120 protein-coding genes, 1 tRNA gene, 1 other RNA gene and 1 pseudogene are annotated in these 107,233 nt (G+C 72.4%); 46 read left to right on the top strand and 77 right to left on the bottom strand.

Annotation, left to right across the window (positions count from 1 at the left end; all coding sequences use genetic code 11):
• Positions 1-107 precede the first annotated feature (107 nt).
• The 17 genes from ACJ5H2_RS05970 to ACJ5H2_RS05890 all read left to right on the top strand — a co-directional run bounded on the left by ACJ5H2_RS05970 (position 108) and on the right by ACJ5H2_RS05890 (position 12,702).
• Positions 108-788 carry a hypothetical protein gene (locus tag ACJ5H2_RS05970; RefSeq protein WP_408898653.1) on the top strand — a complete coding sequence of 227 codons (681 nt, stop codon included), beginning with the start codon at positions 108-110 and terminating at the stop codon, positions 786-788.
• Positions 789-1,111: 323 nt separating this feature from the next.
• Complete coding sequence (locus ACJ5H2_RS05965; protein ID WP_408898652.1) at positions 1,112-1,453, top strand: hypothetical protein; 342 nt, start codon at positions 1,112-1,114, stop codon at positions 1,451-1,453.
• A complete protein-coding gene (locus ACJ5H2_RS05960) occupies positions 1,450-1,827 on the top strand; it encodes an HNH endonuclease (protein ID WP_408898651.1) in 378 nt (125 codons plus the stop codon). Before ACJ5H2_RS05965 ends, ACJ5H2_RS05960 begins: the two co-directional genes overlap by 4 nt.
• Positions 1,824-2,183, top strand: coding sequence for a hypothetical protein (locus ACJ5H2_RS05955; protein ID WP_408898650.1), 360 nt, complete (start codon positions 1,824-1,826; stop codon positions 2,181-2,183). Before ACJ5H2_RS05960 ends, ACJ5H2_RS05955 begins: the two co-directional genes overlap by 4 nt.
• Positions 2,119-3,612 (top strand): hypothetical protein, encoded by a 1,494-nt coding sequence (locus tag ACJ5H2_RS05950; protein ID WP_408898649.1) that lies wholly within the window; start codon positions 2,119-2,121, stop codon positions 3,610-3,612. The genes ACJ5H2_RS05955 and ACJ5H2_RS05950 overlap by 65 nt, the downstream gene beginning before the upstream one ends.
• Positions 3,613-3,679: 67 nt before the next feature.
• Positions 3,680-4,732 (top strand): phage portal protein, encoded by a 1,053-nt coding sequence (locus ACJ5H2_RS05945; protein ID WP_408898648.1) that lies wholly within the window; start codon positions 3,680-3,682, stop codon positions 4,730-4,732.
• Entirely contained in the window at positions 4,732-6,327 is a 1,596-nt protein-coding gene (locus tag ACJ5H2_RS05940) for a hypothetical protein (RefSeq protein ID WP_408898647.1), read from the top strand. Before ACJ5H2_RS05945 ends, ACJ5H2_RS05940 begins: the two co-directional genes overlap by 1 nt.
• A gap of 86 nt (positions 6,328-6,413) precedes the next feature.
• Positions 6,414-6,965 carry a hypothetical protein gene (locus ACJ5H2_RS05935; protein WP_408898646.1) on the top strand — a complete coding sequence of 184 codons (552 nt, stop codon included), beginning with the start codon at positions 6,414-6,416 and terminating at the stop codon, positions 6,963-6,965.
• Positions 6,965-7,312, top strand: coding sequence for a hypothetical protein (locus ACJ5H2_RS05930; protein WP_408898645.1), 348 nt, complete (start codon positions 6,965-6,967; stop codon positions 7,310-7,312). Before ACJ5H2_RS05935 ends, ACJ5H2_RS05930 begins: the two co-directional genes overlap by 1 nt.
• 12 nt (positions 7,313-7,324) lie before the next feature.
• A complete protein-coding gene (locus ACJ5H2_RS05925) occupies positions 7,325-7,768 on the top strand; it encodes a hypothetical protein (RefSeq protein ID WP_408898644.1) in 444 nt (147 codons plus the stop codon).
• Positions 7,765-8,112 (top strand): hypothetical protein, encoded by a 348-nt coding sequence (locus tag ACJ5H2_RS05920; RefSeq protein WP_408898643.1) that lies wholly within the window; start codon positions 7,765-7,767, stop codon positions 8,110-8,112. The genes ACJ5H2_RS05925 and ACJ5H2_RS05920 overlap by 4 nt, the downstream gene beginning before the upstream one ends.
• A 2-nt stretch (positions 8,113-8,114) precedes the next feature.
• Entirely contained in the window at positions 8,115-8,486 is a 372-nt protein-coding gene (locus ACJ5H2_RS05915) for a hypothetical protein (protein WP_408898642.1), read from the top strand.
• A gap of 117 nt (positions 8,487-8,603) precedes the next feature.
• A complete protein-coding gene (locus tag ACJ5H2_RS05910) occupies positions 8,604-9,821 on the top strand; it encodes a hypothetical protein (RefSeq protein ID WP_408898641.1) in 1,218 nt (405 codons plus the stop codon).
• A complete protein-coding gene (locus ACJ5H2_RS05905) occupies positions 9,818-11,446 on the top strand; it encodes a hypothetical protein (protein WP_408898640.1) in 1,629 nt (542 codons plus the stop codon). Before ACJ5H2_RS05910 ends, ACJ5H2_RS05905 begins: the two co-directional genes overlap by 4 nt.
• Positions 11,447-11,456: 10 nt before the next feature.
• Complete coding sequence (locus ACJ5H2_RS05900; RefSeq protein WP_408898639.1) at positions 11,457-11,819, top strand: hypothetical protein; 363 nt, start codon at positions 11,457-11,459, stop codon at positions 11,817-11,819.
• Positions 11,816-12,349, top strand: coding sequence for a M15 family metallopeptidase (locus ACJ5H2_RS05895; protein WP_408898638.1), 534 nt, complete (start codon positions 11,816-11,818; stop codon positions 12,347-12,349). The genes ACJ5H2_RS05900 and ACJ5H2_RS05895 overlap by 4 nt, the downstream gene beginning before the upstream one ends.
• A gap of 11 nt (positions 12,350-12,360) precedes the next feature.
• On the top strand, positions 12,361-12,702 hold the full coding sequence (locus ACJ5H2_RS05890; RefSeq protein WP_408898637.1) for a hypothetical protein: 342 nt from the start codon (positions 12,361-12,363) through the stop codon (positions 12,700-12,702).
• A gap of 56 nt (positions 12,703-12,758) precedes the next feature.
• On the opposite strand, the gene ACJ5H2_RS05885 is transcribed toward ACJ5H2_RS05890, so the two are convergent.
• The 6 genes from ACJ5H2_RS05885 to ACJ5H2_RS05860 form a co-directional block, all read right to left on the bottom strand.
• Entirely contained in the window at positions 12,759-13,511 is a 753-nt protein-coding gene (locus tag ACJ5H2_RS05885; RefSeq protein WP_408898636.1) for a tyrosine-type recombinase/integrase, read from the bottom strand.
• A gap of 120 nt (positions 13,512-13,631) precedes the next feature.
• The gene (locus ACJ5H2_RS05880; RefSeq protein WP_408898635.1) at positions 13,632-13,925 is read right to left on the bottom strand and encodes an RNA polymerase subunit sigma-70; all 294 of its coding nucleotides are present in this window, start codon (positions 13,923-13,925) and stop codon (positions 13,632-13,634) included.
• Entirely contained in the window at positions 13,922-14,077 is a 156-nt protein-coding gene (locus tag ACJ5H2_RS05875; protein ID WP_408898634.1) for a hypothetical protein, read from the bottom strand. Before ACJ5H2_RS05875 ends, ACJ5H2_RS05880 begins: the two co-directional genes overlap by 4 nt.
• Positions 14,074-14,388, bottom strand: a complete 315-nt coding sequence (locus tag ACJ5H2_RS05870; protein ID WP_408898633.1) for a hypothetical protein — start codon at positions 14,386-14,388, stop codon at positions 14,074-14,076. Before ACJ5H2_RS05870 ends, ACJ5H2_RS05875 begins: the two co-directional genes overlap by 4 nt.
• Positions 14,385-14,630: a hypothetical protein gene (locus tag ACJ5H2_RS05865; protein ID WP_408898632.1), complete on the bottom strand. Its 246-nt coding sequence runs from the start codon at positions 14,628-14,630 to the stop codon at positions 14,385-14,387. Before ACJ5H2_RS05865 ends, ACJ5H2_RS05870 begins: the two co-directional genes overlap by 4 nt.
• A gap of 190 nt (positions 14,631-14,820) precedes the next feature.
• Complete coding sequence (locus tag ACJ5H2_RS05860; RefSeq protein ID WP_408898631.1) at positions 14,821-15,276, bottom strand: TY-Chap domain-containing protein; 456 nt, start codon at positions 15,274-15,276, stop codon at positions 14,821-14,823.
• A gap of 109 nt (positions 15,277-15,385) precedes the next feature.
• On the opposite strand from ACJ5H2_RS05860, the gene ACJ5H2_RS05855 reads away from it, so the two are divergent.
• Positions 15,386-16,090: an ANTAR domain-containing protein gene (locus tag ACJ5H2_RS05855; protein ID WP_408898630.1), complete on the top strand. Its 705-nt coding sequence runs from the start codon at positions 15,386-15,388 to the stop codon at positions 16,088-16,090.
• Between the two features lie 23 nt (positions 16,091-16,113).
• On the opposite strand, the gene ACJ5H2_RS05850 is transcribed toward ACJ5H2_RS05855, so the two are convergent.
• A complete protein-coding gene (locus tag ACJ5H2_RS05850; protein ID WP_408898629.1) occupies positions 16,114-16,278 on the bottom strand; it encodes a hypothetical protein in 165 nt (54 codons plus the stop codon).
• Between the two features lie 165 nt (positions 16,279-16,443).
• Positions 16,444-17,289: a mechanosensitive ion channel family protein gene (locus tag ACJ5H2_RS05845; protein WP_408898628.1), complete on the bottom strand. Its 846-nt coding sequence runs from the start codon at positions 17,287-17,289 to the stop codon at positions 16,444-16,446.
• Positions 17,290-17,393: 104 nt separating this feature from the next.
• On the opposite strand from ACJ5H2_RS05845, the gene ACJ5H2_RS05840 reads away from it, so the two are divergent.
• Positions 17,394-17,819 carry an SRPBCC domain-containing protein gene (locus tag ACJ5H2_RS05840; protein WP_408898627.1) on the top strand — a complete coding sequence of 142 codons (426 nt, stop codon included), beginning with the start codon at positions 17,394-17,396 and terminating at the stop codon, positions 17,817-17,819.
• Positions 17,820-17,840: 21 nt separating this feature from the next.
• Here ACJ5H2_RS05840 and ACJ5H2_RS05835 read toward each other — a convergent pair whose 3' ends face one another.
• The 3 genes from ACJ5H2_RS05835 to ACJ5H2_RS05825 form a co-directional block, all read right to left on the bottom strand.
• The gene (locus ACJ5H2_RS05835; protein WP_408898626.1) at positions 17,841-18,836 is read right to left on the bottom strand and encodes a helix-turn-helix transcriptional regulator; all 996 of its coding nucleotides are present in this window, start codon (positions 18,834-18,836) and stop codon (positions 17,841-17,843) included.
• Positions 18,833-19,777, bottom strand: coding sequence for a WYL domain-containing protein (locus ACJ5H2_RS05830; RefSeq protein ID WP_408898625.1), 945 nt, complete (start codon positions 19,775-19,777; stop codon positions 18,833-18,835). Before ACJ5H2_RS05830 ends, ACJ5H2_RS05835 begins: the two co-directional genes overlap by 4 nt.
• A 64-nt stretch (positions 19,778-19,841) precedes the next feature.
• Entirely contained in the window at positions 19,842-20,621 is a 780-nt protein-coding gene (locus ACJ5H2_RS05825; RefSeq protein WP_408898624.1) for a crotonase/enoyl-CoA hydratase family protein, read from the bottom strand.
• Between the two features lie 160 nt (positions 20,622-20,781).
• Between ACJ5H2_RS05825 and ACJ5H2_RS05820 the strand changes: the two genes are divergently transcribed.
• From ACJ5H2_RS05820 to ACJ5H2_RS05805, 4 genes are all read left to right on the top strand, one after another.
• Positions 20,782-21,249 (top strand): hypothetical protein, encoded by a 468-nt coding sequence (locus ACJ5H2_RS05820; protein WP_408898623.1) that lies wholly within the window; start codon positions 20,782-20,784, stop codon positions 21,247-21,249.
• A gap of 16 nt (positions 21,250-21,265) precedes the next feature.
• Complete coding sequence (locus tag ACJ5H2_RS05815) at positions 21,266-22,021, top strand: ATP-binding cassette domain-containing protein (RefSeq protein ID WP_408898622.1); 756 nt, start codon at positions 21,266-21,268, stop codon at positions 22,019-22,021.
• Positions 22,018-23,247: a hypothetical protein gene (locus ACJ5H2_RS05810; protein ID WP_408898621.1), complete on the top strand. Its 1,230-nt coding sequence runs from the start codon at positions 22,018-22,020 to the stop codon at positions 23,245-23,247. Before ACJ5H2_RS05815 ends, ACJ5H2_RS05810 begins: the two co-directional genes overlap by 4 nt.
• 129 nt (positions 23,248-23,376) lie before the next feature.
• On the top strand, positions 23,377-23,814 hold the full coding sequence (locus ACJ5H2_RS05805) for a hypothetical protein (protein WP_408898620.1): 438 nt from the start codon (positions 23,377-23,379) through the stop codon (positions 23,812-23,814).
• Between the two features lie 10 nt (positions 23,815-23,824).
• Here ACJ5H2_RS05805 and ACJ5H2_RS05800 read toward each other — a convergent pair whose 3' ends face one another.
• The 7 genes from ACJ5H2_RS05800 to ACJ5H2_RS05770 form a co-directional block, all read right to left on the bottom strand.
• Positions 23,825-26,278, bottom strand: a complete 2,454-nt coding sequence (locus tag ACJ5H2_RS05800; RefSeq protein ID WP_408898619.1) for a penicillin acylase family protein — start codon at positions 26,276-26,278, stop codon at positions 23,825-23,827.
• A 172-nt stretch (positions 26,279-26,450) separates the two neighbouring features.
• On the bottom strand, positions 26,451-26,750 hold the full coding sequence (locus tag ACJ5H2_RS05795) for a GroES family chaperonin (protein WP_408899593.1): 300 nt from the start codon (positions 26,748-26,750) through the stop codon (positions 26,451-26,453).
• Between the two features lie 44 nt (positions 26,751-26,794).
• Positions 26,795-27,043 carry a DUF3618 domain-containing protein gene (locus tag ACJ5H2_RS05790; RefSeq protein WP_408898618.1) on the bottom strand — a complete coding sequence of 83 codons (249 nt, stop codon included), beginning with the start codon at positions 27,041-27,043 and terminating at the stop codon, positions 26,795-26,797.
• Positions 27,040-27,810 carry an energy-coupling factor ABC transporter ATP-binding protein gene (locus ACJ5H2_RS05785; RefSeq protein WP_408898617.1) on the bottom strand — a complete coding sequence of 257 codons (771 nt, stop codon included), beginning with the start codon at positions 27,808-27,810 and terminating at the stop codon, positions 27,040-27,042. The genes ACJ5H2_RS05790 and ACJ5H2_RS05785 overlap by 4 nt, the downstream gene beginning before the upstream one ends.
• On the bottom strand, positions 27,807-28,508 hold the full coding sequence (cbiQ, locus tag ACJ5H2_RS05780; protein WP_408898616.1) for a cobalt ECF transporter T component CbiQ: 702 nt from the start codon (positions 28,506-28,508) through the stop codon (positions 27,807-27,809). The genes ACJ5H2_RS05785 and cbiQ overlap by 4 nt, the downstream gene beginning before the upstream one ends.
• A gap of 10 nt (positions 28,509-28,518) precedes the next feature.
• Entirely contained in the window at positions 28,519-28,830 is a 312-nt protein-coding gene (locus ACJ5H2_RS05775) for a PDGLE domain-containing protein (RefSeq protein WP_408898615.1), read from the bottom strand.
• Positions 28,827-29,513 (bottom strand): energy-coupling factor ABC transporter permease, encoded by a 687-nt coding sequence (locus ACJ5H2_RS05770; RefSeq protein ID WP_408898614.1) that lies wholly within the window; start codon positions 29,511-29,513, stop codon positions 28,827-28,829. The genes ACJ5H2_RS05775 and ACJ5H2_RS05770 overlap by 4 nt, the downstream gene beginning before the upstream one ends.
• A gap of 128 nt (positions 29,514-29,641) precedes the next feature.
• Between ACJ5H2_RS05770 and bcp the strand changes: the two genes are divergently transcribed.
• The 3 genes from bcp to ACJ5H2_RS05755 all read left to right on the top strand — a co-directional run bounded on the left by bcp (position 29,642) and on the right by ACJ5H2_RS05755 (position 31,521).
• The gene (bcp, locus tag ACJ5H2_RS05765; protein WP_408899592.1) at positions 29,642-30,136 is read left to right on the top strand and encodes a thioredoxin-dependent thiol peroxidase; all 495 of its coding nucleotides are present in this window, start codon (positions 29,642-29,644) and stop codon (positions 30,134-30,136) included.
• A 29-nt stretch (positions 30,137-30,165) separates the two neighbouring features.
• Positions 30,166-31,416: a hypothetical protein gene (locus ACJ5H2_RS05760; protein WP_408898613.1), complete on the top strand. Its 1,251-nt coding sequence runs from the start codon at positions 30,166-30,168 to the stop codon at positions 31,414-31,416.
• A 30-nt stretch (positions 31,417-31,446) separates the two neighbouring features.
• Positions 31,447-31,521 (top strand) — tRNA-Leu (locus ACJ5H2_RS05755).
• Position 31,522: 1 nt separating this feature from the next.
• Here ACJ5H2_RS05755 and rdgB read toward each other — a convergent pair.
• From rdgB to ACJ5H2_RS05730, 5 genes are all read right to left on the bottom strand, one after another.
• The gene (rdgB, locus tag ACJ5H2_RS05750; RefSeq protein WP_408898612.1) at positions 31,523-32,128 is read right to left on the bottom strand and encodes an RdgB/HAM1 family non-canonical purine NTP pyrophosphatase; all 606 of its coding nucleotides are present in this window, start codon (positions 32,126-32,128) and stop codon (positions 31,523-31,525) included.
• Positions 32,125-32,832: a ribonuclease PH gene (gene rph, locus ACJ5H2_RS05745; protein WP_408898611.1), complete on the bottom strand. Its 708-nt coding sequence runs from the start codon at positions 32,830-32,832 to the stop codon at positions 32,125-32,127. Before rph ends, rdgB begins: the two co-directional genes overlap by 4 nt.
• A 10-nt stretch (positions 32,833-32,842) precedes the next feature.
• Positions 32,843-33,622, bottom strand: coding sequence for an SGNH/GDSL hydrolase family protein (locus ACJ5H2_RS05740; protein WP_408898610.1), 780 nt, complete (start codon positions 33,620-33,622; stop codon positions 32,843-32,845).
• 87 nt (positions 33,623-33,709) lie between these two features.
• Positions 33,710-34,507, bottom strand: coding sequence for an ABC transporter permease (locus ACJ5H2_RS05735; protein ID WP_408898609.1), 798 nt, complete (start codon positions 34,505-34,507; stop codon positions 33,710-33,712).
• The gene (locus tag ACJ5H2_RS05730) at positions 34,504-35,442 is read right to left on the bottom strand and encodes an ABC transporter ATP-binding protein (protein WP_408898608.1); all 939 of its coding nucleotides are present in this window, start codon (positions 35,440-35,442) and stop codon (positions 34,504-34,506) included. Before ACJ5H2_RS05730 ends, ACJ5H2_RS05735 begins: the two co-directional genes overlap by 4 nt.
• Positions 35,443-35,571: 129 nt before the next feature.
• Here ACJ5H2_RS05730 and ACJ5H2_RS05725 point away from each other — a divergent pair, with 129 nt between their 5' ends.
• Both ACJ5H2_RS05725 and ACJ5H2_RS05720 read left to right on the top strand, forming a co-directional pair.
• Positions 35,572-36,789: a sensor histidine kinase gene (locus tag ACJ5H2_RS05725; RefSeq protein WP_408898607.1), complete on the top strand. Its 1,218-nt coding sequence runs from the start codon at positions 35,572-35,574 to the stop codon at positions 36,787-36,789.
• Positions 36,786-37,451, top strand: a complete 666-nt coding sequence (locus ACJ5H2_RS05720; protein ID WP_408898606.1) for a response regulator — start codon at positions 36,786-36,788, stop codon at positions 37,449-37,451. Before ACJ5H2_RS05725 ends, ACJ5H2_RS05720 begins: the two co-directional genes overlap by 4 nt.
• A 3-nt stretch (positions 37,452-37,454) precedes the next feature.
• On the opposite strand, the gene vanX is transcribed toward ACJ5H2_RS05720, so the two are convergent.
• The 4 genes from vanX to ACJ5H2_RS05700 are packed head-to-tail and all read right to left on the bottom strand — an operon-like array spanning position 37,455 to position 40,706.
• Positions 37,455-38,096, bottom strand: coding sequence for a D-Ala-D-Ala dipeptidase VanX (gene vanX / locus ACJ5H2_RS05715; RefSeq protein WP_408898605.1), 642 nt, complete (start codon positions 38,094-38,096; stop codon positions 37,455-37,457).
• Positions 38,093-39,133: a D-alanine--D-alanine ligase family protein gene (locus ACJ5H2_RS05710; RefSeq protein WP_408898604.1), complete on the bottom strand. Its 1,041-nt coding sequence runs from the start codon at positions 39,131-39,133 to the stop codon at positions 38,093-38,095. The genes vanX and ACJ5H2_RS05710 overlap by 4 nt, the downstream gene beginning before the upstream one ends.
• On the bottom strand, positions 39,121-40,092 hold the full coding sequence (locus tag ACJ5H2_RS05705; RefSeq protein ID WP_408898603.1) for an NAD(P)-dependent oxidoreductase: 972 nt from the start codon (positions 40,090-40,092) through the stop codon (positions 39,121-39,123). Before ACJ5H2_RS05705 ends, ACJ5H2_RS05710 begins: the two co-directional genes overlap by 13 nt.
• Positions 40,089-40,706 (bottom strand): M15 family metallopeptidase, encoded by a 618-nt coding sequence (locus ACJ5H2_RS05700; protein ID WP_408898602.1) that lies wholly within the window; start codon positions 40,704-40,706, stop codon positions 40,089-40,091. Before ACJ5H2_RS05700 ends, ACJ5H2_RS05705 begins: the two co-directional genes overlap by 4 nt.
• Positions 40,707-40,795: 89 nt before the next feature.
• Here ACJ5H2_RS05700 and ACJ5H2_RS05695 point away from each other — a divergent pair, with 89 nt between their 5' ends.
• Together ACJ5H2_RS05695 and ACJ5H2_RS05690 are read left to right on the top strand one after the other, a co-directional pair.
• Positions 40,796-41,491, top strand: a complete 696-nt coding sequence (locus tag ACJ5H2_RS05695; protein WP_408898601.1) for a response regulator transcription factor — start codon at positions 40,796-40,798, stop codon at positions 41,489-41,491.
• Complete coding sequence (locus ACJ5H2_RS05690) at positions 41,484-42,602, top strand: sensor histidine kinase (protein WP_408898600.1); 1,119 nt, start codon at positions 41,484-41,486, stop codon at positions 42,600-42,602. The genes ACJ5H2_RS05695 and ACJ5H2_RS05690 overlap by 8 nt, the downstream gene beginning before the upstream one ends.
• Here the strand turns inward: ACJ5H2_RS05690 and ACJ5H2_RS05685 are convergent.
• Together ACJ5H2_RS05685 and murI are read right to left on the bottom strand one after the other, a co-directional pair.
• A complete protein-coding gene (locus tag ACJ5H2_RS05685) occupies positions 42,590-43,417 on the bottom strand; it encodes an MBL fold metallo-hydrolase (protein WP_408898599.1) in 828 nt (275 codons plus the stop codon). The two genes, ACJ5H2_RS05690 and ACJ5H2_RS05685, sit on opposite strands and share 13 nt — an antisense overlap.
• Complete coding sequence (gene murI, locus ACJ5H2_RS05680) at positions 43,414-44,247, bottom strand: glutamate racemase (RefSeq protein ID WP_408898598.1); 834 nt, start codon at positions 44,245-44,247, stop codon at positions 43,414-43,416. Before murI ends, ACJ5H2_RS05685 begins: the two co-directional genes overlap by 4 nt.
• An 89-nt stretch (positions 44,248-44,336) precedes the next feature.
• On the opposite strand from murI, the gene ACJ5H2_RS05675 reads away from it, so the two are divergent.
• Entirely contained in the window at positions 44,337-45,371 is a 1,035-nt protein-coding gene (locus ACJ5H2_RS05675; protein ID WP_408898597.1) for an alkaline phosphatase family protein, read from the top strand.
• Between the two features lie 100 nt (positions 45,372-45,471).
• On the opposite strand, the gene ACJ5H2_RS05670 is transcribed toward ACJ5H2_RS05675, so the two are convergent.
• The 7 genes from ACJ5H2_RS05670 to ACJ5H2_RS05640 form a co-directional block, all read right to left on the bottom strand.
• The gene (locus ACJ5H2_RS05670; RefSeq protein WP_408898596.1) at positions 45,472-46,314 is read right to left on the bottom strand and encodes a DUF3152 domain-containing protein; all 843 of its coding nucleotides are present in this window, start codon (positions 46,312-46,314) and stop codon (positions 45,472-45,474) included.
• Between the two features lie 18 nt (positions 46,315-46,332).
• Entirely contained in the window at positions 46,333-47,301 is a 969-nt protein-coding gene (locus tag ACJ5H2_RS05665) for a PLP-dependent cysteine synthase family protein (protein ID WP_408898595.1), read from the bottom strand.
• A 25-nt stretch (positions 47,302-47,326) separates the two neighbouring features.
• Complete coding sequence (locus tag ACJ5H2_RS05660) at positions 47,327-47,614, bottom strand: MoaD/ThiS family protein (protein ID WP_408898594.1); 288 nt, start codon at positions 47,612-47,614, stop codon at positions 47,327-47,329.
• A 1-nt stretch (position 47,615) separates the two neighbouring features.
• The gene (locus ACJ5H2_RS05655; RefSeq protein ID WP_408898593.1) at positions 47,616-48,062 is read right to left on the bottom strand and encodes a Mov34/MPN/PAD-1 family protein; all 447 of its coding nucleotides are present in this window, start codon (positions 48,060-48,062) and stop codon (positions 47,616-47,618) included.
• A gap of 164 nt (positions 48,063-48,226) precedes the next feature.
• Positions 48,227-49,177: an acyl-CoA desaturase gene (locus tag ACJ5H2_RS05650; RefSeq protein ID WP_408898592.1), complete on the bottom strand. Its 951-nt coding sequence runs from the start codon at positions 49,175-49,177 to the stop codon at positions 48,227-48,229.
• Between the two features lie 9 nt (positions 49,178-49,186).
• Complete coding sequence (locus ACJ5H2_RS05645; protein ID WP_408898591.1) at positions 49,187-49,891, bottom strand: response regulator; 705 nt, start codon at positions 49,889-49,891, stop codon at positions 49,187-49,189.
• Positions 49,891-51,567 carry an ATP-binding protein gene (locus ACJ5H2_RS05640; protein WP_408898590.1) on the bottom strand — a complete coding sequence of 559 codons (1,677 nt, stop codon included), beginning with the start codon at positions 51,565-51,567 and terminating at the stop codon, positions 49,891-49,893. The genes ACJ5H2_RS05645 and ACJ5H2_RS05640 overlap by 1 nt, the downstream gene beginning before the upstream one ends.
• Positions 51,568-51,675: 108 nt before the next feature.
• On the opposite strand from ACJ5H2_RS05640, the gene ACJ5H2_RS05635 reads away from it, so the two are divergent.
• From ACJ5H2_RS05635 to ACJ5H2_RS05620, 4 genes are read left to right on the top strand one after another with little or no spacing between them, the layout of a single operon-like run.
• Positions 51,676-52,662 carry a Bug family tripartite tricarboxylate transporter substrate binding protein gene (locus tag ACJ5H2_RS05635; RefSeq protein ID WP_408898589.1) on the top strand — a complete coding sequence of 329 codons (987 nt, stop codon included), beginning with the start codon at positions 51,676-51,678 and terminating at the stop codon, positions 52,660-52,662.
• The gene (locus ACJ5H2_RS05630) at positions 52,659-53,207 is read left to right on the top strand and encodes a tripartite tricarboxylate transporter TctB family protein (RefSeq protein WP_408898588.1); all 549 of its coding nucleotides are present in this window, start codon (positions 52,659-52,661) and stop codon (positions 53,205-53,207) included. Before ACJ5H2_RS05635 ends, ACJ5H2_RS05630 begins: the two co-directional genes overlap by 4 nt.
• Complete coding sequence (locus ACJ5H2_RS05625) at positions 53,207-54,724, top strand: tripartite tricarboxylate transporter permease (protein WP_408898587.1); 1,518 nt, start codon at positions 53,207-53,209, stop codon at positions 54,722-54,724. Before ACJ5H2_RS05630 ends, ACJ5H2_RS05625 begins: the two co-directional genes overlap by 1 nt.
• Positions 54,721-55,131, top strand: a complete 411-nt coding sequence (locus ACJ5H2_RS05620; RefSeq protein WP_408898586.1) for a universal stress protein — start codon at positions 54,721-54,723, stop codon at positions 55,129-55,131. Before ACJ5H2_RS05625 ends, ACJ5H2_RS05620 begins: the two co-directional genes overlap by 4 nt.
• Positions 55,132-55,246: 115 nt before the next feature.
• Here the strand turns inward: ACJ5H2_RS05620 and ACJ5H2_RS05615 are convergent, their stop codons facing one another.
• The 4 genes from ACJ5H2_RS05615 to ACJ5H2_RS05600 form a co-directional block, all read right to left on the bottom strand.
• The gene (locus ACJ5H2_RS05615) at positions 55,247-55,831 is read right to left on the bottom strand and encodes a DUF2017 domain-containing protein (RefSeq protein ID WP_408898585.1); all 585 of its coding nucleotides are present in this window, start codon (positions 55,829-55,831) and stop codon (positions 55,247-55,249) included.
• The gene (gene clpS / locus ACJ5H2_RS05610; protein ID WP_408898584.1) at positions 55,832-56,140 is read right to left on the bottom strand and encodes an ATP-dependent Clp protease adapter ClpS; all 309 of its coding nucleotides are present in this window, start codon (positions 56,138-56,140) and stop codon (positions 55,832-55,834) included.
• A 31-nt stretch (positions 56,141-56,171) separates the two neighbouring features.
• Positions 56,172-56,723, bottom strand: coding sequence for a DUF1697 domain-containing protein (locus ACJ5H2_RS05605; RefSeq protein WP_408898583.1), 552 nt, complete (start codon positions 56,721-56,723; stop codon positions 56,172-56,174).
• Between the two features lie 89 nt (positions 56,724-56,812).
• Positions 56,813-57,277: a PaaI family thioesterase gene (locus ACJ5H2_RS05600; protein ID WP_408898582.1), complete on the bottom strand. Its 465-nt coding sequence runs from the start codon at positions 57,275-57,277 to the stop codon at positions 56,813-56,815.
• 64 nt (positions 57,278-57,341) lie between these two features.
• On the opposite strand from ACJ5H2_RS05600, the gene ACJ5H2_RS05595 reads away from it, so the two are divergent.
• Positions 57,342-57,836, top strand: a complete 495-nt coding sequence (locus ACJ5H2_RS05595; protein WP_408898581.1) for a winged helix-turn-helix transcriptional regulator — start codon at positions 57,342-57,344, stop codon at positions 57,834-57,836.
• A 16-nt stretch (positions 57,837-57,852) separates the two neighbouring features.
• On the opposite strand, the gene ACJ5H2_RS05590 is transcribed toward ACJ5H2_RS05595, so the two are convergent.
• The 9 genes from ACJ5H2_RS05590 to ACJ5H2_RS05550 form a co-directional block, all read right to left on the bottom strand.
• The gene (locus ACJ5H2_RS05590; protein WP_408898580.1) at positions 57,853-59,985 is read right to left on the bottom strand and encodes an iron ABC transporter permease; all 2,133 of its coding nucleotides are present in this window, start codon (positions 59,983-59,985) and stop codon (positions 57,853-57,855) included.
• A 19-nt stretch (positions 59,986-60,004) separates the two neighbouring features.
• Positions 60,005-61,033, bottom strand: coding sequence for an iron-siderophore ABC transporter substrate-binding protein (locus tag ACJ5H2_RS05585; protein WP_408898579.1), 1,029 nt, complete (start codon positions 61,031-61,033; stop codon positions 60,005-60,007).
• A gap of 40 nt (positions 61,034-61,073) precedes the next feature.
• Positions 61,074-61,886: an ABC transporter ATP-binding protein gene (locus ACJ5H2_RS05580; protein WP_408898578.1), complete on the bottom strand. Its 813-nt coding sequence runs from the start codon at positions 61,884-61,886 to the stop codon at positions 61,074-61,076.
• Between the two features lie 77 nt (positions 61,887-61,963).
• Complete coding sequence (locus ACJ5H2_RS05575) at positions 61,964-63,733, bottom strand: DEAD/DEAH box helicase (RefSeq protein ID WP_408898577.1); 1,770 nt, start codon at positions 63,731-63,733, stop codon at positions 61,964-61,966.
• Positions 63,730-64,005: a DUF3039 domain-containing protein gene (locus ACJ5H2_RS05570; protein ID WP_408899591.1), complete on the bottom strand. Its 276-nt coding sequence runs from the start codon at positions 64,003-64,005 to the stop codon at positions 63,730-63,732. Before ACJ5H2_RS05570 ends, ACJ5H2_RS05575 begins: the two co-directional genes overlap by 4 nt.
• An 18-nt stretch (positions 64,006-64,023) precedes the next feature.
• Positions 64,024-65,517, bottom strand: coding sequence for an MFS transporter (locus ACJ5H2_RS05565; RefSeq protein ID WP_408898576.1), 1,494 nt, complete (start codon positions 65,515-65,517; stop codon positions 64,024-64,026).
• On the bottom strand, positions 65,514-66,074 hold the full coding sequence (locus ACJ5H2_RS05560; RefSeq protein ID WP_408898575.1) for a TetR/AcrR family transcriptional regulator: 561 nt from the start codon (positions 66,072-66,074) through the stop codon (positions 65,514-65,516). The genes ACJ5H2_RS05565 and ACJ5H2_RS05560 overlap by 4 nt, the downstream gene beginning before the upstream one ends.
• A 229-nt stretch (positions 66,075-66,303) precedes the next feature.
• Positions 66,304-66,864, bottom strand: a complete 561-nt coding sequence (locus ACJ5H2_RS05555; RefSeq protein WP_408898574.1) for a YqgE/AlgH family protein — start codon at positions 66,862-66,864, stop codon at positions 66,304-66,306.
• A 119-nt stretch (positions 66,865-66,983) separates the two neighbouring features.
• Positions 66,984-67,529, bottom strand: a complete 546-nt coding sequence (locus ACJ5H2_RS05550) for a hypothetical protein (RefSeq protein ID WP_408898573.1) — start codon at positions 67,527-67,529, stop codon at positions 66,984-66,986.
• 172 nt (positions 67,530-67,701) lie between these two features.
• Between ACJ5H2_RS05550 and ACJ5H2_RS05545 the strand changes: the two genes are divergently transcribed.
• Entirely contained in the window at positions 67,702-68,439 is a 738-nt protein-coding gene (locus ACJ5H2_RS05545; protein ID WP_408898572.1) for a TetR/AcrR family transcriptional regulator, read from the top strand.
• 12 nt (positions 68,440-68,451) lie between these two features.
• On the opposite strand, the gene ACJ5H2_RS05540 is transcribed toward ACJ5H2_RS05545, so the two are convergent.
• The 5 genes and pseudogenes from ACJ5H2_RS05540 to ACJ5H2_RS05520 form a co-directional block, all read right to left on the bottom strand.
• Entirely contained in the window at positions 68,452-68,880 is a 429-nt protein-coding gene (locus tag ACJ5H2_RS05540; protein ID WP_408899590.1) for a DUF3048 C-terminal domain-containing protein, read from the bottom strand.
• A gap of 83 nt (positions 68,881-68,963) precedes the next feature.
• Positions 68,964-69,341 (bottom strand): annotated as a pseudogene (locus ACJ5H2_RS05535) (DUF3048 domain-containing protein); the annotation flags it as partial.
• Positions 69,342-69,571: 230 nt separating this feature from the next.
• A complete protein-coding gene (locus tag ACJ5H2_RS05530; RefSeq protein WP_408898571.1) occupies positions 69,572-70,342 on the bottom strand; it encodes an SDR family NAD(P)-dependent oxidoreductase in 771 nt (256 codons plus the stop codon).
• A 51-nt stretch (positions 70,343-70,393) separates the two neighbouring features.
• Positions 70,394-70,807 carry an HIT family protein gene (locus ACJ5H2_RS05525; protein WP_408898570.1) on the bottom strand — a complete coding sequence of 138 codons (414 nt, stop codon included), beginning with the start codon at positions 70,805-70,807 and terminating at the stop codon, positions 70,394-70,396.
• Positions 70,808-70,857: 50 nt separating this feature from the next.
• Positions 70,858-72,018: a glycerophosphodiester phosphodiesterase gene (locus tag ACJ5H2_RS05520; protein WP_408898569.1), complete on the bottom strand. Its 1,161-nt coding sequence runs from the start codon at positions 72,016-72,018 to the stop codon at positions 70,858-70,860.
• Positions 72,019-72,173: 155 nt separating this feature from the next.
• Here ACJ5H2_RS05520 and ACJ5H2_RS05515 point away from each other — a divergent pair, with 155 nt between their 5' ends.
• A complete protein-coding gene (locus tag ACJ5H2_RS05515) occupies positions 72,174-72,950 on the top strand; it encodes a thioesterase family protein (RefSeq protein WP_408898568.1) in 777 nt (258 codons plus the stop codon).
• A 9-nt stretch (positions 72,951-72,959) separates the two neighbouring features.
• A complete protein-coding gene (locus tag ACJ5H2_RS05510) occupies positions 72,960-73,628 on the top strand; it encodes an SDR family oxidoreductase (RefSeq protein WP_408898567.1) in 669 nt (222 codons plus the stop codon).
• Positions 73,629-73,710: 82 nt separating this feature from the next.
• On the opposite strand, the gene ACJ5H2_RS05505 is transcribed toward ACJ5H2_RS05510, so the two are convergent.
• Both ACJ5H2_RS05505 and ACJ5H2_RS05500 read right to left on the bottom strand, forming a co-directional pair.
• Positions 73,711-73,875, bottom strand: a complete 165-nt coding sequence (locus ACJ5H2_RS05505) for a GPGG-motif small membrane protein (RefSeq protein ID WP_408898566.1) — start codon at positions 73,873-73,875, stop codon at positions 73,711-73,713.
• 112 nt (positions 73,876-73,987) lie between these two features.
• A complete protein-coding gene (locus ACJ5H2_RS05500) occupies positions 73,988-74,227 on the bottom strand; it encodes a hypothetical protein (protein ID WP_408898565.1) in 240 nt (79 codons plus the stop codon).
• An 81-nt stretch (positions 74,228-74,308) separates the two neighbouring features.
• Here ACJ5H2_RS05500 and ssrA point away from each other — a divergent pair.
• Positions 74,309-74,678, top strand: a transfer-messenger RNA (tmRNA) gene (gene ssrA / locus ACJ5H2_RS05495).
• Positions 74,679-74,752: 74 nt separating this feature from the next.
• Here the strand turns inward: ssrA and ACJ5H2_RS05490 are convergent.
• The 6 genes from ACJ5H2_RS05490 to ftsE form a co-directional block, all read right to left on the bottom strand.
• Entirely contained in the window at positions 74,753-75,598 is an 846-nt protein-coding gene (locus ACJ5H2_RS05490) for a S1 family peptidase (RefSeq protein WP_408898564.1), read from the bottom strand.
• 73 nt (positions 75,599-75,671) lie between these two features.
• A complete protein-coding gene (locus ACJ5H2_RS05485) occupies positions 75,672-76,610 on the bottom strand; it encodes an amidohydrolase family protein (protein ID WP_408898563.1) in 939 nt (312 codons plus the stop codon).
• The gene (gene smpB / locus ACJ5H2_RS05480; protein WP_408898562.1) at positions 76,603-77,112 is read right to left on the bottom strand and encodes an SsrA-binding protein SmpB; all 510 of its coding nucleotides are present in this window, start codon (positions 77,110-77,112) and stop codon (positions 76,603-76,605) included. The genes ACJ5H2_RS05485 and smpB overlap by 8 nt, the downstream gene beginning before the upstream one ends.
• A 46-nt stretch (positions 77,113-77,158) precedes the next feature.
• Positions 77,159-78,469, bottom strand: coding sequence for a M23 family metallopeptidase (locus ACJ5H2_RS05475; RefSeq protein WP_408898561.1), 1,311 nt, complete (start codon positions 78,467-78,469; stop codon positions 77,159-77,161).
• Positions 78,470-78,557: 88 nt separating this feature from the next.
• Entirely contained in the window at positions 78,558-79,505 is a 948-nt protein-coding gene (ftsX, locus tag ACJ5H2_RS05470; protein ID WP_408898560.1) for a permease-like cell division protein FtsX, read from the bottom strand.
• 21 nt (positions 79,506-79,526) lie between these two features.
• Positions 79,527-80,216: a cell division ATP-binding protein FtsE gene (ftsE, locus tag ACJ5H2_RS05465; protein ID WP_408898559.1), complete on the bottom strand. Its 690-nt coding sequence runs from the start codon at positions 80,214-80,216 to the stop codon at positions 79,527-79,529.
• 119 nt (positions 80,217-80,335) lie between these two features.
• Between ftsE and ACJ5H2_RS05460 the strand changes: the two genes are divergently transcribed.
• Complete coding sequence (locus ACJ5H2_RS05460; protein WP_408898558.1) at positions 80,336-80,998, top strand: hypothetical protein; 663 nt, start codon at positions 80,336-80,338, stop codon at positions 80,996-80,998.
• A gap of 93 nt (positions 80,999-81,091) precedes the next feature.
• Positions 81,092-82,870 carry a fibronectin type III domain-containing protein gene (locus ACJ5H2_RS05455; RefSeq protein WP_408898557.1) on the top strand — a complete coding sequence of 593 codons (1,779 nt, stop codon included), beginning with the start codon at positions 81,092-81,094 and terminating at the stop codon, positions 82,868-82,870.
• On the opposite strand, the gene prfB is transcribed toward ACJ5H2_RS05455, so the two are convergent.
• Positions 82,871-83,989, bottom strand: a complete 1,119-nt coding sequence (prfB, locus tag ACJ5H2_RS05450; protein WP_408898556.1) for a peptide chain release factor 2 — start codon at positions 83,987-83,989, stop codon at positions 82,871-82,873.
• A 219-nt stretch (positions 83,990-84,208) separates the two neighbouring features.
• On the opposite strand from prfB, the gene ACJ5H2_RS05445 reads away from it, so the two are divergent.
• Both ACJ5H2_RS05445 and ACJ5H2_RS05440 read left to right on the top strand, forming a co-directional pair.
• Entirely contained in the window at positions 84,209-88,108 is a 3,900-nt protein-coding gene (locus ACJ5H2_RS05445) for an Ig-like domain repeat protein (protein WP_408898555.1), read from the top strand.
• 35 nt (positions 88,109-88,143) lie between these two features.
• The gene (locus ACJ5H2_RS05440) at positions 88,144-91,518 is read left to right on the top strand and encodes a beta strand repeat-containing protein (protein ID WP_408899589.1); all 3,375 of its coding nucleotides are present in this window, start codon (positions 88,144-88,146) and stop codon (positions 91,516-91,518) included.
• A gap of 274 nt (positions 91,519-91,792) precedes the next feature.
• On the opposite strand, the gene ACJ5H2_RS05435 is transcribed toward ACJ5H2_RS05440, so the two are convergent.
• The 14 genes from ACJ5H2_RS05435 to ACJ5H2_RS05370 form a co-directional block, all read right to left on the bottom strand.
• Entirely contained in the window at positions 91,793-94,753 is a 2,961-nt protein-coding gene (locus tag ACJ5H2_RS05435) for a hypothetical protein (RefSeq protein WP_408898554.1), read from the bottom strand.
• Between the two features lie 112 nt (positions 94,754-94,865).
• A complete protein-coding gene (locus ACJ5H2_RS05430; RefSeq protein ID WP_408898553.1) occupies positions 94,866-96,428 on the bottom strand; it encodes a hypothetical protein in 1,563 nt (520 codons plus the stop codon).
• 93 nt (positions 96,429-96,521) lie between these two features.
• A complete protein-coding gene (locus tag ACJ5H2_RS05425) occupies positions 96,522-96,959 on the bottom strand; it encodes a pilus assembly protein TadG-related protein (RefSeq protein WP_408898552.1) in 438 nt (145 codons plus the stop codon).
• Positions 96,956-97,414 (bottom strand): hypothetical protein, encoded by a 459-nt coding sequence (locus ACJ5H2_RS05420; RefSeq protein WP_408898551.1) that lies wholly within the window; start codon positions 97,412-97,414, stop codon positions 96,956-96,958. The genes ACJ5H2_RS05425 and ACJ5H2_RS05420 overlap by 4 nt, the downstream gene beginning before the upstream one ends.
• A complete protein-coding gene (locus tag ACJ5H2_RS05415) occupies positions 97,411-97,791 on the bottom strand; it encodes a TadE/TadG family type IV pilus assembly protein (RefSeq protein WP_408898550.1) in 381 nt (126 codons plus the stop codon). Before ACJ5H2_RS05415 ends, ACJ5H2_RS05420 begins: the two co-directional genes overlap by 4 nt.
• Entirely contained in the window at positions 97,788-97,961 is a 174-nt protein-coding gene (locus ACJ5H2_RS05410; RefSeq protein WP_408898549.1) for a hypothetical protein, read from the bottom strand. The genes ACJ5H2_RS05415 and ACJ5H2_RS05410 overlap by 4 nt, the downstream gene beginning before the upstream one ends.
• Before the next feature lie 28 nt (positions 97,962-97,989).
• Positions 97,990-98,919 (bottom strand): type II secretion system F family protein, encoded by a 930-nt coding sequence (locus tag ACJ5H2_RS05405; RefSeq protein WP_408898548.1) that lies wholly within the window; start codon positions 98,917-98,919, stop codon positions 97,990-97,992.
• Entirely contained in the window at positions 98,916-99,767 is an 852-nt protein-coding gene (locus ACJ5H2_RS05400) for a type II secretion system F family protein (protein WP_408898547.1), read from the bottom strand. Before ACJ5H2_RS05400 ends, ACJ5H2_RS05405 begins: the two co-directional genes overlap by 4 nt.
• A 3-nt stretch (positions 99,768-99,770) precedes the next feature.
• The gene (locus ACJ5H2_RS05395; protein ID WP_408898546.1) at positions 99,771-100,988 is read right to left on the bottom strand and encodes a CpaF family protein; all 1,218 of its coding nucleotides are present in this window, start codon (positions 100,986-100,988) and stop codon (positions 99,771-99,773) included.
• Positions 100,989-101,658: 670 nt separating this feature from the next.
• Positions 101,659-102,198 carry an N-acetyltransferase family protein gene (locus ACJ5H2_RS05390; protein WP_408898545.1) on the bottom strand — a complete coding sequence of 180 codons (540 nt, stop codon included), beginning with the start codon at positions 102,196-102,198 and terminating at the stop codon, positions 101,659-101,661.
• 16 nt (positions 102,199-102,214) lie between these two features.
• The gene (locus tag ACJ5H2_RS05385) at positions 102,215-102,940 is read right to left on the bottom strand and encodes a hypothetical protein (RefSeq protein ID WP_408898544.1); all 726 of its coding nucleotides are present in this window, start codon (positions 102,938-102,940) and stop codon (positions 102,215-102,217) included.
• A gap of 151 nt (positions 102,941-103,091) precedes the next feature.
• Positions 103,092-103,445 carry a hypothetical protein gene (locus ACJ5H2_RS05380; RefSeq protein ID WP_408898543.1) on the bottom strand — a complete coding sequence of 118 codons (354 nt, stop codon included), beginning with the start codon at positions 103,443-103,445 and terminating at the stop codon, positions 103,092-103,094.
• Positions 103,446-103,605: 160 nt separating this feature from the next.
• Complete coding sequence (locus ACJ5H2_RS05375; protein ID WP_408898542.1) at positions 103,606-104,835, bottom strand: hypothetical protein; 1,230 nt, start codon at positions 104,833-104,835, stop codon at positions 103,606-103,608.
• A gap of 29 nt (positions 104,836-104,864) precedes the next feature.
• The gene (locus ACJ5H2_RS05370) at positions 104,865-105,563 is read right to left on the bottom strand and encodes a hypothetical protein (protein WP_408898541.1); all 699 of its coding nucleotides are present in this window, start codon (positions 105,561-105,563) and stop codon (positions 104,865-104,867) included.
• 572 nt (positions 105,564-106,135) lie between these two features.
• Here ACJ5H2_RS05370 and ACJ5H2_RS05365 point away from each other — a divergent pair.
• Complete coding sequence (locus ACJ5H2_RS05365; RefSeq protein WP_408898540.1) at positions 106,136-106,663, top strand: GNAT family N-acetyltransferase; 528 nt, start codon at positions 106,136-106,138, stop codon at positions 106,661-106,663.
• A 31-nt stretch (positions 106,664-106,694) separates the two neighbouring features.
• Complete coding sequence (locus tag ACJ5H2_RS05360) at positions 106,695-107,222, top strand: hypothetical protein (RefSeq protein WP_408898539.1); 528 nt, start codon at positions 106,695-106,697, stop codon at positions 107,220-107,222.
• The last annotated feature ends 11 nt before the right edge of the window (positions 107,223-107,233 follow it).

The following is a 107,233-nucleotide window of genomic DNA, read 5'->3' as shown; positions in this document are numbered from 1 at the left end:
GCACACCTGCGCGAGGGCTCCAAGCCCTGCCGGGCGTGCCTCGATGCGCGCAACGTCTACCGGCGTGAGTGGCGTCAGACCCGACGTCTCCTCGGAGAGGAAGCGTCATGATGCTCGCGGCGAACCTAAAGGTGAACCGCCGGCCGAAGCGCGTGCGCCGCGCGCTGCGCCGCCACCTGCGGCCGCGCCCGAAGGTCGTGGCGCTCCAGGAGGCAGGCGGCTACCTCGACTGCATCCGCGATCTCGCCGACCAGCTCGGCTATCGCGTGATCGCCGCGCCTGCCTCTGCTGGCAAGGGCATGAACTCCAGCGTCCTCCTGATCCACGCCGACGTCACCGTGTACGCATCCGGTGTCGCCCTGGCCCGCACTCCGTGGATCGGCCCGCGTCTCCGGATCCGCTGGGCCGGTCGCGCGTTCTCGTGGGCGGTCGTCGACCTCGACGGCAAGCGCACGCTGGTGGCCAGCGTCCACATGCCCACCGAGGGACGTGGGCTCAACCGCGTCGCGTGGGCCGCATGCAAGGCCAGGCTCCGCCTCCTCGTGCGCAAGCACGGGTCGCAGGCGTTCGCGCTCCTCGGCGACTGGAACAACCGCGACGACGACACCGGCAGGAAGAGCATCCGCCACATGGCGAAGCGGCTCGGAGCCGAGATCGTCCGAGGCGGCTCCCATATCGACTACGCGGTCGCACGAGGCATCGCCCTCGTCGGCCGTCGCGGTCCTGCCCGAGGCAGCGACCACCCATCGACGACCTACTCCCGCAAGGAGGCACGACCCGGCCGCTGACACAGCGGCACCACAACGCACCAACGTCGTCTGTTCCGAGGTCCCGACGCTAACCAGACCTGACGGTGATCGAACCCTTAGACCACGCAGGACCGTTCCGTGGTCGGCCGAGGCTGATGCCTGATCAGCGAATGCCCCGGTTTCTAGCCCGAGCCGCCCGCGAAACGCGAGGTGGCTACTAGTCGTGGACTCGGGACGGTGGAGCGGAACAACCGGGGTTCGGCGCTTGGGGGGGTTCCAATGCCGCGCCCCCGGCTTAGGGGGCTCCGATGCCGCCGCAACCCGCTAGCAGACAGCAAGCACCGATTGGAGGAAGTGACCAAATGCAGACCGCGACCCCGACCGACATCGAGCACCTGACCGCGCTCGTCTACTCGATCCGCACGGACTGGGAGCAGTGGCTCATCAAGCAGGTGCTCAGTGCCCACCGCGACCGCGTCGCCTTGGCCGACCTCGCCGAGGCTGCTGTCCGCTGCGCCCGTGACTCGCAGCTCCACACCCCGAAGGCCATCACCTTCCGAGGCCCGCACTGGCGCGGCCTCGACACCGCGCCGCCCGAAATCACGGGCGGGCCGCGCTGCACCGTGTGCGGCAAGATCGAGGGCAAGTGTCTGACCGAGCGCCCCGGTCCCGACGACCACGAGTTCACGGAGCCCCGGCCATGAGCCTGCCGAAGTGGGGCGGCTACCGCGCCCAGCGATGGAAGGCCGAGGTGCTGGCGAGGTACGGCACGGTGTGCGTGCTGCGCTACCCCGGCATCTGCACCGAGGTCGCGACGACCGGCGACCACATCGTGCCGCGCTCGGTCGACCTCTCGCGTCAGTACGACGTGAGCAACGGTCGCCCTGCGTGCCTGCCGTGCAACCAGCACCGGGGCGACGGTCGTCACGACCCGCCCGTCTCGCTCGACGCCCGCGCGTTTTTTGAGAGCGCCGAACCACTGCCGAAGGAGTCCGAGCAGTCTCCCCCCCAGGCGTCCAGAAAAACGGCGGACGGCGTCGGGCTGGTCCGGTTCGAGTGGGATGGAGCGCGGTCATGACGGAGCCCTCTGAGTTCGCCCAGGCCGAGGCCGCCCTCCCCGGTCTGGAGCCGTCGCGACCGCACGACTCGGCGATGGTCAAGGCCGCGCGCCGCACGATCACGTCGCTCGAGGCCGCTGGCTACCTCGACGAGCGTCACGCCGTGCTGTGCCAGCAGATGATCGAACTCGCCGAGGTCGTCGACATCGGTCGCCGCTCCGGCAAGGCGTCGGCCGTCGCGATGGCGGCCGCGCAGATCATCGCGACGTACCAACTGATGGTCCCCGAGGCGAGCGGAGGTGAGGGAGGCGATGCTTGGGACGAGCTCGTGGCCGACATGCGACGGAGCGCCACCGCTCCACGCGACTCCTCGTAACCTCGCGCTCCGATCGGAGGGCGCGCAGGTCGAGGCGGTCGCGCGCGCCCTCGGCACGCCGCTGCTCCCGTGGCAGCGTCGCGTTGCAGACGTCGCGGGCGAGCGTCGACCGGACGGCTCCTACGAGCACCAGGTCATCGTGGTGTCCGTGCCGCGCCAGTCGGGCAAGACGGCGCTCCTCCGCGCGATCGGCACGCACCGCGCGATGCTCGGCCGCTCGGTGTTCTACACCGCGCAGACGGGCAAGGACGCGCGCGCCCGGTGGTCCGACCTCGTCAAGGCGCTGCGCCTCTCTCCGGCGTTCGCGGGCAAGATGAAGTCGGAGGAGATCAAGGTCGCACTGCGCGGCGGGTCCGAACACGTCGAGTTCCCGACTGGCGGTGTCTTCCAGGCGTTCGCCCCGACCGTCGAGTCCCTGCACGGCTACACCCCGCCGTCCGTGCTCGTCGACGAGGCGTTCGCCCAGTCGCAAGCGAACGGCGAACTTCTCATCGGCGCGATCGAGCCTGCCCAGCGCACGATCGTCGACCGGCAGCTCTGGCTTGTGTCGACCATGGGAACGGCGGAGTCCACCTGGTTCCATGACTGGATCGAGCGTGCCCGGCTCGGCGTCGACCGCGTCGCGCTGTTCTTGTGGGGTGCGAGCGAGGACCAGGATCCGTTCGACGTCGACGACATTGCCGCCTTTCACCCGGCGGTCGGGTTCGAGTTCCGCGAGGTCGGTCACGACACCGGGCTCGTCACGACCGCCGAGTCGATCCTCGCGGCGGCCGACAAGATGTCCCGCTCGGAGTACATCCGCGCCTACGGCAACCGGAAGACCTCGACCGCCGAAACCCTGATCCCCGCCGAGGACTGGGCGGCGCTCTCCGTCCAGGCCCGGACCGGCGACGACACCGCGACCCTCGCCCCGCCGGCCGATCGCCGCGACGTCACGCTCGTGTACGACGTCGACGAGCACGCCGCAGCCGCCGCGATCGTCGCGGTGTGGGAGGACGAGGCGACCGGGCTCCCGGCCGCCAAGGTCGTCCAGTCCGGCCCCGGCGTCTCCTGGCTCGCCGACGCCGTCGCCGACCTCGACGTCGCATGGCGCCCCGGACGCGTCGTCGCGGTCGGTAACGGCCCGGTCCTCGACGTCACCGCCCAGGTACGCGGCGAGGGTGTCGATGTCGACGAGTTGAACGAACGCGACTTCGCCGCCGCCACCACCGGACTCCTCGTCGCGGTCACCAACCAGCAGCTCGTGCACGACGGCGACCCGGTCCTCGCGTCCGCGATCGGCGGACTCGTCACCCGCTCGTCCGTCGTCGACGGCGTCGCGTTCTCCCGCCGCCACTCGGTGGGATCCACGGCCGCCGCGATCGCCCTCGCCGCCGGGCTCCACCGCCACCGCCACGCCCCCGCCGGTGCACCGCTGATCCGGTTCTGACACGCCGGATAAATGTCTCCCGGACACGTCCGCGTGTCGGTCGAACGCGTGTTCGACGATTCCGGACGTGGGCCTCCTCGACTTCCTGATCCCGTCTCGTCAGTACGAGCTTGCGGTCCAGGCGTCCCTCGACCCGAGCACCCTGCCGTTCGTCTCCCCGTGGGCGTCCTCCGACCTCCAGCGCATCGTGTTCGAGGACATCTTCGGATCCGACGTCCCGAACAACACGCGCGCCGCCGCGATGCGGATCCCCGCCCTCGCGCGCGGCCGCAACGTCATGGTGTCGTCCATCGCCCGGAACCCGCTCGTCGCGAAGCGCAAGGCCGATCCCCTCGACCCTCAGCCGTCATGGATCTGGGCCACCCGAGGCGGCATGTCGCCGCAGTTGCGCATGGTCTGGACCGTCGACGACCTGATGTTCTACGGCCGCTCGTGCTGGTGGCGCGACAACGGCGCTGACGGCTGGCCCCTCGCCGCCGACCGCGTCGACATCGCCGACTGGTCCATCAACGACGACATGCGCATCGAGATCAACGGCGAGGCCGTCGACCCGCGCCAGGTCATCGTGTTCTTCGGGATGCACGAGGGCGTCCTCGGCTACGGCTACGAAGCCATCGGCGACATCCGCGCCCTGTACACCGCCGTCCGCAAGCGGCTCCGCAACCCCATCCCAGGCATCGACCTCCACCAGACCGGCGGGCGCGACCTCACCGACGACGAGATCGACGTCCTGATCGCCCGATGGGCCGCCGCCCGCGACGGCGTCAACGGCGCGGTCGGGTTCACCAACAAGGACATCGAGGCCAAGACCCTCAGCGGCGGTGACGACGGGCAACTCATGATCGAGTCCCGCAACGCCGCAGCGGTCGACGTCGCCCGCATGATCGGCGTCTCTGCCTCTGTCATCGACGCGACCAGCCCCAAGGCGTCGCTGAACTACGAGACCACCGAGAACCGCAACGCCGAACTCGTTGACCGCGACCTCGCGCTCTACATGGACCCGATCGCGTGGCGGCTCTCGCAGGACGACGTGACCCCCCACGGGACCCACATCGCGTTCGACACCGCCGCGTTCACCGGCCCCACCCTGCTGCCCACCGGCCCGGCCCTGGAGGACTGATGCGGATCACCATCACCGCAGGCATCGCGGCCGACGCCCAGCGCCGGACGCTGGTCGGCACCGTGTACCGCTACGGCGAGGTCGGGCAGACCTCGGCCGGTCCGCTCGGCGTCGGCCCGTCCATGCCGCCTCCGCCGATCGGGCTGCCCGTCACGCTGGAGCACGATCGCGGCATCATCCGCGCCCACGTCGCGATGGTCGACAACAACGGCGAGCGGCTGCGCGTCGCCGTCCGCGTCGTCGACGGCCCCCTCGGGGACGCCGCCCTCGCCGAGGCGAGCAACCGCCAGCGGGCCGCGTTCTCCTTCGACATCGAGGACGCCGAGATCGTCGACGGCCTCATCGTCTCCGGTCGCTGGGAAGCGATCGGTCAGGTCGCTGACCCGGCCTTCAACAGCGCGCGCATCGACCGGATCGCCGCAGCCTCCACCACTCAGGAAGGAACATCCATGCTGACTGACGAGCAGCGCGCTCGGCTCGAGGAGCTGATCGCCAAGGACTCGCTGACCCCCGAGGAGGCCGAGGAGCTGAACGGCATCCTCGCGATCCTCCAGACCGCCGTTTCGGTCCAGCAGCCCGCCCCCGAGGCTGCGCCGGCCGCCGCTGCCGCGACCGCCTCCACGCCCACGCAGGCGGTCGCCGCAGCGGCCCCGGCGTCCGTCCCGCCCGTCCCCAGCGGGCTCCCGCGTCCGGCCACCCGGACCAGCACCCGCCAGGGCAACGCGCTGGAGGAGTTCTGCAACACCATCCACGCCGCCATGCAGCCCGGCGGTGGCGGCGCCCAGGCGATCACCGCGGCGTTCACCGACGTCACCTGGAGCGCCAACTCCTCGACCGAGGCCCCGGCCTGGTCGGGCGAGCTCTGGAGCGGCCTGCAGTACGAGCCGGAGTTCACGCCCCTGCTCAACTCCGACACCCTCACGTCGTGGGAGGGCTCCGGTTGGCGCTGGGTCCAGAAGCCGCAGATGGCCGACTACGCGGGCGACAAGGCCGCCGTCCCCTCCGGGCCGGTCTCGACGGAGCCCGGCACCTACGAGGCCGCGCGCATGGCGTGCGGTCACGACATCGACCGGAAGTTCTACGACTTCCCCGGCGGTGCCGCGTTCCTCAAGTCCTACGCCGAGGCCGCGCGCGAGGACTGGGCCGTGAAGCTCGACGCCAAGGTCGAGGCGTACATCATCGCCCAGGCCGTCGCCTCCGGCGTCGACCCCGGCGCGGGCGGGTTCCTGACCCGTCTGGCCCGGCTCCTGCGTAACGTCCAGCGCCGCCGCCTCGGCCGGTCGCCGTTCCTGATCCTGAACGACAACGACTACGACCGTCTGTTCGACATCACCAACGACGACCTCCCGGCGTTCATGGACCTCGTCGGCCTCGACCCCAAGCGGATCGTCGCCTCCGACACCGTGCCCGCCGACCTCGCGATCGCCGGAGCCAAGCAGGCCGCCACCGTGCGCACCCTGCCCGGCTCCCCGATCCGCGTGGACGCGCAGCACCTCGCCAACGGCGGCGTCGACTCCGCGTTCTTCGGCTACTGGGCCATCGAGGAGCACCACACCAGCGGCATCCTCTCGATGGACCTCGGCTACGCCGCCTGACAGACCCCGCGCCCGGCCCGGTGGCCATGACGGGCCGGGCGCGGATCAACCGTCAAACACCCGTTGACACCAGAAAGGCAAGCAGCATGACCGAGTCCACCGACCAGACGCCGCCGCCCGACCCGGCTCCGGCGCCCGCCACGACCAGTAGCGAGGCCAAGCGGTACGCCGCCTACGACAAGACCTTCAAGCGGTTCGTCGGCGGCGGCACCCACGACAACCGCAAGGCCGCCGCCCGGCCGCCCGCGACCGCAAGGTCAAGAACTTCGAGGTCCGGGAGGTCTGACATGCCGCTGCCGACCGGAGAGCCCACCAGCCGCGAGGAGATCAAGGCATGGGCCAAGATCACCGACAGCAAGGACGACACGGTCCTCGACGACGTCGCCGCCGCCGTCAACGACCTCGTCCGTGGGCTCCCGGTCGCGCAGCGATCCAACGCCGACCCCGCCCCCGAGGAGTGGCCCGCCCAGGTCAAGTTCGGCGCCACCCTGCTCGGTGCTCGACTGTTCCGCCGCCGCAACACCCCCGGCGGTGTCGAGGCGTCCGGAGCGTTCGGCATCGCCTACGTGCGCCGCAACGACCCCGACGTCGCGCAGATGCTCGAACTCGGCGAGTACTCCCGCCCGGCGGTCGGCTGATGTTCGACCTCGCGCCCGTCAACGCCCTCGTCGAGCAGCTCCAGAACGCCGACATTCGCGCCGACCTCGACCCCGCCACCCTGAACCTCCCCGGCGTGTGGGTCCAGGTCGTCGGGTTCAAGGTCGACACCCTGACCAAGTTCAAGGCGGACCTGCGACTCCAGTTGCTCGTCCACGACACCGACGCCGTCCGCGCCCAGGCCGACCTCCTCGACCTCGCCCGCAAGGTCAACGCCGCCGGGATCCCCGTGCGCACCGCCATCGCCCGGACCGTCGTCCTCCCGGACGGCACCCCGCTGCCCGCCCTCCAGGTCCCCACCGCTGTTCGCGGTGACCTCACCCCGTAAGGAGCAACACCCATGACGATCGAGACGTACCAGCTCGGTCCCGGCACCCTCACCCTCGGGGCCCTCGGCTCCGCGCTCTCCGTGTCCAGCCAGGTCCGGTCCTGCGCCGTCGAGACCAGCGAGAACGTGACCACCCGCCCCGCGATCCCCGTCCTGTCCGGCGAGAAGATCGCCGAGACCTCGTCCGAGACGTTCTCGCACGTGCTGACCGGGACCTTCCTCCAGGACCTCGCGGCGGGTGGGGTCGTGGACTGGTCGTGGCAGCATCGCGGCACCGAGCAGCCGTTCACGTTCGTGCCGGCCACCGCCGAGGGCCGCGAGGTCTCCGGGATCCTCAAGCCCGTTCCGCTCAAGGTCGGCGGCGACGTCGAGAACGAGGGCGAGGGCGACCCGCCCTCGGCGGACTTCTCGTGGCGCATCATCGGCGCCCCGACGTTCGGAGCCGTCGCGCCGTGACCCTCAAGGCGAGCGCCGAGGGCGCGGACCGGCTGGCCACCACCATCGGCCAGGCCGCCGCCGCGCTCCTCGACCTCGCCCCGGTCAACGAGGAGGCCGCATCCGACGTCCTCGGGTTCGTCGACCCACCCGTCCGGACCGGCCTCCTCGCCTCGACCGTCCGCGAGGAACACGACGCGCTCGGGTTCACCCTCACAGCGGGCAGCCAGGCGGCCCGCTACGCGCCGTTCGTCCACGCACAGGACCCATTCCTCACCGAAGCCCTCGAACAGCGGCAGGAGGCCGTTGTCGAGCACTACGTCGACCACGTCCGCGACGCGGTCGACCTGATCCAAGGAGACTGAACATGGCAATCAAGATCGAGAAGCACACCGTGGCCTTCCTCAAGGACGGCCAGGTCGTCGAGCACGACATCGAGGTCTACGGCGTCGACCGGCTCCGCGCCGAGTTGGAGGGCCGCCGCCAGGGCATCCAGGGCCAGCGCGCCAACACCAACGTGCGCGGCGGCAAGGGCACCACCAACGTCGAGCTGACCGACATGGGCGACATGCTCAACCGCAAGGCCCTCGACCTGTGGGCCGCGTGCGTCCGCCTCGGCCTCTACGAAGCCGACTCCCGCAAGTGGCGCACCGAGGACTTCGTCGGCTCCGAGGAGCACAAGGACGAGGCCACCGAGACGGACCCTACCCAGCAGGGTCCGAGCACTGGCGCCGCCTGACCCTCGCCTACGCCTTCGGCGACCCCTCGTTCTGGCTCGACCGAGCCGACGACGCACACGTCGCCACCGCCGAGCAGATCCTCCAGACCATCCGCGAGCAGAGAGAACGGGCACGACGTGAACGACGTTGAGATCGCCATCAGGGCCACGGCCGATGTCGCGGCGGCAGCGGCGGGCCTCGACGACGTCGGCACCGCCGCACGCGGCATGGCCGAGGACGTCGACCGCGCCAGCCGCGACGCCGCCAAGTCCCTCGACGGCGTCGGCGACGCCGTCGACGGCACCGCCTCCAACGCGAGCGTCCTCGCCGGAGCGTTCGGCGACGTCGCGGGCGGCCTCGGCCTCATCGGCCTCGGCGGGTTCTCCGACGAACTGGAGTCCGTCGCACCGGCACTGATGCTGGTGGCCGGTGCGGCGGACATCGCCTCGGTAGCGATGAACACGCTCAGCCTGTCCCGGATCAAGGAAGTCGCGGCCAACGCTGCGCAGCGGGCCGCGTCGATCGCCACCACAGTCGCCACGACCGCGCAGACCGTCGCGACCAACGCGCTCAACCTCGCCATGCGGGCCAACCCCATCGGCCTCATCGTGACCGCGATCGCCGCCCTGGTGGCCGGGCTCATCCTCGCCTACCAGAAGTCCGAGACGTTCCGCGAGATCGTCAACGCGGTCGGCCAGGTCGGGCGCGAGGCCATCGGCTGGATCGTCGACAAGGTCGGCGACCTCGTCACCTGGGTCGGTGAGACCGCCCCGGCCGCGTGGGAAACCCTCAAGAACGCCGTCGTGACCGCGTTCAACATCATCACGACGCCGCAGCGGATCTTCCTCGGCCTGATCCGTGAGGTCGTCGACTGGGTCAAGGAGCGGATCCCCGCCGCGTGGGACGTTCTCAAGACCACCGCCGTGACCGCTTTCAACGTCATCACGACGCCGATCCGTACCGTCGTCGGGATCTTCGGCGACATCGTCGACTTCGCCAAGCAGAAGATCCCGAAGGCGCTCGACTCCTTCAAGGAGACCGCCGTCGACGTGTTCAACGCGGTGACCGCCCCCATCCAGGCCGTGATCGACCTCATCAAGGACATCGTCGGCTGGATCGGCAAGATCGACCTCGGCGTCATCGGAGACATCGGCGAGAAGCTCGGCGGCATCCTCGGCCGGACCATCGGCGGCGACGCTCCCGCCGTTGCCGGCCGAACTGTCCAGGCCGCCACTCCCGGCCCGACCGAGCACATCGAGATCAACATCTACGGCGCCACCGACCCCGACGCGACCGCCCGCGCGGTCCGCTCCGCCCTCGACGGCCGCACCCGCCGGATCGGGGCGTGGACGTGAGCGCCCCCTACCGCGTCACCGTCACCATCGGCCCCACGTCGAGGGGTCAGACCTGGTCGTGGACGGTGAACCGCGGCGACCCCGTCACCGCGTTCCCGGTCCTCCTCGACGGCATGTCCTTCGAGTGGGCGTTCCCCGACTCCCCGCTCTGGCCCGTCCAGCCCGACCCCGTCGCGGTCAAGTTCAGCATCCTCGCCGAGGACGCCGCCGACCTCAACGGCATCGATCGCGACGTCCCCGTCCTGATCCGCGTGTGGGCAGGGTTCACGATGGAAGGCGAGGAATTCGACGCCATCACCTTCCCCGGCCGTATCAGCGACGTGACGGGCTCGCCCCTGCCGTTCGGTCACCCCGTGACCGGCGACGACGTCGACGGTTGGCGCCTCGACGTCATCGCGGTCGACCGGGTCGCCGACCTCGGCCAGTACTCGTTCGCCTACCAGTGGGGAACGCCGCCCGTCCCGCATCCGGTGGTAGCGCCGAGCACGCCACTGCACGAGATCATCCGAGAATTCGCCGCCGCAGGGCTACCGGCCCCGGACTTCGGTCACACCGCCACCTACGTCGGCGAGTTCTACCCGCCCTTCCGCGACGGCGGCGGGTTCCCCGTCGTCGACAACAACGCGATGATCCAGGGCACCAACCTCCTCGCCTCCACGGTCGAGCTGCTGACCCAGTACGCGGACGGCGGCTACGTCCCCCAGGGCCAGCAAGGCACCAAGACCGCGTTCACCAGGTACCCCGCCGAGGGCTGGCGGCACGGCATCGTCCAGGCGAACACCACCGACGACGGCGGTATCAACCCTGCCGTCCCTTACCGCATCGAGTGGGTCTCACGCCGCTACGGCCTCCAGCCCGGCATTGGCCCCTCGGGGCCCGGCCAGTTCGGCAACACCGGCAGCGGCTACGGGATCATCCTCGCCCCGCCCCCGGACTCCGTCGTGATCGGGGGCGTGACGATCCCGATCGGCGACGCCAGCGTCGTCATCAGCGCCGACTACGTCGACCACGGCGCTCAGTGGACCCGCAACAAGTTCGATGACCCCAACGTCGTCACGGTCCTCGCCACCCTCAACCCCTACCCTGGCAACCCCGGCCTCGACTGGAAGATGGTCACCGAGACCAACCAGCAGCCCGGCGAGGGCGTCACGTCCGCCCAGGTGTCCCCCAAGTACGGGATCATCGGCAGCGACTACGCGCGGTGGGTGGCCGAGATGTACCTCGGGGACGACGCCGAGCCCTCCACCCTGTGGGCCGCGTCCGGGTTCCGGTGGTACGCCTCCCAGGACCCGTCGTGGCCCATCGGCCGGAGCCTGTTCCCTGGCGCCGCGACATGGGGCGGCTACTCCTCGCCCATCGTCGTCGACGGCATCCCTGCTACCCAGCGTCCCAACGGGCGCCGCTGGTACGTCGGCGTGCCCAAGGCGGTCACGTGGACGTTCGGCGAAGGCGAGTTCGTCATCGACCTCGACCTCTTCCCCCGCATCCCTCGACCCGTCCTCGACGTCGGGATCCCCCTCACGTGGGCCGAACTGGACGCGGACTTCCCCACCGTCACATGGGCGCAGCTCGACGACTCCGACTGGCTCGAGTACCGCCTCGCTCGCTCAACCGTCTACTCCTGAAAGGCACGCCATGTCCGGCACCACCTCCCGAGGGTTCCGCTACCCCGACGACACCGACCCCGTCAACGACGGTGCGCTTGCCGTGCGCAACCTCGCCAACGACGTCAACACCAAGGTCGGAGCCCATGCCTCCGGGTCCGTGAACGTCAGCGTCCCGGCCGGGGACTCCTCCGGCTCCGGCAGCGTGATCGTCGCTTTCCCGGTCGGCCGGTTCACCGCAGCCCCCCGGGTAGTCGTCTCCTCGACCACCTTCGGCTACGTCGCATGGGTCGACCAGATCACCGCCACCCAGTGCCGGGTGCTGCTGACCCACATCAACGCCACGCCCGGCGCGATCACCGCCGCCGTCCAGTGGATCGCGGTGCAGCAGTGAAGCGCCTGACCTCTCAGAACGGCTGGCCCGTCCTCCTCTACGGGTCCGACCTCCTGCACACGTGGACGATTCCGGCCAAGTCCGGCGCGTTCACGATCCGGTTGCGCAACGGCTCGGCTGGGTTCCTCCTGGCGCACTTCCTCCTCTGGTTCGCCGACACCATCGAGAAGGTGCTCGGGCCGCAGCTCGACGACTGGGGCCACGCCGTGCGGCCCGTCCGTGGACAGGTCACCGGCTACAGCAACCACGCCTCGGCCACCGCCTTCGACGTCAACAGCCTCCGGCACCCTCTCGGGAAGCGCGGCACCTACGCCCGCTGGCAGTACCTCCGCATGCGCGCGCGGCTCGCCCTGTACCGCGGCTGCATCCGCCTCGGCATCGACTACCGCAACCGGCCCGACGAGATGCACGGCGAGATCAACAAGCCACTCCCGGCGTGCGAGCGCGTCGCCCGCCGCCTCATCAAGACCAAGCGCGGCAGGCAGATCCTCGCCGCGAACCCCGGCCAGCGCGCCGTCATCCTCTCCTGAAAGGAACCCCCGTGAAGACCTCCAACGTGGCGATCATCGCCACCGCCACCCTCGGCGGGATCACCATGCTCGCCGTGGTCCTCCTCGTCGCCCTGGCGCCCGAGGACGCCGACCTCGGCCTCCTGATCGGCCTGCTGCTCACCGGCGGCGGCAACCTCCTCGCGACCATCCTCAACGTCGGCCGGACCGAGCAGGTCCGCGCCACCGTCGACGAGCTCGCCAACGGCAAGATGGACTCCAAGATCCGCGCAGGCGTCGCTGACGTCCTCCCCGACCACATGGTCGACCCCAAGGTCCGGCCGCAGGTCGAGCGCGATCGCGAGGTGCGTGACAGGCAGCACGACAGCCACTGACAACAACCAGACGGCCCGGACCCTCCCCCCAGGAGGCTCCGGGCCGTTCTGCTTGCTCAGGCCGCCGTCCCCGGCCGAGCGCCTTCCATCGCCGCCCTGATGGCCGACGCGGGCACCTCGGTGTAGATGGCCGTCGTCTCCGGCTTCGCGTGGCCCAGGAACTCCTGCACGGCCCGGATGTCCTTGCCGACTGCGTACGCCTTCGTCCCGGCCCTGTGGCGCAGCGTGTGGGTCGTGTGGCTCTCCAGGTAGCGCTTCACGATCCGGCCCAGGTGCGCCGGGGTCAGGTGCCCGCCGTTCGGCGACGGGAACAGGTAGCCCGCTGGCAGCCGGAGGATGTGGTGCGCCAGGTCGGCGGGCAGCGGCACCAGCCGTTCGTGTCCGCCCTTCCCGATCACTCGCAGCGACCAGCCGACCAGGTCCCGTTCCATCCAGTCAGTGTGTGACCGCGCGATCTCGCCGCGCCGCAGCCCGCACGTGCCGCCGAGCATGATCGCCCGCCACGCCCGAGCGTCTGCCACCCGGAGGCCGAAGTCGAATACCTCGTCAGGCGTGGGCCGGGGCTTCGCACGCGGGATCCGGATGGCTGGCAGGTCGGCGGCTGGCGAGTGGTCGAGTCGCCCCGTGCTCACCGCCCACCGCCAGAACGCCCGCCACGACGCCCGGTAGGACCGCTTCGTGTTCGGCTTCCAGTCGTGGCCGCCGAGCCAGTCGATCAGGTCGTCGGTGGTCACGTCGACGGGTCTGGCGAACACGTCGGCGAGCCGGGACACGTGGTAGACCCGCAACCCGATCGTCTCCCTCGACATGCCACCCGCGACCATCCACGCGGTCCATCGTTCGATCAGTTCATCCCAAGACATTCGTTCCCTCACGAGACGGACGTACCACCGTCCCGAGACGGACTACGGAGCCGGGCCGAAGGTCCCTCACGACGCCGACCGAGCGATCTTCCGGCCGTACCGCTGCTGCGCGGCCTGCCGGGTGATCCCGAGTTCCCGGCCGATCTCGAACCACGACCAGCCGTAGCGCTCGCGCATCGCCTGCACCGCCCGGACCTCGACCTCCTCCAACTCGACCCGCACTGCGACCAGGGCGGCCAGGTCGACCGGCTCGCCGTCGCCGACCCTCTTGCCGGCCGCGCGCACGATGCGTCGCGCGAACTGCATGAACTCGTCGTTCTCGACCTCGACCTTGCGACGCTTCCCCCGCTGCTTGCTCACGCCGCCCGCTCCCGGCACTCACCGCACAGGTCGCGGCCGTCGATCGTGTGGATCCAGCCCTCGGGCTGGCGGTCGTCGTCGGCAGCGGTCTCCTCCGTGCACCCGTCTCCGTCGCAGATCCACTCCCACACCAGCACCTCGCGCCACGTCATCGCGCACACCGCCAGTCGTGCTCCGCGCACAGGATCCGGCGAACGAGCTTGTGCGCCACCCGGTGCGGGATCCGGTCACGGCGGATCACGAACTGACCGCCCTCCCAGGTCGTGTAGGTGACGAACGACGGTCCGCGCCGGTCGCCCATGTGCCGCCCGTCCCACACACAGTGAGCGTGCTCGCCACGCTCGGACGGGCAGGTCGTCCACTCGACGACAGGCCGCGCGTCAGCGGGCGCATCGAGCACCCCGGACACCACGGACGCCGCGACGATCAGCAACGCCGCCAGAGCCATCCGCACCGCCCTCATGACGCCACCGCCTTGCACGTGTGGTCGGCCTTCAAGCCGGGCGTTAGGTGGCAAGCGCACTTGCACTCGATCGGCAGCACCAACCGCTCAGCGACGTCGACGTACCGCTGCGCGGACCCGACTCCGCCGATGACGGTCGGTTGGGGGAGGCGAACGCGCATCCACTCGACAGATTCGCCGAAGGAGTTCTCCGTCCACGTCTTGACGAACTGACCACAGAGCCGGGCGCCGAACAGGTCCATCTGAACGCAGGTTCCAGGGTTCATGACGCCACCGCCCACAGGTGACGCGGGCGCCGATTCACCGTCAACGGAGCGTTGACCGCTCCGCCAGGCAGTGCCCTTAAACAGCGGGTTCGGGGTTCGAGTCCCTGATGGCGTACCGGACGCAGAGGCCCACTCCCCCGGGGGTGGGCCTCTCGCCGTTCTCCGGTCAGGACACCGCCGGCTCGTCGTCGGCAACGACGTCCAGGGCGTCGACGAGGAAGGCCGGGTGCACGACGCCGAACACCTCCCGCAGCGCGGTCACGATGGCGTCGGCGGTCTCCGCCGTCCGTCCGGCGGTGACCTGGCGCCAGTGGTTCGGGCAGCTCGCATCCGGCGCCTCCCACCCGGCCCGGGCCAGCACGTCCGCCTGAGCCGGGTCGAGCCAGTACCGCGGGTGCAGGTAGTGGTCGCTCGAGACCTCGGCGCGCAGTCCCTCCGCGTCCGCCATGACCTGGACGTACGGCGCGCAGGGCGCCTCGTCCCGCTCCGGGGCCTCGACCTCGATCAGGAAGGGCCACACAGCCTCTCCCCGGGTCGCCTCGTCGAGCCGGCGGTGGAGGTCGTGCCGCAGCACGGTCCACGCCCGCTCGGTCGCCTTGTGCAGGTCCACCCTCGTCCGCATCCGCGAAGCCCCTCCTCGTTCCGCACAGGAGCGTACGGCCGATCGCGGGCGGGCATGACCGGTTCGGGCAGATCGGTGCGGGTACCGCTGGACGGACCGAGGAGGAGCAATGTCGGAGGATTCCCCCAGGATCGCCGAGGCGCTGACCGAGGCCGCGAAGGCGATCAGCCACCACCGCACGCTCGACGAGACGCTCGACGCGATCGTCCGAGCGGCGCAGCACACCGTGCCCGGATTCGACCACGTCGGCATCTCCGTCGCCCACGGGAACGGCCAGATCGAGACCCGGGCCGGGACCGGGCAGCTGGTGTGGGAGCTCGACGACCTCCAGTACAAGCTGGGAGAGGGCCCCTGCTACGAGTCCATCGCCGACGAGGCCGTCCTGCTGCTCGAGGACGCCCGGACGGAGACTCGCTGGCCGCGCTATCTGCCCCCGGCGCGCGCGAAGGGCCTGTGCTCGCAGATGGGCCTGCGGCTCTACACCGAGGAGGGCACGCTGGGCGGCCTCAACTTCTACTCGGTGAGCAGCACCGGGATCGACCCGGACGCCGTCCAGCTCGCGGAGCTGTTCGCGGCGCACGCGGCCATCGCCTTGGGCCACGCCAGGTACGCCCATCAGCTCAACGAGTCGGTGGCGTCGCGGCAGGCGATCGGCACCGCCATCGGGATCATCATGGAGCGCTACCAGATCACCGAGGACCGCGCGTTCCAGTTCCTCGTGCGCGCCAGCAGCACCAGCAACGTCAAGCTGCGCGTGATCGCCCAGGAGGTCGTGGACACGACCAATGAACGGATGACGGCGACCGGTCAGTAGTCCCGGACGAGGCGGAGCGCCCGTCAGGACGAGGCGGAGCCGTCCAGGAGCTCGGCCGCCACCCATCGGGTCTCGACGTGGCCGTCCCGCTCGAAGGTGACGAGGGCCTTGGCCTGCTGCCCGTCCCACTTCAGGAGCAGCGCGGGGACGAGCGCGCCATCGAGCGCGACGTGGACAGTCTCGGACAACGGGGCTCCTGCCATCGGCCGGGGCCGAGTGGCCCCTGGTCAGCCCGCGTCCTGAGCTGTGCGCCCATCCTACGGCCCGCCCCCCAACGCGCCCACCTGCGGCCCGGCGCGCGGACGCACACCCCCCGTCGAGAGTGCGCGCCCGGACGCCTGGGTGGACGTGGCCTACCGCTGGTGGCGGCCCTCGCCGCCGTCCCAGCCGAGCGCGTCACCGGTGACCGGCGACGAGTACTGCTGGGTGGAGGTGGCGGTGCTGTACGACGCCTCGGTGGGTGCCGCCGGCGTCGCCGCCTGGTCGCGCAGCTCGGCCTCCGCCCGCGCCTTGCCGGTCTGCACGTCCCGCTTGACCTGCGCGGACTGCTCGCGGCCCTTGGCGTAGGCGTCCTCCAGCATCCGCTGGGCCACCGAGCGGCCACCGAGGCCGAAGGCGAGGGCCAGGCCGAGGGCGAGGGCGCCCATCGTGGCGGCGAAGGCGATCCGGACGATCTCCGGCGCGATCTGCAGCTGCTCCAGGATCATGAACATCGCGACCACCATCACGACGGCGGGCAGCACGGTCGCCGCGATCTTGCCGGTCGGGGTGTCGCCCATGATCCGCGAGATGCCCGTGGCGACTGCGCCGGAGACCAGGGCGGCCACGACGAAGATGGCGATGGCCACGACGATGTTCGGCAGGAAGGCGAGCACCTGGTTCATGAAGGTGGTCAGCGCCGGGATCTGCAGGGCGCTCACGGCGGCCACCGTGAAGAACAGGAAGACGAACCAGAAGACGACCCGGGAGACGGCGCTGGAGACCCGAGCGCCGGGGAGTACCCGTTCGACGTAGGTGTGCGCCCTCGACTGTTGCAGCTGGTGGTCCACCCCGGTCATCTCGAGTGCCTTGCGCACCGCGACCTGCACCACCTTCGCCACCAAGAAGCCGATGGCAAGCAGCACCAGGCAGCCCACGAGATTGGGCAGGAACCCGAAGAACCTGTCCGCTGCGTTCTGGAGACTGTTTCCGATGTCCATGACGTCTTCCCCCTTGAGATGTGATGGTCACGTCATGGTGGGGCGGTACCACCGCACGAGATCGGCACACGGGTAGCGGTCCGAGCATGGGGTACCGCCGGGCCATGACCAGTCAGAGCGCAACGGCAGACGTGCAGGTCTCCGCCTCCCCCGCTCAGGTGTGGCAGGCGCTGACCGAGCCCGACCAGATCCGCGCCTACTTCTTCGGCGCCGACGTGGAGACGACCTGGGACCCCGGGTCGCCGATCACGTGGCGCGGCGAGTACGACGGCCGCTCGTTCGAGGACAAGGGCGAGGTGCTCGAGGTGGAGCCCGAGCAGCGGCTCGTGGTCACCCACTACAGCCCGCTCACCGGCCTGCCCGACCGGCCCGAGAGCTACCACCGCGTCGCCTGGCGGCTGCAGGACAACGGCGACCACACCGACGTGGTGGTCGAGCAGTCCCTCGCCGAGGGCGAGGAGGAGGCGGCCGCCCGGGAGAACTGGGAGAACGTGCTGCGCCAGCTCAAGGAGCACGTCGAGCGCGGCTGAGCTCCGCGCACGGGCCGGGCGCTACGACGTGTGGTGGAGCAGCAGCTCCTCCGCGAGGACCACCCCGGCGCTGTCGAGGGACGGCGGGTCGAGGACGGTCGCCGTCGGCCCGGCGGTCAACAGCAGCCGACCGACGCGGTCCTCCACCGGCGGCAGCAGGTCGAGGTCGACGACCACGTCCTGCTCGTCGTCGTGCACGAAGCTCACCTGCTCGGCGTAGAAGTCCGCGACCCAGCGGGACTCCTGCGGAAGCAGCACGCGGACCCGGGTGGTGGCGCGCTGGACGGCCAGCAGGTGGTCGACGTCGCCGGGAAGCGTGAACTCCCTGTCGAGCACCTCCACCGACCGGATGTTGGACAGCAGGTAGGTGCGGATCCGGCCCGCGGCGTCGACCGGCCCGGCGTCGACCTCCCAGCCCCGTCGGGTCTGCACCAGGCGCCAGGGCTCGATCTCGCGCTCGGTGACACCCGGCTCCCAGGCCCGGGAGTACACGATCCGCACCAGCCGCCGCTCGCCATGGGCCCGGCGCAGCGCCGGCAGGTGCTCGCTCCGGCCGGCCCCCGGCGCCGCGGCCGCTCCCGGGGCGTCGGGGGCCGCGTCGCCGAACATCGTGCGAGCGAGCACGTCGAGCGCCTCGGCGAGCTCGCCATTGTCGGGCTCGATCTCGAGGAGGGCCTGCGCGGCGGCGTACACGCGGGCCAGCTCACCGGCGTCGACGTACTCGACGCCCAGGTCGATCGGGCTCTCCGCGACCAGGCGGACGACCTCGGCAGTGCCGGGGTCCTCGGTGTCGCCGTCCGGTCCGAGGAACTCCAGGACCTCCGGCCGGGAGAGCAGCCACTCTCCACCGATGTCGGCGGTGTAGAACGCGAGCAGGTCCTCGCGCAGCTCGGCCACGGAGGTGCCGAACTCGCTCGCCAAGTCCTCCAGCGCGAGCCCGTCCGGGCTCGCCGCGAGCCGCGCGAAGACCTCGGGCAGCCGGGCCGTGCGCAGGACATATCGCGGGGTGGTGGTCACGAGGCCTCCGCTCCTCGTGCCGCCGCCAGGAACGCGACCAGCTCGGCCCGCACCTCCGGCGGGCCCTCGACCCGCACCCGGTCGTCGAGCTCGACGAGGCGGGCGTGCAGGGCCGCGCGATGGGTCACCCGGTAGCGCAACAGAACGTCGTCGCCCGAGGTCTCGGTCGCGAGCGGCTCACCGAGCCAGCGGCGGACGTCGGGCGCGAAGTCCGCGGGCGCGCGCAGGGTCACCTCGACGGGCGGGTCGATCTCCCAGGAGATCGGGTGCAGCGCGGCGTGGCGCACCTGCGGCAGCCGTCGTGCGGTGCGGGCGTCGTCGGCCTCGGCGTCGACCATCCGGGAGACGACGAAGGTCTTGACGACCGGGCCGTCGGCGACGTCGAGGTCGGCCTCCTCGACCCCACGCAGGTACCACACCCCGCTCTGGCTGCGAACCGACTCGGGATGGACGACCCGCGGGGTGCCCTTGTAGCCGAAGCGCAGCACGCGCTGGTCGCGCACCGCGTCGACGACCAGGCTCAGCGCTTCAGGGGCGCTCGCGCGGATGGCCGCGGGCACGGAGGGCGCCGGGGCCGGGTCGGTGTCGTCGGACAGCCCGAGCCGGTGCGCGAGATCGCCCTGGTCGGCCAGCAGCACCGCTCGGCGCAGGGCCGCCTGCTGGCCCAGGGAGAGCCGCACCCGCAGCCGGTTGTCGACCGTGGTCATCCGGTAGACGGCGGGTTGCCCGGGCGGCGCGATGTTCTCGATCCGCCAGCCCTGGCGCTCGAGGTGCCGGATCTCCCGTTTGAGCTGGTCGTGGCCCGAGGTCTCGGGAAAGCCGGCCACACGGTCCAGCTTGGCCGCGGGGACCCCGCCCTCGGGATACGCCTGGAGCATCGCGGCGATCCGCACGAGCCGCTCCATGGGTCCGCGCTGGTCCCGTCCCGGGGCGTTGGCCACCGTGTCCTCCCTGTCGTCCGCATCGTGCGCCGCGAGTCCCGCACCGGGCGGCGGTGCACCCGGCTCAGTCGGCGAAGCTGCCGTGCCTGCCCGCTCCGTCGGCGAAGCGCGTCGCTCCGGAGAGCGTATCCGCGCTGAGCGAGCGCAGGCCGTGACCCCACTCCAGCGCCAGGGCGTCGTCGAGGCCGAGGCCGTGCTGCCCGTACGACGACAGGCGGTCCTCGCGCAGGCAGGTCTGCGGGAACGCGGCGAGCTGCTGGCCCAGGGCCACGGCCTCCTCCAGCGCTGCCCCGGGCGCGGAGATCCGGTTGGCCAGGCCCATCCGCAGTGCCTCCTCGGCGCCGACCTCGCGCCCGGTGAGGATCAGGTCGAGGGCGTGCGAGTGCCCGATCAGGCGGGGCAGCCGGATGGTGCCGCCGTCGATGAGCGGGACGCCCCAGCGCCGGCAGAACACGCCGAACGCGGCATCGGGGTCGACGACGCGCAGGTCGCACCACACCGCGAGCTCGAGGCCACCCGCGACGGCGTAGCCCTCGACGGCGGCGATCACCGGCTTCGACAGCAGCATGCGCGTCGGCCCCATGCCCGCCGGTCCGGCATCGGGACCGTCGCCCGGGGCACCCACGTGCACCTCGCCCCTGCTCACCGCCTTCAGGTCGGCCCCGGCGCAGAACACCCCGCCGGCGCCGTACAGCACGGCGACCGACGCCTCGGCGTCCGCGTCGAACTCCGTGAAGGCCTCGGTGAGCAGCCGTGCGTGCTCGGCGTCGACGGCGTTGCGCACCTCGGGCCTCGCGATCGTCACGATCGTGACCGGTCCGCGCTTCTCCGCCTCGACAGCCATGGGCCGAAGGCTAGAGCCTCCCGGCCCGCTCGGCAGGCACCCCTTGACAGGAGGACGCCTGCCTGAGACTCTCCCCATCTCCGTATGGCCATCTCAGGATTGTCCGCTGCGGCTGGCAACGAGATCTCGGGGCCGTTGCCTTCACCGGAAGGACAGTTCGATGCGTTTCAGAGTGACCTTCGCCAGCATGGGCATCCTTGGCGCGAGCGTCCTGCTCGCCACCCCCGCACTCGCCGTCGACTGGGGATCGGCGTCCAATCCGGTCTTCGGCTACGAGAACGGCAAGAAGTTCGGCAAGATGTACGGGAAGTTCTACAACGACAACTCGGTCTCCGCGATGAGCACGACCTGGCAGTACGACCTCCGGCCCGGAGGCAACAAGGTGCGCGTGGAGACCGACTTCTACTGGTATCGGATCTGCCAGAGCTACCAGAGCTCGCCGTCGTGGTGCCCCGACGTCTCGAAGCAGACTGAGGAGACCAACACCGCCAGCTGGGTGAAGGACTCCCGGGCGCGCAACCTCAGGTTCGACTCCTCCGCCAGCCGCGGCGGCATCGACATCTGCGAGATCCAGGCCTGGAGCAACGATCCTTGCAGTCCTCAGGCGCTCCCGCAGTTCTCCTACTAGCGCACGCCGGCCGACGATGCCGCCCCACGCTGTCCAGGCCGACGGGCTGATCCACCGTTACCGGCAGACACTCGCCCTGAGCGACGTCGCCCTCACCTTGGATCCAGGGATCGTCGGCCTGGTCGGGGTGAACGGTGCCGGCAAGTCGACGCTGATCCGGATCCTGAGCACCGCCCTCGTGCCGGTGTCGGGCCGGTTGTCCGTCTTCGGCCTGGATGCGATGACTCTCGGTCGCCAGACTCGCCGTCGCATCGGGTACATGCCGCAGGACCTCACCATTCCGAAGTCCCTCAGGGTGGACGAGTTCCTCGCCTACGTCGCCTGGGCGCGGGGATTCGGTCGCAAGGGGCGCACGGATCTCGTCGACGAGGCGCTCGAAGCGGCAGATCTCACGAAGCGGGCAAGGAGCCGCGTGGGCGAGCTGTCCGGCGGAATGTTCCGGCGCCTGCTGCTGGGCCAGGCACTTCTGGGCTCTCCCGACCTGCTCCTGCTCGACGAGCCGACCGGCGGACTCGACCCGGAACAGCGCGTTCGGGTGCGTGAGCTCGTCGCTGCCGGCCCGGCGAGCCGCACGACGCTGGTGAGCAGCCACCAGATGGAGGACCTGGCTCCGATCGCCGACCGGATCGTGATGCTCGACGCGGGTCGGATCATCTTCGACGACTCCGCCCAGAGGTGGCGCGAGAGGGGCGAGAGCCTGATCTCGCCCATCTCCGGGATCAGCCCGTACGAGGCGGCGTTCCTCCAGCTTCGCGCAGGACCGGCCTCGTGAACCGGTCCACCGGCGCGGTGTTCGCGCTGCCGCTGATCGGCATCGGCCTTTTCGCGATCCTGAGCTTCGATGCGCCGTGGCGCGGCGAGTGGAACTGGACGTTCGACGCCATCACCGGTTCGAGCGTCCTGACGGGCCCCCTGACGGCGTCCGCGGCCGCGCACATCGCCATCGGCCAGCGTCGGCTGGATCCGCTGGTCGCGCCGATGGCGCGTGGCTGGATGGTGCCGTTCCGGACCGGGCTGCGTGCCTGGCTGTGGGGCCTCGCGGCCTACACCCTCACCGCCGGCGGCGCGGCACTGGCCACGGCCCTCACCCCCCACGGCGGGCCCGCATCCGGGTGGGTCCTCGCCGTCGGGCCCGTGCTCCTCGCCTGCTGCGCGATGGCGGGGACAGCGCTGGGTTGGCTGTGGCCGCACCGGCTCGCGCCGATCCTCGCGGCGCCGGCTGTGTTCCTGCTCGGAACCTTCGGACCCCGGCCGCTCCCCGACCTGCTTCGCCACGGTCCGGTGACGGGGTCGCTCGCGGGGCTGGAGTACGTGCCGTGGGTCTGGTGGGCGCAGCTCGGCGGCCTGCTCGGGCTCACTGGCCTGGCGGCCGCTGTCGTCCTCCGGTGGCAGGTGCCGGCGGTCCGCACCCGCGGGCTCGGCCTCACCCTGATCTCGACCGGTCTCCTGGTGATCACGAGCGTCCCGCTGGTGTCGGAGGACTCGTCTCGCTTCGCCCCGTCCGACGAGCGGCCGACCGCGTGCGCGGGCGCGAGGCCGCGGACCTGCCTGGCCCCGTCCAACACCCGCTACCTCGCCCCGACCGCGTCGGCCATCGACAAGGCAGCGCAGGTGCTCGAGGGCATCGGGGTCGACCTCCCGGCGACCTACGAGCAGTTGCTGCCGGGCTACCGGCCGCCGGTCGAGAGCGGCATGCTCACCGCCATCGACGACGTCGACGCGAGCCTGCGCCGCGGCGCCTCGCTCATCGCGACCCCGGCCGCCTGCACGGCGTGGACCGACCGGGAGGTCCCGCCGCCGGAGGTCGCCTACGAGGCACAGGGCCTGATCAGTGCCTGGATCGTGGCTTCCCAGGGTCTCTCCGGCGATCCGTGGAGCGAGGAGGCGAGGCGGTGGTTGGCCGACCCGGCGGCACCCGACCGGATCGCCTGGATGCGCGCTGCGTTCGGCGACCTCCGCGCGTGCCGGTTCTCGCGCCTCGCTCTGCCGTGGGACTGAGCGTGCCTGACCGGCGGGTCGTCCGCGCCTGGCTGGTCGGCCACCACGGATTCGCCTACCTGTTGTCGACCGTCGCCCTGACCCTCGGCCTGTGCCTGTTCGCGACCGAGAGCGTCCCGGGCGTCACCGGTGGTCCGACCGATTCCGCTGTGGGCGCTCGGCCCTCCCGCCTACGCGGGACTGGCGAGCATCGCGACCATCGACTCCATCCCGGTGGTCAGACCGGACCGGATCGTCCGGATCGCCCGAGCCTGCTGGCTCGGTGGCGTGCTCGCGGTCTCCGTGACCGGGACCGCTGCCGTCGCGGCTGCGACGGGCCTCGCGTCGCTGCCTCTCGGTACCGGTCTGCTGGTGGCCCTGACCTTCGCCGCGGCACCCGTCCTCGGTGCGACCTCGGTCGTCGTCGCCGCCGTTCCCGCGGTGGCGATCGTGACCCTGACCCGCTCGCTCGACGGACGACAGGCAAGCATCTGGGAGCCCTCGACGGCCCCCGCCGCCTGGTTCGCCCTGGCCCTGCTCTGCCTGGCCGGCTGCGCCAGCTACGTGCGCCGTGGCGGAGCACCATGACCCCACCGGGTCAGCTCCCGTCGAGCACGATCTCCTGCACGAGGTCCTGCGCGACCTGCTCCGGCGTCCACGCGAAGCGCACCCACCGCTCCTGGGAGAAGAGCGCGGTCTGGTCCGCCGACCAGGGCGAGGACGGATCCTCGTCCTGGCCGTAGGTGAGGATCGTGCGGGCGTCCACACTGCCGTCGGCGAGATAGGAGACCGCCTGGATGTGCGACGAGCCGTAGCTGACCGGCTTGTAGGCACCCGTGTTCGCGGCCGGGTGCCGCGACGCCAGGGCGTTCGCGTTGCCCGCCAGGTCACCCTCCCCACCGCCCAGCGGGTACGCCGGCGCCCCGCGGTCTCCGGCCACCTGGAGCGAGCCCCAGGGCGCGTCGAACGCCACACCGGAGGCACGGACCGCGTCGATGGCGGCCTGCATCGCCTTGACGACCCGCGGTCCCGTGCGCAGGCCGCGCGGCGTGTGGAGCGGGTCGGCGGCGTTGAACGGGACGGTCCACAGGTTGGCCCCGCTCGGAGCCCGCTGGACGAAGGCCTCGAAGAGGTGGGTGCCGACCGAGTCGGCGTCCGAGTGACCGTCCCAGGCGGCCAGGACCGCGCATGCCTCCGTCTCGCCCGTCTGCGCGCAGACCTGGTCGAGCCTGCCGTCCTCGCGCATCACCTCGGCGGCCCGCACCCGGTTCTCGTGCTGGTGCCCGCGCAGGGACTCCGGCGTCTCCTTGCCGCCACCGGCGAGACGGTCCACGACGTACTGCTGCACCATCCGGGTGCGCATGGTCCGCGCGCACCTCTCGCAGCCGATGATCGAGGCGTAGCCCTCGAGGCGCACCCGGTCGTTCGGCGTCCAGTAGGAGTCGTTGGCGTTCATCACCCAGTCGCGCCGGACCACGTCGGGGAGCCTGCCCGGGCCGAGGATCCCGGGCCGCTGGGCGTCGGCGTCGGTCCCCCACCGGCACGGGCCGTCGGCGAGGAGCCCGTTGAGTCCCGGCAGCCCGGCTACGGTCTTGAGCAGCAGGCCGACGGGCGTCATGCACCGGGTGGCCATCGCGTCGGTGACGTGCGGGACGACGCTGTGGTCGGCGTACAGGGTGTCGCCGCCGCTGTCCGCTGCCGTGGTGTTGACCCACGGCATGCCGCCGCCCTCGTCCTGTCGGCGGAGCAGGTCGCGCGCGCTGGTGGCCTCGCCCATGGCGAGGAAGGTGTCGATGGTGCGCAGGTGCTCGGCGTTGGCGTCGCGGATGGCCCAGAAGCTCAGCGGCGACCACCCCATGAACTGCGCGGGGCTGTCGATCACATAGCCCTGCGGCGTGCGCCAGAGATCCTCACGCACCGTGCGCACCGAGCCGTCGGGCTGCTTGACGGCCACGTCCACGACACGGCGCTCGGCCTTGCGGAGCAGGCCGTTGGCGCTGAGATAGACCGGCCCGGGTCCCACCGTGAGGTACTCGTACGGCGTGAACCGGTAGGCGGTGGAGACCGTGTGGCTCCACGCGACGTCCTTGTTCCAGCCGATGTTGACCACGGGAGAGCCGATCAGGGACGCGCCGGCGACGTCGTACCGCCCGGGGATCGTGAGGTGCTGCTGGGTGAACTTGTAGCGCCCGCCCCACGGGAAGTGCGGGTTGCCGAGCAGCAGGCCGCGGCCGGTGGAGCTGGCATCACCGCCGATCGCGGTCGCATTGGAGCCGAACTCGCCGTCCTGGCCCAGCGAGCGGAGCAGCTCCTCACGCTGGTCGCCGTCGAGCTGGGCGGCGTACGCCGCGACCTCCGCGTTCGTGGTGGGCAGCGGCAGCTTCAGCCCGAGGTCGGGCAGCCCGGGGTCCTGCAAGGTGGGCGGATCGGCCTCGACGATCTCCTTGACGAAGTTGCCCGACGAGGCGATCAGGTTCGCCATGTAGACGCCGTACCAGAGGTCCAGCTCGGTGGCGTCGGGCCGGATCCAGCTGGCGTCCCGGCAGGCCGGATCGGTGATCTCGTTGTCGCGCAGCCACCGGTTGATCCCGGCCGTGTATCCCCTCACCATCGCGCGCGCCCGCTCGCTCGGACCCGCCGCCGAGGCGAGCAGCCCCTCCACGACCCTGCGGTTGCGCAGGTCCGTCACGAAGGCGTCCACCTGGAGATTGGTGGCGTCGAGCGAGACGCCGTCGCGGTAGCGCGCCGTACCACCGAGATGGCGGGAGCGCTCACCGCGCGCGGTGAGCACCGTGTCGGCGAGGTTGCAGATCGACGAGCGCGCGGTCGCGTATCCGCTGCCGTAGCCGAGCGAGCCCCAGTCCTCGGCCGTGACGTGCGGGATGCCGTGCTCGGTGATCCGGACCGTGGCGTGGTACGCCGGGTCGGCGGCCGCGGCGGCTGCACCGGACCCGGGGGCCGCGCCGGACCCGGGGGCCGCGAGGGCGGGCACGACCAGGGTGGGAACCACCAGGGCGGCGGCGAGCAGGTTCAGCAGACGTGGGGGGCGCACACGGGTGCAACGTGTTCTGTGTGATCTGCGTTACGCCGCGGCCTCCGGGGACAGTTTCACCGGCCGGCCGGTGAAACTCACGCTTGGACGAAGAAGTTTCATCGTCCAAGCGTGAGTTTTGTCGTCCAACCTCGGACAGATTCACCGGCCGGCCGGTGAAACTGTCTCGACCTCACAGATACAGCCCCGCCGCCTCATCGCCGAGCCGCTCGGCGGCCACGGCGTGGATGTCCCGCTCGCGCATGACGACGTACACCTCGCCGGAGACCTCGACCTCGGCCTTGTCCTCGGGGTCGAACAGCACCTTGTCGCCCGTCACGACGCTGCGGCAGTGGGGGCCGACGGCGACGACCCGGGACCAGGCGAGCCGGCGGGCGCCCATCGCGGCGGTCGCCGGGATCACGATCCCCCCGGACGAGCGCCGCTCGCCGGCCTCGGTGTCGGCCTCGCACAGGATGCGGTCGTGCAGCATCTTGATCGGGGTCTTGTCGGACACGGGCGCGCTCACCCCCGGCGTCAGTGGGTGATCTTGCGCAGCACGACGAACAGCGCGACCACGCCGACGACGCCACCCACCGTCTTGAGGATGTTGTCGGTGCGCGGCTCCCCCGTCGCGGCGTCGACGTAGTACGCCTTCACCTGCGCCACCTCGCGGCCGATGATCGTCTTGGGGTGCGAGCGGTACAGCAGCTGGTCGATGGTGCCCGCGAGACGCTCGCGGGCCTCCTCGATCTCGCGCTCGATGTCAGAGGGAGTGTCACTCACCCGGGCAGGCTATCAACCGGCACCGTGCGCGGGTCGAACCCCCAGGGGAGTTCCAACCGGTGGGCACGCATCAGCTCGTCGTCGGTGAGGACCTCGTACGTCGACCCGTCGGCGACCACGCGACCGGAGCTGAGCACGACCGCGCGGGGGCACAGCTCGAGAGCGTAGGGCAGGTCGTGCGTGACCATGAGCACGGTGACGTCGAGGCCACGCAGGATGTCGGCGAGCTCGCGCCGCGACGCCGGGTCGAGGTTGGAGCTCGGCTCGTCGAGCACCAGGATCTCGGGCTCCATCGCGAGCACCGTCGCGACGGCGACCCGGCGGCGCTGGCCGAAGGAGAGGTGGTGGGGCGGGCGGTCGGCGAAGTCGGCCATGCCGACCCGGTCGAGCGCGTCCATGACCCGCTGCTGCAGCGCGGCTCCCTTGAGGCCCAGGTTCGCCGGGCCGAAGGCGACATCGGCCCGGACCGAGCCCATGAAGAGCTGGTCGTCGGGGTCCTGGAAGACGATGCCGACGCGACGGCGGATCTCGAGGAGGTTCTTCTTGGTGACGGGCAGCCCGCTGACCGCGACGCTGCCGGCGCCGTCGCCGGTCTCCGCCGACAGGATGCCGTTGAGGTGCAGCACCAGCGTGGTCTTGCCGGCACCGTTCGGGCCGAGGAGCGCCACCCGCTCCCCCGCGTGGACGTGGAGGTCGACACCGAAGAGAGCCTGGTGGCCGTCGGGGTAGGCGAAGGCGAGCTCGCGGACGTCGAGGACCGGGGTCACGCGCGCACCTCCGCGCCGGCGTCGGGCAGGCGCCCGTCGTACCCGCGGGAGAGCATCGCGAGGTGCACCCGCTCGCCCCTCTCGTAGGACCGCACGAACAGCGCCCCGAGCGTGCGCGCCAGCGCCGGCCAGTGGCGCGGCGAGCGGGGGTCCACGCCTCGCGAGCGCATCGCGGTGACCATCCGCCCGAGGTCCCCGGTGACGACGTCGAGGTAGCGGATCATGAAGCCCATGATCTGCACCAGCAGGTCGGGCAGGTGCAGCCGCTGGAGACCGCGGAGGACGTCGGCCGGCTCCGTGGTCGCGGCCAGCGTGAGCGAGGCGAGGACGCCGAGCGTGCCCTTCGCGGCCAGGCCCCAGGCAGCCATCAGCCCCGACTCCGACAGCGACAGCTCCCACCCGGCGAGCGCCACGGCGACCCGCGGCCCCTCGGCGACGAAGGGCATCAGGGCGGCGAAGAGCAGGAAGGGCACCTCGACGACCATCCGCGGGAGCAGGTAGGTCAGCGGGACCCGCGCGAGCACGACCACGCCGAGCAGGAGCGCGAGATAGCCGCCGAAGACGGGATACCACTCGCGCGGCGTGGCCACGACCGTGAGCACGAAGGCCAGCAGGAGCAGGATCTTCAGGTGCGCCGGGGCGCGGTGGACGACCGAGTGCCCGTGGAAGTGCAGCCGGTGGCCGTGCCCCGCCCCCATGCCGTGGCCGTCAGTCCTGCCGCGGCGCTGCGGGGTCGCGGCGGCGCAGCACCCAGAACAGTCCGCCGCCGATGAGCAGGGTCAGTCCGACGCCCGCCACACCTGCGATCCCGCCGCTGAGCCGGGCGTCGTCGACGCCCTTCGTCCCGTAGTCGGCGAAGGGGCTGCCGGTGTCGACCGGCTCCTCGGCGGTGTCGAGGAAGCCGGTCTTGTCGGCGACGTACTCGAGCCCGTCGGGATGGCTGCTGGCGTAGTAGCTGCCGACGCCCGCCAGGAGCAGGGCGACCAGCAGTCCGGCCAGCAGGAAGCGGCGGTTCCTCATGCCACGGCCTCCGCGGTCCGCAGGGAGGTACGCCGCGCGATCCCGCGGGCGCCGTGCACCAGGTCGGGGCGCGACGCGACGACCGCGCTGACCACCAGGGCGGTGACGATCGCCTCGCCCACGCCGATGACGGTGTGCCAGCCCAGCATGGCGGTCAGCACCTTGGCGACGGCGACGTCGGCGGTGCCCCCAATCGCGAAGAGCAGCGTGAACACGGCCGCCGCAGCGGGCACGGACACCAGGGCGCCGATGCCGGCGGCCACCGGCACCGACCCGAGCGTGCGCGGCAGGGCCGCCAGGGCGAGGCGGAAGACGGCGTACCCCACGAAGCAGCCGACGAGCCCCATCAGCGTGATGTTGGTGCCCAGCGCGGTGAGCCCGCCGTCGGCCATGAACAGGGCCTGCACCAGCAGGACGACGCTGATGCACAGTGCGCCCGTCCACGGCCCGACGAGCACGGCCGCGAGCGCCCCGCCGAGCAGGTGGCCGCTGGTGCCGGCACCGACGGGGAAGTTGATCATCTGGCCCGCGAAGACGAAGGCTGCGACGAGACCGGCCATGGGTGCCGTCCGGTCGTCGAGCTCGGCGCGCGCCTTGCGCAGCGCGATGCCCACGCCGGCAGCGGCGACGACGCCCGTCGCGACCGAGGTCGGGGCGTCGAGGAAGCCGTCGGGCACGTGCATGGTTGCTCCTGTACTCGGTCCGGTGTTCGGCAGCGCCGACCGGGGGTAGTTAGATGGTCACGAGCACGACCCACCTTATTGCATCGCAGTTGCAACAGCACCTGCCCGTCAGGAGAGTAGCCACCTCGATGAGCGACCAGGCCCGGCTGTCCCCCGGGGACCGCGCCCCGGACTTCTCCCTCGCCTCCGACCAGGGCGGCGAGGTCGACCTCTACGACCTGCTCGGCGAGGGCCGGAAGGTGATCGTGTACTTCTACCCGGCCGCCATGACTCCGGGCTGCACGAAGCAGGCCTGCGACTTCACCGACTCCCTCGACGCCCTCCAGGCTGCCGGCTACACCGTGGTCGGGATCTCGAAGGACACCACCACCAAGCTGGCCAAGTTCCGCGAGCGCGACGGCCTCACCATCACGCTGCTCGCCGACCCAGAGCTGGCCGTGCACCGCGCGTACGGCGCCTACGGCGAGAAGAAGCTGTACGGCAAGGTCGTCGAGGGAGTCATCCGCTCGACCTTCGTGATCGACGTCGACGGCACGGTCGAGCTCGCGCAGTACAACGTCAAGGCCACCGGTCACGTCGCGAAGCTCCGCAAGGACCTCGGCCTCCCGGTCCCGCCGGCCTGAACCCACCCGTACCTGAAGGACGCCACCCGATGAAGCTGCACCAGTCGCTCGCCGAGCTCGCCCGCGACCACGGCCACGGCCTGTTCCGCGACGCGACGGCCTTCCGCGGCTCGCTCGACGACTACCTCGACGAGGGGCAGGCGTCCGCCGGCACGATCAACCTGCTGACCGACGCCGTGCGTCTGGGCGCCCTCGACGGGCTGGTCACGATGCTCGACAGCGGCGCCCAGCCCGCCGACGCCGTGGAGTCGGCCGGACAGCGCCTGGCCCGCGACCGCGGCAGCGCCGACGTGCGCGGCTGCCAGTGGGCCGTCGCGGTCCTCGGCTTCGCCCTCGGCAAGGTTCCCGAGTCGCTCGTGACGGGCCTCGACCCGGACACCGGCACGGCCGCGCCCCCGAGCCACGGGCCGGGCGGCACCGCCCCGACCCAGCGGCCGGTGACCTCTCCGGCGGCGACCCCGGGGCCCCCGCCGATGGCCTCGCCGGTCGCGCCGCCGCAGCAGCCGGTGCTCTCGCCGCCGCACCAGCCCGCGCCCCCGTCATACGCCGCTCCGGCCGCCGGACCCGGCGGCCCGGGCGGCCAGGGCAGCCACGGCGGCTGGTCCCAGCCGGCGGCGCCGGCGAAGTCGCACACCGGGTTCATCGTCGCCACCATCGCGGTCGCCCTCGTGGTCCTGGTCGCCGGCATCATCGGCATCATCGCCATCGCGGGCAGCGACGACGACAAGTCGGCCGACGAGGGCTCGTCGCAGTCGACCGAGTCGGGCGACGCCTCCGAGGACCCGACCGACTCCGACGCCGCGGCGGACCTCGGCGGTCCCACGGTGGCGGGCACCGGCTACGAGGCGCACCTCCCCGAGGGCTGGGCCGACGACACCGAGGCGTTCACGGCGCAGAACCCCGGCGCGACCACGCTCGACCGGGTGTTCATCTGGGGCGCCACGTTCAACTCCGCGCGCGGCAACGTGATCGTGGAGATCCAGTCGGCCTACGGCAGCAGCGACCCGAACGACCTCGCGGACGACTGGAAGACCGCGCTGACCTCGGACGACGACACCGCCTTCTCGACCGACATCGACGAGCGGACGATCGACGGCGAGACCGCGCTCGGCGTCGACATCACCCGCACCAACGAGAACGGCATCGAGGTCGCGCAGCGCTCCTACCTGGCGATCAGCGGCGACACCGCCTACTCGATCACGGTCTCCCTGAAGGAGGGCGACGACGACGTGCTCGACCGGTTCGACGACATCCTCGGCGCCTGGCAGTGGACGGAGTGACCCGCCCCGACCAGTAGGCTCCGAGCCCGAGCGCCCGTAGCCCAACTGGCAGGAGGCATGCGGTTTAGGTCCGTACCAGTGTGAGTTCGAATCTCACCGGGCGCACTCAGCTGGACAGCAGGCCCGCGACCAGCGGCGCGATCTCGCGCAACGCCTTGCCGCGGTGCGAGATGGCGTCCTTGTCCTCGCGGGACAGCTCGGCCGTGGTGAGACCGGGGCGCTCGTCGGCGACGAAGAGGACGTCGTAGCCGAAGCCTCCGCTCCCCCGGGTCTCGCGCAGGACGCGGCCGTCCATCCGGCCCTCGACGACGAGCTCGCGCCCGTCGGGGTGGACGACCGCGACCGCGCACACGAAGTGCGCCGTACGACGCTCGTCCGGGACGTCCGTCAGCTGGGCGAGCAGGAGCTCGTTGTTGCGCGCGTCGCTCTTCGGCGGCCCCGACCAGCGGGCGGAGAGCACGCCGGGCATGCCGTTGAGGGCGTCGACGCACAGGCCGGAGTCGTCCGCGAGGGTCGGCAGACCGGTGGCGGCGACGCCGGCGCGGGCCTTCAGCAGCGCGTTGCCCTCGAAGGTGGGCTGGTCCTCGACCGGCTCGTCGAACGGCGCGACGTCGTCGAGGCCGACCACCTCGACCGAGGTCATCTGCTCGGCGAGGATGCGGCGCATCTCCTCGAGCTTCTTGGCGTTGCGCGAGGCGACGAGCAGCCTCACGACCCGAGCGCCTCACGCTGCAGCCTGGTCAGGTCGGCGCAGCCCTTCTCCGCGAGGGCGAGCAGCGCGTCGAGCTCGGCACGGTCGAAGGCCGCCCCCTCGGCGGTGCCCTGCACCTCGACGAACTTGCCGTCGCCGGTCATCACGACGTTCATGTCGGTCTCGGCCCGCACGTCCTCCACGTAGGGCAGGTCGAGCCGCGGGACGCCGTCGATGATCCCCACGCTGACGGCCGCGACCGAGCCGGTGAGGGCGGCCGGCACGCCGAGGGTCGCGCAGGCGTCGGCCAGGGCGACGTACGCCCCGGTGATCGCGGCGGTGCGGGTCCCGCCGTCGGCCTGCAGCACGTCGCAGTCGATCTGGATGGTGTTCTCCCCCAGCGCCTTGACGTCGATCACCGCGCGCAGGGAGCGCCCGATGAGGCGGCTGATCTCGTGGGTGCGGCCGCCGATCCGGCCCTTGACCGACTCGCGGTCCGAGCGGGTGTTCGTCGCTGCCGGGAGCATCGCGTACTCGGCGGTGACCCAGCCCAGGCCGGACCCCTTGCGCCAGCGCGGCACGCCGTCGGAGGCGGACGCCGCGCACAGCACGCGGGTCCGGCCGAACTCCACCAGCACCGAGCCCGCCGGGTGGTCGAGCCAGTTGCGGGTGATCCTGATCGGGCGCAGCTCGTCGTCGGCGCGGCCGTCCTCACGGTTGCTCATGGGGCTCAACCTACCGAGGCGCCGGCGCCCGGGCGCCGGTGGCCTTCACCGCCCGCCGGACCGCCCATGGCCCCAGGTCGCGAGCACGGCGGCCGAACCAGGGCCCGCCCTCGGTGACCATCCAGGCCACGTCCCGGCGCCAGCTGGGCGGGCTCCCGCCGCCGGGCTCCAGGCTCGGCAGCGGGAAGTCGAGGCCCGTGCTCCGCAGCCGCTCGGCCCAGGCCCGGGCCAGCGCGCGGTGGCCGTGCTCGGAGGGGTGGAAGCGGTCGACCGACCAGCAGGCGCGGTCGCGCACCTGCGGCATCAGCCCGAGGTCGAGCCGCAGTCCGCCGTAGGTCGCGTAGAGGTCGTCATAGACCTCGTTGACCACCTCGATCCGTGCGGCCATCGGGCGCACGAGCACCCGCGGCAGGCCCAGCAGCGCGGAGTGGTCGTGCCACCGGACGGTCATCAGGGTCGCGCCACCCGCGGCCAATGCGCCCGCCACGTGGTGGAGGTCGGCGCTCAGGCGCTCCGGGTCCCAGGTCGAGCGGAGCGTGTCGTTCACGCCGACGAGCAAGGAGGCGAGGTCCGGACGGTGGGACAGCGCCTCGCCGAGCTGCCGCTCCCGCACGACCGCCGCTGTCGCCCCGGAGATGGCCACGTTGCAGAACGAGACGTCGTACGACGCCTGCAGGGACTCCGCCAAGAGCCGCGCCCACCCCCGCCACCCTCCACCCGGGACCGGATCGCCGAGGCCGACGGTCGTGCTGTCACCCAAGGCCGCGAAGCGCAGGTATCCGTTGCCCACGACGACCACCGTGGCGGAGCCCGCTACGCGCGGGCCCCGCCACGGTGACGTGTCCGGCAACCTTCGGTGAAGGCCCGGGGCCGGGCGCTACTTGAACTCGATGCGCAGCAGGCGCAGGGTGCCCAGCACCAGCGGGACGACCAGCCACAGGAACCCGGAGGTCGCGAGCTGGGCCCACTCCTCGCCGGAGGGCTGGTAGTCCCCGCTGAACAGCGGCATCTGCGCGGTGTTGAACTCGATCCAGGGGGCGATCTTCTCGAAGCCCGAGCTCAGCGCGCTGAGGATCCCGGCGGCGATCGGGAGGATCAGGCTGTAGGCGAAGTAGGCGACGATGCCGGCGGGCGTGTTCATCAGCAGCATCGCGATGGCGAAGCCGACGAAGACGCCGATCGTGTTGGGGAGCACGAAGCCGTTGAAGATCTGGCTGCCCGTCAGTCCCCATTCGGCGGAGTCGCCCGAGAGAGCTCCCACGGCCGTGAACACCACGGCCAGGAGGGTGGCGAGCACCATGACCACCGCGGCCAGGACGATGCCCGCGAGGAGCTTCGCCGCCACGACCCGGGAGCGCTTCGGCTCGAGGGTGAAGGTGACCAGGCCGTTGCGCTGGGACTGCTCGCTGGTGACCAGCATGATGATGAGGATCGGCAGGAAGTAGCCCAGCGCACCGCCGGCGACGGACAGCATGTCCTTGAGGTCCTTCTCGCCGGCGGGCGCCACGAGGCTGAAGATCAGCAGGACGACGAGGACGAGGCCGACGATCGCGGTCGCGAACCAGAACCCCGCGCGGGTGTCGATCGCCTTGCGGATCTCGACACCGACGAGGCGGCTCAGCGGTGTGCGCGGCGTCCCGGAGACGTCGAGGGTGGGGACGGCGGCGGTGCTCATGCGGGGATACCTCCGGGAGTCGGGGCGCCGAAGCCGGCGACGGCCTCGCGGGCGTCGGCCGAGGTCAGCTCGAGGAACAGGTCCTCCAGGCCGGCGCCGCCGGACCGGAGGTCGGTGAGGACCACACCGGCGGACAGGGCGGTACGACCGACCTGCTCCGGCGAGGCGTGCACCTTGAGGCCGGCACCGGCGGGCTCGATCGCATGCCCCGCATGGGTCAGCGCGGCGCCGAGCGCGGTGTTGTCGAGCGAGGTCACCAGCGTGACCGGCGTGCCGTTCGCGCCCGCCAGCAGCGACGCGCGGTCGCCTTGGGCGACGATCCGCCCGCGGCCGATGAGGATCATCTCGTCGGCGATCTGCTCGACCTCGTGCAGCAGGTGGCTGGACAGCAACACCGTGCCGCCCCGGTCGGCGTAGCCCTTGAGCAGCCCGCGCATCCAGCGGATGCCGGCCGGGTCGAGCCCGTTGGCGGGCTCGTCGAGGATGAGGACGGACGGGTCGCCGAGCAGCGCGTGGGCGATGCCGAGGCGCTGCTTCATGCCGAGCGAGTAGTTGCGCAGCCGGCGCCCCGCCTCGTCGTCGTTGAGGCCCACGAGCGCGAGCATCTCGTCGACGCGCGCCTTGGGCAGGCCCATGGTCTGGGCCGCGATGGTGAGGATCTCGCGGCCCGTGCGGCCGACGTGCTGCGCCGACGCGTCGAGCAGCGTCCCGACATGGCGCCCCGGGTTCGGGATGTCGTGGTAGCGCATCCCGCCGATGGTCACCTGGCCGTGGGTCGGCAGGGTGAGCCCGACCATCACGCGCATGGTGGTCGTCTTCCCCGCGCCGTTGGGACCGAGGAAGCCGGTGACCCGTCCGGGCTGGCAGACGAAGCTGACGTCGTCCACGGCGGTGTACGCGCCGTAGGTCTTGGTGAGGCGATCAACGGTGATCATGGCTCCAGCCTGCCCGACGGAGCGCCGGCACACATCGGACCCCCGTCGCGAGCCACCCCGACCAAAGTAGGTGTCGCTCCGGTCCCCGGGCGCTGACGGCCGCCCGTCGGGAGGCCCTAGCCTCGGGTCATGGACAAGGCCGCGCCCGAGGACTACCAGCCGCGCCTGCGCTGGTACAGCCAGACCTGGCGCTACCTGCTCGCCATCGGGATCGGGGTCGTGGTCTGGATCCCCGTGGTCGAGGCCCAGGCCGAGGAGCGCCCGGTGCTCTTCTGGGTCGACCTGCTGCTCGGGGTCGCGGTGCTCGTCCTGGTCGCCTGGCGGCGCCGCTGGCCGATGACCGTCGCCGTCCTGGCGGTGCTCGCCACCCCGTTCAGCTCCCTGGCCGGCGGCGCGATCACGCTCGCCACCGTCTCCTTGGCGACGCGTCGGCGCTGGTGGCAGGTCATCGTCATCGGGCTGCTCAACCTCGCGATGACCTGGCTCTACTACCAGGTACAGCCGGTCGCGGACACCGACCCGGCCTGGCTGGTCACCCTCTTCACGGTGGTCGTCATCGCCGGCTCGCTCGCGTGGGGCATGTTCATCGGCTCCCGCCGCGAGCTGATCTGGACGCTGCGCCAGCGGGCCGAGACGGCCGAGGCGGAGCGCGACCTGCGCGCCTCCCAGGCCCGCTCCACCGAGCGCGCGCGGATCGCGCGGGAGATGCACGACGTGCTCGCCCACCGGATCTCGCAGATCTCCATGCACGCCGGCGCGCTCACCTTCCGCGAGGACCTGAGCGCCGACGAGATGCGCAGCAGCGTGGCCGTCATCCAGGACAAGGCCCACGAGGCGCTGACCGACCTGCGCGAGGTGCTGGGGGTGCTGCGCGACGTCGACGGCGTGACCGACGCCGAGGCCGGTCCGCTCGTCGGCCCGCAGCCGACGTACTGCGACCTCGGAGCGCTCGTCGCCGAGGCCCGCGCGGCCGGCGCCAGCATCGAGTACGACGACGCGCTGGCCGGCGGCGAGGACCTCCCCGACGTGGTCGGCCGCACGGTCTACCGGATCGTGCAGGAGGGCATCACCAACGCCGGCAAGCACGCCCCCGCCGCGGTCCTGCGGATCCGGGTCAGCGGCTCCCCGGCCGACGGCGTGGAGGTCGTCCTGCGCAACGCCCTCGGCTTCGGCCCCACGCACACGCCGGGGGCCGGCCTCGGCCTGGTCGGGCTGGCCGAGCGGGCCGAGCTGCGCGGCGGCATCCTGAGCCACGGCATCGAGCGCTCGCCCACGGCCGGCGGGCCGGACCAGTTCGTGCTCCGCGCCTGGCTGCCGTGGGCGGCCGAGCAGGAGGGATCGCGGTGACCGCGCCGATCCGCGTCGTCATCGTCGACGACGACCCCCTGGTGCGCTCGGCGCTGACCCTCATGCTCGGCGGACAGGCCGACATCTCCGTCGTGGGCGAGGCGTCGGACGGGCGCGCCGGGATCGCCCTCGTGCGCGAGCTGCGGCCCGACGTCGTCCTCATGGACATCCGGATGCCCGTGCTCGACGGCCTCGCGGCCACCCAGGCCCTGCACGCCGATCCCCGACCGCCCCGCGTGATCGTGCTGACCACCTTCGATGCCGACGAGTACGTCGTCGGCGCCCTCGCCGCCGGCGCCGACGGCTTCCTGCTCAAGGACACCGCTCCGCCGGAGATCGTCGCGGCCCTGCGCAAGGTCGCGGCGGGCGATCCCATGCTCTCCCCCTCGGTCACCCGGACCCTGATCGAGCGGGTCCGCACCGGCGCCGGCGACAGCCGCACCGCGGAGGCACAGGGCCGCCTCGACCGCCTGACCGAGCGGGAGCTCGAGGTCGCGCGCGCTGTCGGCCGTGGGCTCTCCAACGCGGAGATCGCGGCCGAGCTGCACCTGTCCGTCCCGACGGTCAAGGGTCACGTCTCCCGCCTGTTCGAGAAGCTGGAGGCCACCAACCGGGTCCAGATCGCGTTGACCATCCGCGACGCCGGTCACCCCGTGGAGTGAGGCTCAGCAGGACGGCCACTGCGCCGGCGGTCCGTGCGGAGTGATCGGGAAGTCGAAGTAGGTGCGCGGGTACGGCTCCTCGCGCAGCATGTAGTGCCACCACTCCCGGTCGTACGCGGCGAAGCCGCTGGCCTCCATGATCGAGCGCAGGCAGCGACGGCTCTCGGTCGCCTCCGGCGACAGCCCGTCGGCTCCGTGGTGCGACAGCGGGTCCATCAGGTCGTGCCTGCCTCCCGTCGGCACCAGGTCTCCCGTCCGCAGGTCGAAGAGGGTCAGGTCCACGGCACTCCCCCGGCTGTGCCCGGACCGGGCCGCGACATAGCCACGGTCGAACATCTCGGACCGGTCGAGCCGGGGATAGTGCCGTCCCTTCGTGCGCCCGTCCTCCGGCTGCCGGGACCAGCGCAGGAAGTCGTCGACGGCCCGCTGGGGGCGGTAGCCGTCCCAGACCAGCAGCCCGAGGCCGTGCCGGGCCGCCCTGCCCTGCGCCCGCGCCAACGCGAGGCACAGCGCGCGGGTGCCCACGATCCGGTTCGCCTGGTAGCCCGCCACCGGCCGACCGGTGAAGTTGTCCCAGGTGGCGTACTTGGCGTCCCAGCGGATCTCCGGCACCACCTCGTCGACGAAGGCGAAGTCCTCCCTCACCGGTCACGGCCCTCCAGGGCGGCCGCGATGGCCCGGTCCAGCACGTCCGCCGGCGAGAGGCCAGCGGCCGCCATCATCCGCGGATATCGGCTGTAGGTGGTCATGCCGGGGAAGGTGTTGACCTCGTTGAGGACGATCTCGCCCTCGTCGGTCAAGAACAGGTCGACCCGCGCCAGCCCGCGGCAGCCCAGGGCCCGGTACACCCTCCTGGCCGCCTCCTGCACGCGTCGCCGGGTGGCGGCGGGCACGGCGGCGGGGACCACGACCGTGGCGTTGTCGGAGCCTCGCTCCGGGTCGTCCTCCTGGTGGATGCGGAAGAAGCCGTGGCTCAGGCCGACCTGGTCGACCTCCCCGGCGAGCAGGTCGTCGCCGTCGCCGAGGAGCGCGCAGCCGAGCTCGCTGCCCGCGACCGCCTGCTCGACCAGCACCTTGGCGTCGTACCGGCGGGCCGTCGCGACCGCCGCACTCAGCTCCCCGGGGCCGTCGACTCTGCTCACGCCGAAGGACGAGCCGGACCGGGCCGGCTTCACGAACACGGGATAGGCGAGCCCGGCGGGGTCGAGGTCCTCGCCCGCGGCGAGCACGCGGTACGCCGGCGTGGCGATCCCGGCGGCCGCGGCGACGACGTACGCCAGCGACTTGTCCATGCACAGCGCCGAGGCGGCGACGTCGCAGCCGACATAGGGGATGCCGGCGAGCTCGAGCAGGCCCTGGACCGCGCCGTCCTCCCCGAGCCTGCCGTGCAGGACCGGGACCACCGCGTCGAGGCGGATCGTGGCGACGTGGCCGGGCTCCCGCACCAGCAGGCCGTGGACCTCGCGGTCCGGGGCGAGCACGACCGCACGGGAGGGCGCGTCCTCCCAGCCCGGGTCGAGGTCGCGGCACAGCCGCCAGGCGCCGTCGGCGGTGATGCCGACGAGGACCGGCTCGTAGCGCTCGCGGTCGAGATGGCGCACCACCTCCCGCGCGGACTTCACGGAGACGGGGTGCTCCTCGGACATGCCACCGAAGAGGATGCCGATCCTCAGCCGATCCATGACGCCTCCTGTTCCTCGAAGGCCAGGCAGCCCACGAGCGAGCTTTCGACCGTGTCGCGAAGCGCACGGTCCGTGTCGTACGCGAGATGGGGGGTGATGACGACGTTCGGCAGGCGATGCAGCCGAACCCACGTGTCCGGCAGCGGCCGCTCGCGGCAGTCGGTGTGGAAGACGCCGTCCTCGCCCTCGAGCACGTCGAGAGCCGCGCCGCCCAGCCGGCCGCTCTCGAGCGCGTCGAGGAGGGCGCTCGTGTCGATGAGGGCGCCGCGACCGGTGTTGACCACGCACGCGCCCGGCTTGGTCCGGGCGAGCCGGCCCCGGTCCAGGAGGTGACGGGTGGTGGCGTCCAGCGGGGTGTGCAGGGTGAGCACGTCGCTGCGCCGGAGGAGCTCGTCGAGCGCGGTCGGCTCCGCGGTGCCCGTCGCGCGGTGGTCGTAGGCGAGGACCCGGCACCCGAAGCCCTGCAGCCGGCCGGCGACGGCCGAGCCGATGCGGCCGGTGCCGATCACGCCGACGGTCAGGTCGCGCAGCTCCCGACCGCGCTCGACGGGCGGGCGGTAGTCGAGCGCCTCGGCGCGACGCAGCATGGACCGCGCCCGACGTACGACCATCAGGACGAGCATCACCGTGAAGTCCGCGACCCCGTCGGGCGCGTAGACGACGTTCTCGACCACGATCCCGAGCCGGGCGGCGTACTCCACGTCGACGTGGTCGTACCCGATGCTGCGGGTCGACACATACCGGACGCCGGCACGCCGCAGGGCGCGGAGCGTCGGCCGGTTGAGCGCGGTGCGGTGGCTGACGCTGACGGCGCGGCAGCCGGAGGCGAGCACCGCGGTGTCCACGGACGGCGCGGTGGCGGTGATCGTGGCGCGGACGTCGTAGCGTGCGGCCAGCTCCCGGAGGACCGCGGCCTCGTCGGGCGTGCAGTCGAAGGCTGTGATCGCGGCGCGCGTCATGAGCCGCCGCTCCCCTGGCGGTGCGCGGCATCGGGGTAGCGGGCAGGACAGCCGTCCGTCACCGCGTCGGGACGCAGCTCGAAGTGCCAGGGCTCGTTGTCGTAGATCCGGCACAGGCCGTAGCCGGCCCCGTGCTCGGCGAGCCAGCGCGCTCCCGGGCCGCCGACGTCGACGGCCGCACCCTCGACGTGCGGCGACTCCTCCGGCGTGGACACCCAGCGCGCGGCCTCCGCCTCCGAGCCGTGCTCCCGCACGGCCTCGCTCAGCAGCCGCGCCTGGTACTTCGCGGAGCGCCAGCCGCTGTTGACCTCGATCGCGACGCCGTCGCCGGACGCGTCGGTGCTCGCCCGGCGCAGTGCCTCGAGGAGCGCAGGCGCCAGCCGGGTGATGCCGGGATGGTCGTCGAAGGCGGTCGCGCCGTCGGGGAGCTCGCCGGCGGCCCCGCCGGACGCACGCCCGCCGTCCAGGACCTCGAAGGGAGAGCTCGACGAGACGGTCGACCAGCCCTGGAGCGCGACCATGCCGGTCAGCACCGCCCCGAGCACGGCGAGGACGGCGGTGGCGGGCAGGCGGGCACGGCGTACGTCGGTGTCGGCACCTGAGCTGGAGAACATGCCTCCAGCCAAGGACGCGCGGCGTTGCCAGGGCGTATCCGGTTTTCGATACGCCGGCGATATGCGGGCGCCCTAGCATCGAGGTTGCTATGCGAGTACTGATCGTCGAGGACGAGCCCTACCTGGCCGAGGCCGTCCGCGACGGACTGCGCCTCGAGGCCATCGCGGCCGACATCGCCGGTGACGGCGACACCGCCCTGGAGCTGCTCAGCGTCAACAGCTACGACATCGCCGTCCTGGACCGCGACATCCCCGGCCCGTCCGGCGACGAGGTGGCCCGACGGATCGTCGCCTCCGGAAGCTCGATGCCGATCATCATGCTGACGGCCGCCGACCGGCTCGACGACAAGGAGTCGGGCTTCGAGCTGGGCGCCGACGACTACCTCACCAAGCCGTTCGAGCTGCGCGAGCTGGTGCTCCGGCTGCGTGCGCTCGACCGGCGACGCGCGCACAGCCGCCCCCCGGTGCGGGAGCTCGCCGGGCTGCGCGTCGACCCCTTCCGCCGCGAGGTCTTCCGCGACGGCCGGTATGTCGCGCTGACCCGCAAGCAGTTCGCCGTCCTGGAGGTCCTCGTCGCCGCCGAGGGCGGCGTGGTGAGCGCGGAGGAGCTCCTGGAGCGGGCCTGGGACGAGAACGCCGACCCGTTCACGAACGCCGTGCGGATCACCGTCTCCGCCCTGCGCAAGCGGCTCGGCGAGCCATGGCTGATCGCTACGGTGCCGGGAGTGGGCTACCGCATCGAGGCCCCCCGCACCGGCCCGGCCACGGGAGCGGGGCGTGGATAGGGCGCCCGGCCTGAGCGTGCGGCTCAAGCTCACGCTCAGCTACGCGGCCTTCGTGATGGTGGCCGGCGCCATGCTCCTCGCCGTCGTGTGGGTCTTCCTCCTGCGCTACGTCCCGGAGATCGTGTCCTTCCCGGCAGAGGTCGGGCGTCCTGGGACGCATGTGCCCACCCGGTCGGACCTCGAGGCCGCGTTCGTCCCCAAGGCCACGATGATGCTGGGCCTGCTGCTGGCGTTCGGCCTGCTGGGCGGATGGGTCCTCGCCGGCCGGATGCTCGCTCCCCTCACCCGCATCACCGACGCCACCCGCCGGGCGGGGACCGGAGCGCTGGGCCACCGGATCCACCTGGAGGGGCGCCGCGACGAGTTTCGCGAGCTGGCCGACGCCTTCGACACGATGCTGGGTCAGATCGAGGCCCAGGTCGCCGAGCAGCAGCGCTTCGCCGCCAACGCCTCGCACGAGCTGCGCACGCCGCTGTCGGTCACGCAGACGCTGCTGGAGGTCGCGCGCAGCGATCCCGACCACGATCCCGACGAGCTGCTCCGGCGCCTCCAGGCGGTCAACGGGCGCGCCATCGACCTCACCGAGGCGCTGCTGCTGCTCAGCCGGGCCGAGCGCGGCTCGTTCAGCCGAGCACCCGTCGACCTCTCGCTCGTCGCCGAGGAGGCGGCGGAGACGCTGCTCCCCCTCGCCGAGCGGCGCGGGACGACCGTCGAGACCGCCGGCGAGCCCGCTCCCACCACCGGATCACACCCACTCCTGCTGCAGATGGCGACCAACCTGGTGCACAACGCGATCGTCCACAACCTCCCCGACGGCGGCGCCGTGTGGGTGAGGACGTCGAGCCGCCCGCGCACCGCGGTGCTCAGCGTCGAGAACACGGGAGCGGAGCTGCCGCCGCACGTCGTCGCGACCCTGGTGGAGCCCTTCCAGCGCGGGACCGGCCGGATCCGCACCGACCACTCCGGGGTCGGCCTCGGCCTGGCGATCGTCCGCAGCATCGCGGAGGCCCACGCCGGGACGCTCAGCCTGGAGGCGCGACCCGGCGGTGGCCTGCGCGTGAGCGTGAGCCTGCCGCTCGGACCGGGCGACGGCGGCCCTCAGAGATCGTAGACGGCGCCCTGGGCGGCGAGCTCGGTCGGCCCGTCGTAGGCCTCCTCGGCCTCGGCGAGCATGGTGGCGGCGTCGTGCCACGGGGGCACGTGCGTGACGACGAGGCGCTTGGCGCCGGCCTTCGCGGCGACGTCGCCTGCCTCGGCACCGGTGAGGTGCAGGTTCGGCGGGTTCTCGTCGCAGGATCGGAAGGACGCCTCACACAGGAACAGGTCGGCGTCGGCGGCGATGTCGAGCAGCGCCGGCGTGGGCCCGGTGTCGCCGCTGTAGGCGAGCACCTTGCCGAATGCCGAGACCCGCAGGCCGTACGCCGGCACCGGGTGGTCCACCTCGTAGGGCTCGACCAGGAAGGGGCCGATCTCGACCGGGTCGTCGTACACGCGGAACGAGAACTCCTCGCGCATCCCCGGCTTGCGCGGGAGGTCGTAGGCCTTGGCGAGCCGCTTCGCGGTGCCCTTCGGGCCCCACACGGGGATCTTCGGCTGGGTGCCCGAGGGGTGGTACTTGCGCAGGACGTAGTAGCTGGTCATGTCGACGCAGTGGTCGGCGTGCAGGTGGCTGATGAACACCGCGTCCACCTGGAGCGGGTCGACATAGCGCTGCAGCGCACCGAGCGCGCCGTTGCCCATGTCGAGGACGAGGCTCCACGTCCGCAGCGCGTCGCTCGCCTGGACCAGGTAGCAGCTGGCGGGCGAGTCGGGCCCCGGGTAGGAGCCCGAGCAGCCGACCACGGTCACCCGCACCGACCGCTCGGCCGGCGGCACCCGCAGCATCGTCGTCTCCGGGGCGACCGCGCCGCTCACGTCGTCACTCATGCAAGACCCCCTGCGAACTGGCCGGCCGCGACGAGCTCGGGCCCGAGGAACCGTCGCCCGATCGTCTCGAACTCCGCCGGCGAGCCGGTCGTGGCGAAGGAGTACGACGGCTCGCCCGTCGGCCGCATGAGGCCGGTGTCGGCCAGCATCCGGTAGACGTCCTTGGCACACTCCTCCGCGCTGCTGACGAGGGTCACGTCGTCGCCCATCACATAGGAGATGACGCCGGTCAGCAGCGGGTAGTGCGTGCAGCCCAGGATCAGGGTGTCGACGCCCAGCTCGGTGAGCGGGTCGAGATACTCGCGGGCGACGGCGATGAGCTCGTCGCCGCCGGTGACCCCGGCCTCGACGAAGTCGACGAAGCGCGGGCACGCGCGCGTGGTCAGGGAGATCTGCGGCGCCGCGGCGAAGGCGTCGTCGTAGGCCATCGACTCTGCGGTGGCACGGGTGCAGATGACGCCGATCCGGCCGTTGCGGCTCGCCGCGACCGCGCGGCGGGTGGCCGGGTAGATCACCTCGACCACCGGGACGTCGTACCGCTCACGGGCGTCGCGGAGCATGGCGGCCGAGGCGGAGTTGCAGGCGATGACGAGGGCCTTCACGCCCTGGTCGACGAGGTGGTCGAGGCACTCGAGGGCGTACTCGCGGACCTCGCCGATCGGCTTGGGACCGTAGGGCTGACGGGCGGTGTCGCCGACATAGGTGACCGACTCGTGCGGGAGCTGGTCGATGACGGAGCGGGCGACGGTCAGGCCACCGAAACCGGAGTCGAAGATCCCGATCGGAGCGTCGATGCCGACGCTTCCGCCGGGGTGGTTCAGGTGCCGCACCCGATCAGACTACGGCGTCGGGGTGCCCGCGGTCGGCATTCAGGGACCGAGATCACGTCCCTCTCGCCGCGCGACGTAGGCTGCCTCAGGTGACCACCCTGCGCCGCCCCGCTGCCCTGGCCGTCGCCGTCGCCGCCGCCCTGGCGGGCTTCGGCCTGAACAGTCCCGGCACCGCCACCGCGGACCGCGCCGACGCCGGACGCGCCAGGGTCAACGACAAGCACGTCATCGCGATCTCCGTGGACGGGCTCAACCCGCGTGCCCTCAAGCGGCTCGGGCGGGCGGGGACCCCGAACCTGCACCGGGTCATCGAGGACGAGGGCGCGGGCACCGTCAACGCCCGCACCCAGCTCGAGATGACGGTGACCCTGCCCAACCACACGAGCATGGTCACCGGCCGCCGGATCAAGGCGAGCAAGGGCGGCCACGGGGTGACCTGGAACGACGACACCGTGACCAAGACCGTGCAGCAGGCGGCCGGGCACGACGTCGCCTCGGTGTTCACGCAGGTGCACGCGGCGGGCGGCACGACCGCGGTGTACGCGACGAAGTCGAAGTTCTGGCTCTTCGAGCGCTCGTGGCCGAAGGCCGTCGACACCAACGTCATCCAGGTCGAGCGCAACGGCGCCGTCGTGAAGGCGCTGCGCGCGGACCTCGCGAGCAGCCCGGCCTCCTTCTCCTTCCTCCACCTCGGCAAGCCCGACCAGGTGGGCCACAAGCACGGATGGATGTCCGCGCGCTATCTCAAGGCCGTGGCGCAGGTCGACCGGCTGGTCGGCACGATCCTGACCCAGGTGGAGTCGACGCCCTCGCTGCGCACCAACACCGTGGTCGTGCTCACCTCCGACCACGGCGGCATCCCGGGCACGAAGAACCACGCCATCAAGACCAACCGCGAGGACTACCGGGTCCCGTTCGCCTTCTGGGGAGCCGGCGTCCGGCACGCCGACCTCTACGCGCTCAACCCGGACCGCGCCAAGCCGGGCCGCGCCCGCCCGGGCTTCGGTGCCGCCGTCCAGCCGATCCGCAACGGCGAGCTAGCCAACGCCAGCCTCGACATCCTCGGCGTCGGCGCGGTCCCCGACAGCCTGTGGAACCCCGCCCAGGACCTCGACTGGAAGTAGCCCCCCGCGAGGTGTGCCTCGTGGGGGCGCGAGGTGTGCCTCGTGGGGGCGCGAGGTGTGCCTCGTGGGGGCGCGGGGTGTGCCTCGTGGGGGCGCGAGGTCAGCGGCGACCCAGCTCCCGCGGCGTCGGCCAGGGGTTGAAGCGGCACCCGTGCGTGCCCTTCGACTGCTGCATCATCACCGGGGCCGGTGCACCGCGCCGGGAGCAGCCCGCGTGGCCGTAGCCGAGCCAGTGACCGGTCTCGTGGTTGACCACCATGTGCCGGTAGTCGCGCAGTGACTCGCCAGCCCGGTTCCACGCTGGAGATGCGCCGCGCCAGCGCTCGACGTTGATCACGACATTGCGCCCCACGCGGCACGACCACTGCGCGCTGCACGCACTCGAGTACGACGGCACCAGCCGCGCCTGCGACAGCCACAGGGTGAACGACCCGCCGCGCCGGACCTGCCGGAAGCGCACGCCCTTGGCCCGCCAGCCGCGCGGGTCGTCGTACGTCTCCTGGGCGAGGCGGCGGAAGTCGGCAACGGCCTCCGCACCACCCACGTCGCCGCGGGTGCGGACGCTGTAGCGGACGGTACGACGCACGCCGACGCGGTGCTTCACGCGGCCGACCGACACCTGGACGGCGGTGTCGGCGTACCCGGTCGCGCCGACGACCACCAGGAGGTCGAGCCGGTGCCCGACGTCCTCCGGAGCGATCGCGTGGCGGCGGCCCACCGCGCCGGGGATCGGCACGCCGTCGCGCAGCCACTGGTAGCCGACCCGCTCGGGCGCGGGGGACCACGCACCTGGGTCGGCCACGAGGGTGCGGCCGTACTTCCGCGCCCCGTCGTACGACGGCGCCTCGACCTGGACGAGCGGCGCCGGGTCCGCGGCGATCGCGGGAGCCGGGAGGGAGAGCGTCGCGGCCAGTGCCACCACGAGCCCGAGGAGGATCTTCACCCGGCGATCATGCCCTGCCTAGGCCCAGAGCTGGCCCTCGAGGCGGTCCTCGGCCTCGTCGATCGTGCCCTCGTAGGCGCCGGTGGAGAGGTACTTCCAGCCGCCGTCCGCGACCACGAAGGCGATGTCGGCGCTCTCGCCGGCCTTCGCGGCCTTCGCGGCCTGGCCGAGCGCGGCGTGCAGGATCGCGCCCGTGGAGATGCCGGCGAAGATGCCCTCGAGCTCGAGCAGCTCGCGCACCCGGCGTACGGCGTCGCGCGGACCCACCGAGAAGCGGCTGTCGATCAGCTCGGCGTCGTACAGCTCGGGCACGAAGCCCTCGTCGAGGTTGCGCAGGCCGTAGACGAGCTCGCCGTAGCGGGGCTCGGCGGCGACGATGCGGACCTCGGGCTTGGCGCGGCGGAAGAACCGGGAGACGCCCATGAGGGTGCCGGTGGTGCCCAGGCCGGCGACGAAGTGGGTGATGGAGGGCAGGTCGGCGAAGATCTCGGGGCCGGTGCCCTCCTCGTGGGCGAGCGCGTTCGCGTCGTTGCCGTACTGGTAGAGCATCACCCAGTCGGGGTGCTCCGCGGCGATCTGCTTGGCGACCCGGACCGCCTCGTTGGACCCGCCGGCCGCCGGCGACGACACGATCTCCGCGCCCCACATGCGCAGCAGCTGGCGCCGCTCCTGGGAGGTGTTCTCCGGCATCACGAACACCGTGCGATAGCCCTTGAGCTTGGCGGCCATCGCGATGGAGATGCCCGTGTTGCCGGAGGTCGGCTCGAGGATCGTGCAGCCCGGACGCAGCGCCCCGGCCTTCTCTGCCTCCTCGATCATCCGCAGGGCCGGACGGTCCTTGATCGAGCCCGTCGGGTTGCGGTCCTCGAGCTTGGCCCAGATCCGGATCTCGGGCGCACCGGGGCCGTTGAACGGCGCCGACAGTCGCGGCAGCCCCACCAGCGGCGTGTTGCCGACGGAGGTCAGGAGACTGTCGTAGCGCACCATCAGCTCGCCCGGACGGGTCCGCGGCTCAGCGGGCGCCGCCGGCCACGGCCGGCAGGATGACGACCTGGTCGCCGTCGGAGAGCTCGGCGTCGAGGCTCCCGATGAAGCGGACGTCCTCGTCGTTGATGTAGATGTTCACGAACCGGCGCAGGTCCGCGCCGTCGACGAGGCGGTCCTTGATGCCGGGGTGGTCGGCCTCGAGGGAGTCGATCAGCGCGCTGAGCGTGCCCGCGCCGGCGCTGTCGGCGCTGACGGCCTTCTCGCCACCGGTGTAGGTGCGCAGGATGGTCGGGATCCGGACCTCGATGGCCATGTCAGCTGCTCTCCTCGGGAGTGTCGTTGGTGCGCTCGATCATGACCTCTTCCTCGGTCACGACGCCGTCGACGATTCTGTAGGACCTGAACTCCACCGGCCCGGGGTTATTCCCGTGCTCGCGCGTGCTGACGAGCACGTAGTGCGCGCCCGGCTCGCTGGCCAGGTTGATGTCGGTGACGCTGGGGTACGCCTCGGTGGCGGAGTGCGAGTGGTAGATCACCACCGGCTCCTCGTCCCGGTCGTCGAGCTCCCGGTACAGATGGAGCAGGTCGGTGGAGTCGTACTCGTAGAAGGTCGGGCTGCCGGCGGCGTTGACCATCTCGATCAGCCGCGTCGGCCGGTCGCTCCCGACCGGGCCCGCGACCATCCCGCACGCCTCGACCGGGTGGTCCCGCTTGGCATGCTCCACGATGGCGTCGTACGTCGCCTGGTCGATCCGCAACACGCGGTCAAGGGTATGGCGTCGGCCGGGTACGGCCGGCATCGGGCCGCGATGCGGTCCTCACCCCGGCGCCGCAGACCCCTCGATTGGGCACGAACCGCATCCTCAGGGCCGGAAATCGGGCGGATTGGTCCCAAACCGCAGAAATACTGACGCGTCATTCCGCCTCAGGCAGCCGACCTGACCGACTTCGCCTCGATCCGCTCGGCCGTGGGCCAGCGGACGTCGCGGACCCAGCCGAGCTTCTCCAGCACCCAGATCACCCGGGCGGAGGTGTCGAGCTGGAAGCGCTGGACGCCGTGGCGAGCGGAGGTCGGGTCGGCGTGGTGCAGGTTGTGCCAGGACTCGCCGCCGGAGGGGATGGCGAGCCACCAGACGTTGCCGGAGAAGTCGCGCGAGGCGAACGGGCGCTCGCCGAGGGTGTGGCAGATCGAGTTGATCGACCAGGTCACGTGGTGGATCAGCCCGATCCGGACGACGGTGCCCCAGAAGAACGCGGTCAGGGCGCCCTGCCACGACCAGGTCAGCAGGAAGCCCAGCAGCGGCGGCAGGAAGATGGAGGTCAGGACCCAGACCCAGAAGGTGCGGGAGATCCGCACGAGGTCGCGGTCCTTGGCGAGGTCCGGCGCGTACTTGTCGATCGGCGTCTGCTCGGGGTCGAACAGCCAGCCGATGTGCGCCCAGACGAAGCCCTTCGTCAGCCCGCCCAGGCTGTTGCCGTAGCGCCAGGGCGAGTGCGGGTCGCCGTCCTTGTCGGAGAACTTGTGGTGCTTGCGGTGGTCGGCGACCCACCGGATCACCGGGCCCTCGATCGCCATGGAGCCGAGGATCGCGAGGGTGATCTTGACCGGCCGGTTCGGCTTGAACGACTTGTGCGTGAAGAGCCGGTGGTAGCCGACGGTCACGCCGTGCAGGGTGAGGGCGTACATGACGACCGTGATCGCGATGTCGCTCCAGCCCAGCCAGCCGCCCCAGGCGACGGGGATCGCGGCGAGGAAGGCCAGGAACGGGACTGCGATGAACAGTCCCAGCGCGAGGCGCTCCCAGAAGCCCTGGGTGTCGCCACTCATCGTGGCCCGGGGGGTCGGCGGCTGCGGACGCTCGTCGATCGCGGTCACGCGCCCAGCCTACGTCGGGAGGCGATACCTGCGCTCGGGCCGTCCAGTGCCGCCGTACCGCAGCCGGACCTCGGCCACGCCGACGTCGACGAAGTGCTCGAGATAGCGCCGCGCCGTGACCCGCGACAGGCCGACGACCTCGGCGGTCTCGGACGCGGAGATCTCGCCGGCGGCGCGCGCGGCCTCGAGGACGAGGTCGGCGGTCTCGGGGCTCAGTCCCTTCGGCAGCCCCTGCGGTACGACGACCGCCCGGCCGGTCCCGAACGCCCGGTCGATCGTGGCCTGGTCGACCTCCGCCTCCCGGTCGGCGGCGGGGTCCGGCAGGGAGGCGAGGGTGGCGGCGACCGTGCGCAGGCGGTCGGCCAGGTCGTCGTACTCGAACGGCTTGACGAGGTACTGCAGCGCACCGCCGTGGAGGGCCGCCCGGACGGCCGCCGCGCCCCGCTCGGCGGTGACCATGACGACCGCGATGTCGCGCTGCTGGGCGCGCAGCGCGTCGAGGACCTCCAGCCCCGAGAGGTCCGGGAGGTGGACGTCGAGCAGCACGAGGTCGGGCCGCAGCGCGGCGGCCAGCTCGAGGGCCTCCGCGCCCGTGCGGGCGGTGCCGGCGACCTCGAAGCCGTCGGTCTGCTCGACGAAGCGGCCGTGGATGCGGGCGACCATGAAGTCGTCGTCGACGACGAGCACGCGCAGGCTCCTGGACTGACCGGGCATCACGGTCGCCCATCCTGGCCGACGCCGCCACCGATGGGGAGCACCACGCGGAACTCGGCGCCGCCCCCGCCGGCGGCATCGCCCGGGTCGGCGTCGTCCACGACCACCTCCCCGCCGCGCTGCGCGCAGATCAGCCGCACCAGCGGGAGCCCGATCCCGCGCCCGCCGAGGACCTCCTCCTTGGTGGAGAAGCCGCGCACGAAGATCGCGTCGCGCAGGTCCTCGGGGATGCCGGGACCGTTGTCACGGACCCGGAGGTGCACCGCGCGTCCGTCCGCCAGCACCCAGACCTCCACCAGGGCGTCGAGACGTCCGGCGCAGGCGTCGACCGCGTTGTCCACCAGGTTGCCGATCACGGTGGTCAGGTCGGCGCTCTCGTCGGGCGCGAGGGCGGGCAGCCGCGAGCCCGGGTCCAGCTCGAGCGTCACGCCCCGCTCCTGCGCGACCGCGTCCTTGGCCACGACGAGCGCCGCGACGGCGGGGTCGGCGAGCCGCTGGGCGACCCGCTCCCCCACCTCGGCGCGGTGCCGGGTGAGCGAGCCGACCAGCGCGGCCACCTCGTCGTACTCCCCCAGCTGCACCAGCCCGGAGATGGTGTGCAGCCGGTTGTCGAACTCGTGGGTCTGCGCGCGCAGGGTGTCGGTGATGGAGAGGTTGGAGCTGAGCTGGCTCTGCAGGGACACCAGCTCGGTCCGGTCGCGCAGCGTGGTGACCGTGCCGATCCCCCGGCCGCCCGAGGACGCCTCGCCCCGGTTGAACACGACCACCCGCGTCCCGACCAGCGCGAGCGCGTCCCGGACCAGCTCCGGCGCCGCGCGGTCCCCGGCCAGCAGTGCCACGACGTGGGGGTCGAGGCCGAGCTCGTCGACCGGCCGGCCGACCGGGTCCGGCCCGTCCTCCAGGCCGAGGGTGGCCCGCGCGGCGTCGTTCATCGCCGTCACCCGGCCGTCGGTCCCGACGCCGACGACGCCCTCCCGGATGGCGTGCAGCAGCGCCTCGCGGTGGTCGGCGAGGTTGGCGAGCTCGGTGGTTCCCAGACCGCGCGTCGAGCGTCGTACGACGCGCGCGACCAGCCAGGTGCCCGCGACGCCGAGGAGCGCGCCGAGGCCCAGGAAGATGGCGAGGTCCGGAGCGGCCGTCGCGACCTGGTCGGCCACCGAGGGATAGACCGCCTCGGCGGCCACGATCGCGAGCAGGCTGCCGTCCTCGGCGATCACCGGCGCGTGCGCGGCGACGGCGCGCTCGCCGTCGGGCGCGACGTCCCCGGTCCAGCCGCGCCCCTCGAGGGCGTCGCTGTCCCCGAGGGCACCGGGGCCGCCCACCCGGCTGGCGTCGGTCGCCGCGAGGACGGTCCCGTCGGTCGCGACGACCATGACCTCCGAGGCACTGGACAGGCTGACCCCCTGGGCGACGTACGACGCCAGGTCGCGCGCCGTGGCGGCCGGGTCGACCGCTCCCTCCCGGGCCTGCTCGAGCTCGAGGCGCACGACCGGCAGCGCGGCGACGTACTCCGCGACCGAGCGCATCTGCGCGCCGCGCTCCTCGGCGAAGTCGGCGTTGGACTGGCGGATGCTCAGCACGCCGACCGCGGCCAGCAGGACGCCGATGACGAGCAGCTGCAGGAGGAGCACCTTCGCCGCGAGCGTCGGCTCACCGCGACGCACCCGTGACCACAACGACCACAACCTCCTTTGCGTCCGCAAGCGTGACGGTCGCCACAGCCCACGGCCATGCTGGCACGGATCGCCCGTGACGGCGGTCACCACCCGACCCGGAGGTATCCCATGCATCGCCCAGGACGTGGCCTCACGGCGCTCGTCGTCGCCCTGGTGCTCGCCGTGGTCGCGAGCGGCTGCGGCGTCACCCGCGGCTCGGACGACCCGAGCAACCGGCGGCTGCGGATGATGATCCCCAACAGCGTCGGCGGCGGCTACGACCTCACCGGGCGGGCCGCGGCCCGCGCGATGGAGGACAACGACCTCACCGGCCGCTTCGAGATCACGAACGTCCAGGGCGCCAGCGGCACCGTCGCGATGCAGCGCCTGGTCAACGAGAAGGGCGCCGACGACCTCATGATGCTCATGGGGCTCGGCGTGGTGGGCGCGGTCTACACGAACCGGTCCAGCGCCACGCCGCTGAAGATGACGCCCATCGCCCGCCTCGTCGAGGAGCAGGAGGGCATCCTCGTGCCCGCCGACTCGCCGTTCCGCACCGTCGAGGACCTCGTCGAGGCGTGGCGCAAGGACCCCGGCGGCCTCACCGTCGGGGGCGGCTCGAGCAACGGCGGCCCGGACCACCTCTTCCCGATGCAGCTCGCCGACACGATCGGCGTGGACCCGAGGAAGGTCAACTACATCTCCTACGACGGCGGCGGGCCGCTGACGACCGCCCTCCTCGGCGCGAAGATCGACGTCGGCATGTCCGGCCTCGGCGAGTTCGAGGGCCAGATCGCCGACGGGAAGCTGCGCGTCCTCGCGGTCTCGGGCGACGAGCGCCTCGAGGACGTCGACGCCCCGACCCTCACCGAGGCCGGCATCGACCTCGTCTTCACCAACTGGCGCGGTGTCCTGGCGCCTCCGGGCATCTCGAAGGAGCAGCGGGACTACCTCACCGAGCTGCTGACCGAGATGCACGACACCCCGGAGTGGCGCGAGGCGCTGGAGGCCAACGGGTGGACCGACAACTTCGCGACGGGCAAGGAGTTCGAGGACTTCCTCGCCGAGCAGGACGACCGTGTCGCCGACACCTTGAAGGAGCTGGGACTCGCATGACCACCCCACGACGCTCTTCGCCTCCCTCGGGCGAGTCACCCGCGAAGCCGACCGAACCCACCCGCCTGGTCGACAAGGCCCAGTACGGCCTCGCCGCCTTCCTCGTTCTCGCGGGCGGCTACGTCCTCCTCGACGCCGTCGGCCTCGACAAGGGGTTCGCCGACCAGCCGGTGCAGCCCTACACCCTCCCGTACGTCGTCGGCGGCGCCCTCGTGCTGCTGGGCGTCCTGCTCGCGATCGCCACGGCGCGCGGCGACCGGCCGGAGGCCGAGGAGGGCGAGGACATCGACCTCACCCAGGGCACCGACGTCCGCACCGTCGGTCTGCTCGCGCTGGTCCTCGTCGCCAACATCGCGCTGATCGACCTGCTCGGCTGGGCGATCACCGGCGCCCTGCTCTTCGCCGGTGCGGCGGTCGTGCTCGGCAGCCGCAACTGGGTCCGCGACCTCGCCGTCGGCGTCGCCCTGTCGGTCGGCAGCTGGTACGGCTTCTACGTCGGACTCGGGATCCCGATTCCGGCCGGCATCCTGGACGGAGTGCTCTGATGGACCTGCTGCTCGACGGCTTCCAGACCGCCCTCACCCCCGAGAACCTGCTCTTCGCCGCGCTCGGCGTGCTGCTGGGCACCGCGGTCGGGGTCCTGCCCGGCATCGGCCCGGCCATGACCCTGGCGCTGCTGCTGCCCGTGACCTACAGCGTCGGCGCTGACAGCGCGATCATCATGTTCGCCGGCATCTACTACGGCGGCATGTACGGCGGCTCGACCACGTCGATCCTGCTCAACACCCCCGGCGAGTCCTCCTCGGTGATCACCGCCATCGAGGGCAACAAGATGGCCAAGGCGGGGCGCGCCGCGCAGGCGCTCGCGACCGCGGCCATCGGCTCCTTCGTGGCCGGCAGCATCGCCACCGTGCTGCTGTGGGTCGTCACCCCGCAGGTCGCCGACATCGTCGTCACGCTCGGCTCCCCGTCGTACTTCGCGCTGATGGTGCTGGCGCTCTTCGCCGTCACCGCGGTGCTCGGGGCGTCCAAGCTGCGTGGCTTCATCGCCCTCTTCCTCGGCCTGGCGATCGGCCTCGTCGGCACCAGCACCGGCCAGGCCCGGCTCACCTTCGACCAGCCGCTGCTCGCGGACGGCATCGACATCGTCGTCGTGGCGGTCGCGCTCTTCGCGATCGGCGAGGCGCTGTGGGTCGCCGCGCACCTGCGCCGCAAGCCGCTGGAGATCATCCCCGTCGGGCAGCCCTGGATGAGCAGGCAGGACTGGGGCCGCTCGTGGAAGCCCTGGCTGCGCGGCACCGCCTTCGGCTTCCCGTTCGGCGCGCTGCCGGCGGGCGGCGCGGAGCTGCCCACCTTCCTCTCCTATGCGACCGAGAAGCGACTCTCGAAGCACCCCGAGGAGTTCGGCAAGGGCGCGATCGAGGGCGTCGCCGGCCCGGAGGCGGCCAACAACGCCTCCGCCGCGGGCACCCTGGTTCCGCTGCTGGCGCTCGGCCTGCCGACGACCGCGACGGCCGCGATCATGCTCGTGGCGCTGCAGGGCTACGGCTTCCAGACCGGCCCGACGCTGATGGACGACCACCCCGACCTGGTCTGGGGGCTGCTGGCGAGCCTGTTCGTCGCGAACGCCCTGCTGCTGGTGCTCAACCTGCCGATGGCGCCCCTGTGGGCGAAGCTGCTGCGGATCCCCCGGCCGTACCTCTACGCCGGCATCCTCTTCTTCGCCTCCCTCGGCGCCTACAGCGTGAACTTCCAGGCCTTCGACCTCGCGCTGCTGCTGGTGCTCGGCTTCCTCGGCTTCTTCATGCGCCGCTTCGGAGTGCCCGTGCTCCCGCTCATCATCGGCGTGATCCTCGGCCCCAAGCTCGAGGAGCAGCTGACCACCGCGCTGAAGATCTCCCAGGGCGACGTCAGCACGCTGTGGAGCGAGCCGGTCGCGGTCGTCGTGTACGCCGTGATGACCCTGCTGCTGCTCGCCATGGCGGTCGCCGGCCTCCGCCGGCCGGCCCCGGCCCGCGAGATCCCCCAGGAGAACGACGAGAAGGAGCTGGTCGAGCGATGAGCACGCCCGGGACCATCGTGGCCGCCTACAGCGCGGACCGCTTCGGCGAGGCGGCGGTCGAGCACGCCGCCGGCCTCGCCCGCAAGGAGGGCGCCCGCCTGGTCGTCGTCAACGCGACGCCGGGCAACAGCCTGGTCGACGCGCGCTTCGCGCACGACGCGGACATCACCGCCCTGCGGGACCGGCTCGCGGCCGACGGCCTGAAGGTCGTCGTACGTCACGAGGTGGTCAGCGACGTCGCCGACGCCGTCATCGCCGCCGCCGACGAGGAGCAGGCGGGCCTGATCGTGGTCGGCATCCGGCACCGCACGCCGGTCGGCAAGCTCCTGCTCGGGAGCGTGGCCCAGCGGATCATCCTCGAGGCGCACTGCCCGGTGCTGGCGGTCAAGCCCAGCGGCGAGGTGTGAGTTCTGGGGGCGCGAGGTGTGAGTTGTGGGGGTACGAGGTGTGAGTTGCGGCGATATGGGGCCCCAGAACTCACACCTCGAGGCCCGCAAACTCACACCTCGCGGGGCCTGAACGTCAGCTGACGGAGCCGACCAGGGTCTCCTGCAAGAAGCCCAGCCACTCGTAGATGTGGTGGGCCTGGGCGCGCGGGTCGTCGTCGGGGAGGGCGTACCAGTAGTCCTCGTCGCCCTCCTCCACCTCGAGGCGGGTGCCGAGGGCCAGGCGCAGGTCGGTGAGGGCGCGCAGCCAGACCAGTGCGGTGTCCGGGTCGAGCTCCACGTCGATCACGAGCTCCTCGTCGGTGGGCTCGGGCGGCAGCCCCGCCTCCTCGAGTACGTCGATCACGGTCGCCGCGGCCCGCGCCTTGCCGTCGCGCAGCGCACCCTCGGTGAAGCGGCGGAACTCCCCGGCCGCCTCGGGGTCACCGCGGTACGCGCTGGGGAAGAGCCGGCGCAGCACCGGGTCCTCCGGCTCCGTGGTCGGGCCGGAGAAGTCGAGGAGCGCCTCGAGCGGGTCACGCTCGGTGGCGACCACCGCCGACTCGTTGTGCAGCAGCTCGACCAGCTGGCCGGCCAGCGAGCGCAGCAGGTCGGCCTCGAAGGCCGAGAATGTCGCGATGGCGCGCTTGCTCCGGCGGTGCCGGACGAATCCAGAGGTCACTCACTCGGCCTTCGACAGGGTGGCCCACAGACCGTACTCGTGCATGGCCTGGACGTCGCGCTCCATCTCCTCGCGGGTGCCGCTGCTGACGACGGACTTGCCGTCCTCGTGCACCTCGCGCATCAGCCGCTCGGCCTTCTTCTTGCCGTAGCCGAAGTGCTTCTGGAAGACGAAGGTGACATAGGACATCAGGTTCACGGGGTCGTTCCACACCACCGTCACCCAGGGGGTGTCGGCGAGCGTGATCTCGTCCGGGGTGAGGTCCTGCTGGACTCCCGGATCGGCCTTGGTCGGGCTCGCGGTCGTCACGGCTCCATCGTGTCACAGCGCCCCGGGCGGCTCACGAGCACCACTTCCGCGCCAGCGTCGTGACGACGTTGAGGTTGCGGTTCGTGGCGACGACCCGCAGCGCCTTCTCCACCTTGTAGGGGTCGACGTTGCCGGCCTGGTAGCCGGCTCCCAGGAGCACGTGCGCCGCGCGACGTCGTACGACGACCGCGTTGTCGCCCCCGCCCAGCCCGCTGCGCGCCTCCACCGCCGTGACCAGCTCCGGGTCGGGCTCCTCCTTGAGCAGGTAGACGTAGTGCCGCTCCAGGCCGGGGCGGGCGGCGCTGAGCTCGCGGGCGTCCTCGGCGACCGCGGCCAGCTCGGCCGGGGTGTAGACGATCGTGGGCACCTCGAAGCCGGCGTGCTCCCGGTAGGCCTGCTCGAGCGCCGCCTCGACCCGCGCCCGGGAGCGCAGCGAGGTCGTGAGCAGGACGTTCCCGGTGTTGATGTGGGTCTGCACCTCGCGGCCGCCGGCCGCCTCGGTGGCGGCGACGATGTCCGCCTTGGCGAACCTGCGGTTCGGGCCCAGGTTGATGGCGCGCAGGAAGGCGACGTAGCTCGGCACGGACCCAGTCTGGCGGGCGCCACCGACAGACGCGACCCGGCAGAACGTGGCGCGAGATCGGCGCCGACGTCATCTCGTGACGGGTCGGGTCAGCTGAAGATCATGCAGCTGGAGCTGGCGTAGGCGACCAGCTTGCCGTGGCCGTCGTACAGCTTCGCCTCGGCGAGTGCGGTACGACGACCGCGCTGCAGCACCGAGCCCACGGCGCGCAGCCGGCCGGAGTCGACCGTCACGGCCTTGAGGAACTTCACCGTCAGGTCGAGGGAGGTGTAGGCCTCGCCCACACCGAGCGTGGAGTGCACCGCACAGCCGCAGGCGGAGTCGAGCAGCGTGGCGAAGACTCCGCCGTGGACGCTGCCGATCGGGTTGTAGTGGCGCAGCTCGGGGTCGAGCTCGAAGATCGCGGTCCCGCGCTCGGGGACCTCGAAGCCCACGAAGCCCAGCGTCTCGGCGATCGGCGCCGGCGGCAGCAGGCCCTCGCGCATCGCCCGCAGCTGCTCGAAGCCGTCGAGCCGGGTCGGGTCGATCTGGGTCTGGATCATGGACTCAGTCATGGGATCATCAGACCAGCCGAGGCTGAGTCTGTCAATGAGACCTGGCTCGCCCTATGCTGGACCGATGAGCACGGCGACCACGCCCTCTCCCCCGGCCCTGGCCTGGTCGGTGGACAACTGCACCCTCGGCCGTGCCATGGCGATCCTCGGCGAGCGGTGGACGGTCGTCGTCCTGCGCGAGGTCTTCCTCGGCATCCGCCGCTTCGACGACATCCGCCGCCACGCGGGCATCCCGCGCCAGGTGCTCACCAACCGCCTCGCCTCGCTGGTGGAGCAGGGGATCCTGCGCAAGGAGCCCTACCGCCAGGACGGCGCCCGCACCCGGCACGAGTACCGGCTGACCGACAAGGGCCTCGAGCTCCAGCCGATCCTGCTCGCCATCAGCCACTGGGGCGACCGCCATCTGGCCGACCCCGGGGGCCCGCCGACGGTCTTCGTGCACCGCGACTGCGAGGAGCCGGTCCACGTCGAGGTGCGCTGCGCCGCGGGCCATCATCTCGACGACCCGCGCCGGGTCGCGACCCGCCCCGGGCCGGGCGTGCGCCCGTTCCAGGGCTGACCGGTCCGGCCGAGCGTCAGGCGCGCGAGCGGGCCAGCAGGTAGACGAAGTACGGCGCGCCGATGAGCGCGACGACGAGCCCCGCCGGGACCTGGGCCGGCGCGATCACGGTGCGGCCGAGCAGGTCCGCGACGCCGAGCAGGACGGCGCCGATGAGGAGGGCCACCGGGACCGACCGCGTGTGCCGGCCCCCGACCAGCGCGCGTGCCATGTGCGGAGCGACGAGGCCGACGAAGCCCACCACGCCGACCGCGGCGACGCTCGTCGCCGCGAGCAGGGCGGCGGTGACCAGGACGACGAGGCGCACCGTCTCCAGCCGGACCCCCACCAGCCGCGGGGTGTCCTCGTCGAGCGCCAGCAGGTCGAGCTCGCGCCGGACCAGCCAGGCGAGCGGAAGGGCCAGGGCGAGGACGACGGCGACCGGTAGGACCTGGTCGAAGGTCCGTCCGTAGGTCGTGCCCGACATCCACGTGTAGATCCGCGGGGTGTCCCACGGGTTGGAGCGCACCAGCAGGAAGGTGGTCAGCGCCGCCGAGCCGTACCAGGTGCCGATGCCGATCAAGAGCAGCCGGTCGGCGTTCAGGCCGTGCCGCCACGCGAGCCCGTAGACGAGCGCGAAGGCGACCAGCGCGCCGACGACGGCGCCGACCAGGATCGCACCGTTGCTCGCGGCCTGCGACACCCCGGCGCCGGTCACCACGACGACCGCGCCGACGCCGGCGCCGCCGGTGATGCCGAGGATGCCGGGCTCGGCCAGCGGGTTGCGGCAGGTCGCCTGGACCAGCGCTCCGGACAGCGCCAACGCCGCACCGCCGAGCACCGCCGCGGCGACGCGCGGGGCCCGCTCGTCGAGAGCGAACTGGATGAGTGGGGCCGCCTCACCGCGCAGCCACAGGGCGATGTCGCCGGCCCGGAGCCAGGTGTCGCCGGCGAGCAGGCCGACCACCGCGACGGCCGCGGCCGCGCCCAGGACGAGCGCGAGGACGACGACGAAGCGGGTCCGGCTGCCGACACGCACGCGCGCGGCGGCGGGCTGCCGGGTGGGCCCCGAGTCGCGGCCGCGGCGGGCGAGGACGATCATCACCACCGCACCCATGAGGGTCGTGGTGATGCCGGTCGGGATCGAGATCGCCTCGTCGGCGCCGAGGACGGCACGGATCAGGGCATCCGCCAGTACGACGACCAGGGCTCCGGTCAGGCCGGCAGCCGGGATGAGCACGGCGTGGCGGTTCAGGGCCGGGACGACCCGGCCGCACAGCCGCACGATGACGGGAGCGAACAGGCCGGCGAAGCCGATCGGCCCGGCCAGGGTCACCGATGCGGCGGTGAGCAGGACCGCGAGCACGGTGCCGGCCGCCCGCGTCGAGCGGACGGGTACGCCGAGCACGGCGGCGCTGTCGTCGCCGAGGCCGAGCAGGTCGAGTCGGCGCGACAGCAGCAGGGCCGCCAGGGTGCACAGGACGACGACCGGGGCCGCCTGCTGGAAGGCCTGCAGCCCGAGCTGGCTGAGAGAGCCGCTCCCCCAGGCGAACAGGCTGGTCGTCTCCTCCTGGAAGAGGATCAGCAGCGTGGACGTGGCGGCCTGCAGCGCCAGCGCGACCGCGGAGCCCGCGAGCACGAGGCGGGTGGTCGCCGTACCGGCGCCGCCGGCCAGGCCCAGGACGAGGAAGGCGGCGAGCGAGCCGCCGGCGAAGGCGGTGAGGCCCGAGGCCCAGATCGGCACCGAGATGCCGAAGGCGGCGACGGCGGTCACCGCGAGATAGGCGCCACCGGTCACGGCGAGGGTGTCCGGCGAGGCCAGGGCGTTGCGGGCCAGCGACTGGAAGAGCGCGCCCGCGACACCGAGGGCGAAGCCGACCGCGATGCCGGCGGCCAGCCGCGGCACCCGGGAGCCGAGCAGGACGTCGCCGGCGTCGGCTCCGGGGCCGCCGTCGCGGTCGCCGAGCAGCCAGCGGAGGAGGTCGCCGGCGCCGATCGCCGAGGTGCCCTGCGTGAGGTGCCAGGCGGACGCACCGAGGAGCACGACGCCGAGCAGCAGCAGCGCACCGGTGGCACCGGTCACCCCGGCGCGTCCCAGCCTTGGCCGCGGGCCGGAAGGGGACGCGGGCGGGCGCCCGGTGGCGGTGGGCCGCTGCTGCTCGACGGTCATGCTCGACGCCTGCTGGGTGTCACTGGGTCAGCAGGTCGACGTACGCGTCGATCACCTGCTCGGCGGTACGCGGGCCACCGAAGGTCCACACGCCCGAGGGGAAGGCGTGGGCACGGCCCTCGGCCACCGCCGGGATCTTCTGCCACACGGCGTTCTTCGCGAGCGCCGCGTTCACGTCACCCTCGGGGTCGACCGTGCCGGTGTAGAAGAAGGTGGCGTCGCCGACCTCGCTCATGCCCTCGACGTCGGTCTGGCCCAGGCCGTAGGCCTCGTCGACCTCGCCCGTCCAGGCGTTCTTCAGGCCGAGCTCCTCGCCGAGCTCGCCCATGAGCGAGCCCTGCCCGAAGGGGCGGATCGAGACGTTGCCGCCCTGGATCCAGCCGTCGAAGTACACGAACTCGGTCGTCTCGACGTCGGCGACCTTCTCCTTGGCCTCGGCCAGGTGGGCGTTGAAGTCGTCGACGACGACCTTCGCGCGCTCCTCCCGCCCGGTCGCCTCGGCGATCAGCTCGAAGGTGTCGATCATGTTCGCGATCGGGTCGGCGGCGTCCGCGCCCTTGGTGGCGAGCACCGGGACGTCGTACTTCTCCAGCTGCTTGAGGATCTCGTCCTCGGCCGTGTAGGCCTCCACGATGACCAGGTCGGGGTTGGTGCCGAACAGGGTCTCGAGGTTGGGCTCGCCGCGGGTGCCCACGTCCGTGACGCCCTCGGGCAGCTCCTCGGCGGTGTCCCAGGTCGTGTAGCCCTCCGCGTCGGCGACGGCGACCGGGGTCAGGCACAGGGTCAGCACGTCCTCGAGCTGCTGCCACTCGAGCACGGCGACGCGCTCGGCCGGCTTGTCGAGCTCCACGGTCCGGCCGTAGCTGTCGGTGAGCGTGACGGGGTCGGTCGAGGTGGTGGTCTCGTCCGCGGCGCAGTCGGCGGAGTCGTTGGCCTTCGGCGCCTCCTTGTCGGTGCCGGTGTCGCTCGTGCCGCACGCGGCGAGGAGCAGGCCGAGGGGCAGCGCCACCACGGGAGTCAGGGCAGCAGCCATCGGTCGGGTCTTCATCGGGTTCCTCACTGGGTTCTCGGGAGTGGGTGCGGGCGCGTCAGCCGCGGAGCGGGGAGTGCCGCTGGTGATGACGCCCCTGGGCCTCCACCCGCACCGCACCCGAGTCCGGGTCGACGAAGCAGCGGATGGGCAGCCCGTACACGGCGGAGAGGTGCTCCGCGGTGAGTACGTCGGCGGGTGCGCCGACGGCGCGGACCGCGCCCTGGTGCAGCAGCACGACCTGGTCGGCCACGGTGGCGGCATGGTTCAGGTCGTGGAGGACGACGCCGAGCGCCGTCCCGTGCCGGTCCGCGAGGTCGCGGACCAGGTCGAGGGTCTCCACCTGGTAGCGCAGGTCGAGATGGTTGGTGGGCTCGTCGAGGAGCACGACGGCGGTGTCCTGGGCCAGGCAGGTGGCCAGCCACACCCGCTGCAGCTCGCCGCCGGAGAGCTGGTCGACGGGGCGGTCGGCCATGCCGTCGATGCCGGTGACCGCCATGGCGTGGTCGACGGCGGCCCGGTCGGCATCGGTGACGCCGCTGAACCGGCCACGGTGCGGGTGGCGCCCGAACGCGACGACGTCGCGGACCTCCAGCCCGGACGGGTGCGGCCGGGACTGCGACAGCAGGGTCACCTGGCGCGCGAACTCCTTCGCGCTCAGCGGCGCGGTGTCGGCCTCGTCGAGCGTGATCCGGCCGGAGGCGACGGGGTGCAGGCGAGCGAGCGAGCGGAGCACGGTCGACTTGCCACTGCCGTTGGGCCCGATGAGCGCGGTCACCTGACCGGGCGCGAGGCGCACCGACACGCCGTGCACGACGGTGCTGCGCTGGTAGCCCAGCACCAGCTCGCGTCCTTCGAGAACCGTGGTCACGGGCGCAGCCTAGCCTAACTAAGGCGAGCCTTGCCTATGGGCTGGCTCACGCGGCGACGGAATCACCGCACCCCGCCCTACGACGACTTCCGCACCGCCCACTCCCGGATCCGGTCGATCCGCTTCTGCAGCTGCTCGGCGTTGGCGACCGCGGCAGCGGGTCCCCCGCACTCCTTGCGCAGCGCGGCATGGGTGATCCCGTGCGCCTGGCCGGTGCGGTGGTGCCACGAGGCGACCAGGGAGTTCAGCTCGCGGCGGAGCAGGGCGAGGTGCTCGTGGGTGGTGACCTCGGCGACGGTGTCGGCCCGCCGGTCCGCGCCCGCGGCGCCCGCCGGGCGGGTACGACGGCGGTCGGCCTGGCGTTGCTGGAGCAGGGCGCTGACCTGGTCGGGCTCGAGCAGGCCGGGGATGCCGAGGAAGTCCATCTCCTCCTCCGAGCCCACGTGGACCTCGCCCTCGTGGCCGAACTGCGCCCCGTCGTACAGCGCATGGTCGAAGCGGGCCTCGGACCCGAGCGCCTCGAACGGCAGCGCCTCGAGGTCGTCGGAGGCCGCCTCGCCCTGGTTGGCCTGGGCCATCAGGTCGTTCTCGGCGGCGAAGATGTCGCCCTCGTCGTTGACCTTGCGCTTGAGCACGTGGTCGCGCTGCGCCTCCAGCTCGGCGGCGAAGGAGAGCAGGTTCGGCACCGAGGGCAGGAAGACCGACGCGATCTCCCCGCGCCGGCGCGCACGCACGAAGCGGCCGACCGCCTGCGCGAAGAACAGCGGGGTCGAGGTGGTCGTTGCCCACACGCCGACGGTGAGCCGCGGGACGTCGACGCCCTCCGAGACCATCCGGACCGCGACCATCCACCGGCTGTCGCTCTCGCTGAACTGCGAGATCTTCTTCGACGACGCCTTCTCGTCGGAGAGCACCACCGTCGCCGACTCGCCGCTGATCTGCTTGAGCAGCTTGGCGTAGGCCCGCGCCGACTCCTGGTCGGAGGCGATGACCAGGCCGCCGGCGTCGGGCACGTGGCGGCGCACCTCGGAGAGCCGCTTGTCGGCGGCCGCGAGCACCGACGGCATCCACGAGCCCTGGGGGTCGAGGGCGGTGCGGAGCGCCTGGGAGGTCATGTCCTTGGTGAGCGGCTCGCCGAGCGAGGCGGCCACCTCGTCGCCCGCCCGGGTGCGCCAGCTCATCTGGCCGGAGTAGGCCAGGAAGAGGACCGGCCGGACGACGTGGTCGGCGAGGGCGTCGGCGTACCCGTAGGTGAAGTCGGCGACCGACGTCGGGAACCCGCCCTCGCCCGGTGCGTAGGTGACGAACGGGATGGGGTTGATGTCGGAGCGGAAGGGCGTGCCGGTCAGGGCCAGGCGGCGCGTGGCCGGCTCGAACGCCTCGCGCACGCCCTCGCCCCAGCTCAGCGAGTCGCCGGCGTGGTGGATCTCGTCGAGGATCACCAGCGTCTTGAAGCGCTCGGTGCGGATCCGCATGGCAAGCGGGTTGACGCCGACGCCGGCGTAGGTCACCGCGACGCCCACGTAGTCACTGGAGATCTTGCCGGAGCCCGCCGAGTACGTCGGGTCGATCGGCAGGCCCGCGCGGGCGGCGGCCTCGGCCCACTGCTGCTTGAGGTGCTCGGTCGGGGCGACGATCACCAGGCGGTCGACGATGCGCCGACCGAGCAGCTCGGCGGCGACGGTGAGCGCGAACGTCGTCTTGCCGGCGCCGGGGGTGGCGACGGTGAGGAAGTCCCGCGGGTTGCGAGCGAGATAGTCGGTGAGCGCGGCAGACTGCCAGGCACGCAGCGACGGCGCCGTGCCCCAGGCTGCCCGCTCCGGCCAGGCCGGACCGAGCGAGGTCATGCGTCGGGACCGGACCCGCCGCCGGAGCCGCCCGGCTTGTCGTCGCCGAGGCTCTCCCAGATCTCCTTGCAGTCCGGGCAGACCGGGAACTTCTCCGGCGCGCGGCTGGGCACCCAGACCTTGCCGCACAGGGCCACGACCGGCGTGCCCATGACCATCGCCTCGGTGAGCTTGTCCTTCTCCACGTAGTGGGAGAAACGCTCGTGGTCGCCCTCGTCGGTCGGGACGGTACGGCGGTCCTCGCGGACGTCCGTGTCTGTCGAGAAGCCGATCGTGGTCACGGATGCAGTCTAGTGCCCGCCCGAGACATCGACGTCCTCCGGGAGACCTCTCCACACCAGCACCGCGACCACGAGGGTGATCGCCGCCCCGGCGAGGCCGACCGCCCCGAAGGCGTCGGTGTACGCCGCGAGCGCGGCGGGCTCCACCGGCGTGCCGAGTGCTCCGGTGACCGACTCCAGCGCGGCCGCGCCGGCCCCGTCCGGGAGGCCGTGGCGGTAGACGGCGCCGGCGAGGCTGCCGAGGACGGCGATGCCGAGCACCCCGCCGATCTCGTAGGACATCTCCTCGACCGCGGCGGCGGAGCCCGCCTGATGCACCGGTGCGGCGCCCATGATGAGTGCCGACGCGAGGCCGAGGGCCGCCGTACCGAAGCCGACGAGGAGCAGCGCGACCGCCACACCGGCATAGGGCATCGGGCGCGGGAGCAGCCACAGCGTGAGCATGCCGGCGGCGAGCACGACGAGCCCGGCGACGACGACCGGGCGCGCGCCCAGCCGGGCGGCGACGGTGGGCGCCAGCGGCGGCCCGACCAGCCCGCCGAGCGCCATGGGGAGGAGCGCCACGCCGGCCATCAGCGGGCTCCAGCCCTGGACCAGCTGCAGCCACTGCGAGCCGACGAACAGCAGCGCCATCATCGCGGTGCTGCTCACCAGCGCGGTCCCCACGCCGGAGCGGAAGACCGGGTCCGCGAAGAGGCGTACGGCGAGCATCGGCTCGTCCTGACGCAGGCAGCGCCGCACGAAGCCGGTCAGCAGCGCGAGACCGGCGAGGAGCGTGAGCGCGGTGACCGGGTCCAGGTCGCCCTTACCGAGATGCTTGACGCCGTAGACGGCCGCGATCATGCCGCCCACCGAGAGCAGGACGCCGAGAGCGTCCACGCGTCCGGGCCGCTCGGAGCGGCTCTCGGGGAGCAGCAGGACGCCGGCGACGAGCGCGAGGACCATGAGCGGGACGTTGACGAGGAAGGCGGCGTGCCAGCTGAACGCGCTGAGCAGCGCGCCACCGACGATGGGCCCGACGGCGCCGCCGACGGCGGCGGTGGCGGCCCAGAGCCCCAGGGCGAACGCGCGCTCGCGGGCGTCCGGGAAGAGCGCCCGGATCAGGGAGAGGGTCGCGGGCATGATCATCGCGCCGCCGACGCCGAGCAGGGCGCGGACGGCGATCACGTCCCCCGGGCTGCGCGCGACCAGCGCCGCCAGCGAGGCGAGCGCGAAGATCGCGAAGCCGGTGAGCAGCATCCGGCGCCGCCCCCACCGGTCGGCGAGAGCGGCGAGGGGGACGAGGAGACCGGCAAGGACGAGGGAGTAGACGTCCACGATCCACAGCTGCGCGATCGCGCCCGCCTGCAGGTCCGCGGTGAGGTCGGGCAGCGCGACGTTGAGGACGGTCATGTCCATCACGACGACCAGCAGGCTGGCCGCCAGCACGGCCAGTCCGCCCCAGCGGCGGCCGCTCCGGCCGGGCGAGGTGGCGCCCGCCGGCGCCGGCACGGTGGCGGTCATCGGGCGGCACCCCCCTCGAGGAACATGGAGAGGACCAGGGCCGGGGCGTCGCGACGGGCGATGTCGCCGGCCACGAGGGCGTCGCGGACGGCCACGAGAAGTCCGTAGACGGAATGACCGAGCCAGCGGGCGGGTACGTCGCCGCGCAGCACGCCGGCGGCCTGCGCGGCGGCGTAGAGGGCGACCTCCTCGGCGAAGAGCGCCTCGGCGCGCTCGCGCAGGTCGGGGGCGTTGAGGACCGTCGGGTCGGTCAGCGCGATGCCGAGCTCCTCGGCGTCGACGACGAACCTGCCGAGGAGATCGTCGAGACAGGTGCGCAGCCGGGCGGGATCGCCGGACGCCACGGCGCCCGCCAGGTCCGCCTCGGCCAGGCTCTGCGCCCAGCGCTCGAGCGAGCGGACGCCGATCTCGTGGAGCAGGTCCTCGCGGGTCGCGAAGTGGCGGTGGACGGTCGCGCGGCCCACGCCGGCCGCGGCGGCGATCTGGGCGATCGAGGCGGTCGGATCGGTGGTGAGCAGGCGCTGGGCGGCGGCGAGCACCGTGTCCCGGGTATTCATGGCTCCTCCTTGAGACACCAGTGTCTCATGCGAGACATGAATGTCTCAAGTCTGGCGGGTCGGCCGGGTGCGGGCGGGGCGCGGCCGGGGCGGATTCACCACGGGATGTAGCCGAATCCGAGCATCTGTAGCGGAGTTCCACGGGGGAAGCGCGGACTGCCCTACATCCCGTGGTGAATCCGCGCCCGGGACCCCCAGGCAGCAGACAGCAGAAACAGACCAGCGCCACTCAGTTCAGCTCGGGGTCGACGGGCCGGGTCGCGTGCAGGGCGAGGTCGCCGGGCTGGCGGCGCAGGACCTGGCGGCGCAGGTCGCGGGTGTCGCAGCCGAAGACGTCCTCGACCTGCCCCGGTACGACGTACCAGCTGCCCTCGGCGATCTCGGCCTGGAGCTGGCCGGCTCCCCAGCCGGCGTAGCCGGCGAAGATGCGCAGCCGGTCGACCGTGCCCTCGACGAGCTCGCGGGGCGTGTCGAGGTCGAGCAGGCCGACGCGGTCCCAGACGGGACGGAAGCCGGCGCCGTGCTCGCCGCCCGGCGCGGCGAGGGCCACCGCGAGGGCGCCGTCGGTCGCGACGGGGCCACCCTGGAAGAGCACCTCGGGCTCCTCGACGACCTCGCCCCACTCCCCCAGCACCTCGGAGACCGGAAGTGCCGTGGGCCGGTTGAGGACGACCCCGAGCGCGCCGTCGTCGTTCACGTCGAGCAGCAGCACGACCGTGTCGGCGAAGTTGGGGTCGAGCAGGTCGGGCGACGCCAGCAGCAGGCGTCCGGCGGTCAGCTCGCTCGACATGGACCCATCATCCCCCTCCCCGCACAACGCCAGAACAAGCAACGCGGCCCCGGGTCCGACGCGCGATGGGAGGAAGGCACGTCGGACCCGGGGCCGCACCCGGGAGGGAGTCGGGTCGGTCAGGCGGCGACGACCGCGCGCAGCCGCTCGAGCAGGGTGCCGCGGACCTCCGGCTCGGCGTAGGCCGCGTCCGGGGTGATCACGGGGAGACCCCGGTGGAGCAGGCGGGCCCGCTCCTCGATCTCGGCGCCGATCCGGCCGGCGGCGTCGTCGCCGATGCTGGTGCGCCCGGCCATGACGGCGAGCAGGTGGTGCTCCTTGAAGCGGGCGGCGTCCATGGCGCGCGCCATCTCCTCGTCGAGCGGGTGGGCGCGGTAGTGGTCGATGATCATCCGCACGCCGGGCAGCTCGTGCGCGGTGTTGCTCCACGCGATCTCGACGGCCTCGGCGAGGTCCATCGGCTGGTGCGCGAGCATCCGCTCGATCTGCCCGGACAGGCGGGTGTGCCACTTCAAGGTGAGGGCGGCCAGCAGGTCGAGCTCGTCCCGGAAGACCGCGGACACGCCGTCGACGTCCATGGGCAGGAGGCCGTCGCGACGGACGGCCGACGTGGCGATGACGGAGCGGAGGGTCTCGCCCCGGTTGTGAAAGGCCTTCCAGGTCATGGTCAGCACTCCTTGGTTCGATCGGCGGTCGCCGGCGCTCGGGGGTCAGCCGACATACCGCTGGTACGTACTACGAGTATGGAGCAGACCGCGGGTACGCCCAATGCCACGACACCGTGATCCCGCACACCCACGACAGTGACCGGTGTCACGGCGCGCCTATGCTGGGCAGGTGGCGAAGGCATCGGTCTCGAAACTCGTCCCCAAGGTCCCCGTCCCCGGCGTTCCCGGGGCCTCGCGCCGAGCGTCGTACTCCGCCTCGACCAAGCGGGCGCTCGTCGACGTCGCCGAGCAGCTCTTCGCCGAGAAGGGGTACGCCGCCACGTCGCTCGACGCGATCGTCTCCGGCGCCCGGGTGACCAAGGGCGCGCTCTACCACCACTTCTCGGGCAAGCAGGCCCTCTTCGAGTCCGTCTTCGAGCGGGTCGAGCAGCAGGCGGCGAAGCGGATCCAGAAGTCGCTGCGCGGCGAGCGGGACCCGTGGCGCAAGGCGACCGAGGGCCTGCGCTCCTTCCTGGCGGTGGTCCAGGAGGCGTCCTACCGCCGAATCGTGATCCAGGACGGGCCGGCGGTCCTGGGCTACGAGCGCTTCCGCGAGCAGGAGGAGCGCTCGACCTTCGCCAACATCGTCGAGATCGTGCGCGCCACCTTGGACGCGGGCTCGTGGGACCTCGACGAGGACATGCTGCAGACCTTCGCCCGGATCTTCTTCGGCGCGATGTCCTCCGCCGGCGAGTCGGTCGCCACCGCCGCAGACCCCGAGGCCGCGGCCCGGCGCGTCGAGGGCGCGATCGGCTTCCTGCTCGCCGGCGTGCAGAGCCTGGTGGAGCAGGGCGTCGCGATGCCCAGCGTCACCGCCGGTGGGGAGGACCTGGACGACGAGGACGCCGCCGCCGACGCGGAGCAGTGAGTCCGCGTCAGCTCACTGGCCGACGGTCACCGAGCCGTTGCTGGCCTCGACCGGGACGAGCTCGATCCACACCTTGCCGGCCGGGACCTTGAGCTCGGCGCCGTCGGCGGTGGTCAGGCTCAGCGCCGAGCTCGCCTTGGCCTTGGACCAGGTCCCCTCGACCACCTGGCCGTTGTGGAACAGCTGCGCGGCGCCCTGGCCCTCGAACTTGCTCTCCGGGACGAAGTTGCCCGCGGGGTCGCGGTAGCCGGCGTCGACGACCTTGACCCGCAGCACCAGCACCGAGCTCGCCTGGAAGCGGTCGCCCTGCGCGGCGTTGGAGTTGGTGTTGGCGTAGCTGCCGTTCTCGAAGCGCCAGTTGGTGGTGCGGCTGCCGAAGTGCGCCGAGAGGGAGGGCGCCGGCGCGCCGCCCGGGAAGTCCGCCTCGGTGCCCCAGGGCAGGTAGTCGGCAGGACGCTCGTCCTTGCGTCCTCGGCGGCCTTCGCGACCTTGGTCAGGTCGGTGAAGAGGTTGTACGGCGCGCTGCGGCCGGACTTGCGGTAGAAGCCCGGGCCGCCCTCGCCGAAGAACTTGATCTTGTTGCGGTTGATCCGCGCGATGGTCTCCCCGGCGGCGCCGCTGGTGGCGATGACGCCACCCGCCGGCGACACGATGCCGATGTCGCTGGCCCGCATCGAGCGGACCGGGCCGATGTCCTTGGGCAGCTGGGAGTAGTAGAAGGCGGCCAGCCGGGTGATGCCGCCCTCGACGAGCTCCTCGACCACCAGGTCGGCCTTGCTGAGGCCGACCTGCGGGGAGCTGGCCGGCGAGTTGTCGATCTTCGTGACGACGACGGGATGGTCCTGCTCGACGCTCTCCCCCTCGGCCGCCTCCAGGCCGGTGAGCGGCCAGGTGTCCGGCACCTCCGGCTCCGGCGCGGTCGCGGACGACCCGTCGCCGCCGGACTTCTTCTCGCCGTCGTCACCCCCGCACCCGGCGAGCACGAGGCTCAGCACGACGAGCGAGGCGGGCAGGGCACTGCGGAGGGTGGAAACGCGCACGCGGCCAGTCTGGCCCACACGCCCGGCGTACGGCGGAGCGGCCCCCGCGTGTCGCGGAGGTCCGCCCCGCCCGGAGCGGGTTCGAGCGAGGCTCAGGTGCCGAGCGAGATGCCGCCGTCGACGTACAGCGTCTGGCCGGTGATGTACGACGCCTCGTCGCTGGACAGGAAGGTGACCGCGGCCGCGATGTCCTCCGGGAAGCCGACCCGCTTGACCGGGTTGGCCTCGGCGTTGAGCCGGCGGAACTCGTCGACGTCGAGCTTGAGCCGGGCGGCGGTGGCGTCGGTCATCTCGGTCGCGATGAAGCCCGGGGCGACCGCGTTGACGTTGATGCCGAAGGGGCCGAGCTCGATGCCCAGAGTCCGGGTGAAGCCCTGGATGCCCATCTTCGCGGCCGAGTAGTTGGCCTGGCCGCGGTTGCCGAGCGCGGAGATGCTCGAGATGTTCACGACCTTGCCGTACTTCTGCTCCACGAAGTGCTTCTGGGCGGCCTTGGTCATCAGGAAGGCGCCCTTGAGGTGCACGCCCATGACCAGGTCCCAGTCCTCCTCGCTCATCTTGAACAGGAGGTTGTCGCGAGTGATGCCCGCGTTGTTGACCAGGATGTGGATCCCGCCGAGCTCGGCGACGACCCGCTCGATCGCGGCGTCGACCGAGGTGCCGTCGGAGACGTTGGCGCCGATGCCCACGGCCTTGGCGTCCCCGACGACGGGGAGCTTCGCGGCGGCCTCCGCGGCGGCGGTCTCGTCGAGGTCGACGATCGCGACCGAGGCGCCCTCCTCGGCGTACCGGGTGGCGGTGCCGAACCCGATCCCGCGTGCGGCTCCCGTGATGACGGCGACGCGCCCGTCGAAACGACCCATGGTGCTTACCTCAGCTCTTCCCACTCGAGTCCAGTGCGATCGGGTCGCAGCCTACGACGCTAGGGCGGCGCGCAGGCGCGCGGCATACTCCGCGGACTCCCCCGCGGCGTACTTCGTCCGCGGCCAGAAGAACCCGCGCAGCCCGTCGCCCTTGGTCCGGGGTACGACGTGCAGGTGCAGGTGCGGCACCGACTGGCTGACGACGTTGTTCATCGCCACGAAGCTGCCCTGCGCCCCGAGACCCTCGACCACGGCGGTGGCGAGTCGCTGGGCGGCGGCGAGGAAGCCGTCACGCTGCCCGGCCGGGAGGTCGGGCAGCGTGACGACATGGGCGCGCGGCACGAGGAGGACGTGGCCCTTGAACACCGGGCGCCGGTCGAGGAAGGCCACGAGGTCGGGCTCGTCGAGGACGAGGTCCGCCTCGGCCTCGCCGGCGACGATCGTGCAGAAGACGCAGTCCGCCATGCCGCCGAATCTAGCGGCGGCACGGCGGAGCGTGCGGACCTCGGAGACGGTCAGGCCGCGCCCTGCTCCTGCGCCCAGGCGTCGCGGGTGTCGACCGCGATGTCGGGATGGTCGGCGAAGAGCGCGTCCACGCCGGCCTCGAGGAAGGCCTCGACCTCGGCGGCGAGGTCGCCCGGCGCGTTCGGGTCGGTGCCGAGGCGCAGGTTGGTGGGCAGGAACTGGTTCTCCAGCCGCAGCGTCCAGGTCACGACCTGCAGACCGGCGGCGTGCGCGTCGGCGACCAGGCTGCTCGGCGCGCCGATCGCACCGCCGGCGTCGCGGGGCAGGATCCGGTGCTTCGCCGGCGCCACCCACTCCGCGTAGGTCGCGATGTCGGCCAGTCCCGCGGGCGTCACCAGGTCGGCGTACGTCGTCGTGCTGCCGGACGCCTTGAGGTCGTAGGGCGCGCCGGCGCCGTCGACGAGCTGCGCGAGCGGCACCCGGGTGAGCTCGTCGAGCTCGCGCAGGTTGCCGGTCTCGAAGGACTGGATGACGACCTTGGCCTGCGGCCGGTCGAGGCCGTTGCGGCGCAGCGAGCGGACCAGGGGCTCCTCGAGGGAGAGTCCGATCGAGTCGAAGTAGGTGGGGTGCTTGGTCTCCGGCGCGAGGCCGATCGTGCGGCCGCTCCGGCCCGACTCGCGCTTCACCAGCTGGATCACCTCGTCGAGGGTCGGGACCTCGAACTGGCCGTCGTAGCGGGTGTTCTCGGGGCGCACCTGCGGCAGCCGCTCCTTGGCCCGCAGCGTCTTGAGCTCGGCGAGGGTGAAGTCCTCGGTGAACCAGCCGGTGACGGGGACGCCGTCGATCACCTTGGTGGTCTTGCGGCCGGCGAACTCGGGGTGCGCGGCGACGTCCGTCGTACCGCTGATCTCGTTCTCGTGACGCGCGACGAGCACGCCGTCCTTGGTCGAGACGAGGTCGGGCTCGACGTAGTCGGCGCCCTGCCGGATGGCGAGGCGGTACGCCGCCAGCGTGTGCTCGGGCCGGTAGCCGGACGCGCCGCGGTGGGCGATGACGAGCGGCTCGCCGGCGGCGTGGCGCTCGCCGTGGCCGGGCGTGGCCTGCGCGGGGACGGCGCCGGCGCCGAGCGCGCCGCCGACGGCGACGCCGAGCGTGAGGGCGGAGGTGGTGGCAGCCATGAGGGTCCTCCCGAGGAGGGTCGTGCGAGTCATGGCGTCAGCCGACCAGCCGCAGGTGGCCCACCGGGGAGGGCCGGGTGAACGGCAGTCGGCGAGGAGGCGGATGCCGACGGCGACGTCCCGCCTCTCCCCGACAGCCCTCCCTTCGGGGGTACGGCCGGGGTCGGTCCGCCCGGGAGGATGAGGGGGTGGCGTACTGGCACCGGACCGCACCGCACACCTTCGCTCCCACCGAGCACGTGGGCGGCGCCTGGGACCTCGCGACCCAGCACATCGCGCCCGCACTGGGCGTGCTGGCCCACGAGGTCGAGCGCGACCGCGACCGGCGCCGGTCCGACGGCCTGGTCGTCAGCCGGCTCTCCTACGACATCCTCGGCACGGTGCCGATCGAGCCGGTCGACGTGAGTGTCGAGGTCCTCCGCCCCGGGCGCACCATCGAGCTCGTGCAGGCGACGGCGTCGTACGGCGGACGGGCCGTCGTCCTGCTGCGCGCCTGGCTGACCGAGCCGTACGACACGGCCGCTCTCGCCGGGACCGACCTCCCCTCGCTGCCCGGGCCGGACGAGATGGAGCCGTGGGACATGGCCGGCCTGTGGCGCGGCGGGTTCATCGCGTCGCTCGAGGTGCGCCGCAAGGAGCTGGGCCCGGGCCGCTCGATGGTCTGGGTCCGGACCCCGCACTCGCTCGTCGACGACGAGCCGGTCAGTCGGCTCGCCGCGGTCGCCGGGCTCGTCGACGTGACGAACGGGATCGCCGTGCGGGCCGACCCCGCGCGGGTCGCCTTCCCCAACCTCGACCTCACCGCGCACTTCCTGCGCGCCCCGGCGGGCGGGTGGCTCGGGCTCGACACGACCCAGTCGTACGGCGCGGGCGGTGTCGGTGTCACGAGCTCGGCGATGCACGACGAGCACGGCCCGGTCGGCACGGTCGCGCAGACGCTCACGGTGCGCCCGCAGGGCACGTAGGTTGGCGTCATGCGCGTCGCCGTCGTCGGAGGTCACGGACAGATCGCCCGCCTGCTGCACCCCCTGCTGGTGCGGGCCGGACACCAGCCGGTCGCCCTGGTGCGACGCGAGGAGCAGCGGACCGCGCTCGAAGCCGTCGGGGCCCAGGTCCGCCTGCTCGACATCGAGGGCGACGGGGTCGACGGGTTCGCCCGCGCCTTCGATGGCTGCGACGTGGTGGTGTTCGCCGCCGGGGGCGGACCCGACGGCAATGCGGAGCGGAAGCGGACCGTCGACCTGGAGGGCTCGCTGAAGTCTGCGACCGCCGCGGAGGCCACGGGCATCCGGCGATTCGTCCAGGTCTCCGCCATCGACGTCGACCGTCCGGTCGCCGCCGACGCCGGCGAGGTCTGGGCGGCGTACGTCGCCGCGAAGCGCGATGCGGACGCAGCGTTGCGGGCGGGGCCTTTGGACTGGACCATCCTGCGTCCGGGGCGGCTCACCGACGACCCGGCGACCGGACGGGTCGCCCTCGGCGCCGACGTGCCGCGCGGTGACGTCACGCGTGCCGACGTCGCCGCGGTGCTGGCAGAGGTCGTCGGCCGCCCGGAGACGATCGGGCACCAGTGGGACCTCGTGGGCGGGGAGGTCCCGGTGGCCGAGGCGGTCACCGCCGCCGTCGCGGCCGGCACGCACTGACCGCCGGTCCCGGTCCGCAGGGCTCCGGACGCGCCGAGGCCGCCCCGGCGATGCCGGGGCGGCCTGGACCGGGGCGTGCAGGCTAGACCGTGCTGCGGCCGCGCCCGTTGAAGATCGACACTCCGCCCGGGCCGACGAGCAGGCCCAGCACGATCAGGACGATGCCGAGCAGGATGCTGCCCTGGATCAGGGTGACGATGCCGGCGATGACCAGGACGACCGCGGCGATCCACAAGAGCGTACCCATGGTTCTTCCTTTCCTCGCCCACCGGTTGTGGGGTGCTCGGGAGGTACCCGGGGACCGGCGGAGCAGACGTCCCGGATGCGGCCGACGGCCCGGCCGGCGCTTCGGTCGCTGCCTACGGGAGCGGCTCGACCGAGCCCACTCGCAGCACCCTGACCTCGAGCTCGTCGATGACCAGCCGGCGCACGCGTCCCTCCCCCAGGGCGAGCCGGCCGACGGCGACGGCCCCGACGGCCACCGCGCCGAGCGCGAGGGCTCCGATCGCGACGGCGCCGACCGCGGACGCGCCGTACGCCGACGCGGCGAGGGCGGCACTGCCGCGCAGGCGTGGGGTGAGGTCGAGGTCTGGTCTCATGCACCCGATCCTGCCAGCGGGACTAACCGGTGGGGCGATGTCGTTGTGGACCAGTAGACTCGATGTCGACACAACTCAAGAGGGGCTGATCGGTTTCGACTTGGGACGTTTGTTCCAGGGGAAGCGGGTCGAGAAGCCAGCGTCATCTCGTAAACGATCGCTGGAAACCAATAACTGCCAACGCTAAGCGCAGTTCCTTCGCTCTCGCTGCCTGAGCAGTGATCGAAGCGTCTGACCGGGCATCCGTCTCCGTCCCGGATCCAGGCGTCATCTAGGAGACTTGCTGCGTCGCTCTCGCCGGGAGGGCGGCGCGGGACTCAAACCCGGCTGGGTCTGTCGGCGACGTGTCAGTGCGAGCGCCGGGACCGAGAACACGCCATCGCTGACTGCACCCGGAGAAGACCTGGCTCGGCGCTCGAGGACCGGGGTTCGATTCCCCGCAGCTCCACCATCTGACGAGACCGAGGGGCCCGCGCCACGCGCGGACCCCTCGGTCTCGTCGTACCCGGGACGCCCCGGGCGCCGTCAGGACGCCAGGAAGGGCGCCAGCCAGTCGGCCACGACGGGGATGTCGATGCGCTGGTAGCCGTCGATGTAGCGGCAGTTCGACGTGTAGCCGTAGGAGGTCACGCCGACGACCTTGCCGTCGAGCCACAGCGAGCCGCCGGAGTCGCCGAAGCAGGTGCCCCCGGTGCCGAACGGGTCCTTCTCGTTGCCGTTGGTCTGGATGACCTGGGGGGTGATCTTCTGCCCCGGCATCTCGACGTAGCGGCGGATGAGCGGGTAGCTCTGCGGCGTGGGCTTCTGCGGGCCGGACTCGGCCTGGCGGACCTCGGTGCCGTAGCCGACCGCCGTGAAGATGGTCTTGCGCGGCTGGGTGATCGCGTCGGCGGCGCCGAGCTCGGCGAGGGGCGCCGGCGCGATGTCGGTGACCGGCTCGTCGAGGACGATGACGCCGACGTCGTTCCAGTTGTCGAGGTCGGTGAAGTCGCTGTACTGCGGGTGCGTGTGCGCCGTGCCCGACAGGTAGCCCGCGGCGGCCAGCTCCTCGGAGGTGTAGCCGGCGGTGACGTCCGCGGCGACGGGGAGCGGCGACGGCGGGGCCTCCGCGAGCACGCTCTCGAACGTGACCAGGGTCTTGCCGAGGGTGCCCGAGGTGCAGTGCGCGGCCGTGACGAGCACGGTGGGGCTGATCAGGGTGGCCGAGCAGCGGAAGCGGCCCTCGGCGTCGTAGAACGCGATCAGGGCGACATTGGGGTGGGTGTCGCCGTCCGGGGTGCCGCCGGTGCTGGCGGACGCGGGGGACGTGGGAGCGACGAGACCCAGGCCGGCGGCGATGGCGACGGCCAGGGTCAGGAGACGAAGACGCATGGCTCTCCTCCGAGATGGAAATGGGTGGGCACAGTCCAGCACCTCCGGACCTGCGGAGGGAAGATCCCTCACGTCAAGAATTTCCGGTCGGCCCCCCGAGCAGCCGGAAGCCGTTGTGCCAGCACACGTCGCGGAGCCAGTCGTCGCCGAGGTCGAGGCGGGCCAGGCCGCGCAGCTGGTCGGAATAGGGGTACGGGATGGTCGGGAAGTCCGAGCCCAGCAGCACCTTGGGCTGCAGGTCGACGAGCCGCGGCAGCAGGCCGGCGGGATAGGCGCCGTCCTGGTCGAAGAAGTCCGTGAAGACCATGGTGGTGTCGAGGTGGACGTTCTCGTAGCGCTCGGCGAGCACCAGGAAGTCCTCGTACTCCGGGGCTCCCATGTGCGCGACGAGCAGCCGCAGGCGCGGGTGGCGGCGCAGCAGTCGCGCCACGGATTCCGGGCCCGTGAACGCGTTGCCGACCGGCCCCGAGCCGGCGTGCACCGTCACGGGCGTGCCCGCGTCCTCCAGCACGCCCCACACCGGGTCGAGGACCGGGTCGTCGGCGAGGAACTCCCCGACCTGCAGGTGGATCTTGAAGATCTCGACGCCGTCGTCGACCAGCGCGGCGACGTACCCCGCCGCCTCCGGCTCCGGGTAGAACGTGGCGGACCAGACGATCTCGGGCTCCGTCGCCGCGAACTCGCGGGACCAGTCGTTGAGGTAGGTGGCGACCCCCGGCTTGTGCGCGTAGGGATGGGTCGGGAAGCGGCGTACGCCGAACGTGCGCAGCTGGGCGACCCGCTCGTCGAGCGAGCCGCGGTAGCGGATCGGCCAGGGCCGGCCGATCTTCGGGCCCGCGGAGTCGAACACCGCCCACACCGCGCGCTGGATGTTGGGCGGCAGGAAGTGCGCATGGACGTCGACCAGGCCCGGCAGGCCCAGGCCCTGCCAGAACTCCCGCACCTGCGCGACCTCGGCGTCGAAGCTCGGCGAGGGCTCGTCCGGCGCCGTCGCCGGGTCCGCCTCAGTCACGCATCCCCTTCAGGCGGCGGCCGATGGCCTCCTGCTTCTCCCGGTCGGCGGTCCGCTCGGCGATGGCCTGGCGCTTGTCCCAGCTCTTCTTGCCCTTGGCCAGGCCGATCTCGATCTTGGCCCGGCCCTTGACGAAGTACAGCGACAGGGGGATCACGGTGTGCCCCTTCTCGCTGACCTTGCGCTCGATCTTGTCGATCTCCGCGCGGTTGAGCAGGAGCTTGCGCTTGCGCCGCGCCGCGTGGTTGGTCCAGGTGCCCTGGGCGTACTCCGGGATGTGGACGCCGTGCAGCCAGGCCTCGCCGCCCTCGATGTCGACGAAGCCGTCGACCAGGCTGGCGCGGCCCATCCGCAGCGACTTCACCTCGGTGCCCTGCAGGACCATGCCCGCCTCGAAGGTGTCCTCGATGTGGTAGTCGTGGCGTGCCTTCTTGTTGGACGCGACGAGCTTGCGCTCGACCGCGTCCTGCTTCGCACCCGACTTCACCGACGACCTGGCCATGGGGCCGATTCTCTCAGCAGGCGCAACCGCTTTGGCGGCGGGCGCCTCAGAGGTACTGCATCGGGTCGACCGGGTCGCCGTTGCGCATCACGATGAAGTGCAGGTGGCAGCCCGTGGACCAGCCGGTCGAGCCGGAGTAGCCGACGACCTGGCCGCGGCTGACCTTCGCGCCCTCGCGCACGGCGTACTTGCTGAGGTGGTTGTAGACCAGCACGATGTCGGCGCCGTTGACCTTGCCGATCGCGAGGTAGAGGCGGTTGCCGTAGACCTCGTCGTAGTACTCGCTGATGACGGTGCCGGCCTCGCCGGCCCACAGGGCGGAGCCGCAGCCGGTGCCGAAGTCCGTGCCGTTGTGCAGGCCCCAGTAGCCGTAGATGGGGTGGATCCGGTAGCCGTACGGCGAGGTGACCGGCCCCGGGCCCGGGCGAGCGAGCAGACCGCCGGTGTCGCCGTTGTAGCTGCCGCCCTGCTTCTTCGAGAGCTCGATGATCTGCTGGCGGATCCGCGCCTCGCGCTTCTCCAGCCGGCGCAGGGCGGCGCGGTCGGCCTCGCGGGCGGCCACGACCTCCTTGCGCATCCCCTTGGTGTGCGCGACCAGGCCGGCGACCTCGGCCTCCGTGGCGGCGGCCCGGTCGACCAGCTGGGAGATGGTGACGACGTTGTCGTCGGCCGCCTTCTTCGCGGCGGCGACCTGGTCGCGCGCGGCGCGGACGGCGGCGCGCTGCTGCGCCAGCGCGTCCTCGGCGGCCTCCAGGGCGACCAGGGCGTCGTTCTGGCGGCCGACGACGACCTTGTTCGTCGTCTCGCCCATCAGCACGTCCTCGATCGAGCCCGCCTCGGCGTACGCCGCCAGGAGGGCCAGGCGCGCATCGCCCTTGGTCGCGATGGAGATCAGCGTGTCCCGGCTGCTGTCGCGCTGGACCGCGACGTCGGCACGCGCCTGCGCGAGCGCGGCACGCGCAGCGGTGAGCCGGCCCTCCGCCTCGGTGAGCTGCGTGGCGAGGGTGGCCGCGGCGGCCCGCGCCTCGGCCAGGTCGGCCTGTACCGACGCCAGGCGCGAGCGGGCGCTGCCGAGCGCCGACTTCGCCTTCTCGAGCCGCCGGGCGATCTTGGCGACCTTCTGGCTGGCCTCGTGGATGTCGCCCTTGACGTCGGCGATCTCGCCGCGGACCTGGTTCTGCTTGTCCTTGAGGTCGTCGCGGTCGCCGGCGTGGGCCAACGGGACGGCGAGGCCGGCGATCGCGATGACGACGGCGACGGCGGTCACGAGCCATTGCGGGTGGGCCCACACGGGCAGCCGCTCGCGCAGGGCGGGCAGGGTACGGCGCAGCCACGGGGCGCTGGGGAAGGAGCGCACAGTCAGACCAATCAGTGTTCGGGGAAGAGTCGTTCGGCTCGCTCGCTGACGCTCGCTCACCGAACACAGCGACCGTAGTCGCCGGCGGTCAGACTTTGACGTATTTGCGGGTCAGCAGGAGTGTCGGGATGAGCGTGAGCGCCGGGCCGAGGATAACGATGCCCGGCGGGAACAGGCCGACCAGCGCCTGGGTGTAGTCACCCCAGTCGACCCATGGCAGGAACTCGACGTGCTCGGCGAGCGCCCGCTCCACACCCCAGTGCTGGAAGGCCGCGAGCACGCCGGCGGCCAGCGCCACGCCGACCACCGCAGCGACCAGCGACTCCAGCAGGAAGGGCAGCGCGATGTAGAGCGTGGAGGCGCCCACCAGACGCATGATCCCGATCTCACGGCGCCGCGCCAGGGCCGCGAGCCGGATCGTGTTGGTCACCTGCAGCAGCGCGGCGAACAGCAGGAAGCCGGCGCCGATCCAGGAGCCGTACTTGAGCACCGTCATGATGCCGAAGATCTGGCCCAGCGCCTCGCGCTGGTCCTGGATGCCCGACACCCCGTCGAGGCCCTCGAGGGCGCTGGTGATGCCCTCGGCCCGCTCGGGGCTCTCGAGGGTCACCCAGTACGCCGCCGGCCAGCTCTCGACGGTCACCACCGGGTCCGGTCCCTCGAAGGCCGCGGCGGTCTTGTTGCGCTTGGCCTGCTCGTAGGCGCGCTGGTAGCCCTCCTCCTTCGACTGGAAGGTGTACGACGCGACCTCGTCGCTGCCCTCGATCTCCTTCTCGATGCGCTGCTGCTGGTCGGCGGTGACCTCGCCGCTGGCGCAGTTGGCGCTGTGCGACGGGTCGTCGGCGGTGCAGAGGTTGACCAGGATCTTCAGCTCGTCGCCGAGGCTGTCGCGGGCGACGGTGGCCTCGCGCTGGACGAGGATGCCGATGCCGGCCAGGGAGAGCGACACGAACAGGGTGAGGATCACCGCCAGGTGCATCGACAGGTTGCGACGCAGACCGGTGCGGAGCTCGGTGAAGACATAGCGCAGCTGCATGGGAAAGAAGGATCTCCTCGATCAGTGCTGGAAGCCGTAGCTGCCGGAGGCCTCGTCGCGCACGACCGTGCCGTGGTCGAGCTCGATCACCCGCTTGGTGAACTGGTCGACGATGCCGTGGTCGTGGGTGGCCATCACGACCGTCGTACCGGTGGCGTTGATGTCGCCCAGCAGGTTCATGATGCCCACGGAGGTCGCCGGGTCGAGGTTTCCGGTCGGCTCGTCGGCGATGAGGATCATCGGGCGGTTGACGAAGGCGCGGGCGATCGCGACGCGCTGCTGCTCACCGCCGGAGAGCTCGTCCGGCATGCGGTCCGCCTTGTCCTTCAGGCCGACCAGCTCGAGCGTCTCGGGGACCACGGTGGCGATCTCCCGGCGCGACTTGCCGATGACCTGCTGGGCGAAGGCGACGTTCTCCGCGACCGTCTTGTTGGGCAGGAGGCGGAAGTCCTGGAACACGGTGCCGATCTGGCGGCGCAGCCGGGGGACCTTCCAGCCGGCCATGCGGTTGATCTCCTTGCCGGCGACGTGGACCCGGCCCGACGTGGGGCGCAGCTCGCGGAGCACGAGGCGCAGCGCGGTGGACTTGCCCGAGCCCGAGGTGCCGACGAGGTAGACGAACTCACCCTTGTCGATGTCGAGGGTGACCTGGTCGAGCGCCGGGCGGCCGGGGCCCGGGTAGCGCTTGGTGACCTTCTCGAAGCGAATCACTGACCTGACGGTACGCGACCCCGGAAGCCGACCGGCGGAGGTGTTCCCCGGTGGGTCGCGGGGACGGAGAGCCAGGTCACGTCGCTCCCCGCAGACAGCGCGTCGGTAGGGTGACGTGCGTGCCGATGGTCCTGCGTGCGCTGCTGCTCTCCGCGCTGCTCACGATCGTTCCCGTCGCCATCGGCGTGGCGAAGTCCGGTGACACGACGCTGTCGCGGGAGCCGGCCGCCTACCGGGCCGTCGCGCTGGCCGACTTCGACACCACGAAGGCGGTCGTGCAGCGCGCGCCCTTCTGCGACCTCGTGCCCGCGGCCGCCGTGGAGGAGGCCCTCGGCTCGGAGGCGACCGTCGCCGCCTACGCCAACGGCGAGCGGTCCGACGCACTCCCCGGAGGCGACGTCTCCCACGAGTACGGCTGCCGCTACTCCCCCGGCACGGACGCCGAGGCAGACGCTCCGTCGGCCGGGACCGCGGGGAGCGAGGCCCGCGGCTGGGTGTTCGCACCCCCGGTCACGGTCGACGCGGCGCGGCAGATCGCGGCCGGATCGGCCCAGGCGCCCTGCACGGCCCTGCCCGACGCCCCGGCGTACGGCGAGCCCTCCGCGGGCGTCGTCTGCCCCGGCGAGGGCGTGCACACGGTGTCCTTCCGCGGCCTGTTCGGCGACGCCTGGCTGGCCTGCAGCCTGACCCTGCCGGCCAGCGTGGCGCAGGAGGAGCTGGTCGAGCGCGCCGGGCGCTGGTGCGTGGCCGTCGCCCAGGCGGCCTCGGTCCCGCTCACCTGAGGACCCCGCCGATCGGTCGGACCTGCCGGGACCATCGTCCCGAGCCGGCCTGCGACGGCTCAGGGGGCCCACCGGCCGACCGATGGGCCGGTCATGCAGCATCTGGTGCGCTTGGGGAGCATCGCCGTGGCCGCGCTCGGCCTGAGCCTCGCGGGACTGACGGTCCCGGTCTCGGCCGAGCCCGACCCCGGGCCGGCCGGCCTGAGCGCAGCTGAGCAGCGCCTGCTGGCGCAGGACCCGGCCATCGAGGCGTCCCCCGACGGAGCCCTGTTCGCCGTCGACGAGTGGCATCCGCCCACGGCGACCGCCGCGGCGAGCGCGGAGGCCGAGGCCGCGGTCGCCGAGGTCGTCGCCGCGACCGCGACGACCGATGCCTTCGCGCTGCACAGCCGCCCGGGGGCCGCGCGCACGATCTACCTCGACTTCGACGGCGGCAGCCTGCTCGCGAGCAACTCCTGGCTGCTCAACGGGCTCAACAGCCTGCTCTTCGGAGGCTGGTCACTCGACAGCCTCGCCCTGCTGTTCTCCGACGCCGAGCGGGCGGTCATCCGCGAGGTCTGGGCGCGCGTGGCCGAGGACTTCGCCGCCTGGGACGTCGACGTGACCACGCAGGAGCCGTTGTACGGCGGCCTGTTCCGCAGCTCGAGCAGCGACCCGACGTACGGCGCTCGCGTCGCGTTCACCAACGACGGCGCGGTGCAGTCCCAGCTGTGCGGAGGCGGTTGCGGAGGCATCGCCTGGATCGGCACGTTCAACGAGATCGCTCCGCAGGAGCAGCACAGCCCGGCGTGGGTGTTCCCGTCGTCGCTGGGCCAGAAGGCGAAGAACATGGCCGAGGCCGCGGCCCACGAGGCCGGTCACACCCTCGGCCTGGCTCACGACGGGTCCGGGACCAGCGGCTACTACACCGGCACCTCGCTGTGGGGTCCGGTGATGGGCAGCCCGTACTCCGCCGCGGTCACCCAGTGGTCACGCGGCTCCTATGCCGGCGCCAACAACGCCGAGGACGACCGTGCGGTCATCGGCGCCCACGGCCTGCCGCCCCGCACCGACGAGGCGGGCAGCACCCCCGCGACGGCGGCGGACCTGAGCACGCTGCCCGACGGCGCCGGCGTGATCACCGGGCCGGCCGACGCCGACTGGTACGCGCTGACCGGCTGTGCCGGCACCCTCACCGCCAGCGCCTCCCCCGCCGCGGTCGGGCCCAACTTGGACATCGTCCTCGAGCTGCGCAACGCCGCGGGCGCGGTCGTCGCCTCCCACGCCCCCGCGACGACGCGCACCACGGCCGGGCTCAGCGGGATGGGCGCCTCGCTCACGGTCCCGCTGACCGGAGGCCCCTACTATCTCGCCGTGTCCGGCGGCGGCTCCGGGGCCGGCGGCGCGAGTGGCTGGAGCACCGGCGGCTACGACGCGTACGGCAGCGCCGGCGCATACCGGCTGCTGATGTCCGGATGTGCCGGCGGCACCGGGGTCCCCGTGCCGCCGCCCAGCGAGCTCCCGCTCGAGCCGGACGGCCCCACGGCCGACCTCCCGTCCGTGGACCCGGGGCCGCCGACGTCCCGTCCGGGTCGTCCCGGCGCCCCGACCGCTCGCAGCGGCGCACGCGGGGGAAAGGTCACCGTGCGGCTGTCGTGGAGCCCTCCGGCCGGCGGCGGCGGTGCCGTCGACGGCTACGTACTCAAGGCCTTCCGGCTCGACGCGCGCGGCCGGGTCGTCGCTCGCACCAGCACGGGGGCGCTGCCCAGCACGACGACGAGCGCCGACGTGGTCCTGCCCCGCAAGGGCCGGTGGGTGCTGCGGGTCAAGGCCCGCAACGCCCTCGGCTGGGGCCCGTTCAGCCCGCGCTCGGCCGCGGCCAAGGCGCGCTGATCAGTTGGCGTCGGCCTGCTCGGCGCCCCGGCGCCAGCGGATGCCGGCCTCGAGGAAGCCGTCGATCTCGCCGTCGAACACGGCCTGTGGGTTGCCGGTCTCGTAGCCGGTGCGCAGGTCCTTGACGATCTGGTAGGGGTTGAGCACGTAGTTGCGCATCTGGTCGCCCCAGCTGGCCGCGACGTCGCCCTTGAGGTCCTTCTTGAGGGCGGCCTCCTCGGCCTTCTTCTTCGCCAGGAGCTTGGCCTTGAGGACGATCATCGCGGCGGCCTTGTTCTGCAGCTGCGACTTCTCGTTCTGGCAGGAGACCACGATGCCGGTCGGGACGTGGGTCAGCCGGACCGCGGAGTCGGTGGTGTTGACCGACTGGCCCCCGGGACCGCCGGAGCGGAAGACGTCGACGCGGATCTCGTTCTCGTCGACCTCGATCTCGTCGGTCTGCTCCAGCTGGGGCACGACCTCGACCGCGGCGAACGAGGTCTGCCGGCGGCCCTGGTTGTCGAAGGGGCTGATCCGGACCAGCCGGTGGGTGCCGACCTCGACGGAGAGGGTCCCGTAGGCGTACGGCGCGTGGATGGCGAACTCGGCGGACTTGATGCCCGCCTCCTCCGCGTAGGAGATGTCGTAGACCTCGACGGGGTACTTGTTGCGCTCGGCCCAGCGGGTGTACATCCGCATGAGCGTCTCGGCGAAGTCGGCGGCGTCGACCCCACCGGCGCCGGAGCGGATGGTGACGATCGCCTCGCGCTCGTCGTACTCGCCGGACAGGAGGGTGCGCACCTCGAGCCCCTCGACGGCCGCCTTGATCCGGGCGAGCTCGGCGTCCGCCTCGGCCATCGTGTCGGCGTCCGCCTCCTCCGCGGCGAGCTCGGCGAGGACGGCGAGGTCGTCGATGCGCTGCTGCAGGGCGCGGAAGCGGTCGACCTGCCCCTGCAGGCCGGAGAGCCGGCCGGTGACCCGGGTGGCGTTGGCCTGGTCGTCCCACAGGTCGGGCGCCGCGACCTGGACCCCGAGCTCGGCGATCTCCCGCTCCATCTTGGGCAGGTCGAGGACCTGCTCGATGGTGTGCATCGTCGCAGTCAGCTGCTTGATCTCGGAGTCGTAGTCGGGGCCAGCCACAAGGAGCAAGGTTACGGCGCGGGCCGCGAATCACCGAGCCGGGGCGCGCGCGGGCGCCCGGCAGGCCGCGCCGGGGCGGTCTCGGCAAAGAAAAGGTGAGCCCTTTTCAGAAAACCGTGTGCGCCCCGCCACAACCTGCTTGAATCCCGGACACTCCCTCCGCCACACGGTCCGTCCGTTCCTCTCGGGTGGCGTCCCTCCTCACGCCGATGGTGACGCATGCTCCCAGCACCGATCGACCGCACCCCTCTGTCCGGCAGCCGCCGGCGCGCGCCGCGCGCGCTCCGACGGCGGGTGGCCTGGCTCAGCGTCCTCGCGACCGTCGTCTCGACCCTCGGCCTGGTCGCCGCCGGCTCCCCGGCGCGCGCCGTCCAGGCCAGCGGCGACGACGTCGCCGCGTGGACCAACGGCTGGTCGTGGACCTATGCGACGACCTTCCGCTACACCGCCGACACCGCGGACGTCACGATCAACGAGAGCGTGACCTACACCGTCGCCGGCGTGGAGACCTTCCAGGGACAGAGCGCCTACCGGCTCGACATCAGCGGGACGATCACCGGCGGCGGCGGCAGCGCGGCCGTGGACGGCGTCGGAAACGCCAACCTCAGCAACTTCTCCGGATCCGTGAGCGGCACCCGCTACGTCCGGCGGTCCGACCTGGCCCTGCTCCAGGAGCAGCAGCACCAGAACCTCAAGGCCAAGGCCTCGATCTCGATCATCTCGACCAACATCACCGCCGCGGTCGACCTCGTGATGACGCCGCGGGGCGGCTGGCGCGCCATCGACTTCCCGGTCGAGGCCGGTCAGGCCTGGCGCAACGACGTCGACGTCGACTACGACGGCGGGTTCAGCTACGACGCGGGCAGCTACGGCAGCGGCTCCGACACCTTCGAGGGCGTCTTCTCCCTCGACGCGCCCGTCAACGTCACCAACGCCACGGCGAGCGTCCCCGCGGGCAGCATCGCGACCCGGCGGGTCCACTCCCAGAGCTCCGACGGGCAGCTCGTCAGCACGCACTGGTGGTCCCCGGCCCACCGCAACGACGCCCAGGAGTACCTCAAGCTCCCACTCGACGGCGCCACGCTGACCCTCGACCGCAAGCTCTCCTCGGCGGCCACGCCTGCCCCGGCGACCACGCTGACCGGCACCATCACGCCGTCGCTGACCTGCGCGGGCGCCGAGATCGCGGTCGCCGGTCGGCTGAGCACCGGAGCGGCCGGCGTGCCGGTCACCGTGTCCCTCGACAAGTCGCCGCTGTCGCCTGGTCAGGTGGTCTCGACCAGCACCACCACGACGTCCGGGGGCAGCTACTCCGCGACCCTGACCGCGCCGGCCCAGGCCGACGGCCTGCAGAAGACCGGCGTACGCGGCAGCTGGGGCGTCCTCGTGACCGCCGGGGGCGTCACCACCGCCGCCACGCTCGTGGTCACCCCGAAGAACTGCAGCACCCTCGCGTACGACGGCGCCACCTCTGCCGAGCAGGGCAGCACCGCCACCGTCCGCGCCGTCCTCAACGACCGCACCGGCGCGAGCGCGGCAGGCCGCACGGTGACCTTCGCGCTCTCCGGCGGCGGCTCGGTCAGCGCGACCACGAACGCCGCGGGCGTCGCCCAGGCGCAGCTCGACGTGGCGGGACCGCCGCGGGCGGCCACCCTCACCGCGACCTTCGCCGGCGACGGCGGGCTCGAGTCCGCCACCGCCTCGACGCCCTTCACGGTCGGGACGATCGCCACGACCACGACGGTGCTCGCCGACCCCGGGGTCGTCACGGTGGGCGAGCCGGTCCGGTTCACCGCGACCGTCGCACCGCACCACGGCGCCACCCCGACCGGCACGGTGCTCTTCAACGTCGACGGCTCCGACTTCGGCGCGCCGGTCCCGCTGAGCGGCGGGCAGGCGACCAGCGCCGCACTGTCGACCCTCGGCCTCGGCAGCCACACCGTCCGCGCGACCTACAGCGGGTCCGGCGACCACACCGGGAGCACCTCCAGCGAGGTCACCTTCCGGGTCCGCGAGCCGCTGCTGGGCACCAGCACGGCCTCGTCGGTCTCCCCGGCGAACGCGGTGCACGGGCAGCCGGTGACGCTCTCCGCGTCCGTCTCGACCGGAGCGGGCACCCCGACCGGAGACGTGGTGTTCACCGTCGACGGCGCCGAGGTGGGCCGGGCCGGCGTCGGCGCGGACGGCAACGCCGCCGTCGTCGTCACCGACCTCCCCGTCGGCAGCAACGCCGTCGTCGCCACCTACACCGGTGACGACGTGTACGCCGGAAGCGCGGCCGCCCCGAGGACGGTGACCGTCGCGAAGGCCTCCGTCGCCGTGGCGCTCGACGCCTCCGACGACACCACCGTCAGCGGCGAGGCGGTCAGCTTCACGGCGACCGTCGCCGTCGAGGCTCCCGGCGGCGGCACGCCGGGCGGGACGGTCCAGCTCCTCGTCGACGGCACCGCGGTGGGCGACCCGGTGGCGCTCGACAGCGGCGTCGCGGTCTTCCCGCCGGTCACCACGCTGCGGGCCGGCACCCACACCGTCGAGGCCCGCTACGCCGGCAGCAGCGCCTACCAGGCCGGGTCGGACCAGCGCGAGCAGGTCGTCGCGCCGGCCGACACGGGCACCGTCGTCCAGGCGAGCCCGTCGCCCTCGGTGCAGGACCAGACCGTCCAGCTGACGGCCTCCGTCGCGGCCCTCAGCCCGGGGTCGGGCAGCCCGACGGGCACGGTGACCTTCCTCGCCGGCGACGAGATCCTCGGCGCCGCGCCGCTGGAGGCCGCTGCGTCGGGCAGCACGGCCACCCTCGACGTGGACGACCTGCCGCCCGGCACCCACCAGCTCACCGCCCGGTTCGCGGGTGACGGCGACTACCGTGCCAGCACCTCCGAGGCCGTCACTCACACGGTGATCCCGGGAACGGCCGTCGTGGCGACCACGACGACGCTCTCCGCGAGCGCCAACCCCTCGTCGTACGGCGAGCCGGTGACCTTCCGCGCCACGGTCTCCGCCGAGGGCTCCGCCGACGGCGAGAGTCCGCAGGGCAGCGTGCAGTTCTCGCTGGACGGGCGGGACCTCGGCGGCCCCGTGCCGGTCGAGGACGGGCTCGCGGTGAGCCCGCCGGTCGCGACCGCCGAGCCGGGCGACCACACGGTCATCGCCGCCTTCACGGCCGCGCCCGGCTTCTCCGGCAGCGGCGACATCCTCACGCAGACGGTGCACACCGCCGTCCCCGAGGTGTCCGTCGCCTCCTCCGACCCGTCGTCCGGCGTCGGCGAGGGCGTCCGGTTCACGGCCGAGGTCACCGCGGAGGCGGTCGCCGCGAACGGCGGGATCGCCCCGACCGGCTTCGTCCAGTTCGCCGTCGACGGCCAGCCGGTCGGCCAGGCCGTCGCGCTCGTGGACGGGGCCGCGAGCACCGCGACGGTCGACGACCTCGCACCGGGCAGCCACGTCGTGACCGTGCTCTACTCCGGCGACCTCCGGTACGGCGCCGGCACCGCACAGCTGACCCAGGAGGTCGGCCTGGTCGCGACCACGACCACGATCGCCCTCGACCGCGACTTCGCGGTCTACGGCGACGCGGTGACCCTCACCGCCACCGTGACGCCGGGCGAGGACCGCCTCGGCGCACCGACCGGCACCGTCAGGTTCACCGAGAACGGCCAGGTGGTCGCCACGGCCACCCTGGCGCCGGGCGCTGGCGGCACCGGCGTCGCGACCGCCACCATCGCGGGGCTCGGCGCGGGGAGCCACTCCCTCGTCGCGGAGTACGCCGGCAGCAACCGCTTCGCGGCCAGTGCGTCCGGTCCCGGGAGCATCACGGTGGCACAGCAGCCGACCGCCATCCAGGCCACGCCCGCCGTGGTGTCGCTGACCCCGTTCCTGCTCCCGCTCGGCCAGCTCCGCGCCACGATCACCGGCAACGGGCAACCCCTCGCCGGCGTGCCCCTGGAGTTCCGCATCGGGGCGAGGCTGGTCTGCACGACGACCACCAACGAGTCCGGGTTCGCCACCTGCAACGCGGCGGCCCAGCTCGTGCTCCTCACCCTGCACGGTGGCTACACGGTCAGCTACGCAGGCGATGCCCACCATCTCTCGTCCACGGCGCGCGGCGCCCTCCTGAAGTGAGGACCGCTCCGATGAAAGGAAACTCCGTGCGGCGCATGATCGCGGCCCTCGCGGCCACCACCCTGGGGCTCGGAGTCCCCGTCGTCCTGACCTCGACCGCCTCGGCCGACATCACCGCCCCCGCGAACGGCGCGGTCCTGCGAGGCAACGCCACGCTGTCGGCGAGCGGCGCCACCGACACGACGTACTGCTCCATCACCGGGATCGCGGACGACCCGCAGACCACCCTGCAGCTGGTCAACAGCAGCGGGACGGTCGTCTTCAGCAACACCCAGGGCGGCACGGGCGCGAAGAGCGTGTCCGTCGACACCCACGCCTATCCCAACGGCACCTACACCGCCCGGGCGATCGAGCGGAACCGGAAGTCGAAGAACGTCGTCTCCTGCACCAACGAGACGCGGACGACCAACCGCACGGTGACCATCGACAACATCACCCAGCTGTCCTACTCCGGCGCCACCGAGGGGCCGCAGAACACCTCGGTGACCGTCCGCGCGACGCTTACCGACCCGCATCTCAGCTCCTCGGTCGTGCCCAACCAGACGGTGACCTTCGCCCTGTCGAACGGCACATCGGTCAACGCCACCACCAACGGCAGCGGTGTCGCCACGGCGTCGCTGCCGCTCTCCGGCCCGCCGCGGTCGGCGAGCGTGACGGCGACCTTCAACCAGACCGCCCACTACCGCGGCTCGTCGGCCTCCACCCCGTTCACGGTCCAGAAGAACCCGACGACGACCACGCTGGTGCAGCCGGCGCCCGTCGTCCACGGCCAGGGGGTCTCCTTCACGGCACAGGTGACGCCCGTCAACGGCACCAGCAACCCCGGCGGGACGGTGCAGTTCACCGTCGACGGCGACGACTTCGGCGCGCCGGTGCCGGTGTCGGGCGGCGCGGCGACGTCGGCGGTGACCTCGTCGCTCAGCACCGGCTCCCACACCGTCGGCGCCCGCTACAGCGGCGACGGCAACCTGGTCGCCAGCACGGCGACCACCCGGCAGCTCAGCGTCGGGAAGGCCGCGACCACCACGGAGCTCACCAGCACCGGGTCCCCGACCGTCAGCGGCGAGCCGGTGACCTTCACCGCCACCGTCGACGTCGTGTCCCCCGGCGCGGGCGAGCCGGCAGGCGGCGTGCAGTTCAACGTGGACGGCGACCCCTACGGCACCGCGGTCCCGCTGACGGGCGACACCGCCGAGCTCACCGTCGCCACGCTGCCCCCGGGCAACCACACCGTGCAGGCGACGTACAACGGCAACGCCGACTTCGCTGGCAGCAGCTCGGGCGAGCTGACCCACGGCGTCGACCGCGCGGACACCACCCTCGCGCTGAGCACGTCCAACCCCGACGCGGTCGCCGGCGAGCCGCTGACGTTCACGGCCGAGCTCGACGTCGTCGGGCCGGGCGCGGGCGAGCCGACGGGCGCGGTGCAGTTCTTCGCCGACGGCGAGGCGATCGGCGCCCCGGTCGCAATCACCGGCGGCAGCGCCGTCTCCCCGCCGGTCAAGCTGGGCGCCGGCGAGCACGTCATCACCGCCGACTACGCCGGTGACGACCGGTTCGCCGGTGCGACCGACACCCTCGACCAGGAGGTCGCCGCGGCCCGCACGACGACCACCGTCGCCATCTCCCCCAGCCCCTCCGTCGTCGGGCAGCCGGTCACCATCACGGCGACGGTGAGCCCGGTCGCCCCCGCCACCGGGGAGCCCGAGGGCGTGGTCCGCTTCGAGATCGACGGCGAGAGCGTCGACTTCGTCGACCTCGAGGACGGGGTCGCGGAGCTCTCCACCGCCACGCTCACGCGCGGCAGCCACCAGGTGAGGGCCGTCTACCTCAGCTCCGACCCGGACTTCGTCACCTCCACCTCGGCCGCCGTGAGCCACACGGTCAACAAGGCCGCGACCCGCACCACCGTCGCCAGCAGCGCGCCGGTGTCGGTCTACGGCCAGCCGGTCACCTTCACGGCGACCGTGGCCGTGGTCGCGCCCGGCGCCGGCGGTCCGACGGGCACCGTCACCTTCACCGACGGCGACACGGTCCTCGGCACGGCACCGGTGGGACCCTCGACCGGCGGGACCGCCGCGGTCACGGTCACCACGCTCGACGTGGGCCAGCACGCCGTGGTCGCGACCTACGACGGCGACGACAGCTTCACGGGCAGCAACGGGTCGACGGCGCAGAAGGTGCAGCGCGCGCAGACCGCGACCGTCGTGGCGTCCTCGGCCAACCCCTCCCAGCCCGGTGAGGCGGTGCGCTTCACCGCGACGGTGAGCCCGGTGGCTCCGGGCGCCGGCGAGCCGGGCGGCACGGTGCAGTTCCAGGTGAACGGCGCGGCCCTCGGCGCTCCGGTCACCCTCGTCGACGGCACCGCCACGAGCCAGGACTTCACCAACCTGTCCCCCGGCACCTACCGGATCTCGGCGGTCTACGGCGGCGAGGCCCGCTTCGTCGGCAGCACCGGGCTGCTCGACCAGGGCAACGGCCAGACGGTCGCGAAGGCCGGGTCCGCGACCGCCCTGACGTCGGACGCCCCGGAGGCCGAGCAGGGCCAGGCGGTGACCTTCACCGCGACCGTCAGCGCGGTCGCCCCGGCCACCGGCCGGCCGACGGGCGTCGTCCAGTTCTGGGACGGCGGCACCCTGCTCGGAGCCACCAGCCTGGCGCCGGCCTCCGCGGCCAACACCAGCGCGGCGTCGTACACGACGACGACGCTGGCCCCGGGAGCGCACGAGATCCGCGCGACGTACGGCGGCAGCGTGACCTTCGAGGGCTCGACGCAGACGATCGCCCAGCTCGTCGGCTCCGTGGTCACCGTGACCGGCCTGGAGTCGAGCGCCAACCCGTCGTCGTACGGCGACCGGCTGACGCTGACGGCGACCGTGGCCGACGCGGCGCCCACGCCGGGCCGGCCGACCGGGACGGTCACCTTCCGCTCGGGCGCGAACGTGCTCGGTACCGTCGCGCTCACCACCGTCGACGGGCGCCAGCAGGCGACCCTGGACCTGGACGGGATGTCCGCCGGCACCCACACCCTGACGGCGTCGTACTCCGGTGACGGCACGCGCGCGGCCAGCATCTCGGCCGAGCTGAGCCAGGTCGTGCAGCGTGCGGCCACGCACCTCGACGACCTCGCGGTGATCAACTCGCAGCTGTACACCGTGCGCGAGGTGACGGCGACCCTCCGCGGCCCGCGCAACGAGCCGCTGGCAGGCCAGACCCTGGTGTTCTCGACCAACACCACCGTCTCGACCGGCTACCTGGAGATCTGCCGGGCCGTGACCGACGCCCGCGGCTACGCCAAGTGCAAGGTCCCGCCCTCGATGCCGGCGTACGTCAACGCCGACGGGTTCACGGTGACCTTCGCCGGCAACGACAGCTACCTGCCTGCCACCGACCACGGTGGTGGGCGGTAGCGGCGGGCGGTTGTGGCGGGCGGTTGTGGCGGGCGGTTGAGCTGTAACTAGCTGTTCGTGCTGCTGCCTTACCCGTCTACGGGTCAGGGAGCAGCACGAACAGGCAGTTACAGCTCGAGGCCCGGCCCCCGCGCGCCCCTCTCAGCTGTAACTAGCTGTTCGCGCCTCTCCCCCACCCGTCTACCGGTCAGGGAGCAGCACGAACAGGCAGTGACAGCTCGAGGCCCGGCCCCCACCACCAAGGATGGAGGACCGGGCCTCGATGCAGCCGGGCTCAGGAGCAGCTGGCGGTGGCCAGCGCCTGCGCGGCGGCGAGGTTGGCGTTGGCCGTGGCCAGGTCGGCGTTCGCGTCGGCGAGGGCCGCCTTGGCGTTCCTGATCCGGACCTTCAGCCGCGCCACCTTGGCGGTCTTGCCCTGCTTCTTGGCGAGCTTCTTCTTCGCCTTGAGCGTGGCGACCTTCGACCGCGCGGCGCTGACGTCGGCCGCGGCCGCGGCCTGCACCGCGCTCGCCGTGGAGAGCGAGGTCGTGGCGGCACCGCAGGCCGGGCCCTGCGCCGCGGTCAGCACGGTGACCGGCGCGGAGACCGCGACGCCGTCGGCGTACCCGGCCTTCTTCGCGGTCACCTCGACGGTCAGCTTCTTGCCCGCGGCATCCGCCGGGATCGTCAGCTGTCGCCCGGTGCCGATCGGCGTGGCCTTGCCCTCCTGGAACCAGCGATAGCCGTAGCTGTCGGGAACGGCCGACCACCACCCCTCGGCGGCCGCGACCGTGGCGCCGGGCGCCGGGTAGCCGTTGATCGTGGGCGCCGTCTGGACGGTCAGCTCACCCTCGGCCACCGGGGCGCTGGGCGCGGAGGTGGCCTGCCCGTCGGCGTAGCCGTCCTTCTTGACGGTGACCTTGACGGTGAGGGCCTTCCCGACCGCCGAGGCCGGTACGACGATCACGTTGGTGTCGCCGATCGGGGTCGCCGAGCCCTCGCGGAACCACTGGATCTCGTAGTCGTCGGGCCACGGGTTCCAGCCGCCGAGCTGGACCCCGACGAGGTCGCCCACGCGGGGCTGACCGATCTCGGGGTCGACGACGATCTCCGGCGGGGCGACGTTCTCGATCTCCGCGGTGCCCGCAGGCTCGACCGTGACCGGCTCGGAGGTGGCGACGCCGTCGTCGTAGCCGGCCTTCTTCGCGGTCACCTCGACGGTGAGCTCCTTGCCGACAGCGTCGGCCGGGATGGTCAGCTTCTTGGTGGTAGCGACCGGGGTGTCGCTGCCCGACAGGAACCAGCGGTAGCTGAACGAGTCGGGGGCGGCGGGCCACAGGCCCTCCCACGCCTCGACCGAGGCGCCCGCCACCGGCTCGCCGTAGACGACCGGGCCGGCGCCGGGCTTCGGCGCGAGGGTGCCCTTCGCGACCTGCTCGCTGGGCGCGGAGGTCGCCGTGCCGCTCTCGTAGCCAGTCTTCGTGGCGGTGGCCTTCACGGTGAGGGTCTGGCCGGCGGCCGCGGCCGGTACGACGATGACCGTCCCGGTGCCGATCGGCTCGGTCGAGCCGGAGCGGAACCAGGTCAGCGTCACGTCCACGTCGGCCGGGTCCCACACGCCCGGGTGGACGCCGGCCGGCTCGCCGACCCTCGGGTCGGCCGTGATCTGCGGTGGCGCGAGGTTCCGCACCTCGCCGGCGCTGCCGGCCGGTGCGACCGGTCCCCGCGGCGCCGAGTAGGCGATCCCGTCGGAGCTGCCGGCCTTCTTCGCGACGACGACGACCTGGAGCGTCTCGCCCTCGGCCTCGGCCGGGATGCTCGCGAGCGTCGCTCCCGTGCCGATCGGCGTCGCGGAGCCGGAGCGGAACCAGGTGACCTGGGTCGAGTCGGGCGTGGGGCTCCAGGTGCCGGTGGTGGCCGTGGCCGAGCCGCCGACGACGAGCTCCCCGCTGATCGCGGGCGCCGTGGTGTTCTGCACCGGGGCCGGCGCCGAGGCCTGGACCGTGACGGCGGGCGACGTCGCGACCCCGTCCGCGTAGGCCGACTTCTTCGCCGTGACCTCGACGCTCAGCTGCTTGCCGGCGGCCCCCGCCGGGACCACCAGCTGCTTGCCGGTGCCGACCGGCTGGGCCGAGCCCGCGACGAGCCAGCGGTAGGTGTAGCTGTCGGGGGCCGCGGACCAGGTGCCCTCCCAGGCCTCCACGGTGCTCCCCACGACGGGCGAGCCGAAGATCGCCGGCTTCTCGCCGTTGGCGAGCGTGCCGCTGGCGACGGGGGCGGAGGGGTCGGAGACGGCGACGCCGTCGACCCGTCCGGACTTCTTGGCGGTGACCTTGGCGGTCAGCGTCTTGCCGAGGGCACTGGCGGGCACCACGATCGTGAGCCCGGTGCCGATCGGCTCCGCGGAGCCGGACTGGAACCATTGCGCGGTCACCGAGTCGGGCTCCGGCGTCCAGACGCCGGGGTGTACGACGGCGAGCGAGCCGACGGCCGGGTTGGCGCTGATCTTCGGCTTGACGTCGTTGACGACCGGCTGCGACGACGCGTCGTAGGCCGTCACCGGGTCGGAGGTCGCCACGCCGTCCTCGTAGCCCGTCTTCTTGACGGTCACCTCGACGGTCAGCTTCTTCCCGGCCGCGTCGGCCGGGACGACGAGCTGCTCGGTGGTCCCGACCGGGGCCGCCTTGCCCTCCTGGAACCAGCGGTACGCGTAGCTGTCGGGCTCCACCGACCACACGCCCGGCCACGCGGCGACGGTGTTGCCGATCGCGGCCTCGCCGTACACGGCGGGCTTGGCGTAGTTGGTGGGCGGCCCGGGCACGACGGCCTTGCTGGCCAGGGACGTGGACGTGCCGTCGGCGTACCCGGCCTTCTTGGCGGTCACGGTGACCCGGAGCGTCTCGCCGAGCGCCTCGAAGGGGATCCAGACCGGGTTGCCGGTGCCGATCGGGGTCGGCGAGCCGGAGCGGTACCAGGTGAAGGTGACCGAGTCGGGCTGCGGCGACCACGTGCCCGGGTGGGCGAAGGCGAGCTCACCGACCTTCGGGGGGTCGTTGTAGACCGAGGGCCGCACGAGCGCGGTGACCGTCGGTGCCGCGGCCGCCTCGGCGGCGGCGCGGGCGCCGGGAGCGGCCGTGGCCGACACCGCGACGAGACCCACCATCGCCACCGCGGCGGCGAGCAGGGTCGACAGCAGCCGCCGGAGCACCGGCAGGGCCGGACGGCCGTGCGCCGCCCCCAGGAAATGCGGACGCATCACATCGACTCCCCATAAGTCGTCACGTGCCCGAGGGCACAGGATTCGCGCACGGTACCGGCCCGTGCGCCCTTCTGGTGGCGGTTCTTCGAAATCCGCCGCGTCCCCGTCGTCACGACCGGACCCGGGTCGCCCGGGTGCGCAGGACGAGCGGCGCGTAGCCCGGGACGGTGTAGGTGACCTGCGCACGGACCTTGGCACCCTGGAGCGCCTTCGTCAGGCGCAGCTTCCTCTTCGTGGCGCCGGCGATCGGCTTGCCCTTGACCAGCCACTGGATCTCGGCGGTGGCGAAGGCCGGGGCGGTCTGGCCCGGCAGGACCTTGAGCTTCTTGCCGACCTTGGCCTTGCCCGTGAGCATCGGAGCGACGAGGCTCCGGAGCGTGCCGGCCTTCACCGGGGGCGTCGCGGCGGCGTAGGCGATGCCGGGCTGCGTGCCGGGGGCGGCCGCGCTGACCGCGGCGAGGAGGCGGGCGCCGAGGAGGCCGGGGGTGATGGCAAGCGTGGCGCCGGTGGCTCCCGGGATCGCCTTGCCGTCGGCGTACCACTGGTAGGCCAGGTTGCTCGGCGTCACCTCCCAGGTCCCGGCGCTGACCGTGACGCTCTCCCCCACCTTGGCGATGCCGCTGATCACCGGCGGTGCGGTGCTCTTGAGCGGGGTCGCGGGCGCGGCGATGGTGCTCGTCGGCGCGGACTCGGCGGTGTTGGGGCGGTAGCCCTCCAGCGTGGCGGTCACGCGCACGGTGATGGTCTGGCCCAGGGCCGCCTCCGGCACGAGCAGCGTCTTCCCGCTGCCGATCGGGGCGGCCGAGCCGGAGCGGAACCACGCGTAGGTGTAGGCGTAGGCCGTACCGGGGTCGGGCTCGGGAAGCCAGGCGCCGGAGGTCGCCTCGAGCGTGCTGCCGACGCGCGGCACCCCGTTGACCGTGGGCCTCACGAACTGGTTGTTCTGCACCTGGACCAGGTCCAGCTGGGCGTCGAGGCCGGGCCGGTCGGCGCCGACCGTGACCGTCTGCGCTCCGGCGAGGGTGGGGCTGTCGGCGTGGAACTCGGGGGCGTAGTGGCGTCCCTTGCCGACGAAGCCGACCCGGTAGCCGCCGGCGGGGACGACCATCGCGTAGGTCCCCCCGGCCCTCAGCTTCGCCGAGTACGACGCCTCCCAGCCGCTGCCGTCGGGCGTGTAGGCCGTCACGGTGCCGTCGGTGACCTTCTCGGCGTCCGGACCGGTGACCGTGCCGGAGACGAGATGGCCGGCGGCCAGCGCGGCGTTGACGCCCGGCCGGATCTGGTTGTCCGTCACGGTAAGGGTCTGGGCGTCGGTGATGGTCGCGACGTCGTTGTAGAACTCCGGCGCATAGGCCGGGTCCGTGCACGGGTCGGCGCACTCGACGAACTGCACCCGGTAGTCACCCGGGCTGCCGTAGAGCACGTAGTCCCCGGTCGGCCCGGTCTCCGCGAACACCACCGGCACCCACAGCGTGACGCCGTCCTGGGTGTGCTGCTGGTAGCCCACCACCGCGATGTCGTCGAGCGGCAGGCCGGTGGCCGCGGCGGTGACCTTGCCGGTGATCATGCCGAACGGCTCGGCCTCGGCTGCCGTCGCCGGGGTGGCGACGGTGCCGAGCGCGAGGAGCGCGGTGGTGGTCGCCGCGAGTGCGGCGATGAGGTGCTGGCGCATCAGGTGGAGCTCTCCGTCGTCGTCGCCGCGGCGGGCCGGGCGCGGTGGTGCTGTCGCCTGCCCAACGACCCGGCGACGCGGAGGTCCCGTCGCTCAGCCCGCTTCCGGGTCGACCACCGCGGAGCCGACCGCCCGCACGGTGGTGGCTGCCGGGGCGCCGGGGAGCCGCAGCGGCAGGTCGAGCGGGGCGGCGAGCTCGACGACCAGCCGGTCGCCGGCGACGGTGACGCTCGCCCGGAGGCCGGGGTGGTCGGTGGCCGCGCCAGCGTCGCGCAGGTAGTCCCGCACGGCCGCCTCGGCCTCCGCCGGGGAGATCGCGAGGTCGTCGGTGGCCAGCCCGCCGTCGTACGCGTCTCGTCCCTGGGCCCCGAGGTCGGCGCCCTGCAGGGCCGCGCCGTCGGCGAGGGCCGCGAGACGCTGGCGGACGAGATAGGCCGCGCTGGCGTCGACGACGACGGCGACGAGCAGCAGGACGATCGCGGCGAGGGCGACGACGAGCGGGAGGGAGCTGCCGCGCTGCTCGCCGCTCACCGGGGCCGCGCTTCCTGGTAGCGCCCGATCGGCACCGTCTCCTCGGCGTCGAGCGCGAAGCGAGGCCGGCCGAGGCCGAACAGGTCGGGCAGCCACGGCAGGTCGACCGCCGAGGCCACGCGGACCGTGATGACCGAGGTGCCGGCGTGGCAGCTGCGCGGGTACGGCGAGCAGGTGACCGTGACGTCGACCGGGACCTGGGCCAGGCCCTGGTCGGCGAGCACCTGCCGCGCCACGGCCCGGGCCCGCTCCTCGCCGACCGCGTCGTCCGGGGCGAGAGCGTAGGCCCGGGCGGCGGCGCGGGCGGCGCCGCTGACGCCGAAGGAGCCGCGCTGCACCTCGAACACCGCGAGGACCACCCACAGCAGCGGCACGAGCAGCAGCAGGCCGAGCCACACCATCTCCACCATGCCGCTCCCTCGCTCGGCCGTGGCCCGGCGCCGGCGCGAGTTCACCGCGAGTCCTCCTCGACCGCGCGCCCGGTCACGCTCAGCGCGACGCCCGGGCCGCCGATCCCGAGGGCGGGCACCTCGGCGCGCACCACGATCTCCACGCCCGGCGCCCCGGCGACCAGCGCCGGGCGTGCCTCGACGTCCTCGGCGTAGCGCCCCGCGAGGGCGTCGGCGATCTGGGCGCGGGTCCGCGCGACGCCGTCCGCCGGTCCGCGGTCCGCGGTGGCCGCGAGCCGCGCGCCCTCGGACGCCGCGGCCGCGAGCGTGGCGCGGACGTGGAGCACGAGCGCGACCTGCAGCAGCCCGAGCACGAGCGGCACGAGGACGAGGGTCACCAGCGTGAAGTCGACGAGCGCTGAGCCGCGCTCCGAGCGGGTCACCGCACGGAGTTCAGCGCGGACTGCAGGATGCCGACCAGCTGGGGCTGGGCGATGCCCCACAGGGCCACCCCGATCGAGATCGTCATGATGGTGATCAGCACCCAGCCGGGCACGTCGCCCCGCTCGTCGCGCCGCCTGTCGTGCCGCCTGTCGTGTCGTCGTCTGCGCACGGTGGTTCCCTTCCCGAGATGGTGTCGTTCAGTAGCTGAGGGAGAGGCCGATCAGGCCGGGCCAGAAGGCGAAGAGCACGGTCGTCGGCAGGACGAGGAAGACCACCGGGACCATCATTGCGATCTCCTTGCGCGAGGCCTGCTCGATGAGCTCGCGGCGACCTGCCTCGCGGACGTCGGCCGCCTGGGCGTGCAGCACGTCCGCGAGCGGGGTGCCGCGCTCCATCGCGACCGCCACGCCGTGGGCGAACCGGGCGACCACCCCCAGACCGGTGTCCGCGGCGAGGCGGTCGAAGGCGTCGGCGACCGGCTCGCCGGTGCGGATCCGGGCCAGCAGGTCGCCGAGCTCGCGGGACAGCTCGCCGCCGCTGCGTCGTACGACGCGGTCGAGCGCGCCGACGGGCGACTCGCCGGCGGCCACGCTGAGCGCGAGGAGCTCCGCGACGGTGGGGAACTCCGCGAGCATCGCCGCCTCGCGACGGCGGACCTGCGCGGTCAGCCGGTTGTCGCGCAGCAGGACGCCGCAGGCGAAGGCGCCCGCGCATGCGAGGAGCAGCGGAACCGGGTGGGCCGGGCTCGTCCAGGTGCGCAGCAGGCCACAGGCGGCGGCGATGGCGAACCCGACCAGGCCCCACTGGACCTGTTGGACGCGGAACTCGTGGAGGGTCAGCGCCGTGCCGGAGCGGTCGAGCCGGCGGCGTACCGACGGGGCGCCGCCGAGGACCCGCTCGACCCCGTCGGCCGCGCGCCGGAGCGCCGGTCCGAAGACGGCGCGGGCGGTCGAGTGGGCGCCGGTGACCGGCGGCGGTCGGCGGGCCGTGGGCGCGAGATCGCGCAGGTAGGGCAGCACCCGCTCCTCGAGCCGGGGGCGGCGGATCGCGACGGTGCGGCCGGCGACGAGGAGCAGGCCGAGCGTCGCGGACAGGCCGAGCAGGGCGCCGGTGGCCGCGGGGCTCATCGCAGGATCCGTCGCTCGGCGGGCAGCCGGCCCAGGCGCATCATCAGCCGGTAGGCCAGCACGCAGCTGGCGGCGCCCACGCCGAGCACGGCCGCGCCGGCGGCGGACTGGTAGCGCTCGATGACGCTCGGCTGGGTCGACATCACGAGCAGCACCACCCACGGCGCGGCGACCGCCACCCGGGCGCCGTTGACGGCCCACGACTGGCGGGCCTCGAGCTCGGCGCGGGTGCGCAGGTCGTCGCGCAGGTAGCCCGACAGGTTGCGCAGGAGCCGGCCGAGCTCGCCGCCGCCGACCTCGCGGGCGATCCGCAGGCCCTCCACCACCCGGTCGCCGATGGGGTCCGCGAGCCGGTCCTTGAGCCGGTCGAGACACTCGCTGAAGCGGCCGGAGACCTGGTAGTCGAGGGCGAAGGCGTCGAAGGCGGGGCGCAGCGCAGCGGGGCCGCGGACCGCGAGCGCCGCTACCGCGTCGGGGAGCGACATCCCCGCCCGCACCGCAGAGGCGAGGTCGTCGACCGCCTCGGGCCAGACCTGTGCGAACTCCCGTCGCCGGCGGCGGACCCGGCCGGCGACCACCGCCCACGGCAGGTACGCCGCGCCGGCGGTGAGCACGACAGCGATCGGCAGCGTGCGGGTGAGACCGAGGACGAGGACCAGCCCCGCGGCGCCCGAGCCGGCACACAGCAGCGCCAGGGAGCGCGGGGCGACGTCGGGCAGGCCGGCCTCAGTGAGCACCCGTCGTACTCGACCCTGGGGGCGCGGGGGCGCCTCCGCGCGGGGCCAGCGGAACGCCGCCCAGACCAGCAGGCTGCCGAGCCCGAACGCCAGCCCGACGAGCGCGCCCACGGGTCAGTCCGCCTCGTTGAGGAGACGGACGACGTCGATGCCGACCCGCGCGAACTGCTCTTGACGCGGCGGCAGGCCGATTCCGCGCCGCAGCTCGCCCTCGCGCCACTCGAAGACCGGCTCGGTCTCGATGATCTCCCCCTCCATCCGCCCCGGGACCGCGACGATCTCGGTCACGCGCCGGGCGCCCCGCGGGTCGAGCTCGACGTGCACCACGAGGTCGACGGATGCCGCGACGGTGGGAACGACGAAGCGTGCCGAGATGTTCTCCCCCGCCAGCAGTGGCAGCGTGCACGCCTTGGTCAGCGCCTCCCGAGCGCTGTTGGCGTGCAGTGTGCACATCCCGGGGAGCCCGGAGTTCAGCGCGAGCAGCAGGTCCAGGCACTCCTCCGCGCGCACCTCCCCGACGATCAGCCGGCTGGGCCGCATCCGCAGCGACTCCTTCACCAGGTCGCGCAGCCGGACCTCACCCGTGCCCTCGAGGCCGGCCTGGCGCGTCTGGAGGGCGACCCAGTCCGGATGGGGGAACCGGATCTCGAAGACCTCCTCCGCGGAGATCACCCGCTCTCCGCCGGGGATCGCCGCGGCGAGGCAGTTGAGCAGGGTGGTCTTGCCGGCCTGCGTGCCGCCGGTGACGAGGATGTTCAGGCCGGCCCGCACCGCCGCCTCCAGGAACCGGGCCGCACCCGGCGTCAGGGTGCCGAGCTCGACGAGCTCGGAGAGCCGCGAGGCCCGGACCACGAACTTGCGGATGTTGACCGCCGAGAAGCCCCGCGAGATCCCCTGCAGCACCACGTGGAGCCGGTGCCCGGCCGGCAGCATCGCGTCCACGAACGGCCGGCTGAGGTCGACCCGACGCCCCGTCGACTTCAGCATCCGCTCCACCAGCTCCGCGACCTGCGCCTCGCTCAGCACCAGGTTGGTCAGCTCGTGCCGACCCTGGCGCGCCACGAACACCCGGTCGGGGCTGTTGATCCACACCTCCTCCACGCTCGGGTCGTCGAGGAACGGCTGCAGCGCCCCGAAGCCCGCGACCCGCGCGACCAGCTCGGCCACCAGCCCCTCGGCGTCGGCCACCGGCGCGACCACTCCGGTCAGGCTGCGCTCGTCGTGCTCGCGGACCAGGGCACTCGCCAGGCGTCGTACCGAACCGACCTCGCGCTGCGGGTCGATGCCGTCGCGGCGTACGGCGGCACGCAGGTCCTCATCGAGTCGGGCCACGACGTCATCCGACGCCGGCGCACTCGATGCGAGCGCCCCCGACACGGGCGCGAAGGGTTGCTGCAGCAGGGCCATGCGACTCCCCCGAGATAGGACTGCTGTGGCTGCCAGCACGGTAGGTCAGGTCCTGCTGTTGCGGAAGAGGGACCACACGAGCCTGTGGAGAATCCGGACGTACGGACGACCCGGCCACGACGCCCGGACCCGTCGACACCGGGCTACGACGCCGTGGGCCGACTCCTCTGGCGGCGGCCATAGGCGGTGTCCCGCATCGCGGGCGGTCCGAGGTGCAGTCGATAGGGGCGTGCCCGAGGAGTCTCCACCTCCTCCGCCCGCCCCGCCGAAGCTCCGGCCCGTCGTGGCGCCGGCGGCCCCCAGATCATCCGGTAGTGGTTGACGCCCGTCATGCGATCCCCCTCGATCTTCGCTTTTCTGAAAGCTCGCCCTGCCGAGCTGGCCATCGCCAGTGAGCGGACGGGCCGGCGAAGCGCCCTGTGGTCGGTCATGTTCATGCCCGTCGCCATCGCGCCGCTCAGGAGCCGGCTCGACGGCTCCCTTGCCTGACAGACAGTGCTGCCCAGCTCCGCTGACGCGACACCGACTCCCGGGAGGAGAGGGCACGTCCCCCGCGCCCGTGCTGCGCTGGACGTGGGCCTCGGGAGGTGGGTGGTCAACGTGGCGGAAGCAGCGCCATCACGACCAGCTCAGGCCCGTCCTCACCGGCGGCCTCGCGCAGCCACTCGGGTCGCAGGCGGAGCACCTCCGACCAGCCCGAGTGCCGGTAGAGCGTCAGGGCCGCTGGGTGGACAGGCAGCACCTCGAGGCACGGGCGCAGGCCTGCGGCCGGGATGTCGGCGACCACCGTCTCGAGCAGCAGGCGCCCGATGCCGCGACCGCGTGCGTCGCGGCCAACGAACAGCGTGCTGACCCAGGCCAACTCGGCGACCTCGCAGCCATGAGCGTGAGCACATTCGTCATTCAGGGTGGTCGCCTCGGGAAAGCCGGCAAGCGGACCGGTCCGGCACACGTGGCCGACGGGGCGGCCGTCGATCTCGGCTGTCCACGCCGCCACCGCGTCGTCGGCGTGGAGGAACTGGTCGACGGGGACGGGCAGCGGGTCCTGCAAGGGGTACCGCGTCTCCGGCCGCTGTTCCGACAGCACCCCGGCCAGCACCGAGAGGTCGGTCGCGCGCCGAGGGCGGACGGTCACGGACGACAGGGCGGTCTCACTCGTCGGAGCCCGCGTAGACCAGGCTCGGGGCGCTGAAGTACGGCGCCCCGGTGACGGCCGCCATGTCGTCCGCTGTCACCACGACGCGCGTGACGACCTCGCTCATCGCCATGGCGACGGCCGACGAGTTCGGACCGTCCTCGCCGATGACCGGCTCACCCTTGAGGTCGTCCCAGACGAGGTCGAAGAGCGGCCGGATCTCCGCGGGCACGATCTCAGGGTCCTCGATGTACATGAACTCGGCAGCGTCGAAGAGCAGCTCACCGTTGCGGGCCGCACCGAAGCGCTCGAAGGCCTCGATGTTGCTCGTGAGGACTGCGGCTGCGCGACCACCAGCAGACAGGGCGCGCAGCGTCTCCACGGCGGGATCGCCGAAGCCCGTGGGCTCGACCGCAAGAACGCCGCCCTCGATCTCGACCAGCGCCCAACCCGTCTCGTCGAGCTCGTCCATCCCAATGTCCTCCCAGGCCACGGGCCTGGTGAGGTCGACGCCCAGCAGCTGCGCCACCTCCTCGCGGCGCGCGCCAGCAACGACCAGGACCGTGAAGGACTCCGGGTCGGGCAGGGCAGCGAGGACCGTGTCGTAGTACGCCACCCTGTCTCCGTCGCCAGTCGAGCGATCGCCGCTCGAGGTGTCGGCGCTCGAGGTGTCGGCGCTCGAGGTATCGGCGCTCGGGGTGTCGCCTGGTGTCGTCGCCTGCGCCTCATCGGGACCCGCCATCATGGTCTCCTCGCCCGCAGCCGGGGGATCTGTCCGTCCGCGCACATAGTCGGATGAGATCGCAACCGCAGCCGTCGCGGCCACGACGGCTACCACCGCAGCCACGACGTCACGCTTCAACGCTGCTCCCCTGTCATCCGGCGTCGCGAGCTCACGGCTTGTAGACGAAGCGGAATCGGTGCTCGAAGGCCGTCGTCAGGCGCTCGACGAGCTCACGCGCGACACCGTCCGACCGCGGCGTCCGGCCGTACGCGTCACGGTCGGCGGCCCACTCAGCCAGGTCGCGAGCAAGGTCCTCCGGCCCACCGAAGGCGATGAACTCGCTGGCATCGCTGAACAGCAGCCCCCGACACCACAGTGGGCAGTCGACATCCTCCTCGGCCATCAGCCGGATGACGTCGAGGTCGTGGAGCTCGTCCGGATCGTCCCACCAGTAGGTCTCGCCGGCATGCTCGTGCCGGGCTGCGACGGCGGGGGCGTCGCGGTCGCCATTGCCGGGCATCATCGCGGTCGCCTCCTGCCGAACTCCACCTCCGGTGGCCTGGCACCTGTCGTGCAAGGTGACCGACCGTACTCGACATGCCCCTGCCGCGGCAGACATTCCTGGGCAGTCGTCCGCGGTCAGCCGCTGCCGACATCGCGCGCGGCAGGTCGGCGCGACGTACTCACCAGCTCGCGACGAGGAACTGGGCAGCCTGGGGCTGTGCCGCATCCTCGGGGAGCCTCGCCCACGCGACCGCGCCGGGCCCGACGTATCCCACGCTGTAGCCAGAGGCCTCACCCAGACGCCACAAGCCCCGCGACCGCATGTCCAGGAGGTACTCACCCGCGTCGCCGTCGACGGACCCGTTGCCCCAGGCCAGGAAGTGGCCCGCTGCGCTCATGACCATCGTCTCGGGACCTCGCTGATGCAGCGCGATGCGGCAGAGCTCACCCGCCTGCCGCTGATGGATGTAGAGAGCAGCATCGCCCTGCGGCCGCGCCACGACCCAGGCCACCAGCCGGGTCGAGGCGGCGAGTCTGGTCACCTCACCGTCAGCACTGTCGACGGTGCTGACGACCCACTCCGCACCCTTGGCGGTGTCACGCCGTACGATCTGTGCCCCGTCGCCGGTCCGTCGCACGAAGTACAGGCTCCGGCCGGCGCCGCTCGGCATCACGCCACGGCTCACGGCCTCGATCGATGCATCGTCCAGGCCTGCGCGCCAGATGACCCCGTCGGACCGGTCCGCTCCGGGCGGTGTGGCCGCCCAGTACACCGAGTCACCCGCGACGGTGGGGATGGTCTGGCCGTAGACGGGTGACAACGGGCGAGTGCCGTACACCGTGTCGGAGTCCGCGAGCAACCGGCGTCCGGGCCGCTCGAGGTCCGCGGCGTAGATCTTCCAGTCGAAGTTGAACAGGTCCATGCTCGTGGTCTCGACCCAGGTCGTCGTGGAGCCCTGCGCCTCAGCGGCGGTGATCTGGTGTCCCCGGGACGGGGAAGGGTCGTAGCGCAGGGCTGCGAAGCCCGAGGGACTCAGCACGCCGAGCCGCGGCGTACCGAGCTGATCGCCTGAGTCGCCGGTCGACGCGGAGGCCAGCAGCCGACCTGCCGACAGGACGCCCCGTACGACGAGCGCCGACCCGTCGTCAGCGCTGGTGCGTGCGACCACGGGCGGACCGAGGTCGTCGTTCTCGGCGGCGGGCCTGGCGTCGGTGGCGGTGTCGAGACTGCAGGCGACCGCCTGGTCCTCGGAGGGCTCGGCCCGAGCGCTCGATCCCGGAGAGGCCGTCTCCGTCGGGCCGCCGGTCCCGGGTGTGGCGTCGTGCGACCGGCCCGGCTTCGCCTCCGAGCAGGCGGTTGCGAGAAGGAGCAGGAGTGCCGAGCAGAGGAGGGCACCGAGCTTTGTCATCGGCCCACGGAGGGGGTGGCTGGCCGTCCTCAATATGCGATGCCGTTTGTCTGGAGAAAGGTGTTGGTGAAGGTCGAGGTCGAAGCCGAGAAGGTCGGGCCGGCCGCCCCCCAGACGGATGTCGACGGGTCAGCGAACTGCACCGTGCCTCCTAGGTTTCCGTAGCCATATGCCAGGATCCAGTGACCGATCGTGCTTCCCACCGGATGACCGTTGTAGTGCGCACCGTTAGCCCACTCCACCGTGTCCGCAGCGACTGGCATCCCGTTGTTGCCGATGCTCTGCGTGAGAACCGACATCATTAGGCTCGCAGAAGGCGCGTCGACCTGCACGTACCAGTTCTGTCCACGCCACCGATTCACGCCACGAACGAACAAACCCGTGCTCCAGTTGGTCGCACCGCGAGCGTCGGTCTCCATGTGAGCGTTTCCCGCGAAGTGGCCCTGCGTGAAGGACACCCCGTTGTGCCGACTGGCGATCGAGCCATCCGTGATCTTGACCAGCATCTTGCCCGTGGCAGGGCCGCAGTAGTAGTTGGTGTTCTGGGGGTAGTGGGTGAGGGGTAGCGTCCGGCCAGAGACCGAGGCCATCACAGCAGCGGTGGTGTCCGCTTCTGCAACATCGCTATTCGCCGGCCCGTCAGACTGCGCTGACCTGAGGCCGCGGTACTCTAGGTAGCGTGCTTCCTCGGCACGGTACTCGGCTGGAGTGAGGTCGCCGTCAAGCATCCGTTGCCACGATGTGGTCAGCGCGACTTTCGCTCGGGACTCGGCGTTTGTGGAGAACTCGCGGGCGGGTCCGGATACGTCCCCTCCGGATCCGCTGCCAACGACATCCTCGTGCCGGTGATTCTGTGGAGGCGCAGCCGTCGCGGAGACCTGGACCGCGACCAACATGCACGCAGTGCTCGGGACGGCCGCTGCGAGGGCGAGGCGGCGCCAATGCTGTCGACGGGTTTTGCGTGGGACATGGTCGCACGACGCGACCATGTCAATGAGCCCGACCAGCCGCGCCCAGCCAGTGGCTCGCTTCGGTTGTCCAGACCGCTGGTCCACCTCGCAGTAGCGTTGAACGGTCACCGGTGCCTCCCCCGAGCCAGGACGGACCAGGCTTGAGCGAGCGGATCCCGTCAACCCCAACCGTCACCTTGAGAGACACCGAGTGATCGAGTTCATGACGCGAGCTGACTGATTGGTCCCATCCCTTGGCCGTTGAGCGCACCAGGACAGCCCGTCCTGCGCGCCGCAGTCCGGGCGACATGCACTCAGGCTGGACCGCAGCCCCGTTCTAGGATCCCCTCGTGACCAGCCACCTCACCTTCCGCGCCGCCACGGCAGCGGACGTCGATGCCATCGCGGCGCTGGTCCACGCGGCGTACCGCGGCGAGTCGAGCCGTGCGGGCTGGACAACCGAGGCCGACCTCTTGGACGGCCAACGCACCGGCCCGGAGGAGATCCTCGAGGCGATCGGCGCGACCGACAGCGAGGTGCTGCTCGCGGAGCGGGACGGCGCCCTGCTGGCGTGCTGCCACGTGCAGCGGCGCGGCCCGCGCTGCTACTTCGGCATGTTCGCGGTCGACCCCGAGCACCAAGGTGGAGGGCTCGGCAAGGGGCTGATGGCTCAGGCGGAGGACCTGGCCCGCAACCGCTGGGCGTGCTCGGTGATGGAGATGACGGTCATCGAGCAGCGCACCGACCTGATCGCGTTCTACGAGCGCCGCGGCTACACCGACACCGGCCGACGCTCCCCGTTCCCGTACGGCGACGAGCGCTTCGGCATCCCCCGGCGCGACGACCTGGCGTTCACCCTGCTCGAGAAGGGGCTTTGAGCGCACCGCATCCGGGTACGATCACGGCCCCATGCGCGCGCCCTCCCCGTCGACCCAGATCTCGTGGCAGACCCCTGCCCTGGCGAGACACGACCGCCGCATGGCTCCCGTCGTGTTCGGTGTCGGCCTCGCGCTGCTCGCGATCCCCGTTGGCCTGATCTTCGCCGACCAGACGGTGCCCGGTGTGTTCCTGCTGGTCGTGCTCCTACTCCCGACCATCGGCTGCCTGGTGCTGGGCGTCAGGCTGCCCGCGGCGGCGGGCCGCAAGCTCGCGGCGACCGAGGCGCTGGCCCGGTCCGGTGTCGAGCTGACGGCTCGGGCACTCAGCTGGACGCAGATCCCGTCCGAGTCGGCGTCCACCGAGGGCGAGCTGAGGCTGTGGCTCACTCTGCCGGACGGCGACCACGTCACCCTCAGCCATGTGTGCGACTGGTCCGACTGCGAGGCCGCCGGCCGCGGCACGGCGGATCCCTCGGTCACCGTGATGGTCGACCCGCACACCGGCGTGTGGGCCGTTGTCCACACCGGTCACGCCCGCAGCTGGACCGCCGAGGTCTAGAGAGCCCGGCA

This window comes from Nocardioides pymetrozini, assembly GCF_046058985.1.
In the GTDB taxonomy this organism is placed as follows: Bacteria; Actinomycetota; Actinomycetes; order Propionibacteriales; family Nocardioidaceae; genus Nocardioides.
This window is presented reverse-complemented; position numbering and strand designations above follow the sequence as displayed.

What these genes read in the sequence shown, in the direction of transcription:
- ACJ5H2_RS05970 (WP_408898653.1), top strand. Translation starts at nt 108, where the DNA reads ATGATGCTCGCGGCGAACCTAAAGGTGAACCGCCGGCCGAAGCGCGTG.
- ACJ5H2_RS05965 (WP_408898652.1), top strand. Translation starts at nt 1,112, where the DNA reads ATGCAGACCGCGACCCCGACCGACATCGAGCACCTGACCGCGCTCGTC.
- ACJ5H2_RS05960 (WP_408898651.1), top strand. Translation starts at nt 1,450, where the DNA reads ATGAGCCTGCCGAAGTGGGGCGGCTACCGCGCCCAGCGATGGAAGGCC.
- ACJ5H2_RS05955 (WP_408898650.1), top strand. Translation starts at nt 1,824, where the DNA reads ATGACGGAGCCCTCTGAGTTCGCCCAGGCCGAGGCCGCCCTCCCCGGT.
- ACJ5H2_RS05950 (WP_408898649.1), top strand. Translation starts at nt 2,119, where the DNA reads ATGCTTGGGACGAGCTCGTGGCCGACATGCGACGGAGCGCCACCGCTC.
- ACJ5H2_RS05940 (WP_408898647.1), top strand. Translation starts at nt 4,732, where the DNA reads ATGCGGATCACCATCACCGCAGGCATCGCGGCCGACGCCCAGCGCCGG.
- ACJ5H2_RS05935 (WP_408898646.1), top strand. Translation starts at nt 6,414, where the DNA reads ATGACCGAGTCCACCGACCAGACGCCGCCGCCCGACCCGGCTCCGGCG.
- ACJ5H2_RS05930 (WP_408898645.1), top strand. Translation starts at nt 6,965, where the DNA reads ATGTTCGACCTCGCGCCCGTCAACGCCCTCGTCGAGCAGCTCCAGAAC.
- ACJ5H2_RS05925 (WP_408898644.1), top strand. Translation starts at nt 7,325, where the DNA reads ATGACGATCGAGACGTACCAGCTCGGTCCCGGCACCCTCACCCTCGGG.
- ACJ5H2_RS05915 (WP_408898642.1), top strand. Translation starts at nt 8,115, where the DNA reads ATGGCAATCAAGATCGAGAAGCACACCGTGGCCTTCCTCAAGGACGGC.
- ACJ5H2_RS05900 (WP_408898639.1), top strand. Translation starts at nt 11,457, where the DNA reads ATGTCCGGCACCACCTCCCGAGGGTTCCGCTACCCCGACGACACCGAC.
- ACJ5H2_RS05885 (WP_408898636.1), bottom strand. Translation starts at nt 13,511, where the DNA reads ATGTCGAGGGAGACGATCGGGTTGCGGGTCTACCACGTGTCCCGGCTC.
- ACJ5H2_RS05875 (WP_408898634.1), bottom strand. Translation starts at nt 14,077, where the DNA reads ATGACGTGGCGCGAGGTGCTGGTGTGGGAGTGGATCTGCGACGGAGAC.
- ACJ5H2_RS05870 (WP_408898633.1), bottom strand. Translation starts at nt 14,388, where the DNA reads ATGAGGGCGGTGCGGATGGCTCTGGCGGCGTTGCTGATCGTCGCGGCG.
- ACJ5H2_RS05865 (WP_408898632.1), bottom strand. Translation starts at nt 14,630, where the DNA reads ATGGACCTGTTCGGCGCCCGGCTCTGTGGTCAGTTCGTCAAGACGTGG.
- ACJ5H2_RS05860 (WP_408898631.1), bottom strand. Translation starts at nt 15,276, where the DNA reads ATGCGGACGAGGGTGGACCTGCACAAGGCGACCGAGCGGGCGTGGACC.
- ACJ5H2_RS05855 (WP_408898630.1), top strand. Translation starts at nt 15,386, where the DNA reads ATGTCGGAGGATTCCCCCAGGATCGCCGAGGCGCTGACCGAGGCCGCG.
- ACJ5H2_RS05845 (WP_408898628.1), bottom strand. Translation starts at nt 17,289, where the DNA reads ATGGACATCGGAAACAGTCTCCAGAACGCAGCGGACAGGTTCTTCGGG.
- ACJ5H2_RS05840 (WP_408898627.1), top strand. Translation starts at nt 17,394, where the DNA reads ATGACCAGTCAGAGCGCAACGGCAGACGTGCAGGTCTCCGCCTCCCCC.
- ACJ5H2_RS05825 (WP_408898624.1), bottom strand. Translation starts at nt 20,621, where the DNA reads ATGGCTGTCGAGGCGGAGAAGCGCGGACCGGTCACGATCGTGACGATC.
- ACJ5H2_RS05820 (WP_408898623.1), top strand. Translation starts at nt 20,782, where the DNA reads ATGCGTTTCAGAGTGACCTTCGCCAGCATGGGCATCCTTGGCGCGAGC.
- ACJ5H2_RS05815 (WP_408898622.1), top strand. Translation starts at nt 21,266, where the DNA reads ATGCCGCCCCACGCTGTCCAGGCCGACGGGCTGATCCACCGTTACCGG.
- ACJ5H2_RS05795 (WP_408899593.1), bottom strand. Translation starts at nt 26,750, where the DNA reads ATGCTGCACGACCGCATCCTGTGCGAGGCCGACACCGAGGCCGGCGAG.
- cbiQ (WP_408898616.1), bottom strand. Translation starts at nt 28,508, where the DNA reads ATGGGGGCGGGGCACGGCCACCGGCTGCACTTCCACGGGCACTCGGTC.
- ACJ5H2_RS05775 (WP_408898615.1), bottom strand. Translation starts at nt 28,830, where the DNA reads ATGAGGAACCGCCGCTTCCTGCTGGCCGGACTGCTGGTCGCCCTGCTC.
- ACJ5H2_RS05770 (WP_408898614.1), bottom strand. Translation starts at nt 29,513, where the DNA reads ATGCACGTGCCCGACGGCTTCCTCGACGCCCCGACCTCGGTCGCGACG.
- bcp (WP_408899592.1), top strand. Translation starts at nt 29,642, where the DNA reads ATGAGCGACCAGGCCCGGCTGTCCCCCGGGGACCGCGCCCCGGACTTC.
- ACJ5H2_RS05760 (WP_408898613.1), top strand. Translation starts at nt 30,166, where the DNA reads ATGAAGCTGCACCAGTCGCTCGCCGAGCTCGCCCGCGACCACGGCCAC.
- rph (WP_408898611.1), bottom strand. Translation starts at nt 32,832, where the DNA reads ATGAGCAACCGTGAGGACGGCCGCGCCGACGACGAGCTGCGCCCGATC.
- ACJ5H2_RS05735 (WP_408898609.1), bottom strand. Translation starts at nt 34,507, where the DNA reads ATGAGCACCGCCGCCGTCCCCACCCTCGACGTCTCCGGGACGCCGCGC.
- ACJ5H2_RS05730 (WP_408898608.1), bottom strand. Translation starts at nt 35,442, where the DNA reads ATGATCACCGTTGATCGCCTCACCAAGACCTACGGCGCGTACACCGCC.
- ACJ5H2_RS05725 (WP_408898607.1), top strand. Translation starts at nt 35,572, where the DNA reads ATGGACAAGGCCGCGCCCGAGGACTACCAGCCGCGCCTGCGCTGGTAC.
- ACJ5H2_RS05710 (WP_408898604.1), bottom strand. Translation starts at nt 39,133, where the DNA reads ATGGATCGGCTGAGGATCGGCATCCTCTTCGGTGGCATGTCCGAGGAG.
- ACJ5H2_RS05705 (WP_408898603.1), bottom strand. Translation starts at nt 40,092, where the DNA reads ATGACGCGCGCCGCGATCACAGCCTTCGACTGCACGCCCGACGAGGCC.
- ACJ5H2_RS05700 (WP_408898602.1), bottom strand. Translation starts at nt 40,706, where the DNA reads ATGTTCTCCAGCTCAGGTGCCGACACCGACGTACGCCGTGCCCGCCTG.
- ACJ5H2_RS05695 (WP_408898601.1), top strand. Translation starts at nt 40,796, where the DNA reads ATGCGAGTACTGATCGTCGAGGACGAGCCCTACCTGGCCGAGGCCGTC.
- ACJ5H2_RS05685 (WP_408898599.1), bottom strand. Translation starts at nt 43,417, where the DNA reads ATGAGTGACGACGTGAGCGGCGCGGTCGCCCCGGAGACGACGATGCTG.
- ACJ5H2_RS05665 (WP_408898595.1), bottom strand. Translation starts at nt 47,301, where the DNA reads ATGGTGCGCTACGACAGTCTCCTGACCTCCGTCGGCAACACGCCGCTG.
- ACJ5H2_RS05660 (WP_408898594.1), bottom strand. Translation starts at nt 47,614, where the DNA reads ATGGCCATCGAGGTCCGGATCCCGACCATCCTGCGCACCTACACCGGT.
- ACJ5H2_RS05645 (WP_408898591.1), bottom strand. Translation starts at nt 49,891, where the DNA reads ATGCCCGGTCAGTCCAGGAGCCTGCGCGTGCTCGTCGTCGACGACGAC.
- ACJ5H2_RS05635 (WP_408898589.1), top strand. Translation starts at nt 51,676, where the DNA reads ATGCATCGCCCAGGACGTGGCCTCACGGCGCTCGTCGTCGCCCTGGTG.
- ACJ5H2_RS05630 (WP_408898588.1), top strand. Translation starts at nt 52,659, where the DNA reads ATGACCACCCCACGACGCTCTTCGCCTCCCTCGGGCGAGTCACCCGCG.
- ACJ5H2_RS05625 (WP_408898587.1), top strand. Translation starts at nt 53,207, where the DNA reads ATGGACCTGCTGCTCGACGGCTTCCAGACCGCCCTCACCCCCGAGAAC.
- ACJ5H2_RS05620 (WP_408898586.1), top strand. Translation starts at nt 54,721, where the DNA reads ATGAGCACGCCCGGGACCATCGTGGCCGCCTACAGCGCGGACCGCTTC.
- ACJ5H2_RS05600 (WP_408898582.1), bottom strand. Translation starts at nt 57,277, where the DNA reads ATGACTGAGTCCATGATCCAGACCCAGATCGACCCGACCCGGCTCGAC.
- ACJ5H2_RS05595 (WP_408898581.1), top strand. Translation starts at nt 57,342, where the DNA reads ATGAGCACGGCGACCACGCCCTCTCCCCCGGCCCTGGCCTGGTCGGTG.
- ACJ5H2_RS05590 (WP_408898580.1), bottom strand. Translation starts at nt 59,985, where the DNA reads ATGACCGTCGAGCAGCAGCGGCCCACCGCCACCGGGCGCCCGCCCGCG.
- ACJ5H2_RS05585 (WP_408898579.1), bottom strand. Translation starts at nt 61,033, where the DNA reads ATGAAGACCCGACCGATGGCTGCTGCCCTGACTCCCGTGGTGGCGCTG.
- ACJ5H2_RS05575 (WP_408898577.1), bottom strand. Translation starts at nt 63,733, where the DNA reads ATGACCTCGCTCGGTCCGGCCTGGCCGGAGCGGGCAGCCTGGGGCACG.
- ACJ5H2_RS05565 (WP_408898576.1), bottom strand. Translation starts at nt 65,517, where the DNA reads ATGACCGCCACCGTGCCGGCGCCGGCGGGCGCCACCTCGCCCGGCCGG.
- ACJ5H2_RS05560 (WP_408898575.1), bottom strand. Translation starts at nt 66,074, where the DNA reads ATGAATACCCGGGACACGGTGCTCGCCGCCGCCCAGCGCCTGCTCACC.
- ACJ5H2_RS05555 (WP_408898574.1), bottom strand. Translation starts at nt 66,864, where the DNA reads ATGTCGAGCGAGCTGACCGCCGGACGCCTGCTGCTGGCGTCGCCCGAC.
- ACJ5H2_RS05550 (WP_408898573.1), bottom strand. Translation starts at nt 67,529, where the DNA reads ATGACCTGGAAGGCCTTTCACAACCGGGGCGAGACCCTCCGCTCCGTC.
- ACJ5H2_RS05530 (WP_408898571.1), bottom strand. Translation starts at nt 70,342, where the DNA reads ATGGGTCGTTTCGACGGGCGCGTCGCCGTCATCACGGGAGCCGCACGC.
- ACJ5H2_RS05525 (WP_408898570.1), bottom strand. Translation starts at nt 70,807, where the DNA reads ATGGCGGACTGCGTCTTCTGCACGATCGTCGCCGGCGAGGCCGAGGCG.
- ACJ5H2_RS05520 (WP_408898569.1), bottom strand. Translation starts at nt 72,018, where the DNA reads ATGACTCGCACGACCCTCCTCGGGAGGACCCTCATGGCTGCCACCACC.
- ACJ5H2_RS05510 (WP_408898567.1), top strand. Translation starts at nt 72,960, where the DNA reads ATGCGCGTCGCCGTCGTCGGAGGTCACGGACAGATCGCCCGCCTGCTG.
- ACJ5H2_RS05505 (WP_408898566.1), bottom strand. Translation starts at nt 73,875, where the DNA reads ATGGGTACGCTCTTGTGGATCGCCGCGGTCGTCCTGGTCATCGCCGGC.
- ACJ5H2_RS05500 (WP_408898565.1), bottom strand. Translation starts at nt 74,227, where the DNA reads ATGAGACCAGACCTCGACCTCACCCCACGCCTGCGCGGCAGTGCCGCC.
- ACJ5H2_RS05490 (WP_408898564.1), bottom strand. Translation starts at nt 75,598, where the DNA reads ATGCGTCTTCGTCTCCTGACCCTGGCCGTCGCCATCGCCGCCGGCCTG.
- smpB (WP_408898562.1), bottom strand. Translation starts at nt 77,112, where the DNA reads ATGGCCAGGTCGTCGGTGAAGTCGGGTGCGAAGCAGGACGCGGTCGAG.
- ftsX (WP_408898560.1), bottom strand. Translation starts at nt 79,505, where the DNA reads ATGCAGCTGCGCTATGTCTTCACCGAGCTCCGCACCGGTCTGCGTCGC.
- ACJ5H2_RS05455 (WP_408898557.1), top strand. Translation starts at nt 81,092, where the DNA reads ATGCAGCATCTGGTGCGCTTGGGGAGCATCGCCGTGGCCGCGCTCGGC.
- ACJ5H2_RS05445 (WP_408898555.1), top strand. Translation starts at nt 84,209, where the DNA reads ATGCTCCCAGCACCGATCGACCGCACCCCTCTGTCCGGCAGCCGCCGG.
- ACJ5H2_RS05440 (WP_408899589.1), top strand. Translation starts at nt 88,144, where the DNA reads ATGATCGCGGCCCTCGCGGCCACCACCCTGGGGCTCGGAGTCCCCGTC.
- ACJ5H2_RS05435 (WP_408898554.1), bottom strand. Translation starts at nt 94,753, where the DNA reads ATGCGTCCGCATTTCCTGGGGGCGGCGCACGGCCGTCCGGCCCTGCCG.
- ACJ5H2_RS05430 (WP_408898553.1), bottom strand. Translation starts at nt 96,428, where the DNA reads ATGCGCCAGCACCTCATCGCCGCACTCGCGGCGACCACCACCGCGCTC.
- ACJ5H2_RS05405 (WP_408898548.1), bottom strand. Translation starts at nt 98,919, where the DNA reads ATGAGCCCCGCGGCCACCGGCGCCCTGCTCGGCCTGTCCGCGACGCTC.
- ACJ5H2_RS05385 (WP_408898544.1), bottom strand. Translation starts at nt 102,940, where the DNA reads ATGGCGGGTCCCGATGAGGCGCAGGCGACGACACCAGGCGACACCCCG.
- ACJ5H2_RS05380 (WP_408898543.1), bottom strand. Translation starts at nt 103,445, where the DNA reads ATGATGCCCGGCAATGGCGACCGCGACGCCCCCGCCGTCGCAGCCCGG.
- ACJ5H2_RS05375 (WP_408898542.1), bottom strand. Translation starts at nt 104,835, where the DNA reads ATGACAAAGCTCGGTGCCCTCCTCTGCTCGGCACTCCTGCTCCTTCTC.
- ACJ5H2_RS05370 (WP_408898541.1), bottom strand. Translation starts at nt 105,563, where the DNA reads ATGCTTGACGGCGACCTCACTCCAGCCGAGTACCGTGCCGAGGAAGCA.
- ACJ5H2_RS05360 (WP_408898539.1), top strand. Translation starts at nt 106,695, where the DNA reads ATGCGCGCGCCCTCCCCGTCGACCCAGATCTCGTGGCAGACCCCTGCC.